Source organism: Sphingomonas sp., from assembly GCF_004799495.1.
Classification (GTDB): domain Bacteria; phylum Pseudomonadota; class Alphaproteobacteria; order Sphingomonadales; family Sphingomonadaceae; genus Sphingomonas.
In genome coordinates, this window is sequence record NZ_SSMY01000012.1 from 1 (window position 1) to 110,446 (window position 110,446).

The 110,446-nt window shown below is 67.0% G+C and carries 117 protein-coding genes, 1 tRNA gene and 2 riboswitches (1 of these 120 cut by a window edge); of the genes, 53 read left to right on the forward strand and 65 right to left on the reverse strand.

The window, feature by feature from the left end; translation table 11 throughout:
• From E7773_RS13755 to E7773_RS13770, 4 genes are all read right to left on the reverse strand, one after another.
• Positions 1-204 (reverse strand): hypothetical protein (locus tag E7773_RS13755; protein WP_293992335.1); only part of this gene is annotated, 204 nt, incomplete at its 3' end.
• A 62-nt stretch (positions 205-266) separates the two neighbouring features.
• Positions 267-695 (reverse strand): hotdog fold thioesterase, encoded by a 429-nt coding sequence (locus tag E7773_RS13760; RefSeq protein ID WP_293992337.1) that lies wholly within the window; start codon positions 693-695, stop codon positions 267-269.
• 91 nt (positions 696-786) lie between these two features.
• Complete coding sequence (locus E7773_RS13765; protein WP_293992340.1) at positions 787-2,322, reverse strand: aminoacyl--tRNA ligase-related protein; 1,536 nt, start codon at positions 2,320-2,322, stop codon at positions 787-789.
• Between the two features lie 73 nt (positions 2,323-2,395).
• Positions 2,396-2,815, reverse strand: coding sequence for a hypothetical protein (locus E7773_RS13770; RefSeq protein WP_293992343.1), 420 nt, complete (start codon positions 2,813-2,815; stop codon positions 2,396-2,398).
• A gap of 318 nt (positions 2,816-3,133) precedes the next feature.
• On the opposite strand from E7773_RS13770, the gene E7773_RS13775 reads away from it, so the two are divergent.
• Complete coding sequence (locus E7773_RS13775) at positions 3,134-4,051, forward strand: DMT family transporter (RefSeq protein WP_293992345.1); 918 nt, start codon at positions 3,134-3,136, stop codon at positions 4,049-4,051.
• Here E7773_RS13775 and E7773_RS13780 read toward each other — a convergent pair.
• The 6 genes from E7773_RS13780 to E7773_RS13805 form a co-directional block, all read right to left on the reverse strand.
• Complete coding sequence (locus tag E7773_RS13780) at positions 4,041-4,574, reverse strand: CcdC protein domain-containing protein (protein ID WP_293992347.1); 534 nt, start codon at positions 4,572-4,574, stop codon at positions 4,041-4,043. The genes E7773_RS13775 and E7773_RS13780 overlap by 11 nt on opposite strands.
• Positions 4,574-6,109, reverse strand: a complete 1,536-nt coding sequence (gcvPB, locus tag E7773_RS13785) for an aminomethyl-transferring glycine dehydrogenase subunit GcvPB (protein WP_293992714.1) — start codon at positions 6,107-6,109, stop codon at positions 4,574-4,576. Before gcvPB ends, E7773_RS13780 begins: the two co-directional genes overlap by 1 nt.
• A 32-nt stretch (positions 6,110-6,141) precedes the next feature.
• Positions 6,142-7,500, reverse strand: coding sequence for an aminomethyl-transferring glycine dehydrogenase subunit GcvPA (gene gcvPA / locus E7773_RS13790; protein ID WP_293992350.1), 1,359 nt, complete (start codon positions 7,498-7,500; stop codon positions 6,142-6,144).
• Positions 7,501-7,608: 108 nt separating this feature from the next.
• Positions 7,609-7,977 (reverse strand): glycine cleavage system protein GcvH, encoded by a 369-nt coding sequence (gene gcvH, locus E7773_RS13795; RefSeq protein WP_293992352.1) that lies wholly within the window; start codon positions 7,975-7,977, stop codon positions 7,609-7,611.
• A gap of 1 nt (position 7,978) precedes the next feature.
• Complete coding sequence (gene gcvT, locus E7773_RS13800; protein ID WP_293992355.1) at positions 7,979-9,127, reverse strand: glycine cleavage system aminomethyltransferase GcvT; 1,149 nt, start codon at positions 9,125-9,127, stop codon at positions 7,979-7,981.
• Between the two features lie 58 nt (positions 9,128-9,185).
• Positions 9,186-9,288, reverse strand: a riboswitch (glycine riboswitch).
• A gap of 1 nt (position 9,289) precedes the next feature.
• Positions 9,290-9,378: riboswitch (glycine riboswitch) on the reverse strand.
• A gap of 46 nt (positions 9,379-9,424) precedes the next feature.
• Entirely contained in the window at positions 9,425-10,075 is a 651-nt protein-coding gene (locus tag E7773_RS13805) for a hypothetical protein (RefSeq protein WP_293992358.1), read from the reverse strand.
• 92 nt (positions 10,076-10,167) lie between these two features.
• Between E7773_RS13805 and ispH the strand changes: the two genes are divergently transcribed.
• Genes ispH through rnhA form a run of 3 tightly spaced genes read left to right on the forward strand, consistent with a single transcriptional unit; the run spans position 10,168 to position 12,521 of the window.
• Positions 10,168-11,121: a 4-hydroxy-3-methylbut-2-enyl diphosphate reductase gene (gene ispH / locus E7773_RS13810; protein ID WP_293992360.1), complete on the forward strand. Its 954-nt coding sequence runs from the start codon at positions 10,168-10,170 to the stop codon at positions 11,119-11,121.
• Positions 11,122-11,124: 3 nt separating this feature from the next.
• A complete protein-coding gene (gene thrB, locus E7773_RS13815; protein ID WP_293992362.1) occupies positions 11,125-12,078 on the forward strand; it encodes a homoserine kinase in 954 nt (317 codons plus the stop codon).
• Positions 12,075-12,521, forward strand: a complete 447-nt coding sequence (gene rnhA / locus E7773_RS13820; protein WP_293992364.1) for a ribonuclease HI — start codon at positions 12,075-12,077, stop codon at positions 12,519-12,521. Before thrB ends, rnhA begins: the two co-directional genes overlap by 4 nt.
• A gap of 127 nt (positions 12,522-12,648) precedes the next feature.
• On the opposite strand, the gene E7773_RS13825 is transcribed toward rnhA, so the two are convergent.
• Together E7773_RS13825 and E7773_RS13830 are read right to left on the reverse strand one after the other, a co-directional pair.
• The gene (locus tag E7773_RS13825) at positions 12,649-13,731 is read right to left on the reverse strand and encodes an FAD-binding oxidoreductase (RefSeq protein ID WP_293992366.1); all 1,083 of its coding nucleotides are present in this window, start codon (positions 13,729-13,731) and stop codon (positions 12,649-12,651) included.
• Entirely contained in the window at positions 13,728-14,684 is a 957-nt protein-coding gene (locus tag E7773_RS13830) for an alpha/beta hydrolase (RefSeq protein WP_293992368.1), read from the reverse strand. Before E7773_RS13830 ends, E7773_RS13825 begins: the two co-directional genes overlap by 4 nt.
• Positions 14,685-14,732: 48 nt before the next feature.
• On the opposite strand from E7773_RS13830, the gene E7773_RS13835 reads away from it, so the two are divergent.
• Genes E7773_RS13835 through E7773_RS13870 form a run of 8 tightly spaced genes read left to right on the forward strand, consistent with a single transcriptional unit; the run spans position 14,733 to position 22,208 of the window.
• Positions 14,733-15,203: a prepilin peptidase gene (locus E7773_RS13835; protein ID WP_293992370.1), complete on the forward strand. Its 471-nt coding sequence runs from the start codon at positions 14,733-14,735 to the stop codon at positions 15,201-15,203.
• A gap of 50 nt (positions 15,204-15,253) precedes the next feature.
• A complete protein-coding gene (gene cpaB, locus E7773_RS13840; protein ID WP_293992372.1) occupies positions 15,254-16,279 on the forward strand; it encodes a Flp pilus assembly protein CpaB in 1,026 nt (341 codons plus the stop codon).
• On the forward strand, positions 16,279-17,895 hold the full coding sequence (locus E7773_RS13845) for a type II and III secretion system protein family protein (RefSeq protein ID WP_293992374.1): 1,617 nt from the start codon (positions 16,279-16,281) through the stop codon (positions 17,893-17,895). The genes cpaB and E7773_RS13845 overlap by 1 nt, the downstream gene beginning before the upstream one ends.
• Before the next feature lie 26 nt (positions 17,896-17,921).
• Complete coding sequence (locus E7773_RS13850; protein ID WP_293992377.1) at positions 17,922-18,563, forward strand: CpaD family pilus assembly protein; 642 nt, start codon at positions 17,922-17,924, stop codon at positions 18,561-18,563.
• 1 nt (position 18,564) lies between these two features.
• On the forward strand, positions 18,565-19,857 hold the full coding sequence (locus E7773_RS13855) for a pilus assembly protein CpaE (protein ID WP_293992379.1): 1,293 nt from the start codon (positions 18,565-18,567) through the stop codon (positions 19,855-19,857).
• 50 nt (positions 19,858-19,907) lie between these two features.
• Positions 19,908-20,885 (forward strand): type II secretion system F family protein, encoded by a 978-nt coding sequence (locus E7773_RS13860; RefSeq protein ID WP_293992382.1) that lies wholly within the window; start codon positions 19,908-19,910, stop codon positions 20,883-20,885.
• Between the two features lie 2 nt (positions 20,886-20,887).
• Entirely contained in the window at positions 20,888-21,892 is a 1,005-nt protein-coding gene (locus E7773_RS13865) for a type II secretion system F family protein (protein WP_293992715.1), read from the forward strand.
• Between the two features lie 58 nt (positions 21,893-21,950).
• Positions 21,951-22,208: a hypothetical protein gene (locus E7773_RS13870; RefSeq protein WP_293992385.1), complete on the forward strand. Its 258-nt coding sequence runs from the start codon at positions 21,951-21,953 to the stop codon at positions 22,206-22,208.
• Here E7773_RS13870 and E7773_RS13875 read toward each other — a convergent pair.
• From E7773_RS13875 to E7773_RS13905, 7 genes are all read right to left on the reverse strand, one after another.
• Entirely contained in the window at positions 22,201-22,722 is a 522-nt protein-coding gene (locus E7773_RS13875) for a DUF1254 domain-containing protein (protein ID WP_293992388.1), read from the reverse strand. The two genes, E7773_RS13870 and E7773_RS13875, sit on opposite strands and share 8 nt — an antisense overlap.
• On the reverse strand, positions 22,722-23,288 hold the full coding sequence (locus E7773_RS13880; RefSeq protein ID WP_293992391.1) for a DUF1214 domain-containing protein: 567 nt from the start codon (positions 23,286-23,288) through the stop codon (positions 22,722-22,724). The genes E7773_RS13875 and E7773_RS13880 overlap by 1 nt, the downstream gene beginning before the upstream one ends.
• Before the next feature lie 10 nt (positions 23,289-23,298).
• Positions 23,299-24,078: a hypothetical protein gene (locus E7773_RS13885; protein ID WP_293992394.1), complete on the reverse strand. Its 780-nt coding sequence runs from the start codon at positions 24,076-24,078 to the stop codon at positions 23,299-23,301.
• A 32-nt stretch (positions 24,079-24,110) separates the two neighbouring features.
• Positions 24,111-26,762, reverse strand: a complete 2,652-nt coding sequence (ppdK, locus tag E7773_RS13890; RefSeq protein ID WP_293992396.1) for a pyruvate, phosphate dikinase — start codon at positions 26,760-26,762, stop codon at positions 24,111-24,113.
• Positions 26,763-26,833: 71 nt separating this feature from the next.
• The gene (gene glyS / locus E7773_RS13895; RefSeq protein ID WP_293992398.1) at positions 26,834-29,239 is read right to left on the reverse strand and encodes a glycine--tRNA ligase subunit beta; all 2,406 of its coding nucleotides are present in this window, start codon (positions 29,237-29,239) and stop codon (positions 26,834-26,836) included.
• Complete coding sequence (locus E7773_RS13900) at positions 29,236-29,661, reverse strand: DUF559 domain-containing protein (protein ID WP_293992401.1); 426 nt, start codon at positions 29,659-29,661, stop codon at positions 29,236-29,238. Before E7773_RS13900 ends, glyS begins: the two co-directional genes overlap by 4 nt.
• A gap of 32 nt (positions 29,662-29,693) precedes the next feature.
• Positions 29,694-30,560 carry a glycine--tRNA ligase subunit alpha gene (locus E7773_RS13905; protein WP_293992404.1) on the reverse strand — a complete coding sequence of 289 codons (867 nt, stop codon included), beginning with the start codon at positions 30,558-30,560 and terminating at the stop codon, positions 29,694-29,696.
• A 115-nt stretch (positions 30,561-30,675) separates the two neighbouring features.
• Between E7773_RS13905 and E7773_RS13910 the strand changes: the two genes are divergently transcribed.
• Together E7773_RS13910 and E7773_RS13915 are read left to right on the forward strand one after the other, a co-directional pair.
• A complete protein-coding gene (locus E7773_RS13910) occupies positions 30,676-31,629 on the forward strand; it encodes a TraB/GumN family protein (protein ID WP_293992407.1) in 954 nt (317 codons plus the stop codon).
• Positions 31,626-32,450, forward strand: a complete 825-nt coding sequence (locus E7773_RS13915; protein ID WP_293992410.1) for a TraB/GumN family protein — start codon at positions 31,626-31,628, stop codon at positions 32,448-32,450. The genes E7773_RS13910 and E7773_RS13915 overlap by 4 nt, the downstream gene beginning before the upstream one ends.
• Here E7773_RS13915 and E7773_RS13920 read toward each other — a convergent pair.
• Positions 32,444-32,650, reverse strand: coding sequence for a hypothetical protein (locus E7773_RS13920; protein ID WP_293992412.1), 207 nt, complete (start codon positions 32,648-32,650; stop codon positions 32,444-32,446). The two genes, E7773_RS13915 and E7773_RS13920, sit on opposite strands and share 7 nt — an antisense overlap.
• A gap of 130 nt (positions 32,651-32,780) precedes the next feature.
• On the opposite strand from E7773_RS13920, the gene E7773_RS13925 reads away from it, so the two are divergent.
• The 4 genes from E7773_RS13925 (at position 32,781) to E7773_RS13940 (ending at position 35,555) form a co-directional block, all read left to right on the forward strand.
• Complete coding sequence (locus E7773_RS13925) at positions 32,781-33,476, forward strand: 50S ribosomal protein L25/general stress protein Ctc (protein ID WP_293992414.1); 696 nt, start codon at positions 32,781-32,783, stop codon at positions 33,474-33,476.
• Positions 33,477-33,557: 81 nt separating this feature from the next.
• Complete coding sequence (gene pth / locus E7773_RS13930) at positions 33,558-34,133, forward strand: aminoacyl-tRNA hydrolase (RefSeq protein ID WP_293992416.1); 576 nt, start codon at positions 33,558-33,560, stop codon at positions 34,131-34,133.
• A gap of 61 nt (positions 34,134-34,194) precedes the next feature.
• Entirely contained in the window at positions 34,195-34,890 is a 696-nt protein-coding gene (locus tag E7773_RS13935; RefSeq protein WP_293992418.1) for a hypothetical protein, read from the forward strand.
• Between the two features lie 86 nt (positions 34,891-34,976).
• On the forward strand, positions 34,977-35,555 hold the full coding sequence (locus E7773_RS13940) for a TIGR02466 family protein (RefSeq protein WP_293992420.1): 579 nt from the start codon (positions 34,977-34,979) through the stop codon (positions 35,553-35,555).
• On the opposite strand, the gene E7773_RS13945 is transcribed toward E7773_RS13940, so the two are convergent.
• Both E7773_RS13945 and E7773_RS13950 read right to left on the reverse strand, forming a co-directional pair.
• Complete coding sequence (locus E7773_RS13945; RefSeq protein ID WP_293992422.1) at positions 35,542-36,111, reverse strand: hypothetical protein; 570 nt, start codon at positions 36,109-36,111, stop codon at positions 35,542-35,544. The genes E7773_RS13940 and E7773_RS13945 overlap by 14 nt on opposite strands.
• A 46-nt stretch (positions 36,112-36,157) precedes the next feature.
• Positions 36,158-36,730 (reverse strand): hypothetical protein, encoded by a 573-nt coding sequence (locus E7773_RS13950; RefSeq protein WP_293992426.1) that lies wholly within the window; start codon positions 36,728-36,730, stop codon positions 36,158-36,160.
• A gap of 210 nt (positions 36,731-36,940) precedes the next feature.
• Here E7773_RS13950 and E7773_RS13955 point away from each other — a divergent pair, with 210 nt between their 5' ends.
• The 3 genes from E7773_RS13955 (at position 36,941) to E7773_RS13965 (ending at position 40,012) form a co-directional block, all read left to right on the forward strand.
• Complete coding sequence (locus E7773_RS13955) at positions 36,941-38,443, forward strand: hypothetical protein (RefSeq protein ID WP_293992429.1); 1,503 nt, start codon at positions 36,941-36,943, stop codon at positions 38,441-38,443.
• A gap of 77 nt (positions 38,444-38,520) precedes the next feature.
• A complete protein-coding gene (ychF, locus tag E7773_RS13960) occupies positions 38,521-39,618 on the forward strand; it encodes a redox-regulated ATPase YchF (RefSeq protein WP_293992432.1) in 1,098 nt (365 codons plus the stop codon).
• A 16-nt stretch (positions 39,619-39,634) separates the two neighbouring features.
• Positions 39,635-40,012 (forward strand): hypothetical protein, encoded by a 378-nt coding sequence (locus E7773_RS13965; protein ID WP_293992435.1) that lies wholly within the window; start codon positions 39,635-39,637, stop codon positions 40,010-40,012.
• 9 nt (positions 40,013-40,021) lie between these two features.
• Here E7773_RS13965 and E7773_RS13970 read toward each other — a convergent pair whose 3' ends face one another.
• Together E7773_RS13970 and E7773_RS13975 are read right to left on the reverse strand one after the other, a co-directional pair.
• Entirely contained in the window at positions 40,022-40,912 is an 891-nt protein-coding gene (locus tag E7773_RS13970) for a helix-turn-helix domain-containing protein (protein ID WP_293992438.1), read from the reverse strand.
• A 140-nt stretch (positions 40,913-41,052) separates the two neighbouring features.
• The gene (locus tag E7773_RS13975) at positions 41,053-41,442 is read right to left on the reverse strand and encodes a MerR family transcriptional regulator (protein WP_293992441.1); all 390 of its coding nucleotides are present in this window, start codon (positions 41,440-41,442) and stop codon (positions 41,053-41,055) included.
• A 41-nt stretch (positions 41,443-41,483) separates the two neighbouring features.
• Between E7773_RS13975 and E7773_RS13980 the strand changes: the two genes are divergently transcribed.
• The gene (locus E7773_RS13980; RefSeq protein ID WP_293992443.1) at positions 41,484-42,224 is read left to right on the forward strand and encodes a glutaredoxin; all 741 of its coding nucleotides are present in this window, start codon (positions 41,484-41,486) and stop codon (positions 42,222-42,224) included.
• Here the strand turns inward: E7773_RS13980 and E7773_RS13985 are convergent.
• Positions 42,184-42,648 carry a hypothetical protein gene (locus E7773_RS13985; protein WP_293992446.1) on the reverse strand — a complete coding sequence of 155 codons (465 nt, stop codon included), beginning with the start codon at positions 42,646-42,648 and terminating at the stop codon, positions 42,184-42,186. The genes E7773_RS13980 and E7773_RS13985 overlap by 41 nt on opposite strands.
• Here E7773_RS13985 and E7773_RS13990 point away from each other — a divergent pair.
• The 4 genes from E7773_RS13990 to E7773_RS14005 all read left to right on the forward strand — a co-directional run bounded on the left by E7773_RS13990 (position 42,614) and on the right by E7773_RS14005 (position 46,438).
• Entirely contained in the window at positions 42,614-43,756 is a 1,143-nt protein-coding gene (locus E7773_RS13990; RefSeq protein WP_293992449.1) for a hypothetical protein, read from the forward strand. The genes E7773_RS13985 and E7773_RS13990 overlap by 35 nt on opposite strands.
• Positions 43,757-43,935: 179 nt before the next feature.
• Positions 43,936-44,583, forward strand: a complete 648-nt coding sequence (locus E7773_RS13995; protein WP_293992452.1) for a PilZ domain-containing protein — start codon at positions 43,936-43,938, stop codon at positions 44,581-44,583.
• Between the two features lie 86 nt (positions 44,584-44,669).
• A complete protein-coding gene (locus E7773_RS14000; RefSeq protein ID WP_293992454.1) occupies positions 44,670-45,974 on the forward strand; it encodes an ectonucleotide pyrophosphatase/phosphodiesterase in 1,305 nt (434 codons plus the stop codon).
• Positions 45,975-45,982: 8 nt separating this feature from the next.
• Positions 45,983-46,438, forward strand: a complete 456-nt coding sequence (locus E7773_RS14005; protein ID WP_293992717.1) for a MaoC family dehydratase — start codon at positions 45,983-45,985, stop codon at positions 46,436-46,438.
• A 42-nt stretch (positions 46,439-46,480) separates the two neighbouring features.
• Here the strand turns inward: E7773_RS14005 and E7773_RS14010 are convergent, their stop codons facing one another.
• The 4 genes from E7773_RS14010 to petA form a co-directional block, all read right to left on the reverse strand.
• Complete coding sequence (locus E7773_RS14010; protein ID WP_293992457.1) at positions 46,481-46,864, reverse strand: hypothetical protein; 384 nt, start codon at positions 46,862-46,864, stop codon at positions 46,481-46,483.
• A 128-nt stretch (positions 46,865-46,992) separates the two neighbouring features.
• Positions 46,993-47,853, reverse strand: coding sequence for a cytochrome c1 (locus tag E7773_RS14015; RefSeq protein WP_293992459.1), 861 nt, complete (start codon positions 47,851-47,853; stop codon positions 46,993-46,995).
• 26 nt (positions 47,854-47,879) lie between these two features.
• Positions 47,880-49,169, reverse strand: a complete 1,290-nt coding sequence (locus E7773_RS14020) for a cytochrome b N-terminal domain-containing protein (RefSeq protein ID WP_293992461.1) — start codon at positions 49,167-49,169, stop codon at positions 47,880-47,882.
• A 14-nt stretch (positions 49,170-49,183) separates the two neighbouring features.
• A complete protein-coding gene (gene petA / locus E7773_RS14025) occupies positions 49,184-49,744 on the reverse strand; it encodes a ubiquinol-cytochrome c reductase iron-sulfur subunit (protein ID WP_293992463.1) in 561 nt (186 codons plus the stop codon).
• A 158-nt stretch (positions 49,745-49,902) separates the two neighbouring features.
• On the opposite strand from petA, the gene E7773_RS14030 reads away from it, so the two are divergent.
• Positions 49,903-50,355: a tRNA (cytidine(34)-2'-O)-methyltransferase gene (locus tag E7773_RS14030; RefSeq protein WP_293992466.1), complete on the forward strand. Its 453-nt coding sequence runs from the start codon at positions 49,903-49,905 to the stop codon at positions 50,353-50,355.
• Here E7773_RS14030 and E7773_RS14035 read toward each other — a convergent pair.
• Both E7773_RS14035 and E7773_RS14040 read right to left on the reverse strand, forming a co-directional pair.
• Positions 50,342-51,109 (reverse strand): hypothetical protein, encoded by a 768-nt coding sequence (locus tag E7773_RS14035; protein ID WP_293992468.1) that lies wholly within the window; start codon positions 51,107-51,109, stop codon positions 50,342-50,344. The genes E7773_RS14030 and E7773_RS14035 overlap by 14 nt on opposite strands.
• Positions 51,106-51,930, reverse strand: coding sequence for a hypothetical protein (locus tag E7773_RS14040; RefSeq protein ID WP_293992471.1), 825 nt, complete (start codon positions 51,928-51,930; stop codon positions 51,106-51,108). Before E7773_RS14040 ends, E7773_RS14035 begins: the two co-directional genes overlap by 4 nt.
• A gap of 114 nt (positions 51,931-52,044) precedes the next feature.
• On the opposite strand from E7773_RS14040, the gene lipB reads away from it, so the two are divergent.
• The 3 genes from lipB to E7773_RS14055 all read left to right on the forward strand — a co-directional run bounded on the left by lipB (position 52,045) and on the right by E7773_RS14055 (position 53,869).
• Positions 52,045-52,722 (forward strand): lipoyl(octanoyl) transferase LipB, encoded by a 678-nt coding sequence (lipB, locus tag E7773_RS14045; RefSeq protein WP_293992473.1) that lies wholly within the window; start codon positions 52,045-52,047, stop codon positions 52,720-52,722.
• A gap of 69 nt (positions 52,723-52,791) precedes the next feature.
• Positions 52,792-53,028, forward strand: a complete 237-nt coding sequence (locus E7773_RS14050) for a hypothetical protein (RefSeq protein WP_293992475.1) — start codon at positions 52,792-52,794, stop codon at positions 53,026-53,028.
• 196 nt (positions 53,029-53,224) lie between these two features.
• Entirely contained in the window at positions 53,225-53,869 is a 645-nt protein-coding gene (locus E7773_RS14055; RefSeq protein ID WP_293992477.1) for a hypothetical protein, read from the forward strand.
• Here the strand turns inward: E7773_RS14055 and queE are convergent, their stop codons facing one another.
• From queE to E7773_RS14085, 6 genes are all read right to left on the reverse strand, one after another.
• Positions 53,870-54,511 (reverse strand): 7-carboxy-7-deazaguanine synthase, encoded by a 642-nt coding sequence (gene queE / locus E7773_RS14060; protein ID WP_293992480.1) that lies wholly within the window; start codon positions 54,509-54,511, stop codon positions 53,870-53,872.
• Positions 54,508-55,194: a 7-cyano-7-deazaguanine synthase QueC gene (gene queC / locus E7773_RS14065; protein WP_293992483.1), complete on the reverse strand. Its 687-nt coding sequence runs from the start codon at positions 55,192-55,194 to the stop codon at positions 54,508-54,510. Before queC ends, queE begins: the two co-directional genes overlap by 4 nt.
• A gap of 276 nt (positions 55,195-55,470) precedes the next feature.
• A complete protein-coding gene (locus E7773_RS14070) occupies positions 55,471-55,890 on the reverse strand; it encodes a hypothetical protein (protein WP_293992485.1) in 420 nt (139 codons plus the stop codon).
• A gap of 43 nt (positions 55,891-55,933) precedes the next feature.
• Entirely contained in the window at positions 55,934-56,845 is a 912-nt protein-coding gene (locus tag E7773_RS14075) for an Hsp33 family molecular chaperone HslO (protein WP_293992488.1), read from the reverse strand.
• Positions 56,846-56,882: 37 nt separating this feature from the next.
• Entirely contained in the window at positions 56,883-57,803 is a 921-nt protein-coding gene (argF, locus tag E7773_RS14080; protein WP_293992718.1) for an ornithine carbamoyltransferase, read from the reverse strand.
• A gap of 138 nt (positions 57,804-57,941) precedes the next feature.
• Positions 57,942-59,138, reverse strand: coding sequence for an aspartate aminotransferase family protein (locus E7773_RS14085; protein ID WP_293992491.1), 1,197 nt, complete (start codon positions 59,136-59,138; stop codon positions 57,942-57,944).
• A 136-nt stretch (positions 59,139-59,274) separates the two neighbouring features.
• Here E7773_RS14085 and E7773_RS14090 point away from each other — a divergent pair, with 136 nt between their 5' ends.
• On the forward strand, positions 59,275-60,000 hold the full coding sequence (locus E7773_RS14090) for a hypothetical protein (protein WP_293992493.1): 726 nt from the start codon (positions 59,275-59,277) through the stop codon (positions 59,998-60,000).
• Between the two features lie 3 nt (positions 60,001-60,003).
• Here E7773_RS14090 and E7773_RS14095 read toward each other — a convergent pair whose 3' ends face one another.
• A complete protein-coding gene (locus tag E7773_RS14095) occupies positions 60,004-60,813 on the reverse strand; it encodes an ABC transporter permease (protein WP_293992721.1) in 810 nt (269 codons plus the stop codon).
• Between the two features lie 107 nt (positions 60,814-60,920).
• Between E7773_RS14095 and E7773_RS14100 the strand changes: the two genes are divergently transcribed.
• Positions 60,921-61,595: a GcrA family cell cycle regulator gene (locus tag E7773_RS14100; RefSeq protein ID WP_293992495.1), complete on the forward strand. Its 675-nt coding sequence runs from the start codon at positions 60,921-60,923 to the stop codon at positions 61,593-61,595.
• Here E7773_RS14100 and E7773_RS14105 read toward each other — a convergent pair.
• A complete protein-coding gene (locus E7773_RS14105; RefSeq protein ID WP_293992498.1) occupies positions 61,592-62,917 on the reverse strand; it encodes a DUF4118 domain-containing protein in 1,326 nt (441 codons plus the stop codon). The two genes, E7773_RS14100 and E7773_RS14105, sit on opposite strands and share 4 nt — an antisense overlap.
• A gap of 130 nt (positions 62,918-63,047) precedes the next feature.
• Between E7773_RS14105 and E7773_RS14110 the strand changes: the two genes are divergently transcribed.
• Positions 63,048-64,961 (forward strand): potassium transporter Kup, encoded by a 1,914-nt coding sequence (locus tag E7773_RS14110; protein WP_293992499.1) that lies wholly within the window; start codon positions 63,048-63,050, stop codon positions 64,959-64,961.
• A gap of 39 nt (positions 64,962-65,000) precedes the next feature.
• Here E7773_RS14110 and E7773_RS14115 read toward each other — a convergent pair whose 3' ends face one another.
• Positions 65,001-66,557 carry an EAL domain-containing protein gene (locus E7773_RS14115; protein ID WP_293992501.1) on the reverse strand — a complete coding sequence of 519 codons (1,557 nt, stop codon included), beginning with the start codon at positions 66,555-66,557 and terminating at the stop codon, positions 65,001-65,003.
• A 119-nt stretch (positions 66,558-66,676) separates the two neighbouring features.
• Here E7773_RS14115 and parE point away from each other — a divergent pair, with 119 nt between their 5' ends.
• Positions 66,677-68,659, forward strand: a complete 1,983-nt coding sequence (gene parE, locus E7773_RS14120) for a DNA topoisomerase IV subunit B (protein WP_293992502.1) — start codon at positions 66,677-66,679, stop codon at positions 68,657-68,659.
• Positions 68,660-68,698: 39 nt separating this feature from the next.
• Here the strand turns inward: parE and E7773_RS14125 are convergent, their stop codons facing one another.
• Positions 68,699-69,253, reverse strand: a complete 555-nt coding sequence (locus tag E7773_RS14125; RefSeq protein ID WP_293992504.1) for a tail fiber protein — start codon at positions 69,251-69,253, stop codon at positions 68,699-68,701.
• Positions 69,254-69,388: 135 nt separating this feature from the next.
• Here E7773_RS14125 and E7773_RS14130 point away from each other — a divergent pair, with 135 nt between their 5' ends.
• Entirely contained in the window at positions 69,389-70,690 is a 1,302-nt protein-coding gene (locus E7773_RS14130; RefSeq protein ID WP_293992506.1) for a serine hydrolase, read from the forward strand.
• Here E7773_RS14130 and E7773_RS14135 read toward each other — a convergent pair.
• Complete coding sequence (locus E7773_RS14135) at positions 70,687-71,181, reverse strand: GNAT family N-acetyltransferase (protein ID WP_293992509.1); 495 nt, start codon at positions 71,179-71,181, stop codon at positions 70,687-70,689. The two genes, E7773_RS14130 and E7773_RS14135, sit on opposite strands and share 4 nt — an antisense overlap.
• 92 nt (positions 71,182-71,273) lie before the next feature.
• Between E7773_RS14135 and E7773_RS14140 the strand changes: the two genes are divergently transcribed.
• Positions 71,274-71,591, forward strand: coding sequence for a hypothetical protein (locus E7773_RS14140; RefSeq protein ID WP_293992511.1), 318 nt, complete (start codon positions 71,274-71,276; stop codon positions 71,589-71,591).
• Positions 71,592-71,627: 36 nt separating this feature from the next.
• Here E7773_RS14140 and E7773_RS14145 read toward each other — a convergent pair whose 3' ends face one another.
• The 7 genes from E7773_RS14145 to E7773_RS14175 all read right to left on the reverse strand — a co-directional run bounded on the left by E7773_RS14145 (position 71,628) and on the right by E7773_RS14175 (position 77,143).
• Positions 71,628-72,182, reverse strand: a complete 555-nt coding sequence (locus E7773_RS14145) for a tail fiber protein (RefSeq protein ID WP_293992513.1) — start codon at positions 72,180-72,182, stop codon at positions 71,628-71,630.
• A 60-nt stretch (positions 72,183-72,242) separates the two neighbouring features.
• Positions 72,243-73,481 carry a hypothetical protein gene (locus tag E7773_RS14150; protein ID WP_293992516.1) on the reverse strand — a complete coding sequence of 413 codons (1,239 nt, stop codon included), beginning with the start codon at positions 73,479-73,481 and terminating at the stop codon, positions 72,243-72,245.
• Entirely contained in the window at positions 73,454-73,996 is a 543-nt protein-coding gene (locus E7773_RS14155; protein WP_363130505.1) for a GNAT family protein, read from the reverse strand. The genes E7773_RS14150 and E7773_RS14155 overlap by 28 nt, the downstream gene beginning before the upstream one ends.
• On the reverse strand, positions 73,993-74,784 hold the full coding sequence (locus E7773_RS14160; RefSeq protein ID WP_293992522.1) for a LysR family transcriptional regulator: 792 nt from the start codon (positions 74,782-74,784) through the stop codon (positions 73,993-73,995). The genes E7773_RS14155 and E7773_RS14160 overlap by 4 nt, the downstream gene beginning before the upstream one ends.
• Positions 74,785-74,887: 103 nt before the next feature.
• Entirely contained in the window at positions 74,888-75,286 is a 399-nt protein-coding gene (gene apaG, locus E7773_RS14165; RefSeq protein WP_293992723.1) for a Co2+/Mg2+ efflux protein ApaG, read from the reverse strand.
• 8 nt (positions 75,287-75,294) lie between these two features.
• Entirely contained in the window at positions 75,295-76,503 is a 1,209-nt protein-coding gene (locus E7773_RS14170; RefSeq protein ID WP_293992525.1) for an aminotransferase class I/II-fold pyridoxal phosphate-dependent enzyme, read from the reverse strand.
• A 34-nt stretch (positions 76,504-76,537) separates the two neighbouring features.
• Positions 76,538-77,143: a J domain-containing protein gene (locus E7773_RS14175; protein ID WP_293992528.1), complete on the reverse strand. Its 606-nt coding sequence runs from the start codon at positions 77,141-77,143 to the stop codon at positions 76,538-76,540.
• A 39-nt stretch (positions 77,144-77,182) separates the two neighbouring features.
• Here E7773_RS14175 and E7773_RS14180 point away from each other — a divergent pair, with 39 nt between their 5' ends.
• Positions 77,183-77,467, forward strand: a complete 285-nt coding sequence (locus E7773_RS14180) for a BolA family protein (RefSeq protein WP_293992531.1) — start codon at positions 77,183-77,185, stop codon at positions 77,465-77,467.
• Here E7773_RS14180 and E7773_RS14185 read toward each other — a convergent pair whose 3' ends face one another.
• Positions 77,468-78,073 carry a DUF6445 family protein gene (locus E7773_RS14185; RefSeq protein ID WP_293992533.1) on the reverse strand — a complete coding sequence of 202 codons (606 nt, stop codon included), beginning with the start codon at positions 78,071-78,073 and terminating at the stop codon, positions 77,468-77,470. It abuts the gene before it with no gap.
• A gap of 42 nt (positions 78,074-78,115) precedes the next feature.
• On the opposite strand from E7773_RS14185, the gene E7773_RS14190 reads away from it, so the two are divergent.
• Both E7773_RS14190 and E7773_RS14195 read left to right on the forward strand, forming a co-directional pair.
• Positions 78,116-78,556: an NUDIX domain-containing protein gene (locus E7773_RS14190; protein ID WP_293992535.1), complete on the forward strand. Its 441-nt coding sequence runs from the start codon at positions 78,116-78,118 to the stop codon at positions 78,554-78,556.
• Positions 78,553-79,455 (forward strand): pirin family protein, encoded by a 903-nt coding sequence (locus E7773_RS14195; RefSeq protein WP_293992537.1) that lies wholly within the window; start codon positions 78,553-78,555, stop codon positions 79,453-79,455. Before E7773_RS14190 ends, E7773_RS14195 begins: the two co-directional genes overlap by 4 nt.
• Before the next feature lie 39 nt (positions 79,456-79,494).
• Here E7773_RS14195 and E7773_RS14200 read toward each other — a convergent pair whose 3' ends face one another.
• Positions 79,495-80,373: an OmpA family protein gene (locus tag E7773_RS14200; RefSeq protein ID WP_293992539.1), complete on the reverse strand. Its 879-nt coding sequence runs from the start codon at positions 80,371-80,373 to the stop codon at positions 79,495-79,497.
• Positions 80,374-80,581: 208 nt separating this feature from the next.
• Complete coding sequence (locus tag E7773_RS14205; protein ID WP_293992542.1) at positions 80,582-81,010, reverse strand: DUF5990 family protein; 429 nt, start codon at positions 81,008-81,010, stop codon at positions 80,582-80,584.
• Between the two features lie 169 nt (positions 81,011-81,179).
• On the opposite strand from E7773_RS14205, the gene E7773_RS14210 reads away from it, so the two are divergent.
• Positions 81,180-82,076, forward strand: coding sequence for an alpha/beta hydrolase (locus E7773_RS14210; protein ID WP_293992544.1), 897 nt, complete (start codon positions 81,180-81,182; stop codon positions 82,074-82,076).
• On the opposite strand, the gene E7773_RS14215 is transcribed toward E7773_RS14210, so the two are convergent.
• On the reverse strand, positions 82,073-83,173 hold the full coding sequence (locus E7773_RS14215) for a DUF2332 domain-containing protein (RefSeq protein ID WP_293992546.1): 1,101 nt from the start codon (positions 83,171-83,173) through the stop codon (positions 82,073-82,075). The genes E7773_RS14210 and E7773_RS14215 overlap by 4 nt on opposite strands.
• A 57-nt stretch (positions 83,174-83,230) precedes the next feature.
• Here E7773_RS14215 and hisG point away from each other — a divergent pair, with 57 nt between their 5' ends.
• From hisG to pyrE, 6 genes are all read left to right on the forward strand, one after another.
• Positions 83,231-83,878 carry an ATP phosphoribosyltransferase gene (gene hisG, locus E7773_RS14220; protein WP_293992549.1) on the forward strand — a complete coding sequence of 216 codons (648 nt, stop codon included), beginning with the start codon at positions 83,231-83,233 and terminating at the stop codon, positions 83,876-83,878.
• Complete coding sequence (gene hisD, locus E7773_RS14225; protein ID WP_293992552.1) at positions 83,875-85,167, forward strand: histidinol dehydrogenase; 1,293 nt, start codon at positions 83,875-83,877, stop codon at positions 85,165-85,167. Before hisG ends, hisD begins: the two co-directional genes overlap by 4 nt.
• Positions 85,168-85,184: 17 nt before the next feature.
• Positions 85,185-85,643: a transcription antitermination factor NusB gene (nusB, locus tag E7773_RS14230; protein ID WP_293992554.1), complete on the forward strand. Its 459-nt coding sequence runs from the start codon at positions 85,185-85,187 to the stop codon at positions 85,641-85,643.
• Positions 85,630-86,529, forward strand: a complete 900-nt coding sequence (thiL, locus tag E7773_RS14235) for a thiamine-phosphate kinase (protein WP_293992557.1) — start codon at positions 85,630-85,632, stop codon at positions 86,527-86,529. The genes nusB and thiL overlap by 14 nt, the downstream gene beginning before the upstream one ends.
• A gap of 96 nt (positions 86,530-86,625) precedes the next feature.
• Positions 86,626-88,737: a sodium-translocating pyrophosphatase gene (locus E7773_RS14240; RefSeq protein WP_293992560.1), complete on the forward strand. Its 2,112-nt coding sequence runs from the start codon at positions 86,626-86,628 to the stop codon at positions 88,735-88,737.
• A gap of 73 nt (positions 88,738-88,810) precedes the next feature.
• The gene (gene pyrE / locus E7773_RS14245) at positions 88,811-89,404 is read left to right on the forward strand and encodes an orotate phosphoribosyltransferase (protein ID WP_293992564.1); all 594 of its coding nucleotides are present in this window, start codon (positions 88,811-88,813) and stop codon (positions 89,402-89,404) included.
• A gap of 64 nt (positions 89,405-89,468) precedes the next feature.
• Here pyrE and E7773_RS14250 read toward each other — a convergent pair whose 3' ends face one another.
• From E7773_RS14250 to E7773_RS14260, 3 genes are read right to left on the reverse strand one after another with little or no spacing between them, the layout of a single operon-like run.
• Entirely contained in the window at positions 89,469-90,221 is a 753-nt protein-coding gene (locus E7773_RS14250; protein WP_293992566.1) for an isocitrate lyase/phosphoenolpyruvate mutase family protein, read from the reverse strand.
• Positions 90,222-90,239: 18 nt separating this feature from the next.
• The gene (locus E7773_RS14255; RefSeq protein ID WP_293992568.1) at positions 90,240-91,040 is read right to left on the reverse strand and encodes a LytTR family DNA-binding domain-containing protein; all 801 of its coding nucleotides are present in this window, start codon (positions 91,038-91,040) and stop codon (positions 90,240-90,242) included.
• Complete coding sequence (locus tag E7773_RS14260) at positions 91,037-92,218, reverse strand: histidine kinase (RefSeq protein ID WP_293992570.1); 1,182 nt, start codon at positions 92,216-92,218, stop codon at positions 91,037-91,039. The genes E7773_RS14255 and E7773_RS14260 overlap by 4 nt, the downstream gene beginning before the upstream one ends.
• Positions 92,219-92,311: 93 nt before the next feature.
• Here E7773_RS14260 and E7773_RS14265 point away from each other — a divergent pair, with 93 nt between their 5' ends.
• Both E7773_RS14265 and E7773_RS14270 read left to right on the forward strand, forming a co-directional pair.
• The gene (locus tag E7773_RS14265) at positions 92,312-92,716 is read left to right on the forward strand and encodes a hypothetical protein (protein WP_293992571.1); all 405 of its coding nucleotides are present in this window, start codon (positions 92,312-92,314) and stop codon (positions 92,714-92,716) included.
• 48 nt (positions 92,717-92,764) lie between these two features.
• A complete protein-coding gene (locus tag E7773_RS14270; RefSeq protein ID WP_293992573.1) occupies positions 92,765-94,993 on the forward strand; it encodes a TonB-dependent receptor in 2,229 nt (742 codons plus the stop codon).
• A gap of 58 nt (positions 94,994-95,051) precedes the next feature.
• Here the strand turns inward: E7773_RS14270 and E7773_RS14275 are convergent, their stop codons facing one another.
• Positions 95,052-97,718, reverse strand: a complete 2,667-nt coding sequence (locus E7773_RS14275) for a TonB-dependent receptor (protein WP_293992574.1) — start codon at positions 97,716-97,718, stop codon at positions 95,052-95,054.
• Between the two features lie 161 nt (positions 97,719-97,879).
• Positions 97,880-99,961, reverse strand: a complete 2,082-nt coding sequence (ligA, locus tag E7773_RS14280) for an NAD-dependent DNA ligase LigA (RefSeq protein WP_293992575.1) — start codon at positions 99,959-99,961, stop codon at positions 97,880-97,882.
• Positions 99,962-100,057: 96 nt separating this feature from the next.
• Here ligA and E7773_RS14285 point away from each other — a divergent pair, with 96 nt between their 5' ends.
• On the forward strand, positions 100,058-100,375 hold the full coding sequence (locus E7773_RS14285; protein ID WP_293992576.1) for a hypothetical protein: 318 nt from the start codon (positions 100,058-100,060) through the stop codon (positions 100,373-100,375).
• On the opposite strand, the gene recN is transcribed toward E7773_RS14285, so the two are convergent.
• Positions 100,372-102,036 (reverse strand): DNA repair protein RecN, encoded by a 1,665-nt coding sequence (recN, locus tag E7773_RS14290; protein WP_293992577.1) that lies wholly within the window; start codon positions 102,034-102,036, stop codon positions 100,372-100,374. The genes E7773_RS14285 and recN overlap by 4 nt on opposite strands.
• A gap of 55 nt (positions 102,037-102,091) precedes the next feature.
• Positions 102,092-103,036 (reverse strand): outer membrane protein assembly factor BamD, encoded by a 945-nt coding sequence (locus tag E7773_RS14295; RefSeq protein WP_293992578.1) that lies wholly within the window; start codon positions 103,034-103,036, stop codon positions 102,092-102,094.
• Positions 103,037-103,174: 138 nt separating this feature from the next.
• Between E7773_RS14295 and E7773_RS14300 the strand changes: the two genes are divergently transcribed.
• Complete coding sequence (locus E7773_RS14300) at positions 103,175-103,999, forward strand: class I mannose-6-phosphate isomerase (RefSeq protein ID WP_293992579.1); 825 nt, start codon at positions 103,175-103,177, stop codon at positions 103,997-103,999.
• Between the two features lie 40 nt (positions 104,000-104,039).
• Entirely contained in the window at positions 104,040-105,236 is a 1,197-nt protein-coding gene (locus E7773_RS14305; protein WP_293992581.1) for a glycosyltransferase, read from the forward strand.
• Here E7773_RS14305 and E7773_RS14310 read toward each other — a convergent pair.
• From E7773_RS14310 to yajC, 5 genes are all read right to left on the reverse strand, one after another.
• Complete coding sequence (locus E7773_RS14310) at positions 105,226-106,461, reverse strand: DUF3089 domain-containing protein (protein ID WP_293992582.1); 1,236 nt, start codon at positions 106,459-106,461, stop codon at positions 105,226-105,228. The genes E7773_RS14305 and E7773_RS14310 overlap by 11 nt on opposite strands.
• A 67-nt stretch (positions 106,462-106,528) precedes the next feature.
• Positions 106,529-106,891: an Mth938-like domain-containing protein gene (locus E7773_RS14315; protein ID WP_363130517.1), complete on the reverse strand. Its 363-nt coding sequence runs from the start codon at positions 106,889-106,891 to the stop codon at positions 106,529-106,531.
• Between the two features lie 19 nt (positions 106,892-106,910).
• Positions 106,911-107,876: a protein translocase subunit SecF gene (gene secF, locus E7773_RS14320; protein WP_293992586.1), complete on the reverse strand. Its 966-nt coding sequence runs from the start codon at positions 107,874-107,876 to the stop codon at positions 106,911-106,913.
• Positions 107,877-107,979: 103 nt separating this feature from the next.
• Complete coding sequence (gene secD, locus E7773_RS14325) at positions 107,980-109,647, reverse strand: protein translocase subunit SecD (protein ID WP_293992589.1); 1,668 nt, start codon at positions 109,645-109,647, stop codon at positions 107,980-107,982.
• The gene (yajC, locus tag E7773_RS14330) at positions 109,647-109,991 is read right to left on the reverse strand and encodes a preprotein translocase subunit YajC (protein ID WP_293992725.1); all 345 of its coding nucleotides are present in this window, start codon (positions 109,989-109,991) and stop codon (positions 109,647-109,649) included. The genes secD and yajC overlap by 1 nt, the downstream gene beginning before the upstream one ends.
• 195 nt (positions 109,992-110,186) lie before the next feature.
• On the opposite strand from yajC, the gene E7773_RS14335 reads away from it, so the two are divergent.
• Both E7773_RS14335 and E7773_RS14340 read left to right on the forward strand, forming a co-directional pair.
• Positions 110,187-110,263, forward strand: a tRNA-Pro gene (locus E7773_RS14335).
• 124 nt (positions 110,264-110,387) lie between these two features.
• Positions 110,388-110,446, forward strand: partial view of a hypothetical protein gene (locus tag E7773_RS14340; protein ID WP_293992591.1) — the start only. Its footprint extends 799 nt past the window's final position; only the first 59 of its 858 coding nucleotides appear in the window; the start codon lies at positions 110,388-110,390; its stop codon lies off the right edge, out of view.

Consider the following 110,446-nt stretch of genomic DNA (forward strand, 5'->3'; position numbering starts at 1 on the left):
CTGCGCTCCGTTACCGCCGCCGCCGTGGAGCGCGATGACCAGCGGCATCGGCGCTCGATCCGGTGGCGCGAACAGCAGATAGTCGCGCCTGGCGTCGCCGACCATGACCGAGAACGATTGCAACGAATTGTCGGCGGCCGGCGCGGCCATCGGCCATTGCAGCGCGATTCCCAGCGCTAGCATCGTCATCAGCAGCCACCGCATCGCGTCCCTCCCAAAAGCGAACTTCAGGATCTTAACGCGCGCGGCGACGACAACCCTTCGCGTTAACCGACGACTATCACCGCTAGCGTGATCCGCGACAGGCACACCAGCTTGTCCGCATCGTCGGTGATGCGGATCGTCCACACCTGCGTTGTGCGGCCGATCGATTCGGCGGTGGCGACCGCGGTCACGAACCCGCTCATCGCCGGGCGGATGTGGTTGGCGTTGATCTCCATCCCGACCGCGACCGATGTCGCCGGGTCGAGCGTCATCGTCGCGCCGACCGACGCCACCGTTTCCGCCAGCGCGACCGACGCGCCGCCGTGGAGCCGCCCGAACGGCTGGTGCGTGCGCGCATCGACCGGCATCCGCGCGGCGAGCCAATTGTCGCCGACCGCGGTGAACTCGATCCCGATATGCCCGGGCATCGACGCGGCGCCCATCTGGGTGAGCGCTCCCGGGTCGGGCTTCTGGTTGTCAAACCAGATCATCGCGCATTCCTTTCACCGTTCGTGCTGAGCCTGTCGAAGCACGGTTGTAGCGCGTGCCCTTCGACAAGCTCAGGGCGAACGGAAGTCTGATTCAATACGCCCGCGCGATCAGCACGCGCTCGACCGCCGGCTCGCCAGTGAACAGGCATGCGCCGCTAGCGGGCGCCGCGCGTTGCGGCACGTTGCGCAGCGTAAGCTTGAGCGACTTGAGCGTCTCGACCACCTTGTCGAGCGCCGCGCCGGTGGGCTTGGACCAGTTCGCCTCGACCCAGCCGGGGTTCTTGATCCCATCGGCGAAGAATGCCTTGAGGCCCGCCATGTCGGTCACGTCGCGCGCGATGTTGGCATCGAGCCGCGCCTTCGCCTCGGCGAGCAAGCCATACTGGATCGCTTCGAGCGTAGCCGCCGCACCGCCGACGAACTCGGCCTTCGCGACCACCGCGCTGTCGAGCTTGCCGTCCTCGCGGTACAGCTGGTCGCGGCGGATCACGCTGACGTTGCCGCCCGCGACGTCGCGCCCGCCGACCTCGATCACGATCGGCGCGCCCTTCTTGATCCAGCCCCAGCGCTTGGTCGTCGACTTCGCCGCCTTCAAATCGAGCAATGCGCGCACCGGCTCCCCGCACGCCGACAGCTTGGCGAGGTCGCCCTGCAAGCCCTTGCAATAGTCGACGATCGCGACGTCCTCGTCAATGTCGCGCAGCATCGGCACGATTACGATCTGCCACGGCGCGAGGCGGGGTGGCACGCGCAGGCCGTCGTCGTCGCCATGCACCATGATCAGCCCGCCGATCATCCGCGTCGACACGCCCCAGCTCGTCGTGTTGGCGTATTCGAGCTCGCCCGACGCGTTCTGGAACTTGATGTCCTGCGCGTGCGCGAAATTGGTGCCGAGGAAGTGCGACGTGCCGGCCTGGAGCGCCTTGCCGTCCTGCATCATCGCCTCGATCGACCAGGTCTCGACCGCGCCGGGGAAGCGCTCGTTCTCGGGCTTCTCGCCCGCGATCACCGGCAGCGCGACACATTCCTCGGCGAAGCTGCGATAGACTTCGAGCATCTTGAGCGTCTCGTCGCGCGCCTCGGCCTCACTGGCGTGCGCGGTATGCCCCTCTTGCCACAGGAATTCGGCGGTGCGTAGGAACATCCGCGTGCGCATTTCCCAGCGCACAACGTTGGCCCATTGGTTGATCAGCACGGGCAAGTCGCGCCACGACTGCACCCAGCGCGAGAACGCGGTGCCGATCACCGTTTCCGACGTCGGCCGGATGACCAGCGGCTCCTCCAGCTTGGCGGCGGGATCGGGAATCAGCTTGCCCTTGCCGTCGGGGATCAGGCGGTGGTGTGTGACGACCGCCATTTCCTTGGCGAAACCGTCGACATGCTCGGCTTCCTTCTCGAAGTTCGAGAGCGGGATGAACAGCGGGAAATAGCAATTCTCGTGCCCCGTCGCCTTGATGCGATCGTCGAGCAGCCGCTGGATGCGCTCCCAGATGCCGTATCCCCACGGCCGGATCACCATGCACCCGCGCACCCCGCTCTCCTCGGCCATGTCGGCCTCCGAGATGACGGTCTGGTACCATTGCGCGAAATCTTCGGCGCGCGTGACGGGTAAGGCGTGCTTGATCATGATGCGCGGCGGATAGCCCGATCACGCTGTTCGATGCCAGAAAAACTGCGACCCGCCTTCGAAACCCGCCACGTTACATTGCCAGCGACGAGGGTCCAAGGCTGGTCAGGTCGATGACGCCGTCGATCGACACCGCGTGAAAATAGAGCGTGATCGCGTCTTCGTTCTCCCCGGTATCGAACGGCATCCACCCGAGGTCGCGGAGCCGGCCGACGCGGTTGCGATACCGTTGGGGCGGCGCGGGCAGGACGTTGGCGGCAAAATCGCGAAACCCCAAATGGAGCGAAAGGTTCTGGTTCGCGCTCGACAGCCTTTGCGCGAAAGGCGCTGCGTGATCTTGCGAACAATCGCGGCCCGCTCGATCGAGCAACGCCGCGGACAGACGATAGGCCACGTCCTTCAACATCAGGATGCGGGGATTGATGTCGCTAGCCGGCTCCCATGCCCGCTCGACCGGCTTCAGCATCTCGATGCGCCGCAACTCCCAGCGCAATTTGCCCGGATGATAGATTTGATCGAAAACAATCCGCGCAGTCAGGGGTGTGATTACGTCATATGTAACCAGATCGCGACTGAACTCGGGCCGAGGAAAACAGGCTTTTCGCGCGTGAACAAGTAGATCCAGAGGCATATCCTCGACCTATATTTGACCGGTTCCTGGCGATGGCTTTACCGTATCAATCTCCATAATGGATTCAATCCAATCCGTTATGGATGTACTTTTCACGCCCCCCCCTGCTGCCTGCTGATGGTATTTGCGCCGACCCCGGTAACGCTTGCCGTGATCCGCCGCGCGACGCATGGCATCCCAATGGGGGAACCGACGGCAGCAAGTGGCGATCGTGTGATGCTCGGCATCGCGATGCGGTTGCTCGCGGTGCTGTTGCTCGCGACGCTGTCGACGCTGATCAAGCTGGCCGAAACGCGCGGCGCGAAGCTGGTCGAGATCATGTTCTGGCGGCAGGGCGCGGCCATCCCGGTGGTGCTGGCGTATATGGCGCTGACCGATCGTAGCCTCGGCGCGGTCAGGTCGAATGCGTTTCGCGGACAGGCGATCCGCGCCGCGATCGGGGTCACCGGCATGGCATTCAATTTCGGCGCGGTGCTGTTGCTGCCGCTCGCCGAAGCGACGACGCTCGCGTTCACCGTGCCGATCTTCGCGACGATCCTGGGCGCGGTGGTGCTCAAGGAGCCGACCGGGTGGCATCGTTGGAGCGCGGTCGTCGTCGGGTTCCTCGGCGTGCTGATCGTGACGCAGCCGGGCAGCGGGCACTTCCCGCTGGCCGGCGCCGCGGTCGGGCTGACATCGTCGGTGTTCGTCGCGATCGTCGCGATCCAGCTGCGTCAGATCGGCAAGGTCGACCGGCCAGTGACGACGGTATTCTGGTTCTCGACGCTGTCGATGATCCCGCTCGTCCTGCTCTACCCGTTCTTCGCGCAGGCCCACGACCCCGCAACGTTCGCAATCCTCGCGGCGATGGGGCTGTTCGGCGGGCTCGGGCAGATCGCCTTCACCGCCGCGCTCAAACACGCGCCGGTCTCGGCGGTGATGCCGATGGACTATTCGAGCCTGATCTGGGCGACGCTCTATGGCTGGACGCTGTTCGGGATGCTGCCGACCCCATGGACCTGGGTCGGCGCGCCGGTGATCATCGCGAGCGGGCTCTACATCGTCTGGCGCGAACACGTCCGCCGTCGCGCGGAGACGCAGCAAGCGATCAGCGCGTAGCGCCCGCTTCCTCGAGCAATCGCTTGCCGCGCAGATACATCTCGATTCGAGTCACCGTGAACATGCCGAGCCCGAGCGCGAACGCGGCATCGGTCACCAACTGCGCATCGAAGCCCAGCGCACGCCCCTCGCCCTGCGCCGCCATCTTCACCCCGATGATCGCGAGTAGGAACAGGATCGCGAGCGGCGACCCCTTCTGGCTTAGCGCATACGTTTGCGGGTCGACGTGAATCTGCATCAGCCGCCCGCGCTGCCAGCCGATCGCACACCCGACCACCAGCGCGATCGCCGACGCGAGCCAAGCCGCCGGGGTGGGCATCGTGAAGGCGAAGCTCGGGGCCTTAAAGAAGACGTTGAGGATGGTGATCGCGAGGTAGAGCGCCGGGACCACCCACAGCAGGCCGAGCTTGAGCGGGCGCATCTGCGTCATCCGCCGCGCGCGCAACCCGAAGATCACGATGAAGATCGCGAGCGGGATCACATATTGCATGATCCCGTGCGGCCCGCCTGCCTGCCCGCTCATTATTCCGCCGCCTCCGCCAATTGCGGGTCCTTCCATACCAGCACGGGCTTGCGCGCCGCCAGCGTTTCGTCGAGGCGGCGGCGCGGCGCGAAGTGCGGGGCCGACTTGAGGCCCTCGTCGCCCGCCTTGGCGCGTTCCGCCACCGACCGCAGCGCCCCGATGAACTGGTCGAGCGCTGCCTTGCTCTCGGTTTCGGTCGGCTCGACCAGCATCGCGCCGTGGACGACGAGCGGGAAGTACATCGTCATCGGGTGGTAGCCCTCGTCGATCAGCCCCTTGGCGATGTCGATCGTCGAGAAGCCCTCAGGCAGGCCGTCGTCGCTGAAGATCGCTTCGTGCATGCATGGCCCGCTCGCGGCGAACGGCGCGTCGAGCGTATTCTCCAGGCTGCGGAGGATATAGTTGGCGTTGAGTACCGAATCCTCGGCGACCTGGCGCAGCCCGTCGGCGCCGTGGCTGAGGATGTACGTCAGCGCGCGCGTGAACATGCCCATCTGGCCGTGGAATGCGACCATGCGGCCGAAGCTCTTGCCGTGATGCTCGCCTGCGCTTTCTTCCTCGACCAGCGCGAAATGATCGCCCTGCTGCTCGACGAACGGCAGCGGCGCGAACGGGGTCAAGGCTTCGGAGAACACCACCGGCCCCGCGCCCGGCCCGCCGCCCCCGTGCGGGGTGGAGAAGGTCTTGTGCAAATTGATGTGCATCGCATCGACGCCGAGGTCGCCCGGGCGCACGCGGCCCACGATCGCGTTGAAGTTCGCACCGTCGCAATAGACGAACCCGCCCGCGGCGTGGACAGCGTCGGAGATCGTGCGCATCTCGCGCTCGAACAGCCCGCAGGTGTTGGGGTTGGTGATCATCACCCCCGCGACGTCGGGCCCGAGCCGGCTCTTCAACGCCGCGACATCGACGCGACCGTCGGCGGTCGCGGGAATGTCCTCGACGCTGTAGCCCGCGAACGCGGCGGTCGCCGGATTGGTGCCGTGCGCGCTTTCGGGGACCAGTATGACCTTGCGGTGCCCCTCGCCCTTCGCCTCGAGCGCGGCCTTGATCGCGAGGATGCCGCAGAGCTCGCCATGCGCCCCGGCCTTGGGGCTCATCGCAACCGAGTGCATGCCGGTCAGCGTCACCAGCCAGTGCGCGAGCTGATGGATCACTTCGAACGCCCCCTGCACGGTCTCGACCGGCTGGAGCGGGTGCACGTCGGCGAACCCTGGCAGCCGCGCGACCTTCTCGTTGAGCCGCGGGTTGTGCTTCATCGTGCACGACCCGAGCGGGAACAGGCCGAGGTCGATCGCGTAATTCTGTCGCGACAAGCGAGTGTAGTGGCGGACGGCTTCGGGCTCCGACAGGCCAGCGAGGCCGATCGGCTGCGCGCGCTCCAGCCCGCCGAGCTTCGACGCGACCTTCGCCGGCGCAGCGACTTCGACCCCGGTGGTCTCGGTCGATCCGATCTCGAAGATCAACGGTTCCTCGAGCATCAGCGCGCGGTTGCCGGTGAAGGTCGCGTTGTCGCTGCGCCGCTCGGGCGTCATTTCGGGGCGCCAGCCGCTCTGGTTGATGTTGCTCATGCCAGCGCCTCCTCAAGCGCTGAAGCCAGCGTCTCGACATCCTCCGGCGTCGTGGTTTCGGTGACCGCGACGACCAGCCCGTTGGCGAGATCGCCCGCGCCCGGATAGAGCCGCCCGAGCGACACGCCCGCCAGGATGCCCTTGTCGGCTAGCGCGCGGACTACCGGCCGCGCTTCCTTGGGTAGCCGCAGCGTGAATTCGTTGAAGAACGAGTTATTGACCAGCTCGACCCCCGGCACCTTGGCCAGCCGTTCCGCCGCGGCGACCGCGCCGGCGTGGTTGGCCGCCGCCAACGCGCGCAGTCCTGCTTCGCCCAACAAGGTCATGTGGATCGAGAACGCCAGCGCACAGAGACCGCTGTTGGTGCAGATGTTGCTGGTCGCCTTCTCGCGCCGGATATGCTGCTCGCGCGTCGACAGCGTCAGCACGAACCCGCGTTTCCCTTCCGCATCGACCGTCTCGCCGCAGAAGCGCCCGGGCATCTGGCGGATGTACTTTTCCTTGCAACCCATCAGCCCGACATACGGCCCGCCGAATTGCAGCCCGACGCCGATCGACTGGCCCTCGGCGACGACGATATCGGCGTCCATCTCGCCCGGCGACTTGAGTGCGCCCAGTGCCACCGGCTCGGTCACCACCGCGATCAGCAGCGCCTTCTTCGCATGGCACGCATCGGCGAGCGGCGTCAGGTCGGCGATGCGGCCGAGGATGTCGGGGTACTGCACCACGACGCACGACGTGTCGTCGTCAATCTGCGCGATCAGGCTGTCGATATCGGTGTCCGCGCTAAGGCCCGGCAGCGCGGTGTCGAGCGCGTCGCCGGTATATTTTGCCATCGTCTTCGCGACCGACACGTAATGCGGGTGCAGCCCCGACGACAGGATCGCCTTACCGCGCCTGGTGATCCGCCGCGCCATCCCGATCGCTTCCCAGCACGCGGTCGATCCGTCGTACATGCTGGCGTTCGCGACATCGGTGCCGAGCAGCCGCGCGACTTGCGTCTGGAACTCGAACAGCATCTGCAGCGTGCCTTGCGCGATTTCGGGCTGGTACGGCGTGTAAGCGGTCAGGAACTCGCCGCGCTGGACCAGGTGATCGACCGACGCCGGCACGTGGTGGCGGTACGCCCCGCAGCCGAGGAAGAACGGCGCGTCGCCCGCAGCGAGGTTCTTCTTGGCGAGCTTGGTCATGTGTCGCTCGACCGCCAACTCGCTTGCGTGGAGCGGCAGGTCATGGATCGGTCCGTCGAGCTGCGCGACGGCGGGCACATCTACGAACAGGTCGTCGATCGTCTTAGCGCCGATCACGGCAAGCATCGCCTCGCGGTCGGGCTGGGTCAGGGGCAGGTAGCGCATCTTGTTCCTTCTCCCCTCCCGCTTGCGGGAGGGGTCGGGGGTGGGCCTGTTCCAGAGTGTCGCCTGTGACAGGCCCACCCCTAGCCCCTCCCGCAAGCGGGAGGGGGATTAAAGCTTCGCGACGAACGCCTCGTACCTGGCTTCGTCCATCAATTCCTTGAGCTCGTCCGGGTCGCTCAGCGTCAGCTTGAAGAACCAGCCTTCGCCGTCGGCATCCTCGTTGACCAGGCCCGGCTCGTCGCCGAGCGCGGCGTTGCCTTCGATCACCGTGCCCGACACCGGCGAATAGACGTCCGAAGCCGCCTTGACGCTTTCGACCACCGCGGCCTCGTCGCCCTTCGCGACCGTCTTGCCCTCTTCGGGCACGTCGACGAACACGATGTCGCCGAGCTGGCCCTGCGCATAGTCGGTGATGCCGACCGTGCCGATGTCGCCATCGACATCGACCCATTCGTGATCTTCGGTGAAGTAGCGCATGTTACTTGGCTCCTCGGACGTAGCGGTGGGAAACGAATGGCATCGCGGCGACGGTCGCCTCGTGGACCTTGCCGCGCTGGTTGAGCTGGATCCTGGTACCGACTTCGGCGAGCGCGGCGGGGACATAGGCCATCGCGATCGGCGCGCCGAGCGTCGGGGCGAACCCGCCGCTGGTCACCTTGCCGACCTCGGAACCATCGGCGTCGAGCACCGCGGCACCCTCGCGGACTGGCTGGCGGCCTTCGACGAGCAAGCCGACTCGCTTCGACACCGGGCCGTTCTCACGCTCCATCAGGATGCGGGTCGCGCCGGGGAAGTTTGCTTCCTCGCGCCGCCTCTTGCTCGCCACCGCGAAGCCGAGCGCGGCCATGATCGGCGTGGTCTCGGGGTCGAGGTCATGGCCGTAGAGCGGCAAGTCCGCCTCCAGCCGCAGCGAATCGCGCGCGCCCAACCCGATCGGCTTCACCTCCGGCTCGCCGCACAACAGGTCGGCGATCTTTTCAGCCTGGTCGGCGGGGATAGAAATCTCGAACCCGTCCTCCCCGGTATAGCCCGAGCGGCTGATATACGCCTCGACCCCCGCGATCTCGAACAGCCCGCCGCGCATGAACACCAGCGCGTCGAGCGGCCATCTGCCAATCGTATGGCGCTTGAGCGCGTCGAACGCCTTGGGCCCCTGCAATGCCAGCAGCGCGCGGTCCTCGAGATGGTTGAGCGTGATGGCGTCGGGCAAATGCTCGCGCAGATGCGCGATATCGTCCCATTTGCACGCGCCGTTGACGACCATGTAGATCCCGCCCGGCCAGCGCGAGAACATCAGATCGTCGAGGATCCCGCCATTTTCCGCCAGCAGCAGCGAATATTTCTGCTGCCCGAGCTGCACGCCCTTCACATCCGCCGGGATCAGCTTTTCGAGTTCGTCGTCGAGCGCATCGCCCGACAGCAGCAGCTGGCCCATATGCGAAACGTCGAACAGCCCGGCCGATTCGCGCACCCACAGATGCTCGGCCATGATCCCTTCGTACTGGACCGGCATGTGATAGCCCGCGAACGGCACCATCCGCCCGCCCCGCGCGCGGTGCCACGCGTCGAGCGGGAGCGTCTGCAGCTCCACTTCGACATAGTCGTTGGCAAGATCGATGTCGCTCAAGGTCCAACTCCCGCAAACAGATGACGGCGCGACAACGGCCCGCACGAGCCGAATATCCGCCGCCCCCTCTGTCACGGAACCTGAGAGCTTTCACTGGGCAGGTGCCCGGCTTACCCCTTCGGTGGCACGGGTCGCCCCGCACGCTTTCCAGAGCGTCGCTACCGACAGAACGCGGTCCTTCTGCCTGAGAGATTCCGGGGCGGTTGCTCCTTCGGCGGCAGGTATAACCTGCGCTCTCCCGCGTCGTCAGCGACTGGACGACCCTGTGACGCCGCCCGGCAAGCGAGTCAACGCGGCTTAACGTGTCGCGTTATATTTCAGCTGGTCGTCGGTCAGCTGGAAACCGACCAGAGCCTCGAAACTCGCGCGGAGCACTGCGGCGCGAACGTCCGGGGCCGACAGCGGATCGACGGCGGCGGCCTCGCTGCCGCCCTTGCGCTTCGCCGTGATGCGGCGCTTGACCTCATCGGACAGCGTGGCGGCGGCGCGGACCACGCTGGCGCGGGCCGAGCCGTTGACGCTCGCGCGCGCCTGCCCCGCGTCGAAATGCACCACCACGCGCCCGACGCGCTTGGCCACCACCGCGCTGCCGCCCTGTACCACGGTGATGAAATAGGGGAGGGTCACGTCGCGCGGGCCGCTGGCGTTCGCGCGGCGCGCGAGCACCTGGAACGTCACGTCGGTGACGACGTCGTCCCCCGCATCGCCGCACGTCGAGCGCACGTCGGTCATCGCCGCGACGACGTCGATCGCGGTCGCATCGCGGCTGGTCGCGGGGTCGAACAGCGTGACGTCGCCGGTCCCCGCCGGCACGCCGACGGTCGGGCAGGCGGTACGCACCGCGGTCACGCCGGCGCCGGCTTCCGAAATGTCGAGGTCGCCCTTGCTGGCGCAGCCGCCGAGAATCAGCGCGACGGCGATCGGAGCGGCGGTAATGCGGAATGACACGGGCGGGATGACCTTCTCAACGCTGGAAACTAAGCCTCGCCTTCCATAGGAACCAGCTTTGCCTCACGCAAGCAATCGCGTAGAGGCGCGCCATGTCCGCAATAAGGCCGCAACTCGACCTGCTGATCGCCGCGCCGCGCGGGTTTTGCGCGGGCGTCGATCGCGCGATCCGGATCGTCGAGCTGGCGATCGAGAAGTACGGCGCCCCGGTCTACGTCCGGCACGAAATCGTCCACAACAAGTTCGTGGTCGATACGCTGAAGGCGAAGGGTGCGATCTTCGTCGAGGATCTCGACCAGGTGCCCGACGGCGTGCCCGTGGTGTTTTCCGCGCACGGCGTGCCCAAGGCGGTGCCGGCCAAGGCGGCGGAGCGGGGCCTGTCGTATCTCGACGCGACCTGCCCACTGGTCAGCAAGGTCCATCGCCAGGCCGAGCGGCTGGTTGCGGCGGGGCGGCACATCCTGTTCATCGGCCATGCCGGGCACCCCGAAGTGATCGGCACGTTCGGCCAGGTGTCGGAAGGGTCGATGACGCTGGTCGAAACGGTCGCCGACGCCGAGGCGCTGACGGTGCCCGATGCGGACAATCTGGCCTTTCTCACGCAGACCACGCTGTCGGTTGACGATACTGCCGCGGTGCTCAAGGTGCTAAAGCGGCGCTTCCCGGCGATGCTCGCGCCAGGGCCCGACGACATCTGCTACGCGACATCCAACCGCCAGGCCGCGGTCAAGGCGATAGCGCAGGCATGCGACCTGGTGCTGGTGATCGGCGCGCCCAACTCGTCCAACTCGCTGCGGCTGGTCGAGGTCGCGGTGCGCAACGACACCTGCGCGACGCTGATCCAGCGCGCCGAGGACATCGATTTCGCGTGGTTCGATGGCGTGCGCACGGTCGGCATCACCGCTGGCGCCTCGGCCCCCGAAATGCTGGTCCGCGAGGTGGTCGACCACATCGCGACGCGGTTCGACGTGCGCGAGCGCGAAGTCGAAACCGTCGCCGAAAAGGTCGTGTTCAAGCTCCCGCGCGAACTCAACGCGGCCGCCTGACACTTGGCGGTCTACACGCACGTGTCGGCCGAGGCGTTGGGGGAATTCCTCAAGCGGTACGACGTCGGCGAACTGGTGTCTGCGAAGGGCATCGCCGAGGGGGTCGAGAACTCCAATTACCTGGTCGACACGACCAAGGGGCGATATTTCCTGACGCTCTACGAGAAGCGCGTCGCGGCGGACGACTTGCCCTATTTCATGGCGCTGCTCGATCATCTTGCCGCCAAGGGCCTGCCGGTACCGCCGGCGATCAAGGATGGGGATGGCCTCGAGATACAGGAGCTCGAAGGCCGCCCGGCGTGCCTGATCAAATTTCTACCGGGCGTGTCGATCTCGCATCCGACAGTTGCCCAGGCCGGTGCCGTGGGACGTGCGCTGGGCGACGTGCACAAAGCGGCGGCCGACTTCGCGCCGGTCCGTGAGAACTCGATGGGGGTCGCGACGTGGCGCCCGCTGTTCGAACGCTGCGGCCGTGCGCTCGACGATATCGAGCCTTCCCTCTACGACCACGTGGGAGACGCTCTCGACAGCGTCGAAGCGGCATGGCCGTGCGACCTTGCGCACGGCACGATCCACGCCGACCTGTTCCCCGACAATGTCCTGATGCGCGGCGATACGGTCGCCGGACTGATCGACTTCTATTTCGCGTGCACCGACATCCGCGCCTACGACCTCGCGGTGATGCACAGCGCCTGGTCGTTCGCCGATGCCGGACGGACCTATGTCGGCGATATCGGGCATGCGCTGGTGAGCGGCTATGGCGACACGCACAGCATAACCGACGACGAGTTACGCGCACTGTCGGTGCTCGCGCGCGGGGCCTGTCTGCGCTTTTTCCTGTCGCGCGCGTGGGACTGGCTCAACACGCCCGCCGATGCACTGGTCACGCGCAAGGATCCGCTCGATTATTTCCGCCGCTATGTGATCTATACCGGTTTGGGCGACCTATACGCATGACCGAGCTCAGCCATGTCGAGATCGCCACCGACGGCGCGTGCAAGGGCAATCCCGGGCCGGGCGGCTGGGGCGTGTTGATCCGGATGGGCGCGCGCGAGAAGGAGCTGTCGGGCGGCGAAAAGCTGACCACCAACAACCGGATGGAACTGACCGCCGCGATCGAGGGGCTGAACGCGCTCACGCGGCCGTGCCGCGTGACGCTGTCGACCGACAGCCGCTACGTGATGGATGGCCTCACCAAATGGATCCACGGCTGGCGCCGGAACGGCTGGCGCACGTCCGACAAGAAACCGGTCAAGAATGCCGAGCTGTGGCAGGCTCTGCTCGACGCCGCCGCCCCGCACCGCGTCGAGTGGGTCTGGGTAAAGGGCCATGCCGGCCACCCCGACAACGAGCGCGCCGACCGGCTGGCGAGCGACGCGGCCGACGCGCAGCGCCGATAGCGCTGACAATGTTGGATTGCGGGTGGCATGCGAGTCGTGGCCCGACCATTTTCCCTTGTTTTACAAAGGTAAGGGTCAGCCGGAAACGGCCGCGTTAGTGTCAACTTAGTGTAAACTTAGGGCAGTATCAGCGGAACCGGCCGGGCGAATAACGCTCGCGGTCGATCCCGGCGACGAGCGGATCAGGCGTGGTGCCGAGCAGCAGCGACGCTGCGACCAGCGACGCGGCGGGGGCGGTCTGGATGCCGAAGCCGCCCTGCCCCGCGCACCAGAAGAACCCTGGCACCGCGCCGTCGAAGCCGTAGACCGGCAGCCGGTCGGGAGCGAAGCTGCGCAGCCCCGCCCAGCTCCGTTCGACTCGCTCGATCCGCCAGTCGACCGCATGTTCGAGCCGGTCGATCGCGATCGCGATGTCGAGCTCCTCGGGCTGGACGTCGCCGGGCTCGCTCGGGATTTCGTCGTGCGGGCTGAGCCATAGCCGCCCGCCCGATTCGGGCTTGAAGTAGAAATCGCCGCCGATGTGCGCGACGTGCGGCGCGTCGTCGGGCACTGGCGGATCGACGCGGAGCTGGATCAGCGTGCGGCGGAACGGCGCGATCCCGATCGGCGCGACGCCGGCGATTTTCGCGACCTGATCCACCCACGCGCCCGCCGCGTTGACCAGCACCTTCGCCTCATACGACCCCGCCTTGGTCTCCAGCCGCCAGACACCGTCCGCCCGCGTCGCGCCGGTCAGCGCCGCGTCGAGCACCAGCTCCGCACCCGCTTTCTTCGCGCGCGACAGCGCCGCAGCGTGCAGTCCGGCGACGTCGATATAGGCGCAGCTCGGCTCCCACACCGCGAGGTTCCACTCGGGCCGTAGCCCTGCGATGCGCTCGCGCGGATCGACCAGCGAGAGGTCGACCCCGGTGCCGGCAAACTGCGCGAGCATGCCGTCGATCAGCCCGCGCTCTTCCTCGCGCCCGATGTGGAGCGACCCCAGCGGCTGGAGGAACCCGCCGTCGTCGAACAGCCGGCGCGACGCCGCGGTAAGCGGCTGGACGCCGGGCCCGCCATACGTCTCTTCCCAGAACGCCGCGGAGCGCCCGGTCGCGTGGTAACCCGCGACGTCCTCCGCTTCGAGGATCAACACATTGGCGTGCGGCGCGACTTCGGCGGCGAGGCTCGCGCCGGCGATCCCGGCGCCGACGATGGCGATGTCGTAGGTCATTGCTGGGCGCCCTGCTGGGCTCGGGCGGACAGGAAGATGTCGATCTCGCCGAGCGCGCGGTTCCGCACGGCGTCGACCTCGCGCAATATCTCGTGCGCCGATTCGGGCCCAAAGCGCACGACGCGGCAATCGGGGATGTTGCCCGCGACCGACAGCGCGTCCTTCGGCGTGACCAATTTGTCGGCGTCGGCGACGAGCATCAGCACTGGCACCTTCATCAGCCTGACGCGCCGGCTAAGCCGCAAGCGCCGCGTCGATTCGAACGCGCGGACCACCCAGCGCCAGCTCGGCGGGCCGAGCTTGAGCGACGGATCATGCTCCCACCACCACGGTTCGTCGGCGTAGCGATCGTCGTCGTGCGTCAGCAGCGACTGGCGGCTGCCCACCGTCGCGGGTCGCTCGTTGCCCTTCCATGCGCGGCGCCGCGGATCGCCGAGCCGCATCATCAAATTGGCGAGCCATTCACCGAACCCCGCGCTGATCGGGGCGTGGACGCCCATCATCGGCGCGACAAGCACGGCGGCCGCGGGCTCGGCTAGGCTCTTGGCGAGCGCGCGGCACACCAGATGCCCGCCCATCGAATGCCCCATCACGACATGGGGTTTGGGCGCCGTCGCGGCCCATTGATTCCAAAACGGCCCGAAATCGGTGAGGTAAGTGGTGAACCGGTCGATATCGCCAACATGCGGATCGTCGGACAACCGCCCCGACCCGCCCTGCCCGCGCCAGTCGAACGAGCTGATCGACCAGCCCTGCGCGTGCCAGTGCTGGAACGTCTCCAGATACTTCTCGAACAGGTCGCCGCGCCCCGCCTGGAACAGGATCGACCCGCGCGGACTGACGGCCGCCGACGGCCAGTCGAACCGGCGCAGCTGCCATCCGTCGGGCGCGGTCCAGTACGAGATTTGGCTGTCCGGCGGATAGGCGCGGCGGACGTTTTCGGCGGCGATCATGCTGCTGGTTACTTTTTGGAAAGCCCTCACGTCTAGGGCTATGGTCCGATGGGCTGGGGAATTCTGTCTTACGCGCTCGTTGCGGCGCTCGTCCTGATCCTGCTGTCGGCGGGCATCGAGGACGCGCGCACCCGCGAGATCGCCAATTGGAAGAACGCCGCGATCGCATTGATGGCGCCGGCCTGGTGGTACGTTCAGGGCTATGGCCTCGGCGATGCGGCGATCCAGTTCGGCATCGCGCTTACCGTGTTCGCGGTGTTCGTCGGCGCCTTTCATTTCGGCTGGATGGGTGGCGGCGACGTCAAGATGATCGGCGCGCTCGCGCTGTGGCTGCCGGGACAGGCCCTGCTGTTCATGCTGATGGCCATGTCGGTCATTGGCGGCGTGCTGACGCTGATCATGATGCTCGACCATTGGCGCCGCAAGGCGCCGGGTGCGGTGGAAACGCCGTACGGCGTCGCGATCGCGATGGCGTCGATGATCGCGCTCAGTGAACCAATATTTAACCAGTTTACGTAGATTAACGGTGGGTCAACCGGCCAGTCGGCCGGCAAAGGGGCATGAACGACATGGATAGTCGGAAGATCTTTCTGCTGGTTGGGGCGCTCCTCGTCGCCGCCATCACCGCATTCATGGCGCGCAGCCTGATCTCCGGATCGAGCGCACCGGTGGCGAGCGCCCAGATGGCGCCGCCGATGGTCACGGGCACCGAAGTGCTGGTGGCGACCAAGACGTTGCCGGTCGGCACGATCCTCGACGCGACGAGCTTCAAGTACCAGCCCTGGCCCAAGGAAATGGTCGAAGGCGCGTACTTCGTGAAGAAGGACGGCTTCGATCCCAAGACGCTGCAGGGCACCGTCGTGCGCACGGTGATCACCGCCGGCCAGCCGCTGACCCAAGGGTCGCTGGTCAAGCCCGGCGATCGCGGCTTCCTCGCCGCGGCGCTGACCCCAGGCATGCGCGCGGTGACCTTCCCGGTCGAAAACAAGAATTCGGTCGCGGGCTTCGTGTTCCCCGGCGACCGCATCGACATCATGCTGACGCAGAAGGTCGCGGGCGGCGGCGACGGCCCGCCGCTCAGCGTCGCCGAGACAATCATGAAGAACATTCGCGTGCTGGCGACCGACCAGCGCACCACCACCGACGTCGACGACCAGGGCAAGACCGTGGTCAAGAACATCTCGATGGTAACGATCGAAGCGACGCCGTCGATCGCGGAGAAGATTTCGGTGGCACGTGCGCTCGGCGACCTGTCGGTCGTGCTGCGCCCGCTCGCCGACAGTGCGAGCGAGCTCGACGCGGCGATCGCGGACGGCAGCGTCAAGGTGCCCGACGGCAAGGATCCTAAGGCGGAACGCGCGATGCTCGACGCCGCCTCGACTCAGCCGACTGCCGACAAGACGACCTTCGCCACGGGCGCCGACGTGTCGCGCTTCCAGCGCCGTACGGTGCCCGGCAAGAGCGCGTCGCCGTATGCCGGCAACAGCGGTGGCGGCAACGGTTATCCGGGGGCGGCCCCGGCGAATGCAGGACCCACGGTGCGGATCGCCCGCGGGAACAACGTGACCGAAGTTCCGGTCGGGGGGAAGAACTGATGTTGAACCGTCTCAATCGCGCCGGCTGGCCAATGGCCGCCGCGCTGGCGATCGCCGCCACCGGCGTCGCCACGCCCGCCGCGGCACCCGCCCAATCGGCCTCCGCCCGGGTAGTCGAGGTCGACACCAACCAGGGCCGGCTGATCACGCTCGCGCGTCCGATCAGCGACGTGTTCGTCGCCAGTCCGACGATCGCCGACGTCCAAGTGCGATCGCCGACCCAGATCTACGTGTTCGGCAAGTCGGCGGGCGAGACCACCGTCTCGGCGACGACTAAGACCGGGCAAGTGGTGTTCGCCGCGACGATCCGCGTCGGCGACAATTTCAGCTCGATCAACCAGATGCTCAAGCTGGCGATGCCCGATGCGGAAGTGACCAGCCACACGCTGAACGGCGTCGTGCTGCTGACCGGCACGGTGATGAGCCCCGATGACGCACAGCAGGCGGAAAGCCTTGTCCAGGCGTTCGTCGGCGACAAGACCAAGGTCATCAGCCGGATCCGGACGGCGACGCCGCTGCAAGTCAATTTGCAGGTCAAGATCGCCGAAGTAACCAAAAGCTTCGCCAAGAACATCGGCGCGAACCTGACCACGCTGGACGGTACCGGCGGTTTCCAGTTCGGGGTCGGCAGTGGCCGAACCATAACGTCGCAGTTCAACGCACTGGGTGGCCCCCTCGGGATCGGCTCGACCGCGGCTCGGTGTCTGCCGCCGATTTCGCCTACCGGTCAATGCGCGGGCTCCATTCCGGGCACCGCAATCACGCCGGGCACCCAGCGCACCACGATCGGTGGTCTGGGCAAGCTGTTCGGGCTCGATATTCTGGGCGCGCTCGACCTGGGCGAGACCAACGGCCAGGTGGTGACGCTCGCGCAACCCAATTTGTCGACGCTGTCGGGCGAGACCGCCTCGTTCCTGGCGGGCGGCGAAATCCCGATCCCGATCAGCCAGGGGCTGGGCGCGGTGTCGGTCGAATATAAGAGCTACGGCGTCAGCCTCGCCTACACTCCGACGGTGCTGTCGGACGGTCGCATCTCCTTGCGAGTTCGCCCGGAAGTGTCCGAGCTGTCCTCCGCCGGCGCCGTGACGCTCGGCGGAACGATCATCCCCGCACTGACCACGCGGCGCGCGGAAACGACGGTGGAGCTAGGATCGGGCCAGTCAATGGTGATCGGCGGACTGATCCAGAACAGCACCCAGAACCAGATCGACAAGACCCCCGGCCTTGGCAACGTGCCGATCCTCGGCGCACTGTTCCGCTCGAATGGGTGGAAGCGCGACGAAACCGAGCTGATGATCGTCGTCACACCGTACCTGGTGAAGCCAGTCAACGCGAACGAGATCGTGCTGCCGACCGATGGCGTTCAGGCGCCGACGGACCTCGGCCGTATCTTCATGGGCAAGCTCGGCAGCGGCGTCAGCGGTGGCGAACGCGCCAAGCCGACGATGGCCGTCCCCAATGTCGCGGGACCGTCGGTCGGCGCCAATGCGCTGGTGCCGGTCGGCCCGAGCACTCCCGCCCCGACGCCCGACGCACGGCGTGACGAGGACAAGGCCGTCGTACCGAAGAAACCGAAGAAGGACGCCGGTTCGCCCGCGCCCGGCTTCAGCCTGTGACAGACGCCAGCGAGGGACATCACATCATGCGCAAGATCCTGTTCGCCGCACTCTCCGCCCCCGCGTTGATGCTGGGCGGTTGCGGCACGCTCAATCGCGGCGTCGATACGGTCTATCAGCCGGTCGTCAGCCGCACCGATTACGTGTTCGACGTCCAGACGACGCCTACTGGCCTCGCCCCCGGCGAAGCCGACCGCGTCGCCGGCTGGCTATCGACGATGCGCTTGCATTACGGCGATCACGTCTCGGTCGACGACCCCAACCGCAACGGTGGCGCCGCGACCAGCCAGGTCGCCGCGATCGCCGCGCGCTACGGCATCCTGATCGACGATCGCGCGCCGATCACGCCGGCGCCGATCGCCGCCGGCATGGCGCGCGTGGTGGTGAGCCGCTCGTCTGCGCGCGTGCCGGGTTGTCCGGATTTCAGCCGGACCGGCACCGATGAGTTCGAAGGCAGCACGACCTCCAACTATGGTTGCGCGACGCAGGCGAACCTCGCGGCGATGGTCGCCGATCCGCTCGATCTGGTCCGCGGCCAACCGGGTACCGAGACATTCGACACGAAGGTGTCGGGCAAGGCCATCGACACTTACCGCAAGGCGGACACGACCGGTAAGGCCGGTCTGCCCGGCGGCGTCACCAGCGTCAGCGTAACGGGAAGCAAGTGATATGAACGCTCCGTGGAAACCCGCCGGCGCCGCGCATCGCGAGCCCTTCGTCGCCTATGTCTGCGACGAAACGACCGCCGAGGCATTGCGTCCGATCGCCAGCGAAATGGGCTGGTCGGCCGATAAGGTGAACAAGGGCGGCTTGCGCAACGCGGTTCAGTCGCTGTCGGTCTCCGCGAGCCCGCAGGTGCTGTTCGTCGATCTGTCGGAGTCGGGCGACCCGCTCAACGACATCAACGCGCTGGCCGAAGTCTGCGAGCCAGGCACTGTCGTGATCGCGGCGGGCCAGGTCAACGACGTGCGCCTGTATCGCGACCTGACCGCGAGCGGCATCCAGGACTATCTGCTCAAGCCACTGACCGCGGACATGCTGCGCGAAGCGTTCGGTAACGCGCAGGCGATCCTCAACGCGCCCAAGCTCGCCGAAGGGTCTGTCGATCGCCCGCATTGCGCCACCGCGATCATCGGCACGCGCGGCGGTGCGGGATCGTCGACGCTGGCGACCTCGGTCGCGTGGCTGATGAGCGAGAAGGGCGGCCGCACCACGGCGCTGCTCGACCTCGACGTGCATTTCGGCACCGGCGCGCTGGCGCTCGACCTCGAACCGGGCCGCGGCCTGACAGACGCGATCGAGAACCCCAGCCGTATCGACGGGCTGTTCATCGAACGCGCGATGGTCAAGGCCAGCGAGCGGCTCGCGGTGCTGTCGGCCGAAGCGCCGATCAACTCGCCGATGATGACCGACGGCTCGGCATTCTACCAACTGCAGGAAGAGATGCGCGCCGCGTTCGAATGCACCGTCGTCGATCTTCCGCGCGGTATGCTGGTCCAGCACCCGCATTTGATCTCCGACATCCAGACCGCGGTGGTCGTCACCGAACTGACGCTGGCGGCGGCGCGCGACACGATCCGCATCCTGTCGTGGCTCAAGTCGAACGCGCCGCAGACCAACGTTGTCGTGGTCGCCAACCGCGTGCCGCAGGGCGCGCTGGAAATCGCGCGCAAGGATTTCGAAGGCTCGATCGAGCGCAAGATCGATTTCCTCGTGCCGTACGATCAGAAACTGGCGGCGCAGGCGGCCAAGCTGGGCAAACCGATGGCGGAGGCCGGCAAGGGGTCGAAGACCGTCGTGCCGCTGACCGAACTGGCCACGCGGCTGATGGCGATCGGCGACAACGCCGAGATCCCTGCGACGTCCAGCGGCAAGAAGGAAGCGGGCAAGGCGCAGTCGATCATGGGCAAGTTCGCCGACCTGAAATCGCTGATGCCCAAGAAGGCAGCGAAGTCGAATTGATCGTGGCCGCTCTTTCCCGGAACGGCGTCGAATTTGTGGAGCGTTGAGCGATGCCGTTGGTGCCGCTGATCTCGATCGTAGTCGGTGGCGGCCTGATGCTGCTTCTGCTCGTTGTCGCCTTCGCGGGTCCCAACGCGGAGAAGGCCCAGGTGCGCCGGCTGACCTCGCTCAAGGAACGCCACAGCGGCGCGGCCAGCGAGGCCGCGATGGCCGCGCAGATGCGCCGCATCACCGGCAAGCGCGACAGCAACATGGACAGCTGGATGATGCGGCTGCTGCCGCGTCCCGCGCTGCTCAAGAAACGCCTGGCGATGACCGGCAAGAACTGGACGGTCGGCCAATACGGCATGGCCACGGTCGGGCTGCTGGTGGTGATCGGCGGGTTGTTGCTGATGCGCGGAGCACCGCTGCTGGTGTCGCTGCTGATCGCGGTGATCGTCGGGGCCGGCCTGCCGCACATGGTCGTCGGCTATTTCATCAAGAAGCGCGGCAACAAGTTCACCGCGAAATTCCCCGACGCGATCGAATTGCTCGTGCGCGGTCTGCGCTCGGGTCTGCCGATTTCGGAGACGATGGGCGTCGTCGGCGCCGAAGTGCCTGGCCCGGTCGGCGAGGAATTCCGCTCGATCAGCGACAAGATGAAGATCGGCCGGACGATGGACGCGGCGCTGCAGGAAACCGCCGATCGGCTCGGCACGCCCGAATTCCAGTTCTTCGTGATCTCGATCGCGATCCAGCGCGAGACCGGCGGTAATTTGGCCGAAACGCTGTCCAACCTCGCCACCGTGCTGCGCCAGCGCAGCCAGATGAAGCTGAAGATCAAGGCGATGGCGTCGGAATCGAAGGCGTCGGCGTACATCGTCGGCTCGCTACCGTTCATCGTGTTCGGCCTGATCATGTGGATCAGCCCCGGGTACATGGGCAACTTCTTCATCGATCAACGCCTGATCGTCGCCGGCGTCGGCGGCATGATCTGGATGGGGCTTGGCGCCTTCATCATGGCCAAGATGATCAATTTCGAGATTTGATGATGCAGGTTCCTCCACCGCACACCCCGACCTTGCTCGGCGTCGACGTCATCTGGGTCGGCACGCTGCTCGCGGCGGTCGCCGCGATGGCGGTGCTGCTCGCGATCTATGCCGCGACCACGGTGCGCGACCCGATGTCGAAGCGCATCAAGGCGCTCAACGACCGCCGCGAGCAGTTGAAGGCGGGCATCACCGCCTCGACCAGCAAGCGCCGCGCGAAGCTGGTGCGCCAGAACGACACGACCGATCGGATCCGTTCGTTCCTGTCGGGGCTCAAGGTGCTGCAGGACAGCCAGCTCAAGGTCGCGCAGACCAAGCTGCTCCAGGCCGGTATCCGCAAGAAGGAATATGCCGTCGCGGTGATCTTCGGCCGGCTCGTCCTGCCGATCGTGCTCGGCGGGCCGATGCTGTACCTCGTGTACGGCACTGACATGTTCGCGACCTGGTCGCCGCTCAAGGCCTATGGCCTCGTCGCGGGCACCTTCATCCTCGCCTACAAGGGCCCGGATATCTATCTCAAGAACAAGATCACCAAGCGTTCGGCGGCGATCCGCAAGGGCCTGCCCGACGCGCTCGACCTGCTCGTGATCTGCGCCGAAGCGGGTCTCACCGTCGACGTCGCGTTCCACCGCGTGTCGAAGGAGCTGGGCAAGGCCTATCCCGAGCTCGGCGACGAATTCGCGCTGACCGCGATCGAACTCGGCTTCCTTGCCGAACGGCGCCAAGCGTTCGAGAACCTTGCGACGCGCGTCCACCTCGATGCGGTCAAGGGCGTCGTCACGACGATGATCCAGACCGAGAAATACGGCACCCCGCTCGCATCGGCGTTGCGCGTGCTGTCGGCCGAATTCCGTAACGAGCGCATGATGCGCGCCGAGGAAAAAGCCGCGCGCCTGCCCGCGATCATGACGATCCCGCTGATCCTGTTCATCTTGCCGACCTTGTTCATCGTCATCTTGGGCCCGGCATCGTGTTCGATCAGCGACGCGTTCAAGGGCGGCGTCTAGGGAACACGCGGCACGGGCGCGTCGTTACTCCGGCATAACGAACCGGAAGGCGCGCTTCATGCTTTTCACCAACGTCACGCAACTCGCCGTGCTGGGACTGGTCCTGATCCTGGGCCTCGTCCTCGGCCTGCTGATAGCGCCCAAGGGCACCAGATGGCGGCGCCAGTACGAAGCCGAGCGCGACGCGCACGCCGCCTATCGCACCGAGGCCGACACCAAATGGCGCGAGCGCGAGGCGCTGACCACCAACCGCGACGCCTATGTCCGCGATCTGGAAGCCGAGAATGCGCGGCTGAAGGCCGAGCGGCCTAGCTGAGCGGCTTGCAGCTCGACTTCTGGCGCGCGGCGTCGATCGCGGGGAATTGGGAGCCGTCCTGCACCAGGATGCGGATCAGTGCGATCCCGGTATTCCCGCTGACGCGTACCGCCTGCATCCCGTCTGGCACCGGCTGGCCGTCGCGCGCGATCGCGATACGGATCGGCTGATTGCTGGCGTCGAGATTGTTGCGCACGAACGCGACATCGGTGCGGTGGTCGAACACCGACAGCGACCAGTATGGCGCGGGCACCGGTTCGACATCGACCAGCACCGGGCCGTTCGACAGGTCGAACGGGCACGACGAATAGGCGAGATCGGGACTCGGCCGCACGATCGCGCGCGCCTTGTCGGTCGCCATGGGCGCGGCATAGAGCGCATTATACCCCGCCGCCTTGCTGATCCGCGTCGTCGCGAAGCCCATCAGCACGCTCGGGAATTGCATCATCGCGACGATGTAGCCGGCGACCGCGAGGATCAGCCCGAGCAGCAGCGGCAAGGCCCAGCGGCGCATCAGCAGCCATCCTTGACGATCGAGGGCAATTGGTCGCGCGTCAAATTGCCGACCCCGCCGTCATCGGGAAGGTAGGTGCGCAGCGTCAGCTCGAAGCGGTCGATCCGTCCGGTCGGGAGCCACAGCCCGGCCTGCTGCGCGGGGGCGACGATCACCGACCAGCTCGCCGGGTTGGACACCTTGGCGCTCGCGACGGAGAAGATGTTGGCCTGGTTGGCGACGAGATAGCCGGGGTGGTCGTAGAGCGTCAGGCTCCACCATTTCGCCGGGATCGCCTTGCCGGTCACGCGATAGCGGCACTTGCCGTCGAGCGGCTGGCCCGCGCTGTCGACCGCGGCATTGTAATAGCGCGCCTCGTGCGCCGGGAGCGCGAGGATACCGCGCAGTGACACCACCGCGCGGGTATAGGCACTCGCCCCAGTCGTCCCGAAATCCTTGCCGGTGCTCCACGGCCCGATCGTCGTGCTCGCGCCGAACGCGCCGGTGCGGACGCGCTGTACGGCCGCGCCCGCGCCGAGCGCCAGCCCGGCCACGCCGCAGATCAGATATTGAACCCAGGGCTGCATCGCGCGCTCCTCAGTTGGTGCAGCGGTGGTAGCGCTTGCCTTCCATCGTCATCGCATCGTCGCCGGTGCGCTCGACCCCCAGCGTCTGCGTGAAGTCCTTGCCGTCCTCGATATACTTGCCGGTGACGGTGACGGTCTTGCCCTTCAGGCTCCAGCTGCCCATCCCGCGCTTGCCGTAGAAGCCGCCGCCCTCGCCGAAGCGGACCGCGCGGCGCGCGGTGCAATCGCCGTCGGCGGCGCCCCAGCGGCCGGTCAGCCACGTCTTGTTGACGCCGCCCGGGGTCGGCTTGGGAGACGGTGTCGCGCTGGGCGTCGGCGTGGCCTTGGGCGTCGGGCTCGGCTTGGGCGTGGGTGACGGCTTGGGGCTCGGGGCCGCACTGGGCGTGGGCGACGGCTCGGGCGCGACCGCGTTGGCGACGGTGCCGCCGAGGTCGGTCACCACCGGCGGCGCGGCCGGCGTCGACTCGGGCGGCGGGATCACGCCGCGCGACGGATCGCTGACGTCGCCCATGTACATCCAGCTGCCGCTGACCTGGACGAAGCGGCCGGTGCGTTGCGACGATTTGTCGCACTTCTTGGTGAAGGCGCTGCACGCCACCGATTTGAAGTCGCAGATATAGCCGGGGAGCGACGGCGCCGCCTTGCACGCGATCCGCTCGGTCGACTGGACCTTCTCGCCGCGCCGCGCGAGCGCATCGGACATCTCGTCCTGCGACGGCCCGTCCTGCCCCAGCCCGCTGCACGCCGACAGCGCCAGCGTCGCGATCACCAATGCCCCGACCCGCTTCATGATAGCAGGAGTGTCGTGGCTGCGCGAATCCGTCAAGCTTTTGCTAGTGCGGCCTGGGCAGCGGCGAGCCGCGCGATCGGTACGCGGTAGGGGGATGCCGACACGTAATCGAGCCCAACGCGCTCGCAGAACGCTATCGAGGCGGGGTCGCCGCCATGCTCGCCGCAAATGCCGAGCTTGATCTCGGGTCGCGTCGCGCGACCACGTTCGGCAGCGATCTCGATCAACTCACCGACGCCCTCGACGTCGATGCTGACGAACGGGTCCTTCGCGTAGATCCCCTTGTCGACATAGCTCTGCAGGAATCGCGCGGCGTCGTCGCGGCTGACCCCGAGCGCGGTTTGCGTCAGGTCGTTGGTGCCGAACGAGAAGAACTCGGCGACCTCGGCGATGTCGCCGGCACGCAGTGCGGCACGGGGCAGTTCGATCATCGTGCCGACGAGGTAGTCGACACGCTTGCCGGTCTCCGCGAACACGGCTTCCGCCGTCTTGTCGACTACCGCCTTCATCAGCTCGAGCTCGCGCCGCGTCGCGACGAGCGGGATCATGATTTCGGGCACCGGCGCCTCGGTCAGGCTCACCGCCGCTTCGAAGATTGCGCGCGCCTGCATCTCGTAGATTTCGGGATAGGTCACGCCCAACCGGCACCCGCGATGGCCGAGCATCGGGTTGAACTCATGGAGCTCGGCGGCGCGGCGCTTGAGGTGGTCGACCTCGACCCCGGCGGCGGCGGCGACCTCGGCGAACTCCTCTTCCTCGTGCGGCAGGAATTCGTGCAAGGGAGGATCGAGCAGGCGGATCGTCACCGGCAGCCCGGCCATCACGTCGAAAATCTCGACGAAATCACCGCGCTGTTCGGGCAGCAACTTGTCGAGCGCCGCCCGCCTGCCCTTCTCGTCCTCGGCGAGGATCATCTGGCGCACCGCGGTGATCCGCGCGGCGTCGAAGAACATATGCTCGGTGCGGCACAGCCCGATGCCCTCGGCGCCGAACTCGCGCGCGGTCTTGGCGTCGAGCGGGGTTTCGGCGTTGGCGCGCACCTTGAGCCGGCGCACCTTGTCCGCCCATGCCATCAAGGTGCCGAAATCGCCCGCCAGCTCGGGCTGCATGGTCGGCACTTCGCCGATCATCACCTCGCCCGACGCGCCGTCGATCGTGATGACGTCGCCCTCGTTCACCTCACGCCCCGCGCAGCGCATCACGCGCGCCTTGGCGTCGATCGACAGCGACCCCGCGCCCGACACGCACGGCCGGCCCATGCCGCGCGCGACCACCGCGGCATGGCTGGTCATCCCGCCGCGCGCGGTCAGGATACCCTTCGCCGCGTGCATGCCGTGGATGTCCTCCGGCGACGTCTCGGTCCGCACCAGGATCACCGCGTCGCCGGCGCCCGCGCGCTTTTCCGCGGTGTCGGCGTCGAACACGACCTTGCCGCTTGCCGCGCCGGGGCTGGCGGGCAACCCGCGCGTCAGCACATCGCGCGCCGCCTGCGGATCGAGCGTCGGGTGGAGCAGCTGGTCGAGCGCCGCCGGATCGACCCGCGCGATCGCTTCCTCGCGGCTGATCAGCCCTTCCTCGGCCATGTCGACCGCGATCTTGAGCGCGGCCTTCGCGGTCCGCTTGCCGCTCCGCGTCTGGAGCATCCACAATTTGCCGCGCTCGACCGTGAACTCGATGTCCTGCATGTCGCGGTAGTGCGTCTCGAGCGTATCGAACACGCCGGCCAGTTCGCCGTACACCTCGGGCAGCGCCTCTTCCATCGACAGCGGCTTGGCGTTCGCCGCCTCGCGCGCGGCCTTCGTCAGATATTGCGGCGTACGGATTCCCGCGACGACATCCTCGCCCTGCGCGTTGATCAGGAACTCGCCGTAATAGGCGTTGTCGCCCTTCGCCGGGTCGCGCGTGAAGGCGACCCCGGTGGCACTGGTGTCGCCCATATTGCCGAACACCATGGCCTGGACGTTGACCGCGGTGCCCCACGACGCCGGAATGTCGTTCAGCCGGCGATAAACCTTGGCGCGCTCCGACTGCCATGAGCCGAACACCGCGCCGACCGCGCCCCACAGTTGGTCGTGGACGTCCTGCGGGAAGGGCTTGTCCCAAAGTTCGACCACCAGCGCCTTGTACTTGTCGACCAGCGCACGCCAGTCGGCGGCGGTCATGTCGGTGTCGAGGTAATAGCCCTTGTCTTCCTTGGCGATCTCCAGCGCATCCTCGAACGCATCATGGTCGAGTTCGAGCACCACGTCCGAATACATCTGGATGAAGCGGCGATAGCTGTCCCACGCGAACCGCTCGTCGCCCGACGCGGTGGCGAGGCCGACCACCGTTTCGTCGTTGAGCCCCAGATTGAGGACGGTGTCCATCATTCCCGGCATCGACGCCCGCGCGCCGCTGCGGACCGAGACGAGCAGCGGGTCCGCTGCATCGCCGAATGTCTTGCCCGTCACGCCCTCGATATGCGCGATGCCCTGCGCGACTTCGGCCTTTAAGCTCTCAGGAAACTTCGCACCTTCGTCGTAATAGACCGCGCAAAACTCGGTCGAGATCGTGAACCCCGGCGGCACCGGCAGGCCGATCGACGCCATCTCGGCGAGATTCGCGCCCTTGCCGCCGAGCAGATTCTTGTCGCCCCGTCCCCCGTCCGACACCCCGCCGCCGAAGCGATACACGTACTGAGTCATGGCCGTCCTCTAAGTATCTGATTTCGCTGGGGAGGCGAGTTTGAATGTTCCGAATGTTCGCAGTGACGAGGCTATCCCTCGATCTTCGAGAAGTCGGCGACCGAATGGACCGCGTCGCGCACGCGGGCGAGCAGCGCCAGCCGCGCCTCGCGCTTCGCCGGATCGGCATCGTTCACGGTCACAGCCTCAAAGAACGCGTCGATGGGCGAGCGGAGCGTCGCGAGCGCCGCCATCGCGGCCTCGAAATCCTCCCGCGCCACCGCATCGGCGGCCGCTGGCCCGGCTGCATCGAGCGCGGCGATCAGGTCAGCCTCTGCCTTTTCGGGCGTGTAGGAAAGGGAAAAATCCCCTCTCCCCCCGGGAGAGGGGCGAGCGCCGTCGGGCGCGAGAGGTGAGGGCCGGGTCGAACCGCTGGCCGTATCGACCCTGCCCTCACCCCGCGGCGCATGCGCGCCTTGCCCCTCTCCCGATGGGAGAGGGGTGTACCCTTCCTTCTTCAAAATATTCGCGGCGCGCTTGTACCCCGCGAGCAGATTCGCGCCGTCCTCGGTCCCGACGAACGATTGCAGCGCGCGGACGCGGGCGAGCAGGCGGACGAGGTCGTCCTCCCCACCGAGCGCGAACACGGCGTCGATCAGGTCGTGCCGGACCCCGGCCTCGCGTTGCTGGACCTTGAGGCGGTCGGCGAAGAAGTCGGCAACCGCCTTCGCATAAAAGCGCTCGCCAAGGGCATCCACAATTTCAGGCTCGGGCATGCGAAACGGGAGCAGGCCCACAGACAGTGAGACCCCAGCTTCGCCAATCCGCCAACTTACTTCCGGCAACTCAGACGCGATGATGATTGAGGCTGTGACCAATTCCCGCAGATCAACGCGAATGTCGTTCATCGTGATAATTTTTATAGCGCCGAGAGCAGCCCGACGCAGGGCAAACGGATCTTTTGAGCCTGAAGGCGGCAATCCCACCGCAAAGAACAACGCCAGCGTATCGATCTTATCCGCCAGCGACACCGCCACCGTCACCGGGGCGGTCGGCACCTCATCCCCCTGCCCGACCGGCTTGTAATGATCGCGCACCGCCTCGGCGACCGCGGCGTCCTCACCCTGCGCGGCGGCGTAATAGCCGCCCATCAGGCCCTGCAATTCGGGGAACTCGCCGACCATGCCGGTGACGAGGTCGGCCTTGGCCAGCCGCGCGGCGCGTTCGGCGAGGTTAGCCAATTCCCCTCTCCCCTCGGGAGAGGGGCGAGCGCTGCCAGGCGCGAGGGGTGAGGGCTGGGTCGAACCGCTGGCCGCATCGACCCCGCCCTCACCTCGCGGCGCTTGCGCGCCTTGCCCCTCTCCCGAGGGGAGAGGGGATATGATCCCCTCCTCGACCAACCAGCGCGCAAGCGTCGCGACGCGCTCGACCTTGTCGGCGACGGTGCCGAGCTTTTCGTGGAAGACGATCTTCTCGAGCTTTGTCGCCTGCTCCTCGAGCGGCACCTTGAGGTCGGTGTCGTAGAAGAAGCGCGCGTCGCTGAGCCGCGCGGCGAGGACCTTGCGGTTGCCCTCGACGATCTTCGCGCCGCCGTCCGCCGCGTCGATGTTGGCAGTGCAGACGAACGCGTTGGCGAGCTTGCCGTCACCGTCGCGGCACACGAAATATTTCTGGTTCACGCGCGCGGTGAGCTGAATCACCTCGGGCGGGACTTCGAGGAACGCTTCGTCGAAGCGGCCGAGCAGCGGCACGGGCCATTCGGTCAGCCCGGCGTTTTCGGCGACCAGCCCTTCGTCCTCGATCAATTCCAATCCGGCGTCGGCCGCCAACGCGGCGGCACGGTCGCGGATGATCGCGCGGCGCTCGTCCTGGTCGACGATGACGTGGCAGGCGTGGAGCTTCTCGGCATAATCCGCCGCACTGCCGATCGTGATGACGCCGGGATGGTGGAAACGATGCCCCAAGGTGGCCGCGCCGGATTGCACGCCAGCAACTTCGCACGGCACCACATCCTCGCCAAGCAACGCGACGATGCCGTGCAAGGGGCGGACCCAGCGCAGGCTCTCGGTCGACAGCGACGCCTCGCCCCAGCGCATCGATTTGGGCCAAGGGAACTGGCGGACGATCGCGGGGATTGCCTCGGCCAGCACGTCGGCGGTCTTGCGCCCGGGCTTGTCGATCACCGCGAACAGCACGCCGTCGCGCTCGACCAATTGATCCTCGGACAAGCCAGTCTTGCGCAGGAACCCGTCGAGCGCCTGCGGCGGCGCGCCGACGCGCGGGCCCTTCACTTCCTCAGCGGTCGCTGCGGTTTCGGCCGGCAAATCGCGCGCGATCAGCGCGAGGCGGCGCGGGGTCGCGAACGTCACGATCGCGTCGGCGCGTAACCCCGCCTTCTCCAGCTCGCCCGCGAACAGCCGCGCGAGATCGTCGCGCGCCCTGTCCTGCATCCGCGCGGGGATTTCCTCGGAGCGCAGTTCAAGCAGGAAATCGGTCACAAATCCTCCCCGGCACGGGGAGGGGGACCGTCCGAAGGACGGTGGAGGGGGCGGGCCGCAAACGATACGATCGATTGGGCCGCAGCGTCGGCGTCACGCAGCAGGTCAGCCGCCGGAATGCGAAGAACGCGATAGCCTTGGGCTTCCAACCACGCCGTCCGCTCGGCGTCGCGCTCGGGCCGATTGCCCATATCGTGCGCCATGCCGTCGACTTCGATCACCAGCTCCGCCGACGCGCAGTAGAAATCGGCGCGGTAGCCGCCGATCGGATGCTGCTTGCGAAACGCGACCCCCTGCGGTGAACCTTTCAGCCGTTGCCACAGCAGGACTTCGGGCAAGCTCATCTCGCGCCGAGCTCTACGCGCTTCGTAGACGTCGGGCCGGCGGAGCGATCGCGAGCCCCCTCCGGCGCTTCGCGCCACCTCCCCGTCCCGGGGAGGATCTGATGTCGCCATCACGCCACCCACCCGTTCTTGTCCATCCACGCCGCGCACGCGCCTTTTGCGAGGTCGCGCACCCTACCGATATAAGCCTGTCGCTCGGCGACCGAGATCACGCCGCGGGCGTTCAAGAGGTTGAAGATGTGGCTCGCCTCGATCGCCTGTTCGTAGGCCGGGATCGGGAGCTGGTGCGCGAGGCAATTCTCGCACTCGGCGGCGGCCTTGCGGAACAGGTCGAACAAAGTCTCGGTGTCCGCGACCTCGAAGTTCCAGGTGGATTGCTCGATCTCGTTTTCGAGGAACACGTCACCATAGGTCACGCCAGCGTCGTTGTACGCGAGGTCGTAGATGCTGTCCTTGTTCTGGAGGTACAGCGCGAGCCGTTCGAGCCCATAGGTCAGCTCGCCCGCGACCGGCTTGCAGTCGAACCCGCCCATCTGCTGGAAATAGGTGAATTGGGTGACTTCCATCCCGTCGCACCACACTTCCCAGCCCAGTCCCCACGCGCCGAGCGTCGGGCTTTCCCAATCGTCCTCGACGAAGCGGATGTCGTGGTTGGCGGTGTCGATCCCGATCGCCGCGAGGCTGCCGAGGTAGAGGTCCTGCAAATCGGGCGGGCTGGGCTTCAGGATCACCTGATACTGGTAATAATGCTGCAGCCGGTTGGGGTTCTCGCCATAGCGCCCGTCGGTCGGGCGGCGGCATGGCTGGACGAACGCGGCGTTCCACGGGTCCGGCCCGAGCGCGCGCAACGTCGTCGCGGTATGGAACGTCCCCGCCCCCATCCGCATGTCGTACGGCTGGAGGATCAGGCAGCCGCGTTCGCTCCAATAATCGTGGAGCGTCAGGATCATGCGCTGGAAGGAGAGCGGCTGGGTCATGGTGCAGTGCAAAAGCCTCTGGCGCAGGGGGCGCGGAGGGTCAATGCCGCTTCACCTCTTGGTCATTTGGCTGGAGCTACCTAATTGTCGTCGGGACGCGAACCAAAGGACCATCATGCTTCGTAAACTGCTTATCCTGCTCGGATTGACCGCCGCCGGCATCGCCGCAGCACAGACCGCAACGCCGGCCCAGCCGCCCGCGAAAGCGGTCGTCACCATTCAGGACGCGCTCGACAAGCTCAAGGCGGCGCCGGCGATGGTCGATGCCGATCCCGCGCTGTGGGTGGTCAAGGATGCCGACACGACGATCTATCTGTTCGGCACGGTCCATGTGCTCAAGCCCGGGCTGTCGTGGTTCGACGAGGGCGTGAAGAAGGCGTTCGATTCGTCCGACGAACTGGTGCTCGAACTGGTCCAGCCCGATCCCGCGGCGATGCAGGGACTGGTGATGGCCAAGGGGTTCGACATGACCGGGCCGACGCTGTCGTCGCAACTGCCCGCCGACGAGCAGCCGATGTACCTCAAGGCGCTGACCGACAACGGCTTGCCCGCCGCCGCGTTCGACCATGCGCGGCCGTGGTTCGCCGCGACGACGCTGTCGATCCTGCCGCTGATGAAGCTCGGCTACGACCCGAAGAGCGGGCCCGAAAGCGTGCTGACCGAGGCGGCCGCCGCCGAGAAGAAGCCGGTCGAGGGGCTGGAGACCGCGGAGCAGCAGATCGGCTTCCTGTCGGGCCTGTCCCAACCGGTCCAGCTGACCTTCCTCGAATCGACGCTCAAGGACTTGCCCAAGACCGCCGAGAACATGGACAAGATGGTCGGCGCCTGGTCGCGCGGCGACCCGGCCGCGCTCGGCGAGATCATGAACGAGGGGCTGACCGATTCGCCCGAACTGGCGAAGGCGCTGCTGTTCGACCGCAACGCGCGCTGGGCGCAGTGGATCAAGGCGCGATTGGCCAAGCCGGGGACGGTGTTCATCGCGGTCGGCGCGGGGCATCTGGCGGGCAAGCAAAGCGTGATCGAGCAGCTGAAGGCCCTGAACCTGACCGCGACGCGGGTCGCCTATTGATCCGCGCCCGCGCCCTGATCGCTGTCGCGCTGGCGGCGCTCGGTGGGTGTTCGCTCGCGTCCGAGCCGGCGACGCCGCCGATGTGGAAGGTCAGCGACGGCGACACGACCGTCTACCTGCTCGGGTCGATGCATCTGCTCCCGCCCGGGACCGACTGGCGCGACGCCGCGGTCGAGCGCGCGATTGCAGACGCCGACACGCTGGTGCTGGAGAGCGATCCCGATGCCAGGGACGATTTCGCCACGATCGCCAAGGCGCCCGGTCTGCGCCCGCTGACCGAGCGGCTCGGCCCCCAACGGCGCGACGCGCTCGACCAGGCGATCGCGCGGACCGGCCAGCCGGCGGACGCGTTCGACGGGTACAAGGATTGGGCCGCCGCGGTGATGCTCGGCACCGGCGACGCGCTCGACGCGGGTGCGACGGCGAAGGACGGGGTCGACGCAATGCTGTGGGCCGCGTTCGCCGGCAAGCATCGCGAGGCGCTCGAGCAACCCGGCGCGGAAATCCGCGCGCTCGACATCCTGCCGCCGCAGCTCCAGCACCGCATGCTCGACGAATCGCTCGGCGGGCCGCGTTACGAAAGCGTGCTCGACGCGTGGGAACAGGGCGACCTGGCCGCGCTCGACAAGGCGAGCGCGTCGAAGGAACTCCGCCCGTTCCTCGTCACCGCCGCCAATCGCCGCTGGGCCGCGTGGATCGCGAACCAGATGGGGCCGAAGGCCACGCTGCTCGTCGCGGTCGGCGCGGGGCATCTGGTGGGGAAGGATTCGATCGTCGATATGCTCGCGGCCAAGGGATTCAAGGTCGAGCGCGTTCAGTAGAGCCCGTTAGTCTCTCCGTCCCCATCCCCACTCAATAACTGGTCTATTTCGTTCAATTCGGCCCGAAGCGTGGCGATGATCTCGTGGTTGTTGCCCGCAACGAAATAGTGCGGCGACTCCAGCTCGCGCAGTTGCGCAACAATCCCCGCCCGCGCCTCGACAAGTTGGTCGCGCAACGGTCGTTCTTCGTGGGGCGGCATACCGTCTCCGTGTCAGGCGTGGCTTGCGCCCTTAGCACCTTTCCGCTAGTGGCGCGCGCTTCCGCAGCGTGGTCATCCCTGGAGGCGTGCGCGGAAATATCCTGAACCAAACGTATTTCGGAGACTATCAATGAGCGACCAACTGACGCTCGCCGCCGAGACGCGCGACCGTGGAGGCAAGGGAGCCTCGCGTGATCTGCGCCGCAACGGCCGCGTGCCCGCCGTCATCTATGGCATGAAGCAGGACCCCATCTCGATCCACGTGGAAGAGAAAGCGCTGGTCCGCGCGCTGATGACCGGGCATTTCATGAACACCGTCGTGATGGTCGACACCGGCAACGGCAAGCCGACCCGCACGCTGCCCAAGGACGTGGCGTTCGACGTCGTCACCGACCGTCCGCTCCACGTCGACTTCCTGCGCATCAGCGAGCACGCGACCGTCCACGTCAACGTGCCGGTGCACTTCACCGACGAGGAAGAGTGCAAGGGCATCAAGATCGGCGGCGTGCTGAACGTCGTGCGGCACGAGCTCGAACTGATCGTCGATGCCGCCGACATTCCGGGCGAAATCGCGATTTCGCTCAAGGGTCTCGAGGTTGGTGACTCGATCCACATTTCGCACGTCGCGCTGCCCAAGGGCGCCAAGTCGGCGATCGACGACCGCGACTTCACCATCGCGACGATCATCGCCCCGTCGGCGCTGAAGTCGACCGAAGGCGATAACGAGACCGAAGCGGGTGGCGCCGAGGCGCCGGCCGAGACCGCCGACGCGGAGGGTGAAGCTGCCGCGACCGAAGCTCCCGCCGAGGGCGATACGGCCGAGTAACACCGGCTTCGCATTGTCGAAAACGATTGGGGCGCGCGATCCGCTGGATCGCGCGCCCCTTTCGCGTCTAGGGAAGGCGCCATGCAACTCTGGGTCGGCCTGGGCAATCCCGGCGCGCAATATGCGATGCATCGCCACAACGTCGGCTTCATGGCGGTCGACGCGATCGCCGAGGTGCACGATTTCGGCGCGGTGAAGAAGCAATTCCAGGGCTGGACGCAGGAAGGGCGCGTCGGCGGCGAGAAGGTGCTGCTCTTGAAGCCCGCGACCTTCATGAACGAGAGCGGCCGCTCGATCGGCGAGGCGATGCGCTTCTACAAGCTCACGCCCGAGGACGTGACGGTGTTCTACGACGAGCTCGACCTCGAGCCGTTCAAGGTCCGCGTGAAGCGCGGCGGCGGGACCGCGGGGCACAACGGCATGCGATCGACCGTCCAGCATATCGGCGATGCGTTCCGCCGCGTGCGGATCGGGATCGGCCATCCCGGGCACAAGGACCGCGTGACCGGGCACGTGCTGGGCAATTACGCCAAGGTGGAGATCGAACCGCTGACCGACCTGCTCGGCGCGATTGCGGCGGAAGCGGATTGGCTGGCGCAGGGCGACGACGTGCGCTTCATGAACGACATCGCGCTGCGGCTTCAGAGCGAGACCTAAACGCGGTACTTGCTGGCAAGCTTGCGCTACCTATTTACTTTGCATCATTGATGAAAGCCGAATGATGTCGACCAAACGCTCGCGAGTTGTGCGACCACTCACTGCGATCGAAGAAGAATTTCGAGCCCAGCTTGGTTTTCTTCGGTCGTCGTGCGAGGCATATGACCGCGGCGAGACTGACGAATTTCGACGGATCGCGCTAGCTATTCGTGTACTAGTTTATGACCGTGGACAGTCGCAATCAGTCATAAGCCAATTAGGTCTCACGAACGTTCCATTCATCTCCTATTGCCCCTCACTAAATCCGGCCAACCTACTCAGCGAGGCGCCGCTCGTGATGGTGCAGATAGGCGCAGACATCGCTTATAGGCCCTTGCTCGATGAAGGACCTTTTCCGCCAAGCGTGCTTGCCTTGCCGGCTTGGTGGGAGCAGCCGGTATTTCGGACCGCTGAAGGCGAAGTCATGGAGCGTAACGGCTTCGTGCTGTTTGTCGCCAATCAGGCTGGCGGCGCCCACGTTGATCCTGAACTCGATGAACAGTTTCATCGGATCGCGAACGAGAATGCCGCCGGATGGATTGGCACCGTCAACGGTGAATCCTTTCCGCTTGAGCACTTGGAGAAGGCCTATATTCGTCACATTGGCTTCGAAACCCTGAAATCGCTCGAACCGGAATGGGAGCGCATCGCGGGAAATAGGATATGTGGCTGCGGTACCGGCCGGAAATTTCGGTACTGCTGCGGCAAAAGCAAATAGCCAAATTCGGTACGCTTTCTTGCGACATTGCGGATAACGTACGTCGTGATTTGCTAGTCAGGCTCCGACATGCTTCACGGCAATCGATGACTATCAACACCCTTTTCGCTACCCGGTTCTACGACGCGGCGCTCGGCGACGACGCGCTGGTCGCGGAACTGGCCGATGCCTGCCGCGATCTCGCCGAACAGGATCGCGCCGGGCGCAACTGGTCGAAGGAGCATGGCTATCGCGGTTATACCTCCTACGCATCGCTCGACGATCTGCCGATCCGCGACCCGCGCTTCGGCGACCTGGTCAAGCTGCTCGACAAGCACGTCGCGGCGTTCGCGCGGGACTGCGGGTTCGAGCTCGCCAAGAAGCTCAAGCTCGACAGCCTGTGGGTCAACGTCCTCAAGCCTGGAGGCACGCATTCGGGACATATCCACCCGCATTCGGTGGTGTCGGGGACGCTCTATATCTTGGTGCCGCCGGGATCGGGGGCGCTGCGGCTCGAGGATCCGCGCCTGCCGCTGATGATGGCGGCGCCGTCGCGGCCCGACACATTCGTCTATGTGGAACCTGGCGAGGGCCGGGTCTTGCTGTGGGAAAGCTGGCTGCGGCACGAGGTGATGCCCAACGCGGCCAACCACGACCGCATCAGCATCAGCTTCAATTACCGCTAGCCGCGCGCACCCCCGGCTCGGTCGTTCCGGCCGACACCCACGCTGTCTTCGCGCCGCACCGTTGCGTGACGGTCAGCAATTCGAACAGCGCGCCGATCGCCGCCGATCCGAAGTCGACCGTGATCCATTTCTCGTCGACGGTGACGCTATGGATCAGGCCTGCGCCGTCATGCTCGCGGGCCCGCGCGGGGTCGGCGCGCGGGAACCAGCGGTCGAACCACAGCGAAATCGAGCGCCCGTCGTAGCTGCCGTCATGCTCGATCCGCACATCGTGCCACCACAATTCGTCGAACGTGATCGCGATGCCCGGCGTATTCAGCGTCACGGGCGGCAGCTTGCCTGCGCGCGGGCGCGGAACCAGGTCGGACATGCGCGTGACCGGATCGCCGAAACTGACATCGGCGACGTAGGCGCGCGCGAACATCTTGCTGTTGGGTGCCTCGACCCGACGTTCGGCGAAGACGTCAGAGTACCGCAGCCGTTCCGCCGTGATGAAATCGCGCAATTGCTCGACATAATCGTCGCGCACCGCGGCAATCATTTCGCGAATGTTCATGGCCGCATCGTGCGCGGGCCGTGGTTGCGAAGTCGCTAACGCAGCCTCAGAACGCGAACCTCACCGCCAGCGTCGCGATCGGGTTGAGCCCGGCGCGATTGGCGCTGCCCTCCCTCAGCCGATAGGCCCCGCCGCGCGGGCCGGGGTTGATCGCCCGTCCCTTCAGCGCCCCGCCCTCGATTCCGATCACCAGCCGCGGCGCGACTTCGGCGTCGTAGCCGGTGGTGAGCGCCCAGGTACGGCGCCGGAACCCAACCGCGACCCCGCCGCCGCCGCGCCAGTGTGGGTCGAACAGCACGCCGCGCGACGCTTGTTCCGCCGTCGCCCAGAAATTGGGCCGCGCGAAATAGCGGCTGCCGATCGACACGTGAAAGCCCGCGCCGGAAACCGGATAGATGTCGGTCATCCCGCGAAAGAAGCGCGGGCGGACCATGTCGGTGAGCGCGGTATAGCCGCCGCGCCGCACGACCTGCGGCCCCATGCGCGGCGAGCGCCCGCTGATCAGCCCGAACCGCGCCTCCGCGACGGTGCGCTTTTGCGGATGCCGCGCCGCCGTCGCCGGCAGCGCGACGCACACCGTGCCGCCCAGCGCGATAGCGGCGCAAATCGCCTTGTTCATCCCCTTGCCCCCCAACGGACAGCGGCCTCCCCCGAGGCGCGACTCTCCTACAAAGGGTGGTGGCATGACGTCGCACGCCACGCAATCCCTTGGCGCGGCCGGGCGCCCCAGCGTGGGGCGAACCGCCCGATGAACGGGCCGGCCAGCATGAATTCAGGAACGGGGCGCTATTCCCGACCGTTCCGGGGGACAGACGACCGGAGAGACGCCATGAGCAACCCGATATTCCGCCGCATGCTGGGCGCAAGTGCCGCGATCGCGATCGCGGCCTCGCTCGGCGCGTGCGGCCGCCAGGCCACCGACAGCCAGATGACCGCGGCGTCGAGCCTGCCCGACTTGCCAGCGACCCTGCCGCTCGATCCGCGCGGGTCGACCGCGTGGCCGACCGCGCCCGAAGTCGCGGCGCTGCCGACGGCGGCGCCGTTGCGTACCGTGCGCGTCGCGAATCCGCGTGACTATTATGGCTATGCCGATGCGGCGTACGACTACCAGGACGTGCTCGGCGACGCGCCGCCGGATTATTATTTCGACTATGACGGCGTCGATCCCTGGGCGTGGGAGGGGTACGACCAGTCGGTCGTGTTCCTCGAACCGCTCGACCAGGGCTATCGCTATTACTACTACCGCCCCGGCGCCGACGCGCCCTATTTCGTGCGCGATCCCGACTATGGCTATGGTTACGACGGCGACGGGCTGGCGGTGATCTACGACCGCTATGGCACGGTGTTACCCTATGCCGATTACGGCGCGAGCCGCGACTATGCCGCGCGCTATTACCTGCGCGGGCGCGACATGTATGCCGCGTCGCATCGCGAGGACCGGCGCGCGGTGAGCGCCGCCGCCTGGGCCGCGCGTCAGCCGACGATCGTCGCCGCGCGCACGACCTGGAGCGAGGCGCGCGCGCGCCAGCCGCTGTGGAGCGAGTTCCACACGGCGGCAGCCCCGCGCCAGGCGACCTATTGGCGCGAGGAAGCGGTGCGGCGCCAGGCCGACACGCAGCGCTTCGACCAGTGGCGCGCGCAAGCCTTCCGCACCCCGCCCCCGCCGCGCGCGATCCCGGCGGCGTGGAGCAACGCCAAATGGGCGCGCGACGACAAGCGCTTCCAGCCGGCGCGGGTGGAGCGGCAGGCTGTTGCTGCGGCGGCACCGCAGGCGCCTGTGGCGCGCGACGGGCGCGACCGCGGCAACCCGGCTGCGATGGCGGCGCCCGATCCGCGCCGCGCTGCGATCGCCCCCGACCAGCACGGCAAGGGCGCGCGCTTCGCGGCCCCGATGCGCCAGCCGCAAGGCGGCGGCAATGTGCCACAGGCAGCGCCCGCGCGCGTCGCCCAGCCGCGCCCCGATCACGGCGCCGGCCGGCGCGCCGATGTCCGCAGCGCCCTCCGTGCCCAGCCCGACCGCGCGCCGCGCGTCGAGCGACCCCAACCACAAGTTCGCATCGAACGACCGCAACCGCCAGCGCGGGTCGAACGCCCGCAACCACAGGCGCAGGCGCAAGGACGTGGGCACGGCGGCGGCGGTGAAGCCCGGCAATTCCGAGCCCCGTCGGCGCCGCGGGTCGAGGCACCCCGCCCCCAACCGCAAGCGGCGCCTGCTCCTCAGCCGCGTGGCAACGGTGGCGGCGGTGCCGGCCGAGGCAATGGCGGCGGCAACCCCGGCGGCGGGGCTGGCGGCAAGGGTGGCGGTGGCGCCGGCAAGCACGGCCACGGCTGACGCCTGAACCCCGGGCGGCTGGCGCTTTGCCGCGCCGCCGCCTACAGGAGCCGCTTTCCTATCCCTGAGCGAGAACAATGGGCTTCAAATGCGGCATCGTCGGGCTTCCCAATGTGGGGAAGTCGACGCTCTTCAACGCGCTGACCGAAACCGCGGCGGCGCAGGCGGCGAACTATCCGTTCTGCACGATCGAGCCCAATGTCGGGAACGTCGGCGTGCCCGACGCGCGGCTGCAGAAGCTCGCGGCGATCGCCAGTTCGCAGAAGATCATCGAGACGCAGCTCGCCTTCGTCGACATCGCCGGCCTCGTGCGCGGCGCGTCGAAGGGCGAGGGCCTCGGCAACCAGTTCCTCGGCAACATCCGCGAGGTCGACGCGATCGTCCACGTGCTGCGCTGTTTCGAGAATGGCGACGTGACGCACGTCGAGGGCAAGGTCGATCCGATCGCGGATGCGGAGACGGTCGAGACCGAATTGATGCTCTCCGACCTCGAAAGCCTCGAAAAGCGCGTCCCCAACCTCGCCAAGAAGGCGGCGCAGGGCGACAAGGAATCGAAGATCGCGGCGAGCGTGCTCGGCCAGGCGCTCGGCCTGCTCCGCGACGGCAAGCCCGCACGGCTGACCGAGCCGAAGGACGCCGAGGAAGCGCGCGTGTTCGGCCAGGCGCAGCTCATCACCGCCAAGCCCGTGCTCTACGTCTGCAACGTCGATGAGGGCGACGCCGCGAGCGGCAACGTGCATTCGGCGCGCGTGTTCGAAAAGGCCAAGGCGGAAGGCGCCGAAGCGGTCGTGGTCTCCGCCGCGATCGAGGCCGAGATCGCGACGATGCCGCCCGAGGACCGCGGCGAATTCCTTGCCGAACTGGGCCTGCACGAAACCGGCCTCGCGCGCGTCATCACCGCGGGCTACAAATTGCTCCACCTCCTCACCTTCTTCACCGTCGGCCCCAAGGAAGCGCGCGCCTGGACCGTCCACGCCGGCGCCACCGCGCCCGAGGCGGCGGGCGAGATCCACACCGATTTCGAAAAGGGCTTCATCCGCGCCGAAACGATCGCCTACGACGACTATGTTGCGCTGGGCGGCGAGGCGAAAGCGCGCGAGGCCGGCAAGCTACGCGCCGAGGGCAAGGCCTACGTCGTCCACGACGGCGACGTGATGCACTTCCTGCATAGCTGATGCGCGGCGCGCGATCGTGGCTGATATTGTTCGCGTCGGTGTCGTGCTGGCGATCGTGTTCGCTGCAGGGATGTTCGGTATCGGGGCCTTTGGCTCGGCGGTCGGAATAGCCGGGCTCGTGTGCGGTTTGCTTCTCCTGCAATTGCCCGCCGTGGCATGGCGAATGGCGGGAGGTTCGCGGCGACAGATGCTGGCGGTCGCCGTCGGCGTGCCATTGTTTGTCATAGAGATATGGCTGGGGATCAGCGGAGCCGAGAGTGAAGGCAGGGGCGGCGACCTCCAAGGCGTCGAGTACATACTGATGTGGGTCGTGATCGCGCCGATCGTTCTCAGCGCCGTGATCGTCACGCTGGTGACCGACCGGTTGGTCTCGATAGATCCACCTGCCGACTAACGGACGCCCCTACTCCTCCGGCGGGGCGGGCGGCAGTGCGAACGACAGCGGGATGCCCTGCGCCATCTGGACCAGCGCGGCCTGCCCCATCAGCGGGCGGGCGGCGGCGAGGAATTCGGTCGGGCTCAGCCCCATGAACTCGCGGAATTCGTGGACGAAATGCGCCTGGTCGAAATATTCCGGGTCGATCAGCGAGACGTAATGGCGTTGCTCGTTGACGCGCATCTGGCCGAGCGTCGCGAGGAAGCGCTGGCGCCGCAGCAGCCGTTTCGACCCGAACCCGAACACGCGGCGGCATAGCCGGGCGAGCGTGCGGTGGGGTACGCCGACCCGCTCGGCGAACGCCTCGACGTCGTGCGGCCGCTCGCGCACGACATGGTCGAGCTGGATCGCCCAGTCGGGGTTGGGTGGCGTTTGTTCGAGCCGTTCGAGCAATAGTTGGTCGAAGATCGCCGCGGCGGCCGCGTCGTCGTCCCCCGCCGCGATCAGCTCGGCGAGCAGTTCGCCATCGGGCCGCCCCATCGCGTCGCCCAGCGGGATCACGCGATTGGCGAGCTTTTCCGCCGACACGCCGACCAGCCGCTGCCAGCCGAGCGGAGTCAGCCCGAACCCGACCGTCTTGCCCCCCTGGCTGGTCACCTTCGCGGCGCGGTCGGTCGGACCGAACAGCGCGGTGGTCATCGGATAGCTGGGATAGTGCCGTCCGAGCTGGATGATCCACGCGCCGCGCGTTGTGAAGCGCACATTGCCCCATTCGGGATAGAGGAAATCCTCGAGCGGCTCGAAGCAGTCGACGAAATAGTAGAAGGTCGCAAAGCTGCGCAGCCGTTCGTCGGGCAGGCGAATGCGCACCGAGGTGCCCGTCGCGTCCTCCGTGGCTGCCGCCTGCTCGCGCTGCATGCCCGCGTCCCCCCATCAGGACGCGCTGGCGCGCGCCCCGTCTTCCCGGTCGCGAAGATGCCGTGGTCGGGGGGAAAGTCAAAGGGTTATACGTAGCAATAGGTAATGAGGCGGGTCAAACGCATGGCATCGGTCTTCGGTCAGGGCTGATCGAAAGCCGCGATAATCGGGCACGGCCCCGTGCCGCCCTTGCCACACTCGCGTGCCAACCTGGTCAGCGCATCGCGCGCAACGGTCAGCTCCTCGATCCGCGCGTCGAGCGCCGCGATCCGCTCGCGAGCCAGTTCGCGCGCGCGAGACCGATCATCGCGCGCGTCGAGGTCGAGCAGTTCGGCGATCTGGTCGAGCGTGAACCCCGCCGCCTGTGCCGTCCGGATGAAGCGCAGTCGTCGCGCATCTTCCGTGTCGTAGCGCCGCACGCCCCCGGCGCGTGCCGGTTCCGCGAGCAGCCCGCGGCGCTGGTAATAGCGCACCGTCTCCACCCCCACCCCGCCCGCCGCGGCGAGCGTTCCGATCGTCATCCCGGACATCGCTTGACTCCGTACCACGGTACGGATGCTAGATAGGGGACATGGCGACCGAATCAAAGCGCGCGACGCTCTATCGCATGGTCATGCCCGAGCATGTCTGTCCCTACGGCCTGAAATCGAAATGGCTGCTCGAACGGTACGGCTACACGGTCGACGATCACTGGCTGAAGACGCGCGCGGAAACCGATGCGTTCAAGGCCGAGCAGCATGTCGAAACGACACCGCAGACGTTCATCGATGGACGGCGGATCGGCGGCAACGACGATCTGCGCCGCTTCTTCGGGCTGCCCGCACCGGCGAAGGGCGATACGAGCTATCAGCCGGTGATCGCGGTTTTCGGTATGGCGGCGGTGATGGCGCTGGCCGCGAGTTTCGCCGCCTACGGCACACCGCTGACGGTGCGCGCGGGCGAGTGGGTCGTCGCGTTCGCGATGTGCCTGCTGGCGATGCTCAAGCTGCAGGATGTCGAGCGCTTCTCGACGATGTTCCTTAATTACGATCTGCTCGCGAGGGCCTGGGTACCGTATGCGTATCTCTACCCACTCCTGGAAGGGTTGGCCGGCGTGCTGATGGCGGCGGGCGCGGCGATGTGGCTGTCGGTGGCTGTGGCGCTGTTGATCGGGTCGGTTGGGGCGGTGTCGGTCGTGAAAGCGGTTTATGTCGACCGGCGCGACCTCCAATGCGCGTGCGTCGGCGGGTCGAGCAACGTGCCGTTGGGTTTAGTGTCCCTGACGGAAAACCTCATGATGGTCGCGATGGCGGCATGGATGGTGGCGAAATGATGCGCGCATTGTTGATGCTGGGCGTTGCGTTCGCGCCCGCACCGGCGCTGGCGCAGTCGATGCCGGGGATGACAATGCCCGCCAAGCCCGCGCCCAAGGCCAAGCCGGTATCGAAACGCGAGGTGAAGCCGGCCGTCCGCCGCGCACCGGTGCGCAAGACTTCCGTCCCGGCGAAACGCGCCGATCCGATGGCCGGTATGGATATGCCCGCACCCCCCGCCATGCCGAGGATGGAAATGCCGGCGCCCGCTGCCGTGCCGCGCGCGCCGGCTCCGGCGATGCCGGACATGGCCATGCCGCCCTCCCCCGCATCCGGTGCAGCGATGCCGGAAATGGGGATGCCGAAGGGCAAACCGATAGTGGGAACGGCGGCAATGCCGGGCATGGCGATGGGCAGTACCGCGTTCGCGACGGGATCGGGCACCGCGCGCAATCCGGGGGCCGAGGGCGCGATGCACGGGCTGCACCTGACCGCCGGCAACTGGATGCTGATGCTCCACGGCTATGTCTGGGGCGCGTATACCGATCAGCGCGGACCGCGCGGCAGCCGCGAGGCGTTCGTCACGTCGATGGCGATGGTCGAGGCGAGCCGCGACTGGCGCGGCGCGAAGCTGACGCTGCGATCGATGCTCAGCCTCGACGCGCTGATGGGCGCGCGCGGCTATCCCAACCTGTTCGCGACCGGGGAGACCGCCGACGGCGCGACGCCGCTGATCGACCGCCAGCATCCGCACGACCTGTTCATGGAGCTGTCGGCGCGGGTCGACGTACCGCTCGGGCGCGGCGTCACCGGGTTCGTCTATGGCGGCCCGGTCGCCGAGCCGGCGCTCGGCCCCTCGGCGTTCATGCACCGCGCTTCCGCGCAATTCCTGCCGCTCGCGCCGATCACGCACCATTGGTTCGACAGCACGCACATCAGCTTCGGCGTAATCACCGCCGGCGTGTCGAGCGACCGGTGGCAGTTCGAAGGCTCGGCATTTCGCGGGCGCGAGCCCGACCAGCACCGCTGGGACATCGAGATGCCGAGGCTCGATTCGTGGAGCGTGCGCGCGACGTGGAACCCCTCGCGCTACTGGTCGGCGCAGGTCAGCTACGGCCGGCTCAAGAGTCCGGAGGCGCTCGAGCCCGGCGTGGACGAAGCGCGCACCACCGCGAGCGTGCAATATGCGCGCGGCGGCTTTTCCGCGCTCGCGGGTTTCTCGTCAAAGAATCGCCTGCCGGGGCGCGCTCTCACTGCATGGATCGGCGAGGCGAACTGGAATCTGGGCGTGCACCATGCGCTGTTCGGACGGGTCGAGAATGTCGCCAACGACGAACTGTTCCCCGACCCCGCCAGCCCGCTGCACGACCGTCCGTTCCGCGTGACGCGCGGCGAGGCGGGTTACGCCTATCGCCTGAAGCTCGTCGGGTCGCTCGACGCCGCGGTCGGCGGTAGCGGGTTCGTGATCGCCAAGCCGCGCGCGCTCGACGCCGCCTATGGCCGCGCGCCCGCCGGCTGGACCGGTTTCATCAAGTTAAGCATAGGTAGTTGAAGAAAGTTTACCTGATGCGGAGCAATAATACAGTATAAGACATGGCGAAAACGCACCAAAATGGCTGTTTATGGACGATATTATGCCCATTACGATAGTTAACGGCCTTTATACTATACTTCATCAGGAACGAATTCTATTTTAGATATGTTGCGCTCTGTAGATATACGGAGGAGGAAATGCCAGCAACTCTAGGCAGCCGATCGGGAGGGGCGGAACCCGACGTAGCAAGGCCCGCGGGCGACCAGCGGGCCGATGTCCGGCATCGCACCGTGTTGCAAGTCGCCAAGCTCGTCACCGAGCGCGGCGACGAATTGTGCATCCTGCGCAACGTATCGGCCGGCGGATTGCGCGCCGAGGTGTATTGCCACCTTTCGGTCGGCGACCGAGTCCAGCTGGAGCTCAGGACCGGCCGCGGAATGCGGGGCCGCGTGGTCTGGACCAGCGGGTCGTCGATCGGCGTGGAATTCGACCGCAAGGTGCCGATCCTTTCCTATCTGGCGCATCAGGCGATGCAGGAGCTCGGCCGCCGCGTGCGCGCGCCGCGCGTGCGGATCGGCGAACCGGGCATCCTGCGCGTGCCCGAGGGCGATTTCCCCGCCGACATCGTCGATGCGTCGCAGGGCGGCATGCGCCTTCGCACCAACCGCGCACTGTCGCCGGGCGGCACCTGCAAGGTCGTCGCCGAGGGGCTGGGCGAACGCGGTGCGCTGGTGCGCTGGTGCCGCGACGGCCAAATCGGCCTGCAGCTCAAGCGCCCATTGTGCTTCCACGAATTCGCGCAATGGCGGTCCAAGGAGAAATCGCTTCGCACCGGCGTGCACTGAGCGTGGCTGGCCAGCCCTTGCAGAAATAGACCCTTGGCGGATAGCCGCGATTTCCGGCATGCAGTTGGAGACCGCTTAGGGAGTCGATGATGCGCTGGATCGCACGGACCGTTTTCCTCGCCGCCGGCCTGACGCTGGCGGGATGCTCGACGACATCGGATTTGATGCTCCCGCCCGACCGCGGCGTGCCGGCGGCGTCCGACGTATCGCAGCCGACGATCGCGCCGGCGCCGGTCACGATCCTCGTCTCGATCGACGGCTTCCGGCCCGATTATCTCGACCGCGGCGTGACCCCCAACCTCAACGCGCTCGCGGCGGGCGGGATCAGCGCGGCGATGCGGCCGAGCTATCCGTCCAAGACCTTCCCCAATCACTGGACATTGGTCACCGGGCTGCGCCCCGACCGCACCGGGATCGTCGCCAACAAGATGGTCGACGCCAGTCAGCCCGCGCCGTTCACGATGCAGTCCGACGACCCCTATTGGTGGAACGCGGCCGAGCCGATCTGGGTGACGGCGGAGAAGGCCGGGATCCATACCGCCACGATGTTCTGGCCGGGCAGCAACGTCGCCTGGGGCGGGTCGCGGTCGAAGGACTGGCCCAACCCAATGGTTGGCGGGATCCGTCCGCAGGACTGGATGCAGTTCAACCAGGCGGTCAGCGACAAGCAGCGCGTCGACGGCGTGGTCGACTGGCTGCGCCGCCCGGCGGCGACTCGGCCCGGCTTCGTCACGCTCTATTTCGACGAGGTCGACACCGCGGGGCACGAATACGGCCCCGCCGACCCGCGCACGACCGACGCCGTCGCGACGGTCGACAAGGCGATCGGGCGATTGCGCGAGCAAATCGCGGGGCTTGGCCAGCCGGTCAATTTCGTCATCGTTGCCGACCACGGCATGGCGGCGATCTCCGCCGACCGGGTGATCGTGCTCGACACGTTCAGCAACACCGACGATTACGATGTCGTCGAGGACGGCGTGTATGCGTCGGTCAATCCCAAGCCCGGCAAGGAAGCGGCGGTCGAAAAGGCGCTGCTCGGGGCGCACGGCGCGCATTTGACCTGTTACCGCAAGGCGGAGGTGCCCGAACGCTTCCATTACGGCCACAACGCGCGCGTGCCGGCGATCCTGTGCATGCCCGACACCGGCTGGACCGTCGTCGCGCACCCGCCCAAGTTCAAGATCGAGGGCGGCGCGCACGGCTACGACAATTTCTCCCCCGATATGCTCGCGCTGTTCATCGCCAGCGGACCGGCGATCAAGCCGCTCGGCAAGCTGGCGACGTTCGACAATGTCGATATCGCGCCGCTGCTGCGCGACTTGCTCGGGCTGCCGGCGGGACGAGACCTCGACGGCGACGACGCACCGTTCCGCGCGGCGCTGGGGCGGTGAACGACGGCCTGCGGTACTATGAGGACCTGATCGTCGGGTCGAAGGCAAACTTCGGCCGGTACGAGGTGACCCGCGACGAAGTGATCGCGTTTGCCGAAAAGTACGACCCGCAGCCCTTCCACCTGTCCGACGAAGCTGCCGCCGGGACCTTCTTCGGGCGGCTGTCGGCGTCGGGCTGGCACACTGCGGCGATGACGATGCGGATGACGGTCGAGCATTTCCGCGAGCACCGCCAGGCCGGGCTGGGATCGCCGGGAATCGACGAACTCAAGTGGCTGCGCCCGGTCTATCCCGGCGACACGCTTCGCTGCGAAAGCGAGTTGCTGGACAAACGCCTGTCGGCAAGCCGCCCCGGCATGGGGATCACCAAGGGGCGGACCACGGTGTTCAACCAGCACGACCAACCCGTGATGACCTTCGTCGCCAACGGGCTGATCCGGACGCGTGCTGGCTCGGCCAGCTGACGCTGACGTGCGGCGCCGCCTATCGGCGCGAGCCGATCAGGATCAACGCCGCCCGCGCCAGCGATAACCGTCGCCGCCGCCGCGTTGCGGTCCGCGCGCGAAACCGCGCCACTCGTCGCGCCGGTCGCCGCGCCAATATTGTCCGCGGCTCTGCCAATAGCGCTGCTGCGTTCCGTTCCAGCGGTACGGCCGGCGGTCGCGATCGTAGACGTAATAGCCGCTGCCCGGATAATAATAACCGCCGTACCAGCCGTAATAGGGCGACCCGTACGCGCCGTCGTAGAAATCGCCGTAATAGCCGCGGCCGCCATAATAACCCGCCGGGCCATAACCGACGCTGAGGCCCGAATAGCCATAGCCGTCATCGACACAGGCGGTGAGCGAAGCGAGCGCGACCGCGCCGAGTGCAAGGGTGCGAAGTTTCATGTCCGTCTCCACTGGGACGAGCGGCCGAACGCGCCGCGACGGAGACGAAACGAGCCCGCGAACGGCTGGTTCCGTTCGCGGGCTGCCCCGTCGATAGATTCGTGAGACGCGGCGCCAACCGCGTCCGGTCAATGCTTCACGTCGCGCCAGATGTTGCGGTACGCACCGAACGCCAGCCCGCTCGAGATCAGCAGGAACAGCACCGCGAAGAAGCCGTATTGGTGCCGCGTCTCGAGGTTCGGGTCCGCGGTCCACACCAGGAACGCCGCCACGTCCTTCGCCATCTGGTCGACCGTCGGCTTGGTGCCGTCGGCGTACTGGACCTGCCCTTCCGACTTGAGCGGCGGCGGCATCGCGATGTTGAGGTTCGCGAAATACGGGTTCGAATAGAGTCCCTTGGGCGTCTTGATATCCGGGAACTTGGCCAGCATCTCCGCCGATTGCGGGCGATAGCCGGTGATCAGCGAATAGACGTAATCCGGCCCGCCATGCCGTGCGCGCGTGATATAGCTGAGGTCGGGCGGGATCGCGTTGTTGTTCGCGGCACGCGCCGCGATGTCGTTCGCAAACGGCAGCGGGAAGTGGTCGGCGGGCGTGCCCTTGCGCGTCGCGGGCTCGCCGGTGTCGGGGTTGGTCGTCGGGATCGTGTCGAAGCCTTGCGCGATCGCCTTCACCTGACCGTCGTTATAGCCGATTCCCTTGAGGTCGCGGAACGCCACGAAGCGCAGCGAGTGGCACGCCGAGCAGACTTCCTTATAGACCTGGAAGCCGCGCTGGAGCTGCTGCTGGTCGAACTTGCCCATGATCCCGTCGGACGCCAGGTTGGCGGCGCGCGGGTGCAGGTGGAACTCGCTCTCCGCGGTCTGCGGCGCGCCGGTCCAGGTCTTCGGGGTCGGGTCGGTCAACAGTCCCTGGACCGTCCAGAGGAGCGCCCAGGCGACCACCGCCGCGAAGGCTGCGCCGACCAGGAATGCAATGCCGCGAACCATGTCTCAAATATCCCCTATAGCTCGCTTCAGTGCGCCAGCGCGGTTTCGGACGGGCTGGTGCCGCCATGCCCGGCGAGCACCGCTTCGGTGATCGAATTCGGGAGCGGCACGGGCCGTTCGCTGCGCGCGATCAGCGGCAGGATCACCAGGAAGTGCAGGAAGTAATAGGCCGTGCAGATCTGCGCGAGGATCACGTACAGCGGATCGGCCGGCGACCCGCCGCAATAGCCCAGGATCAGCACGTCGGCGACCAGCACCCAGAACGCCGTCCGCGCCTTGGGCCGGTAGTTGTTCGAACGGATCGGCGAATTGTCGAGCCACGGCAGGAAGAACAGGAGCAGGATCGACCCGAACATCGCGAGCACGCCCCACAGTTTGGCCGGCAGGATGAAGTCCGAGGTGAACGAGCGCAGGATCGCATAGAACGGCCAGAAATACCATTCGGGGACGATGTGCGCCGGCGTCGCCAGCGGATTGGCCGGGATGTAATTGTCCGGGTGCCCGAGATAGTCGGGGTAGAAGAAGATCAGCGCCGCGAAGACGGTCATGAACACGCCCAGCCCGAACCCGTCCTTGGCGGTATAGTACGGGTGGAACGGCACCGTGTCCTGCTCGCCCTTCACGTCGACGCCGGTCGGGTTGTTCGACCCCGGAATGTGCAGCGCCCAGATGTGCAGGATGATCACGCCCGCGATCACGAACGGCAGCAGGTAATGGAGCGAGAAGAAGCGGTTGAGCGTCGCGTCGTCGGGCGCGTAGCCGCCGAGCAGCCAGACGCGGATATTCTCGCCGACCACGGGGATCGCGGAGAAGAAGCCGGTTATGACCTGCGCGCCCCAGAAGCTCATCTGGCCCCACGGCAGCACGTAACCCATGAACGCGGTCGCCATCATCAGGAGGAAGATGACCACGCCGAGCAGCCACACCATCTCGCGCGGCGCCTTGTACGACCCGTAATAAAGCCCGCGGAAAATGTGCGTGTAGACCACGATGAAGAACATCGACGCGCCGTTGGCGTGGGCATAGCGCAGGAACCATCCCGCGTTGACGTCGCGCATGATCCCGCCGTTGACCGAATCGAACGCACCCGCCGCCGACGAGTGGAAATGCATCGCCAGCACGATACCGGTGACGATCTGGATCGCCAGCGCGGCGCCCGCGAGGACGCCGAAGTTCCAGAAATAATTGAGGTTGCGCGGCACCGGATAGCCCGCGCCGACGGCGTTGTAGGCTAGGCGCGGCAACGGCAGCTTCTCGTCCAGCCAGCGCATCAGCGGCGCCTTGGGTTCGTACTGCTTGGCCCAGGGGAAACTCATTTTCTCTTACCCCCTCAACCGACCACGACCGCGGTCGGCGACGTGAACTTGTAATCGGGAACGGCGAGGTTCTTGGGCGCCGGCCCCTGGCGGATGCGCGCCGCCGTGTCGTATTGCGAGCCGTGGCACGGGCAGAAATAGCCGCCGAACTTGCCGCGATTGTCGCCTTCGTTGATCCCGAGCGGAATGCAGCCGAGGTGGGTACACACGCCGAGCGTGATCAGCCAGTTCTTGTGCCCGTCCTTGGTGCGCTGCTCCAACGTTTGCGGGTCGCGCAGCGACGACACCGGCACCGCATCGGCCTCGGCGATTTCCTTGGGCGTCAGATTGCGGACGAACAACGGCTGCTTGCGGAACGTCGTGATCACGCCCTGGCCGGGCTGGATCTTCGACAGGTCGATTTCGGTGGTCGACTGCGCGAGCACATCGGCCGACGGGCTCATCTGGTTGATCAGCGGGTAGAGGATCGCGACTCCGCCGCCGACTGCGGGGAATGCCACCGCGGCGATGTTGAGGAAGTCGCGGCGGCGCGGGTCGCTCACGTGATCGGGCGACTCGCCCGGTGTTGCAGCCATGTCGGTCGCCATTCAGCTAAGCCCTTGCACGTCAAAAATCCGGTGGCGGAACGCTTTGAGGCAGCATTGGGATGCCGCGCCCGCCGATAAGCCCTCCGTCCCCACGAAGGTTGCGGGCCTGATAGACAGGGACGCGCCCGTTTGCCAACGGGTTTTTGATGCGCATCGCTCTCTATCAGCCCGACATCGCCGGGAACGTCGGCACCATCGTGCGGCTGGGGGCGTGCATGGGGGTGGGCGTCGACCTGATCGAGCCGATGGGGTTCGCGTATGGCGACCGCGCGATGGCGCGCGCGGGGATGGATTATGCGGGGGTGGCGGATGTCGTGCGTCACGCCGATTGGGCCGCGTTCGAGGCGCAGGCGAGCGGGCGGCTGGTGCTGCTGACGACCAAGGGGGCGTCGTCGCTCTACGACACGCGGTTCGCGGCGGACGACATATTGCTGTTCGGCAGCGAGGGCGCGGGCGCCCCCGATCGGGTCCATGACCGCGCCGATCTGCGAGTCACGATCCCGATGCGAGCGGGGTTTCGCTCGCTCAACGTGGCGGTGGCGGCCGCCATGACGCTCGGCGAAGCCTTGCGGCAGACCGGGTTTCCTAGCGCGGGCTAAGCCTTCGCCACGCCGCGACCTGCACCAGCGCCATCGCGGTCGCGCCCAAGGCCGCGGTGCCGGCGGCGAAGGTGTCGACGATCGCGCGCGCGATCGGATTGGGGGCGTGCTTCGCCATCCACTGGTCGACCGCGACGAACGGCAGCGCGGCGAGATATTGCGCGAGCACGACGCTGAGCACGACACTGGCCAGCAGCAGCATATGCCCGCGGGTCAGCACGAAGCTCCGCCCGATCGCGGCGACCGCGCCGATCGGCCGCGCCGCCAGGATCGCGGGGCCGACCAGCAGCGTGCGCGCGAGGATCAGCGCGAAGATCGGAAAGATCAGGAACGGCAAGCGGATCAGGATCATGCCGGCCAGCCCGAGCGGCAGCATCCACACGATCGACGCGAGTACCAGCCGCGGTAGCAGCCGAAGCGCGGTGCCGAGCGCACTGCCGACCGTCGGCCGGCCCGGCGCCAGATATACCGCGACGATCGCGAACTGGCCGTACATCGCGGCCAGGACCACGCACAGGTAGATCAGGCCGTAATGGCCGACCCACGCCTGCAACGCGGTCATATAGGCCTGCATCGTCGGGTCGTTGGGGTCGGTCCCGGTAACCGTCGACATATCGGGCAAGTCGGGCACCAGCAGCAGCAGCGCGAGCTGCGGCAAAAACACGAACATCCCCGCAATGGCGGTCAGCACGGGCCAGTCGCGCCGCCAGCCTGCCCAGGCGTCGGCATAGATCGTCGCCGGGCGCAGCGTCACGCGGCGGCCGCCGCTCCCTCGCGCGCACCGCGCGCGGCTTGGTAGAGCTTGGCCGAAAACGCCGCGACGACCAGCGTGAAGACCGTCGTGACGATCCCGCTCAGGATCGCGACGATGATGCTGCCCGCCGAAAACGGGCGAGCGAGCGGACTGAACAGCCCGACCACGACGCCGAGCGCCGAGGTGACCGCCATCGACGCGACCAGATAGACCACGGTGAACAGCAACCACACCCCGAGCGTCTTCCAGAAGATGCCGCCGGTCAGCGCCGCCGAGCGCTGGATCGCGCGGATCACCCCGCCCTCCGCCACGATCACCGGATAGAGCAGCACCAGCCGGATCGTGGCGACGATCGCCAGCACAATCAGCGCGAGGAAATAGATCACGACGAACGTCGTCGCGGCGCCGGACAGGTCGGCATGCGCCATCCCGCCGTTGCGCAACGCCGACAGATCGGCACCGCTCGCCGCGAACACACCCAGGATCGGCAGCGCGAGCACGCACAGCACGACCAGCACGAACAGCATCGCCAACAGCGCGCGTCCGTAACTCGCCGTCGCCGCCCCCACCGCACGTGCGCGGCCGCCGGCCGGATCGAGCGCGAGCGCCACCACCGCGATCTGTCCCCACAAGGCGGCCAACACGCAAGCGAGACCGATCAGTGAGGCCGCAAGCGGATGGACCGTATTTCCCGCGCGACCGACCAGCGCGTTGATCGCGTGCGGGATCAGCATCGCGAACAGCGCGATCGGCAGCAGCGCGCGGGCGTTGTCGCTCAGGAATTCGGTCGTCCGGTCCCAGACGTTGCCCATATTGACCATATCCCGACCCCTTCCGAACCACGCCCGTTATCGCGTGAGCGTCGCTCTAGCGCAGCGCGGATTGGCTTGCCAATGGCTTGCGCCGCGCGGCGTGGGCGGCGTAACGCGGCGGGCGTGCTCATCCACGACATCGAATGGCGCGTCTCACCGGGGTTGACGCCGTACGCCGACAGCCTGGCCGAGATGGAGGCACGCGCGGCCGCGGTCGGCGCGGGCGAGGCGCGCGAGCTGGTCTGGCTGCTCGAACACCCGCCGATCTACACCGCGGGAACCAGCGCCGATCCGGCCGAGCTGATCGATCCCCGCTTCCCGGTGTTCGATACCGGGCGCGGCGGGCGTTACACCTATCACGGGCCTGGGCAGCGCGTCGGCTATCTGGTGCTCGACCTCAACAAGCGCGGGCGCGACGTGCGCTGTTTCGTCCATGCGCTGGAGCAGTGGCTGATCGCGACCTTGGGCGATTTCGGCATCGCCGCGCGCGCCGAACCGGGGCGCGTCGGCATCTGGACCGGGCACGGTGCCGCCGAAGCCAAGATCGGCGCGATAGGCGTGCGCGTGAAGCGCTGGGTCACGTTGCATGGTTTTTCGGTCAATCTCGACCCCGATCTTACGCATTTCGGCGGGATCGTGCCGTGCGGCCTCCCCGATTTCGCGGTGACCAGCGCGGGGGCTTTGGGGGTGCCGGTTCCGCCCGCAGCGTTCGACACCGCGCTCGCCGCGCGCCTTCCCGATTTCCTCGACCAACTGGCGCAGAGCACAAAGCGGCTTGAGCAAAGCGTCATTACCGATTAATGTCCACGTCGATTTGGGTTATTAAGGCCGGAAAAAGCCGACCAAATCCTTTATCTAGGGAGCTTCCAAATGCGTTCTTTCATCATCAAGGGCAGCATGATCGCCGCCGCTGCGCTCGCGGTTTCGGCGTGCGCCAAGACCGAGACTGCCAACGTCACCGAGATGAACACCACCACGGAGACGATGAACGACACGATGACCGCGCCCGACGCCGGCGCCATGAACGACACCGGCACGATGGCCAACGACACGATGTCGACGACCAACACCACGGTCACCACCAACACGACCGGCAACGCGATGTAATCGCGCTGGTCGTCCTTCCCTTCGGGGATGGATGGTCGGTTTTCGAGGGGCCGCCCGCTTGCCGGGCGGCCCCTTTCGATTCCGGCGGCGCGCGATCGCAGCGCAAAACCACTTGGCACGCGCCGAAACCCTTTTAGACATGGTTGAACACGAGGTCGAAGGGACGAAGATGGTGGGGTTTGGTTTCAGGCGTATCTTGGCGGGTGCCCTGCCCGCTGCCGGCTTGTTCGTCGGCGCACCGGCATCGGCGCAATTCTTCCTCAAATCGTACGATTTCCGCGGGGGCCCCGTCACCGGGCTCGAGCCCGAGCTCGGCATGCCGCTCCCCGGCGCGACCCCGGCCGAAATCCGCGCGGGGCTGGTGTGGAACCTGCGCTCCGCGCTCAACGTCGCCGCGCTACAGTGCAACTTCGCGCCGATGCTGCTGACGGCCGACCATTACAATGCGGTGCTCAAAGACCATAACGCCGAATTGAAGAACGCGTATGACACGCTGAACGGCTATTTCGTCCGCACCGCCAAGACCAAGGCCGCCGGCCAGACCGCGTTCGACCGGTTCGGCACGCGCACCTATTCGGCGTTCTCGACGGTCAACGCGCAATTGGGCTTCTGCCAGACCGCCGCCAAGGTGGGCAGCGCGGCGAACTTCGCACCGCGCGGTCAGCTGGGCGAGGTCGCGGTCAATTACATGCGCGAATTGCGCAACAGCCTGGTGCCGTTCGGCGAGCAGCAATTTCCAGGCGCGTTCTATTCGCGCACGTACCTGTTCCTCCCCGACTTCCAGCCGACATGCTGGCGTAAGGGCAAGTACAACATCAGCTATTGCGGCAAGAAGAAGTAGTTAGCGCAGTCCCAACCGCTTGTGCGCCTGCAGCGTCAGGCGCCAGCGCGGACGGTCCATCACCAGCGCGATCGCCGCGGCTTCGCTTGCCGCGTTGCCGGCGGGGTCGCCGGTGTCGAGCGGTTGCACCAGCAAGTGGGCGAAATCCCACCGCTCCATCGCCTCCACGTCGCTGCCGGCTTGCGGCCAGACCAGCTTGAGCTCGTCGCCGGCGCGCTGGACCACCTCGCTTCCGGCCTTGGGGCTGATGCACACCCAGTCGACCCCCGGGTGCGCGGGCAACGTGCCGTTGCTCTCCATCGCAACCGCAAAGCCCTCGGCGTGGAGCGCGTCGACCAGCGCATCGTCGATCTGGAGCATCGGCTCGCCCCCGGTCAGCACGCAGAACCGTTCGGCCCGGTCCGGTCCCCAGAAATCGGCCGCCGCCACCGCGAGGCTCCCCGCATCGGCGAACTTGCCGCCGCCTTCGCCATCGGTGCCGACGAAATCGGTGTCGCAGAACCGGCAGATTGCGGTCGCGCGATCCTGCTCGCGCCCCGACCATAGATTGCACCCGGCGAAGCGCACGAACACCGCGCGGCGCCCGGCATTCACGCCCTCGCCCTGCAGCGTCAGGAACATCTCCTTGACTGCGTAACTCATGGTGTGACTGCGTAAGCGGTCGGATCGGTGACCCCAGCTTCCTCGAAACCTTTGGCGCGCAGCCGACAGCTGTCGCAAAGCCCGCAATGCAAGCCTCCCGGCGCGGGATCGTAGCACGACCAGCTTAGTCCCAGATCGAGCCCGAGCCGCGTCCCCTCGCGCACGATGTCGGCCTTGGACATGTGCTGGAGCGGGGTGTGGACGCGGAACCGCTCGCCCTCGACCCCCGCCTTCGTGGCGAGCGCGGCCATGTCCTCGAACGCGGCCACGAATTCCGGCCGGCAATCGGGATAGCCCGAATAATCGAGCGCGTTGACCCCGATCACCAAGTCGCGCGCGTCGGCCGCCTCCGCCCAGCCGAGACACAGGCTGAGAAAGATCGTGTTGCGCGCGGGCACGTAGGTGACCGGAATGTCGTCGCCGACACCCCCCTTGGGCACGTCGATATCGGCGGTCAGCGCCGACCCGCCGAACGCACGCAGATCGAGCGGGAGCACGACATGGTGCTCGGCGCCGAGCAAATGCGCGATCCGGCGCGCCGCGGCCAGCTCGATCTGGTGGCGCTGGTTGTAGTCGACCGACAGTGCGAGCAGGCGATAGCCGTTCGCCTTCATCGACGCGGCGGCGACCATCGAATCGAGCCCGCCCGACACGAGGGCGACCGCCAGGGGTGAGTTTTGCATGATTTGCGCGTCGCTAGGCGTCGCACGCGCCGCTGGCAACGATGTTCGCCTCGCTCACGCGAGGATGCGGTACCAGCCCGCTCCCTCGCCCGACCACCCAATCAGGATATTCGATGGGCGGGGGAGCGGGCCGGCACCGTGCTTCTGCAAGATCCCCAAACAACGGGCCACCGTTTGACGGGTGGCCCAGTTTGGACGCTTCCATGCGTCAACCAGGGAGTAAAACGCGCTCGAAACGAGCAATGTTCCTGTACGCGCCCAACGATAAACGGCGGCTTAACGCGGCGGCGGCGGTGGCGGGGCGCACGGGCCGGCGAATCGACCATCGTAGCTCGCATCGAACGGCCGCCCCTCGGGCGAAATCCCTTGCGTGTCGAGGCGGATCTGGCCGGGGTCCTGCACCGTGATCGTCGTCTTGCCGTACCCGCGCGGCCCGCAATTATACTGGACGGTGACGTGATCGGGCGCGTCCTGGATCGTGAAATGCGCGCACGGCGGGCCGGGATGGTTGAACTGGATCAGCCGCAGCGGATCGGGAACGCACGCGACGCGCCCCATGCCGCCGCCGATCATCCCGAACTGCCAGCGCCCGCGATCGAGCCCCGCGAGCGCGCCGAACGGCCCCGCCGCGGCCGCGACCCCGGCGGTCAGACCGACGGCCAGCGCCGCCGCAATGTATCGATTCCCCGTCCCCATGCGGCGCCTCTGCCACCACATTATGGCAGGGCCGCGGCAGTGTTTATTGGACGGAAACGTCCGCCGGGACCGGGAACGACTTCGCACAGAACGCGCAGCCGACCTGGATCATCCCGTCGGCGTCGGCCATCTCGGCGCGGTCGGCGGGGGTGAATTTGGCGAGCACGCTGGAGATGTAATCGGCATCGCAGCGGCAGCCCTTGGCCAGCGGCGTCCGCGCGAGCACGCGCACCTCGTCCTCTTCGTTGAACAGCCGCCAGATCAATGTTTCGAGCGGCAGATCGGGATCGGCCAGCTCGTCCGCGCCCATCGTGCCCCCAAGAATCGCGACATGCTCCCATTCGGGATGGTCGAGCCGCGTGTGCAGCCGCTCGCGCCCGTCCTCGCCTTCGGGCAGATGCTGGAGGAAGAGGCCCCCGGCGACGTGGCGCCCCGCGCCGTCGCGCTGCATGCCGAGGTGGATCAGCGTCGGGATCTGCTCGGACTGGACGAAATAGCTCTGCGCGGCTTGCGCTAGCGTCTCGCCGTCGAGCGGCACGATCCCCTGATAGCGCTCCTTGGTCTGCGCGAGGTCGAAGGTGATCGCGAGATATCCCTCGCCGAACAGTGCGAACAGCGTCGGGTCCTGCGGCGCCTCGGCGAGCTTGTCGGCGTCGTACTGGACGTACCCGCGCAATTCGCCGCCGCGATAATCACACACCAGCAGCGTCACGACGCCCGCTTGCGTCTGTGCCTGGAGCGTCAATTGCCCCGACGGATCCTTGAGCGTCGACCCGATCAGCGCGGTCAGCGTCAGCGCCTCGGCGAGCAATGCCTCGATCGCGGGCGGATAGGCATGCGCGTCGAGAATCTCGTCGAGCACCGGCCCCAGCCGCACCAGCCGCCCGCGCGCGTGGCGTTCCGGAATGGTGAAGCCGAGTGCTTCGTCGATGTCGGCGATTTCAGGGGAAGTCATCGCCGCCAGACATAGGCGCTGGCGGCGGCGAAGCAACTCAACCGATCTGCCCGAAGCACCAGCGCAGGATCGATTTCTGCGCGTGGAGCCGGTTCTCGGCCTCGTGCCAGATCAACGATTGCGGGCCGTCGATCACCTCCGCGGTCACTTCCTCGCCGCGGTGCGCGGGGAGACAGTGGAGGAATTTCGCATCGGGTTTCGCCGCCGCCATTAGCGCGGCATCGACCTGGAACGGCATCATCGCCGCAAGCTTGGTGTCGGCGTGCGCCTGCCCCATCGAGATCCACGTGTCGGTGACGACCACGTCGGCGCCCTCCACCGCTTCCTGCGCCGTGCCGACGACGCGCGCGCGGCCCTTGCCCAGCGCCACGTCCTCGTCGGGCGGCATGAAGCCTTGCGGGCACGCCGCGACCACGTCGAACTGCATCAGCCCGGCCGCTTCCATCAGCGAGGCAAGCACGTTGTTGCCGTCGCCGAGCCACGCGACCTTGAGGCCCGGCAGATTGTGCCCGCTCTCGATGATCGCCTGCAGGTCGGCGACGATCTGGCACGGGTGCGAATAATCGGTCAGGCCGTTGATCACCGGTACGCTCGCGTATTCGGCCATCTCGACGACCTTGGCGTGGTCGTCGGTGCGGATCATGATCGCGTCGCAGAACCCCGACAGCACGCGCGCGGTGTCGGCGACGCTCTCGCCGCGGCCGAGCTGCATTTGCCCCGCTTCCATCACGATCGACTGTCCGCCCAATTGCCGGATCGCCATGTCGAAGCTCACCCGCGTTCGGGTCGAGTTCTTTTCGAAGATCATCGCCAGCACGTGCCCGGCGAGCGGCGCGTCGGCGTCGACCTTGCCCTTCGGCCAGCCGGCGCGCGCCGCCTTGCGGTCGATCGCATCGGCTAGGATAGCGGCGATCCCGTCGGGCCCGGCGTCGGAGAGGTTGAGGAAGTGCCTCACAATTCCTCTCCCTGTGGGAGAGGAAGGGAGGAGCGAAGCGACGGAAAGGTGAGGGCAGCAAGGAGCGATTCGACCCTGCCCTCACCCCGCGCTGCTGCGCAGCTTGCCCCTCTCCCGATGGGAGAGGGGATCTGCCGCGCGCTAGTCATCGCTCGGAATCCCGAACGTCCGCGCGCCCTCGCTCAGCCGTTCGATGCACTCGGCGATATGCTCTTCCTCAATCACCAGCGGCGGCAGCACGCGGAACACGTTCTCGCCCGCCGCGACCGTCAGCAGGCCGTGATTGTCGCGGAGGTGCGCGACGAAATCGCGGCTGACCGCCGGCTCCTTCATCTTGATCCCGAGCATCAGGCCCTTGCCGCGGATTTCCTCGAACAGGTGATCGTGATTGGGGATCAGTTGCTCGAACGCCGCGCGCAGGCGGTCGCCCATCGCGGTCACGTGCTCCAGGAACCCCGGCTCCTGCATCACGTCGAGCACCGCCTCGCCCGCCGCCATCGCCAGCGGGTTGCCGCCGTACGTGGAGCCGTGCGTGCCGATCACCATGCCCTTGGCCGCTTCCTCGGTCGCGAGGCACGCGCCGAGCGGGAAGCCGCCGCCGATGCCCTTGGCCACGGTCATGATGTCGGGGGTGATGCCGTAATGCTCGTACGCCCACATCTTGCCGGTGCGGCCGTAACCGCACTGGATTTCGTCCAAGATGAGCAGCAGCCCATGCTCGTCGCACGCCTTGCGCAGGCCCTTGATGAATTCGGGCGTGCCCGCGGTCATCCCGCCCTCGCCCTGCACGGTCTCGACCATGAAGCCCGCGGTCTCATCGTCGATCAGCGCGAGCGCACCTTCGAGATCGTTGAAGCGCGCATAGTCGAACCCCGGCAACAGTGGCTCGAACCCGTCGCGCATCTTGGGCTGGTCGGTCGCCGAGATCGCGCCGAGCGAGCGGCCGTGGAACGCGTTCTTGAAGGTGATCAGTTTGTGGCGCTCGGGGTTGCCGTTGACGTCGTGATAGCGCCGCGCGGTCTTGATCGCGCACTCGATCGCCTCGACGCCCGAGTTGGTGAAGAATACCGTGTCGGCGAACGACATGTCGACGATACGCTGTGCCAAACTTTCGCCCTGCGGGCTGCCGTAGAGGTTCGACACGTGCATCAGGGTCGCGGCCTGGTCGGCGATCGCCTTGACCAGCTTGGGATGCCCGTGGCCGAGCGCGTTGACCGCGATCCCCGCCGCCATGTCGAGATAGCGCTCGCCGCGCTCGCCGATCAAATAGCAGCCCTCGCCTCGCACCGGCCGCACGCCGCACCGCGGATAGACGGGCATGAGGGCGGTGATGGTCACGGGGCTGGCTCCTTCAAACGAGAAAGGCGGCCCGAAGGCCGCCCGGAGGGTGCATTTACTTGGGAGCGCCCAACACCGTCAACACCGGGATCGAATCGGCGGCGTATCGGTTTTTTCGGAGGCTGAGGAGAGAAACATGCCCGACACGCTCGAACGCTGGGAAGTGATGGACCATGGCCCGCTCGAAGAAATCGACGACGGCATCCTGACCGTCGCCGGCACGATCAAGATGCCGCTCGGCAGCTTCCCGCGCCGCATGACGGTGGTGCGGCTGGCGAGCGGCGGCACCGCGATCTGGAGCGCGGTGGCGCTGAATGAGCCCGAGATGGCGCGGATCGACGCGATGGGCACTCCCGCCTTCCTGATCGTACCGAGCGATCATCACCGGCTCGACGCCGGCATCTGGAAGCAGCGCTATCCCGATTTGCGCGTGCTCACCCCGCCGGGCGCGAAGAACGCGGTCAGAGAAGCGGTGCCGGTTGACGCCACGACCGATGTGCTCGGCGATCCCGCGGTGCGTTTCGTGACGATGCCAGGCACCGGTGAGCATGAAGGCGCACTGGTCGTGAAGCGCGATGCTGGCACGACGCTGGTGGTCAACGACCTGATCGGCAATCTGCACCACCCCGACGGCCTCCTGCAGCATATCGTGGGGCGACTGATGGGGTTCGGGGTGGCGGAGCCGCAGGTGCCTCGCGTCATCCGCCACAAACTGGTCGAGGACCCGAAGGCGCTGGCGCGGCAGTTCCGCGACTGGGCGGCGACCCCCGACCTCCAGCGCATCATCGTGTCGCACGGCGACCCGATCGAAGCCGACCCCGCCGGCGTGCTCAACGATCTCGCCGAGACGCTCGATAGCTGACGCTCAGCTCTTGGTCTTCCACCCCGAATTGAGCAGCAGATAACACGTCAGCGCGAGCACCACGTCGAGCGCGAACACCGCGATGCCGCCCACCAGGATCGGCGAATCGGCGGTGCCGAGGAAGCCGTAGCGGAAGCCCGAGATGATGTAGAAGAACGGGTTGGCGTGGCTGAACGCGCGGAACGCGGGGGCGAGCTTGTCGACCGAATAGAAGGTCCCCGACAGCAGCCCGAGCGGGATGATCACGAAATTGCTGACCGCCGCGGCATGGTCGAACTTGTCCGCCCAGATCGACGTCAGCACGCCGAGCAACGACAGGAACATCGCGCCGAGGAACCCGAACCACACCACCGCCCACAGATGCTGCGGCCACACCCCGATGCCGTAGAGCGCCATCGCTGCCCATACGATGAGCCCGACGATGAAAGCTCGCGTCATCGCCCCCCCGACCAGCGCCGACAGCAATTCCATCGTCGATAGCGGCGGCATCAGATAATCGACGATCGTCCCCTGGATCTTGCCGACCAGGAGCGAGAAGCTCGAATTGGCGAAGGCGGGGCCCATCATGCCCTGGCTGATGATCAGGCCGGGCGCGATGAAGTCGGCGAACGGGATGTCCACGCCCCCGACCGTGACGGGCCGCTTGGCGCCCGTCGCGATAGTGAACACGACCAGAAACAGCAACGTCGTCGCGGCCGGCGCCCAGATAGTCTGCAGGTGCACCTTGAAGAAACGGCGCACCTCCTTCACATAGAGGGTTCTCAAGCCACCCCAATTCACGCTCCGGATCACCGGAACGCCGAAGGGCGGCATCGCCGGGATTTTTTCGGGCGGCGTGGTGGGCATGTCCATCGGCTTCGCAGGTAGGCCGGGACGCGGGCCGCCGCAACCGCCCGCATGATGATGTGAAAAGGACGACCATGAGCTGGACCGACGAGCGGATCGACGCTTTGCGCAAGATGTGGGAAGCGGGACAGACCGCGAGCCAGATCGCCGAATCTTTGGGCGGGGTCAGCCGCAACGCGGTGATTGGCAAGGCGCATCGCCTCGGGCTGCAGTCGCGCCCGTCGCCGGTGAAGCCCAACGATTCCGACACGCCCGCCCCCGCCCTCGCGAAGAAGGCGGCGGCGCCCGTTGCCGAGCCAGCCCCGCGCCCCGCCCCGGCCCCCGCCGCGGCACCGGCGCCGACGCCCGCGCCGACGCCGATTTCGGCCGCGCCGATCAACATCACCACCGACACCTCGCCGGCGGCCCCGCAACCGATCCTGCGCTCGGTCGGCCCGGGCGGGTTCGTGCGTCAGGCGCCGGGCGAGCAGCAGCCGCCGATCACCCCCGCCCCGCCGCGCCGGCTGGTCCCGGCCAAGCCGTCGCCCGAAATGGCCGACAAGACGAGCCTGCTCGATCTCAACGACAAGATCTGCAAATGGCCGCTCGGCCACCCCGGCGAGCCCGATTTCCATTTCTGCGGCGAAAAGGTGAACCCGGGCTTCCCCTATTGCGTCCAGCATTGCGGCCACGCCTACCAGGCGCAGCTGCCGCGCCGCGACCGCCGTCCCCCGCCGCCTCTCCCCTTTGGCGGGCCGCGGGTTCGCTAAGCCGCGACCAGCCGATAGCCGACCGCCGGTTCGTTGATGATGATCCGCGGCACCGTCGGATCGCGCTCCAGCTTTCGACGCAGCCCGCGTACCGCCACGCGAAGGTAGTCGACCTGCGTCGCCTGCGCCGGCCCCCAGGCGGTGCGGAGCAAGTGATCGTGGCCGATGACGCGGCCGGGATACTTGGCCAGTTCGGCGAGCACCGCATATTCCTTGGGCGCCAAATGTACCGGCTCGCCATCGCGCGTGACGGTGCGATGGAACAGATCGATCGTCACGTCGCCCGCGATGACAGGCCGCTGGTCGGACGGCGTGGTCAGGTGCAGCAGATTGCCGAGATAGCGCTCGACCTTCACCGTCTCCGCCGCGACCGTGCCGAGCAGTGCCTTGTCGGCCTTGCCCTCGCGCCGCAGCCCGGCAACCGCGCCGGTGATCGCCCCTATGGGCGGCCTGAGGTCATGCCCGATCGTGGCCAGCAGCATCGACCGCAACCGATCGCGCTCGCGTTCTTCGCCCGCCGCGCGGGCGGCCAGTTCGTAGCGGCTGCGCTCCAGCGCCAGCGCCAGCTGGTCGAGCAGGTTGTCGAGCAACGCAAGCTGCTCCTTGCGCACCGGCGGAACGCCGTCGTCGCGCGCCAGCCCCACCGCGGCGATCACCGGCTGATCGGACCGCACCGGATGGAACTGCCATTCGGTCGGCACCGCGCGTTCGAGACCGCGCCCGGCGCGCTCGCCGTTCCTCAGCACCAAGCTCGCGACCGCCATGTCGGCGGGCGTGAGCGATGCCATCGCCGGCGCCGCCGATACCAACCGCCCCCCATCGCCATCGTCGACCAGAACAGCGTTGCAGGCGAAAAGCGTCGCCAACTGATCCATCGCCGCCGTTGCGATCTCATGCTCGGTCGAACTGCCCAGCAAGCGGCGCGCGAACCCCGCAATCGTCGCGTTGCGCGCGGCGTGCGCGTCGGCCCGGCGCGCCTGCTCGCGGACCGACCCGGCCAGCCAGCTGACCACCACCGCGACGGCGAAGAGAACGACGATCGTCAGGATGTCGTTCGGATCATCGACGTGGAAGGTGAAGCGGGGCGCGGTGAAAAAGAAATTATAAGCAAGCGCCGATCCGACCGCGGCGAACAGTGCCGCTCGCCGGCCCGCGACGATCGCCGCGACCAATACGGCGGGCAGATACAGCAGGTCGATCGCCGACGTGCCGTACCCGGGCGAAAGTATGAGACCGGCAAGCGTCGCGACGCCGACCAAGAGGGCGGCACCGACATAACCGCCCAGCCGGGCCGATGCGGTTTCGGAGTGAGGTACAGGCATGCCCATTGCGGTAAATTGGCCCTTCCGATCAGGCACGTCGAGGGGTTCTCGGACGATCCACCGCCTTCCTTCGCCCCCGAAAGCTTTATGCACATGGAATCTTAATGCCCGCGCCGCGCACACGCCGCGCATGACGGAAATCGCCCAAGCTCACGATGCCCGGCCCGGCGCCGCGGCGCACCTTCCCGCCCATTCGATGTCCGCGCTGACGGTCGGCGCGATCGGCGTGGTGTTTGGCGATATCGGGACCAGCCCGCTCTACGCGCTGCAGGCGACGCTCGATCCGCGCTATCACCTCGGCATCAACGTGACCGACCTGTACGGCATCGTCAGCCTGATCTTCTGGTCGTTCGTGTTCGTGGTCACGGTCAAATACGTGTTCATCGTCATGCGCTGCGACAATCGCGGCGAGGGCGGCAGCCTCGCGCTCTATGCGCTCATCCGCCGCGAACTGGGGGCGTCCGCGCCCAAAAAGTGGCTGTTGATCGGCGCGCTGTTCGCGACGGCTTTGTTCTTCGCGGACGCGATGCTGACGCCGGCGATTTCGGTGATCTCCGCGGTCGAGGGCCTCGGCGTCGTCAGCACCGCGTTTCAGCCGTATATCGTGTGGATCGCGCTCGCGATCCTGATCGGACTGTTCGCGATCCAGCGCCACGGCACGGAGCGCGTCGGCAAGATGTTCGGCCCCGTGATGCTGGTCTATTTCGTGGCGATCGCGGCGATGGGGATCAGCCATCTCGTTCAGCGTCCGCAGGTGTTGGAGGCGCTCAGCCCGGTTTACATCTGGGGCTTCTTCGCCGCGCACCCGTTTTATTCGTTCCTGTCGTTGGGGGCGGTGATCTACGCAGTGACCGGGGCCGAAGCACTATATGCCGACATGGGTCATTTCGGACGCAAGCCGATCACGATCGCCTGGCTCGTGATCTGCGTACCGGCGCTGATGCTCAATTACATGGGCCAGGCGGCGATGCTGCTCGATCATCCGGAATTCGTCGACAACCCGTTCTTCCACATGGTGCCGCCGTCGCTGACGATCCCGCTGCTGGTGATCGCGACACTGGCGACGATCATTGCCAGTCAGGCGGTGATTTCGGGCGCTTTCTCGGTGACGCAACAGGCGGTCCAGCTCGGCTTCATCCCGCGCGTGCAGATCACGCATACCTCGGCACAGGCGAGGGGCCAGATCTTCGTTCCCACGGTCAACTGGGCGCTGGCGACGATGGTGGCATTGCTCGTCGTCACGTTCCAGCATTCGGCGGCGATGCTGCCGGCTTACGGCCTCGCGGTGGTCGGCACGATGCTCATCACCACGCTGATGCAATATGTCGTCGTCTTCCGCATCTGGCGCGCGCCGCTGTGGCGCGGGGGCGTGGGCTTCGCCGTGTTCATCACGATCGACCTGATCTTCCTGGCGTCGGGCCTCACCAAGCTGTTCGAAGGGGCGTGGTTGCCGATCGCGGTCGGCGTGATCATCTTCACGCTGCTGAGCACGTGGGCGACGGGCCGGCGGATCATGCGCGAACGGCTCGAGGACGGCGCGATCCCCCTGCCCGCGCTGATCAAGTCGGCCGGAGAATCGCTGTACCGCGTGCGCGGCACGTCGGTGTTCCTCGCGGCGTCGCCCAACGCCGTTCCGACCGCGCTGTTGCACAATATGAAGCACAATCAGGTGCTGCACGAACGCGTGTTGCTGCTGACCGTCCAGGTCGAGGACGTGCCGCACGTCGCGCTCGGCGACCGCGCCGAGGTGATGGCGCTGGGCGACGGCTTCTACCGGGTCGTGCTGCGCTACGGTTTCGTCGACGACATCGACGTGCCGCGCGACCTGCGCCACGTCGAAACGTGCGGTGCGCCGTTCCACATGATGACGACGAGCTTCTTCCTCGGCCGTCAGAAGCTCGTCGCCGCGCGCGAAGTGCCGGGCATGGCATTGTGGCGCGAACGCCTGTTCGCGTGGATGGTGAAGAGCTCCGAAAGCGCGATGGAATATTTCAAGCTGCCGACGAACCGCGTGATCGAGCTGGGCAGCCAGTTGCGGATCTAGCGTCGGGAGCCCGGCTCGCGCGCCCGACTCCCCGTGTACTTACGCGCGCGCTTTGTGCTCGCGCCGCACCAGCAACCCGGCCTCCTGCGCGCTGATCGCGCGGCCGTCCCCGGCGCCTTGGGCTTCGTCGAAACCGGAACCGATCAGCGCATCTTCCTGGTCGGCGCGCACCGCGCCTTCGGCGACGATCGTCAGTCCCAGGCCATGGCCGAGCCCCGCCAGCGCCCGCACGATGCCCTCGCCTTCGTCGCCGCTGCCCGCGGCATCGACGAAGCTGCGGTCGACCTTGATCTTGTCGAGCTTGAGCGAGCGCAAATGATAGAGCGTCGAATAGCCCGTACCGAAATTGTCGAGCGCGATGCGCATCCCCGCCGCGCGCAACTCGCCGAGCAACGGGCGCGCATCGTCGATGTTCGCGACCAGCGCGCTCTCGGTGACTTCGATTTCGAGACGGCGCGGGTCCATGCCCGTTTCGCTCAGGATGCGCACGACGCGCGCGGCGAGCAGCCGGTCCTTGAGCTGGCCGGGATAGAGATCGACCGACAGCGACACGTGCGCCGGCCACTCCTTCGCCGCCGCGCACCCCTGCCGCAGCAACCGTTCGGCGAGGACGTGAATCAGCCCCGTCTCCTCCGCGATCGCGAGGAAACGTTCGGTCGGCACGTCGCCCCAGCGCGGTTCGATCTCGAAGCCGGTCACGTCGTGCGTGCGCAGATTGATCGTCGGGCGGAACGCGACCTCGATCTCGTCGGCGTCGATCGCCGCGCGCAGCGCCACCTCCATCGCGGCGCGATCGTGCACGCGCGCGTCCATTTCCTCTTCGAAGAAGCGCAACGCGGACCGGCGCTCGGCCTTGGCGCGATAGAGCGCGACATCGGCCCGGCGCAGCGCCTCGGCGGGCGTGTCGGCATCGGCGGGCAGCAATGCAATGCCGATCCCGGCGCCGACGCGGTGAATCGCGCCCGCCGCCTCGATCGGCGGGTCGATCGCTTCGATCACGCGCAGCGCGACGTTGGTCGCCGCTTCCGGGCCGGAAAGATGCATCGCGAGCACCGCGAACTCGTCGCCGCCGAAGCGCGCGACCAGATCGCCCTCGCGCATCGCGCCGAGCAGGCGTCGCGCCACTTCGATCAATACCTGGTCGCCGACGCCGTGGCCGTGGACATCGTTGATCGCCTTGAAGCCGTTCAAATCGAGCAGGAACACGGCGTGCGCCGCGCCGCTGCGTGGCGGCGAGCCGACCGCGACCTTCAGCGCGTCGTCGAACTTGCGGCGGTTCGGCAAACCAGTGAGCGTATCCTGATACGCCATTTCGCGGATTCGACGGTCGGCGGCGCGCCGCGCCATTTCGCGCCAGTGCGCGCGGTAGAAGCGCCAGATCACCACCACCAGCCCAAGCCCGAGTGCCGCGCCGACGAACAGCGCCTCGTCGAGCTCGACCACCGCCTGATGCTCGCTGATCCCGCTTTCGTTGGTGAACAGGTCGTACGCCCAGGTGCAATAGATCAGCAGCGCCAGCCCGAGCAGGAGCAGGAGCGAGTCGCGGATGGTGAAACGGTAGCGAATGATAAAACTCCGGAACCTATCCTTGTCCATGCGACCTCTGCCTGCCGCCCCGGCACCCAGGATGATAGGCTCGCGATGGTTGAGGAAGCGTAACCGCGGCAGGCCACGCGGCCTTGCGTCACGGAATCTCCCGACCCTATACGCCGGCCATGTCCGACGACCTGTTCGCTTCCTCGCCCAAGTCCAGCACCGATTACGACGCTTCCTCGATCGAGGTTCTGGAGGGGTTGGAGCCCGTCCGCCGCCGCCCCGGCATGTATGTCGGCGGGACCGACGAGCGAGCGCTCCATCACCTCGCAGCCGAAGTGCTCGACAATTCGATGGACGAGGCGGTCGCGGGGCATGCGACGCGGATCGAGGTGACGCTCGATATCGGCAACCGGCTGACGATCGTCGACAACGGGCGCGGGATGCCGGTCGATGAGCACCCGAAGTTTCCGGGAAAATCGGCGCTCGAAGTGATCCTTTCGACGCTCCACTCGGGCGGCAAGTTCGACGGGAAGGCCTATGCGACGTCGGGCGGGCTGCACGGCGTCGGCGTGTCGGTGGTCAACGCGCTCTCCGAAGACACGGTGGTGGAGGTGGCGCGTAATCGCGAGCTGTATCGCCAGCGCTTTTCGAAGGGGCACACGCTTGGCCCGCTCGAGCATCTCGGCGCCACGCCCAACCGCCGCGGCACCTCGGTCGCGTTCACCCCCGACCCCGAGATTTTCGGGCCGGAGCTGCACTTCAAACCGGCGCGCCTCTACAAGCTCGCACGGTCGAAGGCGTATCTGTTCGCGGGCGTCGAGATCCGCTGGAAATGCGCGCCCGAGCTCATCACCGACGACACGCCGCCCGACGCGGTGTTCCAGTTTCCGGGCGGGCTTGCCGACCACCTAAAGGAACAGATCGCCGACCGCGAAACTGCCACCGCGCAATTCTTTGCAGGCGCGCAGGATTTTCCGGGAGAGCAGCAGGGCCGCGTCGAATGGGCGGTGGCGTGGCCGCTGTGGTCGGACGGCAGCTACAGCTGGTATTGCAACACCATCCCGACCCCCGACGGCGGGACGCACGAGGCCGGCCTGCGCGCGGCGCTGGTGCGCGGGATTCGCGGGTTCGGCGAGCTGGTCGGGCAGAAAAAGGCCAAGGACATCACCGCCGACGACGTGATGACCGGGTGCGAGCTGATGCTCTCCGTGTTCATCCGCGACCCGCAATTCCAGAGCCAGACCAAAGACCGGCTGACCAGTCCCGAGGCGGCGACCTTGGTCGAGCGCGGCGTGCGCGACCATTTCGACCATTTCCTCAGCGACAATATGGAGCGCGGCAAGGCGCTGCTCGGCTATGTGATCGAGCGGATGGACGAGCGGCTGGCGCGCAAGCAGGAACGCGAGGTCAAGCGCAAGTCGGCGACCTCGGCGCGCAAGCTGCGCCTCCCCGGCAAGCTGACCGATTGCTCGGCCGATGCGCCCGAGGGCACCGAAATCTTCATCGTCGAAGGGGATTCGGCGGGCGGTTCGGCCAAGCAGGCGCGCGACCGCAAGACGCAGGCGATCCTCCCCATTCGCGGCAAGATCCTCAACGTGGCGTCGGCGACGTCGGCCAAGATCTTCGCCAACCAGGAAATCGCCGACTTGACGCTCGCACTCGGGTGCGGCGTGCGCAAGGACTGCGAGCCCGATAACCTGCGCTACGAGCGCGTGATCATCATGACCGACGCCGATGTCGACGGCGCGCATATCGCGACGCTGCTGATGACCTATTTCTTCCAGGAAATGCCCGACATCGTGCGGCGCGGGCACCTCTATCTGGCCCAACCACCGCTCTATCGCCTGACCGTCGGCGCGAAGAGCGAATATGCCCGCGACGACGCGCACCGCGCGGAGATCGAGGCGACGATCTTCAAGGGCAAGAAGGTCGAAGTGTCGCGCTTCAAGGGGCTGGGCGAGATGAATCCCGGGCAGCTCAAGGAAACGACGATGGACCCGAAGACGCGGAGCCTCGTGCGCATCACGCTGCCGCAGGAATATGAAGAGCGCGCTGGGGTGAAGGACCTGGTTGACCGGCTGATGGGCACCAATCCGGCGCACCGCTTCGCGTTCATCCAGGAAAATGCCGCGCGGCTCGACGAGGAAGCGATCGACGCCTGAGGGCGAGCCGGCCGGTCGCCGGCCGGCCTGGCGATCCGTTTAGTTGCGCGACGGGTAGATACCCGACGTGGCGATGCAATAATTGATCGCCAGGTACGGCTGCAGGATCGAAAACGGCTGGTTGTTGCCGGTAACGCCGACGGTCAGGCCGCCCAGCGCGACCTGGGCGCCGCTCGTTCCCGCGGGAACATAGATATCCGGCACCGCGGTCCCGCCGCTATCGACGCTTTTCGCGAGCAGGGACCCCGCCGCCGCGACCTGCGACGTTGCCTTCGCCGTCGTGGCGTTCAGCGTGGCAGTATGGTTGTGCGCCGGCAAATTGCCGATCGTCAGCGTCGTGTTTTCGGTTCCGCCTTGCTCACCGATCACATAGTTCGACGTGCCGGGGCTCTGGCCTTGTCCAATCGCCGCGCGGCCGCTCAGGTTGGGCAACGCAAAGTTCGTCGTGCCGTTGCCACCGTAATAGGTGCCCAAGAGCGAGAACAAGGCGGTATATTGCGAAATAGGTAGGATCGCGCCGTTGCAATAGGCAAAGTTTACCGGCGCGAACTGGAAACCGAACGGCACGATCTGGCCGAGATACACGTCCGACATGGATATCCACCCCTTTGCAAAAAGACTCGTCGGACACCCGCGCCCGGTCGGCGTGGACCATGTTGCGCAATCCAATGGATCGCAAGGGTTATTTGATCCTATACCGCGCGACATCATGTACCGGGAGGGAGAACGATGCGCGGGTTGATTGCCCTGATCTTGCTGGGAATCGCGCAGCCTTGCGTCGCGCAGACGCCGCCGCCTGCACCGCCCGCCGCGGCCGTGGCGGCCGATCCGGCGCTGACCACGCGCGCGAACGAACTGATCGGGATCGTCGCGGGAACCGGCGACTTCGACGGCTATTTCTCGCCCAGCTTCCACGCCGCTTTGTCGAAAGACAAATGGGACGCGGTGGTCGCGTCGATGACCGGGCAGATGGGCAAACCGCTGGCGGTCGTGACGATCACGCCGGTTACGCCGTTCACTGCCTATCTGCGCCTCAAGTTCGAGCGCGGCATCGTCAACGCGCAGATTGCGGTCGACCCGGCCGCGCCGCATGCCGTCACTTCGCTATTGTTCACCGGCGGCGAGGTCGCCGACGACAGTTTCGACAAGCTCAAGGCCGATTTCCGGGCGCTGCCGGGCAAGAGCGGGTTTATCGTCCATCCGCTCGACGATCGCGTGCCACCGCACGATATCGTCGAGTATAATGGCATCGAGCGTGCACCGCTCGGGTCGGCGTTCAAGCTATGGGTGCTGGGCGAGCTCACGCGCGAAATCAACGCCGGTGAGCGGCATTGGGCCGATGTCGTGCCGCTGGGCCCACCGTCGTTGCCATCGGGGATGACGCAAAGCTGGCCGGCCGGCAGCCCGGTCACGCTCCAGACGCTGGCCACGCTGATGATCTCGATCAGCGACAACACCGCGACCGACACATTGGTGACACTCGAAGGAACGAAACTCGACGCTTTCGGTCCGTTCGGGCTCGGACCGGTCCCGACCACGCGTCAGATGTTCGCGTTGAAAAGCCCGGCCAATGCGGACCTCGCCGCGCGTTGGGCCGCAACCTTCGCGCCGGCAACGCGGCGCAAGTTACTCGACGACAGCGCCGCGCGACTGGCGACCACCGCCGTCGATACCAGCCTGTTCAGTGGCAGGCCCGTCGCGATCGATACGCTCGAATGGTTCGCCAGCCCGGGTGATGTGGTCGGCGTGCTCGACATGCTACGCCGTCGCGGCGGCGAGACCGCGCTGGCGATCCTCGCGATCAACCCCGGCACCGACGCCGCGACGCGCGCCAGGTTCGACTATGTCGGGTTCAAGGGCGGGTCGGAGCCCGGGGTTATCACGCTCAACTATCTGGTCCGGCGCAAGGACGGGCGCTGGCTGGCGGTGGCCGGCAATTGGCACCGCGCCGACGCCAGGGTCGACGAATTGGCGTTCAGTCAGTTGATGACCCGTGCGCTGGTGCTCGCGTCGAACGTGCCGCTGCCCTAGCCGCCGGTGTGCGGTGCGCGGATCATGGCAAGATGGGGCGCAAAATCCTGCGGTTCGACCGGTGCGAACCCGAGCCGCGCGTAAAGCCGGAGCGCCGGATTATCGCGCATGACGTGGAGCATGGCGGGTTGCCCGCGCCGGTCGGCGACGTCGAGATACGCGTGCAGCAGTGCCGTTCCCATGCCCGCCCCCTGCCGTTCCGGGGCGACGGCGATATCGACCAGCAGGGCCGCGCCGTCGAACCCCCAATCGACGATGATCCGTCCGATCGGCGCGCCCTTCGCGACCACCACACGTCGCATCGCCACGGGGTGATCGGTTCGATATGCCGTCTCGCGCAGCGCCGCCTGTTGCTGCATCATCGGATCGGGCAACACGCCGCGCATCGGCGAGCAAGCGATAAACAGCGCGTCGAGAAACGGCCGGTGCGCCTCGTTTTCCACCGCGACCTGTAGGCCGGGCGCGTGGCGCACGAGCGACCGGTCGAACATCCGTTCGGCGTCGTCGTTCGTCACTGGCCCGCCCTTTCCGTCGAGACGCTGAATGCTTGATCGCTCGCCGGCATGCGATTACGCGACACGCCATGACCGATACACAGCCGCTTCCGCGCCAGATCAAGATCGAGGAGTTCCTGCCGCTCGTCGACAAGACGTTCGAGGTGCATTGCGATCCCCGGAATGTGCATCTCACGCTGATCAAGGCGATCCCCGGCCGTCAGCGCGCGTTCGACGACCGACCACCGTTCACGCTGATCTTCCATTCGACGCCCGACATCCTGCTGGTCGACGGGCTGTATGTCATGAAAAGCGCCGGGTTCGGCCCCGACAGCATCTTCATCGCGCCCACCGTCGCCGCGCCGGGCGCGGCGCCGGGATATTATTACCAGGCGGTCTTCAACTGACCGGCCGCCCGCAGGCGGCCGGACCAGCGCAGCGGGTCAGTTACGCGACGGGAAAATTCCCTCCAGCGCGATACACGGCTCGAGCACCAGATAGGGATTGAGCAGCGAGAACGGCTGGCTGCCGCCGGCCGTCCCGACGGTCAATCCACCCAGCGCGACCTGCGTGCCGCCGGTGCCGCTGGGCACGTAGATTTCCGGCACCGCGGTCCCGCCGGCATCGACACTTTTCGCGAGTTGCGACCCGGCCGCGGCGACTTGCGACGTCGCCTTCGTCGTCGTGGCGTTCAGCGTCGCGGCATGCGTGTGAATCGGCATGTTGGTCGTCAACAGCGTGGTGGTCTCGGTACCGCCTATCTGCCCGAGCGTGTAGGGGCTAAGCCCCGGACCCTGGCCCTGACCGATCGGCGCGCGGCCGCGCAGGTCGGGCAGCGCAAACGTCGTCTGGCCGTTGCCGCCATAGGTCGTGCCGAGCAGCGAGAACAACGCCGTGTTCTGCGCGATCGACAGGATCTGGCCGGAGCAGGTGGCCCAGCCTCGCGGCGCGAAATTGTACGGAAAAATGCGAATTTCGCCGAGAAAAGGCTCTGACATCTCTACCCCCTATATCTGCCAGCCGGTTCTACCGAGCCGCCGCCGACGATGCCACGAAACTCAACGGGCCGCAGAGTCGCGATCGTTCACATCGGATATACCATCACGGCCAAGCTTGTCGAGCGTCGCCAGAAGGGCGTTCAGGTTTCTGGCGGCGGCCAGGATCTCGCCCGATGCCAGCGAACGCTTGTCTTGCGCGTCGGGCACGAACGGCGCCGAAGGACGCTTGGCGTCGGCGCCGGCTGCCGCGGCCATCTTCTCCAATTCGGATGCGTCTGGGCGAAACCCGAAATGCGCAGGGACATCGCCAGTCATCGCCGATCGAAGGTCGCGATAGTCGACCGCGAGCCCGCCGCCGAGCCCCCAATGGTCGATCACCGCGCCGCACATCAAGGCAAGAACGCGCGCCGCATGGCCGGCCGGGGAGGTTGCGGCGGAAAGGTCGCCGTCCGCTACCCCCGGTGGCGGCGAGCCCGGCGTCATGTAAACGCCCGGCTGCGTCACTTGCGACATCAGGACCTCGACCGGGTCCCGGTACAGGAACAGCCACGGCACATCGGGAAACGCCGCGCGAAACAAGGGCAGCGCCAGCGTGTGCCAGGCATGGAGCTTGACGAAGAAACGCCGCTGCCCGGCGCCGCTCCGACGTCCCAGCGCGGCGACGATCGCGCGCAGCGCAGCGATCCGGTCCTCGCGCGGGGCGCCCGATACCGTCGCCCAGTGCACGACCGCGTCGAGCGGCTCGGGCTCCGATGCGACGAGATGCCCCGGCACCGCCATCAGCATCCGCGCCGCGAGCGTCGATCCGCACCGCGACATGTGAAAGACGAACCCGCTCGGCGGCGTCACGGCATGATGCGCCGCGTCGGCGACCAGCGCCTCCAGCGACGTACGCGTGCGAAACATGCGGTTGAACGGCAACTCGGTCGCGTAGCGCACGCTCTCTTCGAAGAACGATCCGGAATACGTGGCGTCGCCGAACCACGCCCAATCGAATGCCGGGGCGGCACCGCCGGGAGCCGAGCGCACGGGCACCCATCCCTCACCTGGCCAGCGGTCGAGCGTCACCGGGGCCGGCGCGAACCGTCCAAGCCCGAGCATGTCGGGCTGCACAAGCGCCGCGAGATCGGCTTCGTCCAGCGCAATGCCATAGTCCCGGGCAATCTGCATCGCGAGCGGGACATAATCGTTCGTCGCGACGGGCACCGCCAACCGCGCCAGCGCCGCCGGGTCGGCCAGCACGCGCGCCATGAAGGCGTGGATCGGATCGTTCAGCTTTTGGGGCGGCGGGCTTTCCACTCGTCCTCCAGCAGCCCGAAGATCAGGCTGTCGCGCACGCCGATATGCGTGTCCCATTCGGCGCGCAGCCGCGCCTCCAGCGTGAAGCCGAGCCGAGTCACGACGGCGATCGACGGCGCATTGTCGGGATCGGTGTCGGCGAACACACGGCGCTGGCCTTCGGCGAACAGCAGCTCGATCATCGCCGCGACCGCTTCGGTGGCATAGCCATGGCCCCAATGGTCGCGGCGCAGCATATAACCGATCTCGGTTACCTTGCCTTGGCGCTTCTCGTAACTCGCGACATTGCCGATCGCGGTGTCGTCGCCCTTCAGCGTTATCGCCCAGCCGCGCCAGGCCGTGTCGGCGACTCGCTTCGCCATCTGTTCGCGCGTCTCCTCGATCGACGTCGTCGCAGGGTGCGAGCCATAGATATTGGCCTCGGCATCCGAATACATCGGGTGAAGCGCGTCGGCGTCGTCGGCGCGAAGCTGACGCAGCACCAGCCGCTCGGTCTCCATCACCGGGAGCGTCACGCCCCCAACGCCTCGACCAGCGCCTTGACCTTCTTCTGCCGCCATTGCGGGAGCGGAGCGACGAGCCAATAGCCAAGCCGATAGGGCTTGGCCTCGCCGACCGCGGCGACAGTGCCGGCGGCGAGCGCACGGCGCGCGAGCAGTTCGGGGACGGTCGCGCGGCCCAGCCCCTCGGCCGCGGCGTCGATCGCGAGCCCGGCATCGGCGACGCGCACCAGCGACACCGCATCGTCGTTGAGGCAGCCGGGCCACGAAATCCGCGTGTCGGCACCGCCGCCGGGGCGCTCGACCGTCACCATCCCGTCGGATTCGAGCGCCTCGCCCTCATGCTCGCCCGGCCCCTCGCCCCAGCGCACCGCAAGGTCGAGGTTGGCCTGGGTGAAGTCGAGGTCCTCGTCGGCCGCGATTAGTACGAAGCGAAGCTCGCCGTCGACGCGCGCGATCTCGGCGAGCCGCGGCATCAGCCAGCAATGGAGCACGTCGCGCGGCGCGGCGATGGTCAGCGACTTGGACGATTGTCCGGCCTGCATCGCGCGCACGGCTTCCTCGAACTGAAGGAAACCGTGGCGCAGCGCGGCGAGCCCCGCCTCGCCTTCGGGCGTTAATTCCAGGCCCTTGGTCGTGCGGCGGAACAGCACCACACCCAGCGTATCCTCGAGCGCGCGAATCTGCTGGCCCACGGCGGCGGGTGTCACCGCGAGTTCGTCGGCGGCGCGAGTAAACGACAAATGCCGCGCGGCCGCGTCGAGCACGCGCAGGCCGTTGAGGGGCAGATGCGTGCGCTTCACTTCTGCTCCCCTCCCGCTTGCGGGAGGGGCAGGGGGAGGGCCTGTCCATCGCTCATTTAAATCACATGCCCTCCCCTAACCCCTCCCGCAAGCGGGAGGGGAATTAGACCCCCACCGCCGGCGCGAGCAACGCAAACTTCGGAATATCGACATCGAACGCCGACCCGTCCTCGGCGATCATGTGATAGCTGCCCTGCATCTGCCCGGTCGGCGTCGCGAGCGGGCAGCCCGAGACGTAATCGAACGACCCGCCCGGCGCGATCACCGGCTGCTCGCCGACCACGCCCTCGCCCTCGACCGAATGCCGCGCGCCGCGCCCGTCGGTGATGACCCAGTGGCGCGTGAGCAGCTGTACCGTCGCCGGCCCCTCGTTCTCGATCCGCACGTGATACGCCCAGAACCAGCGCCCGCGCTGCGGCTCGGACTGTTCGGGCAGGAAGCTGACCGACACGCGCACCACGACGCCGCGCGTTTCCGCGACGTTGGGGAACAGCGCTTTCATCGCGTCGCTCACAGCCCGACCTTCCTGAGCGCCTGGTCGAGATCGTCGATCAGGTCGAGCGGGTCTTCGAGGCCGACGTTGAGGCGGAGCATGTTCTCGGTCACGCCCATGCCGAGCCGCACCTCTTCGCTGACCCCAGCGTGCGTGGTCGAGCTGGGATGCGTCATCAGCGAGCGCGAATCGCCGATATTGTTCGAGATGTCGATCAACTCGAGCGCGTCGAGCAGGCCGTGCGCTTGGCGACGCCCGCCATCGACCTCGAACGCGAAGATCGGTCCCGCGGCGTCCATCTGGGACATGGCGAGGTTGTGCTGCGGATGGCTCGGCAGCCCCGGATGAAGCACGCGCGGCACGCGGCCTTCGAGGAACCGGCCAACCTGAAGCGCGCTCTCGCTCTGCCGCCGCGCGCGGAGGTCGAGCGTCTCGAGTCCTTTCAGCACCACCCAGGCGTTGAACGGCGACAGCGTCGGCCCGGTGTTGCGGGTGAACGACAGCAGCGTGTTCTCGACGAAGTCCTCGGTCCCGCACACCGCGCCCGCGAGCACGCGGCCCTGCCCGTCCATCAGCTTGGTCGCCGAATAGGCCACGACGTCGGCGCCGAACTCGAGCGGGCGCTGGAGCACGGGCGTCGCGAAGGCATTGTCGACCACCGACACGATCCCGCGCTCGCGCGCGATGCCGCATACCGCCTTCAGGTCGACGATATCCATCGTCGGATTGGCCGGGGTCTCGAAGAAATAGACCTTGGTCTCTGGCCGGGTCGCGTCGGCGAACGCTTGCGGATCGCGCGCGTCGATCACGGTCGTCGTGATCCCGAACTTGGGCAGCAGCGTGTCGACCAGCCAGCGGCACGACCCGAACGCCGCGCGCCCCGCGACGACATGGTCGCCGGTCTGAAGCTGGCACAAGAGCGCCGCGGTCATCGCCGCCATGCCCGACGCCATCGTCCGGCACGCCTCGGCGCCCTCCATCAGCGCGATGCGCTGCTCGAGCATCTGCACGGTCGGGTTCTGCAACCGCGAATAGGTCATGCCCGCCTGCTCGCCGCGGAAGCGCGCGGCGGCGTCCTCCGCGCAATCATAGGCATAGCCCGAGGTCAGGAAGAGCGCTTCGGAGGTCTCGCCGAACTCCGACCGCGCAGTGCCGCCGCGCACCGCCTGCGTCGCGGGGCGCCAGTGTCGCGTGATCGCGCGGTCCTGTCCGGTGCGGCGTTTCATCTCGCGCGGCTTTGCGGGGAGAGAGGGGGCGAGGTCAAGCGAAGGCGGGCGAGGATTTGAGCTGCTGATACGCCGCGATCACTTCCTGCAGCGCCCTTTCCATGCTGCGGTCGCCGCCATTGCGGTCCGGGTGGAACTTCCTGACCAGCTCCGAATAGCGCGTCCGCAACCCGCGCCGGTCGGCATCGTGGTCGAGACCCAGCACCTTCAGCGAACGCCGGTCCTCGCCCGACAGCGGCTTGCCGTCCTTGCGCTCCATCGCCTTGCGCTCACGGAACCGCGCGCCGATCGCGTCGAGCGGATCGCTGAAATCGGCCCAGCGCGGCGGCACGTCGGCGCCCGAATGCGCGAAGGCGCGCGTCTCGCGCTCCCACCCGGCATAGGGGCGCTGCGCGTCGTGGATCTCGTCCGGGCTCATGCCCGTGAAGAAATTATACTTCGCATTGAACGCGCGGACATGGTCGAGGCACAGGTAGCGATAGCCGCCCGGCCCGTCGCCGCGGTTGCGCGGCCCGTCTTGCAACGGCGCGCGGAATTCGCCCGGCGCATCGCATCCCGGCTCGTCGCACGTCCGCCCGGTGCCCTCGACGCGACCGTGGAAACGGGCATTGGGCCGATCTTTGGGATCACGACGCGACAAGGATTCCTGGCTCCGGCAAAAGCGGCCTATATAGGCGGCATGACCACCACTTCCACGCCCCTGGCCGACGAAATCGCCGCGCGGCTGACCGCGGCGCTCAGGCCAACCGCGCTCGACGTGATCAACGACAGCCACCACCATGCGGGCCATTCGGGCGACGACGGGACCGGCGAATCGCACTGGACGGTCGTCGTGGAAAGCGCGGCGTTCGTCGGCCTGAACCGCGTCGCGCGGCAGCGGCTGGTCAACACCGCGCTCGCCGATCTGCTCGCGACGCGCATCCACGCGCTGGCGATGAAAACGCACGCACCGGGCGAAGCGTGATCAGCGCGCCGGCTGGAAGAACATCACGTAGATCAGCCGCCCGTTTTCCAACCTGTCGCCGAACCCCGGCCCCGCGGTGTGCCACAGCCACGGGCGCAGCAGCACGAGCCGGTTGAACCGCATCGGCACAGTCGAGGTCAGCTCCCACTTGCCGTCGTCCATCGAGTCCTTCTCGACCAGCCCGTGCCGCATCTCGTCGAACGACGCATAGCCGAGCGCGGCCAGCTCCGCGCTCGACACCGGCGCGCGGTCGGTGCCGGTGGGCTTGTGGCGGAAGAAATCGGTGCCGCCGCGGCAATCCTCGGGCCGGCTGAGATAGAGGATGCCCGACCAGTAACCCGGGTCGATATGCACGCGACCCCGGCCCACGTCCGCTGCGAGCGTGATGCGGCATTTGCTGTGCGATTGCGGCGGATCGAGCGGAATCAGCCGCTCGCCGGTCAGCCGGCTGACTTCCTCGGTCAGCCCGTCGAGCTTGAGCCGCTCGAGCGAATTGCGGCCCGGAAACAGGCCCTGCTGATCGGGATAGGTGAGCCGCAACGCGGTGTCGCGAAACGCCCCGGGCTCTTCGAGGAAATCGTCGACGACCATCATCGATAGCGGCATGGCGCTTGGCCTAGCCGCCGCGCTCGGCCAAGACAATCGGCGATGACTCGCACCCCCCGCCCCGCCGCGCGCATCCTGCTGGTCGACGACGCCGGACGCGTGCTGCTGTTCCGCTTCACGCCCGAGGATGGCCGCCCGCCCTTCTGGTGCACCGCCGGCGGCGCGGTCGATCCGGGCGAGAGCTATGCCGACGCCGCGCGGCGCGAGCTGTACGAAGAAACCGGCATCATCGCCGATCCGGGGCCGGAAGTCCTGCAACGCACGGTCGAGTTCCTGACGATCGAGGGCGTCGAGGTCACCGCTGACGAACGCTATTTCCTCGTCCGCACCGGCGCGCGCGAGATCGACACCGCAGCGCATACCGAACTCGAACGACGCGTGATGCAGCAATGGCGCTGGTTCGCCCCCGCCGACCTCGCGGCCTTGCGCGAGCCCTATTTCCCCGAAGACCTGATTCCCATCCTCGCAAAGGTGCTGGCATGACCAACGACGACCTCATCCTGCGCACGATCACGCCCACGACACACGATCTGGGCGGGTTCAAGGTTCACCGTACGCTGCCGTCCAAGCCGCACCAGATGGTCGGGCCGTTCATCTTCTTCGACCAGATGGGGCCGGCGCAGCTCGACGTCGGGACGGGGATCGACGTGCGCCCGCACCCGCACATCAACCTGTCGACCGTCACCTATCTGTTCGCCGGCGCGATCGACCATCGCGATTCGCTCGGCACCTTCGCGCGAATCGAGCCCGGCGCGGTCAATCTGATGACCGCCGGCCACGGCATCGCGCACAGCGAACGCTCGCCCGGCGACGAACGCGCGGCGGGGCCGGAGCTGTCGGGCATCCAGACCTGGCTCGGCATGCCCGAGGACAAGGAGGAGATCGACCCGGCGTTCGAGCATGTCGAAAAGGCTGCGCTGCCGGTGATTCAGGGCCACGGTGCGACCGCGCGGGTCATCATGGGGAGCTTGTGGGGCAGCGCCGCACCGACCACGACCTATGCCGAAACGATCTACGCCGACATCCTGCTGGAGCCCGGCGCGAGCCTTCCGATCGACATGGGCGCCGACGAACGCGCGGTATATCTGGCGCTCGGCGAGGCGAGCGTCGACGGCATGCCGATGGCGCTCAATACGCTCTACGTCCTGCAACCCGGCGTCGCGATGACGCTGAGGTCGGCGACCGGCGGCCGAGTCATGCTATGCGGCGGTGAGGCGTTCCGGACCGAACGCTATGTTTGGTGGAACTTCGTCAGTTCGCGGAAGGACCGGATCGACCAGGCCAAGGCCGACTGGAAGGCAGGACGGTTCGCCAAGGTGCCGGGAGATGAAAAGGAGTGGATCCCGATTCCCGAAGTGCCGATGACGGCGACCTATCCGTAAGCAGCAGCGCGGGGTGAGCGCGGCCCACCCCGCAACGCCTCACATACCGTCGACGGCCTTGCTGACCATGACGTTCACCGCGACGCGGCGGTTCATCGCCTTGCCCTGCGGCGTGCTATTGTCGGCGGCGGGATCGGCGGTCGCCATGCCGGTCGGGGTGAGCATGCGGTACGGCTTCCACCCGCATGACTGCTGCAGGTAATTGACCACCTTGGCGGCGCGCTTCTCGCTCAGCGCCTGGTTGACCTCCTCGCTCCCGGTCGAGTCGGTATAGCCGAGCACCAGCAGCAGCGCGTTGTTCGTCGCCTGGGCGGAGGCCGCCGCCGCGCACAGATCGGCCTTCGCCTGCGGCGACAGATCGGCCTTGCCGGTGTCGAAGTTCACGTTGGTCGTGGCCTTGACGATGTAATTGTCGATATCGGCGACGCGCCCGCGCAGCGCCTCGGTCGCGGCGGTCTGTTCGTCGAAGCGCTGGTCGGTGCCGTTGCGGATCATCGACGCGGTCCGGAGGTCCTTGCTCTTGAGCGTCACGCGGCTGGCGACCAGCCCGCCCTCCCATTGCACCGTCCGGATGCTGACCGGCAGGCCGTTGAGCAGCGAGTCCCTGTCAAGCCTGGTCGTGCTCACACCCAGGAAGCCGCCGCTCGACCGGATCAGCGTCGCGTCGCTGACGAACACGATCGTCTTTCCGCTGGCGCTCGTGACTTGCAGTTTGTTGCCCCGGCGTGCCGAAATGAAGCCTTCGACCTCGGGCCCCGCCGGCATCCCGGCCAAATCGGCAGGCACCGGCACAGTGCCGGTGATGGTGATATCGCCGGGGCGAGCCGGGGCAGGCGTGTCCTGCGCATACAAGCTGCCCGACACCGAAGCCGTAGCAAGCGCCAACAGGATTTTGGAACTCGTGGATATGAAACGCATCGCGTTCTCCTCTCGATTTTCGGCCACCGGCGCTGCGGGGGTCACAGCGTCATCCGGCGGCCCGCCTTGCGTGCGCCGCAAGGCAATTGGTGGGACCCGGTGTTCGGGCCAACCTTTCGCTCAGATGAACAGAACCCGCGACTCCCGCGAATGCAAGGATCATCGGAGCACATTGTGCGGTGAGCCGAAACCGTCCGCGTTGCCCCGATCATCGCGCGATGCGCCGCTGGCGCACTTTCACCGTCGCGCAGGCCGGAGTCCCGTCCTTCCCCGTGCCGCCGACCGTCAGCTCGACGGCACCTTCCCCGGCCATCGCGCGGTCGAGCAACTCCTGGGGCGTGTCCTGCACGTCGATCTTCATCCGCCGCGTCCATTCGGAGCCATGGTCGCCGGCCGACTGGCCGATGCGGATATAGACGAAGCGGCGCACCGGCCCTTCGCGCCGCACCTGATCGCCGAAGAACTTGGGGCCGGGCGCGACGCGGACGGGAAAGTCGAAGGTCAGCGGCTCGCCCGCTTTCGACTCCTTTGGGTCGAGCACCCCCGTGTCGCCGGTTTGCAGGCTGTGGCGCACGCCCGGTACCGGCTGCTCGATCACGATGCGAAAGCGGATTTCGGTCTGGTCGGCGCGGGGCATGCGCCGGGTATCGGCCGCGCAAAGAGCGCTTGCAATGCAGGATTTTGTCGGACAGCGTCGCCGGGCGCCATGACCTCGTGTCATGCGCGCGAGCAGAAAAAGCGAGCAGTCGAAAACGACCGCGCCAGTGTGAAGCAAGTGTGAAGTTAGGCCGTAGGGGAAGAGCGGGATGAGCGAGTTCGACCTGCAACGCGTGGCGCTGTCCACCGGCGTCGAACTCGATGTCGCGGTGGCGGGCGATCCCGCCAACCCGGCGATCGTGCTGCTCCATGGTTTCCCCGAATCGCATCGCACCTGGCGGTTCCAGATTCCCGAGTTGGCCAAGGACCATTTCGTCCTCGCCCCCGACCAGCGCGGATTCGCGCGCTCGTCCAAGCCCGAAGGGGTCGAGAATTACACGCCGGACAAGCCGGTCGCCGACCTGCTCGCGCTCGCCGACCATTTCGGGATCGGCGATTTCACGCTCGTCGGGCACGATTGGGGCGGCGCGATCGCGTGGATGGCGGCGCTGCAGAACCAGGACCGCATCAAGCATTTGATCATCGTCAACGCGCCGCACCCATTCGTCTTCCAGCGCCTGCTGTTCGACGACATGGAGCAGCGCGCGGCGAGCCAGTATATCACCGCGTTCCGCAACCCGGCGATCGACGCGCATATCGACAGCATCGGGCTGAGCGAATTTTTCGACGGCAGCTTCATGCGGCACACCGATTTCGAGAAAGTGCGTGACGAGAAAGCGACCTATCTCGACCAATGGAGCCAGCCCGGCGCGATGCCGGCGATGCTCAACTGGTACCGCGCGAGCGCGCTGGTCGTGCCGGGGATGGACGATACGCCCGAGCGGCCGGCGTATCTCGACGGGCCATTCCCGCCGCTCAATACGCCGACGCTGGTGATCTGGGGGACGGGCGACAAGGCGTTGCTGCCGTCGAACCTCGACGGGCTCGATCAGTACGTGCCCAACATGACGCTCAAGCGCGTCGATGCCGGGCATTTCGTGCCATGGGAGAATCCCGAAGCGGTGACCAGCGCGATGCGTGAGTGGTTAGCGGCGCAAGGTGCCTAGACCTCGACCTTGGCCATCTCCGGCAGGTTGATATTTACGCGATCGGCTTCCGCGGCGGCGCCATATTTGATCCAGGCGCCGTGGGCATGCGCGGTCGCGAGCACGGTCCACTCGCCGCCGGGCCAGCTCCGCACGCGGATGACGTGCTCGGCGAAGGCGCGGTTGGGCTCGACCATGACCCAGGCGAGCGGCCGTTCCGCGGTCGCGGCCGCGCCTGCCGCCGCCATCGCCGCGCGGATGCGGTTCGCGGTGTCCTCGGGGAGGTACTGCCACACCACCGAGTGCATCAGCACCCGCGTCACGCCTGCCGCCTGCGGCTCGGCGAGCCGCGCCTCGACCCAGTCGGCGGCGTCGGATTGCACCAGATCGACCGCTTTCTCGCGCTGCATCGCGATCGCGGCCTCCATCCGCCCGAACCGCACCGGCATTTCGGGCCACACATACGCAAGCAGCCGCGTCGCCACCGCCGGGTCGGTCGCGTCGAGCGGCTGGATGTCGCAGCCGCGCACCGACACGATATCGACGGGGACCTGCTCGGGCGCTGGTCCGGTCCACGCGGGCGTCAGCGTCACCGGCGAGCCTGCCGGACCCGCTTTCGTTCCGCCAAGGTCGAACGCATAGCGATCGATCAGCAGATTGAGCCCCGCGCTCGACCCGATCTCGAGCAGCTCGATTTTCGGCCCGAAGCGCCGCGCGACTTCGAGCAGCCCGGTCATCAGCGACCCCGAGCGCCCCGGCTCGTTGGTCTGCGGCGGCCCGTCGAGCCATGGCAGCAGTTCGGCGTCGTGCGCGACGAGGGCGGCGTTGAGATCGGCCGCGATTGCCGCCGGAACGGTCGCCTCCCCCCTGAAGATCGCTGCCAGCCCGGAATCCTTCCCTGCCCGCACCAACGCGTGCAGCCCGCCGATAAAGCGCAACGGCAAGGCATCGCGCGTCGGCTCGCCGGGCCAGTCGAGTACGCGCCGCCCGACCTCGCTCTCGCGGCTCAGCCCCTCGGCGATCGCCGCGCACAGCCGCGCGTACATCGGCGCGCCGTTCTTCTGACAGTAGAATTCCTGGATGCGAAACGCCGCGCGATTATTCTCTTCACCCGCCATCGCCACCTCCGTCGCGGTGCATTGCGCCTTCGCAGGTGCACAAGTAAAGCCCCGCGCATGGCCGCGCCCATCGTCATCGCCGTCCCCAAGGGCCGTATCCTCGCCGAGGCCGCGCCGCTCCTCGCGCGCGCCGGGATCGAGCCCGAAGCGGCGTTCGCCGACGAGGACAGCCGCGCGCTGCGGTTTGCGACGAGCAACCCCTCCATCGACCTGATCCGCGTCCGCGCGTTCGACGTCGCGACCTTCGTCGCGCACGGCGCGGCACAGCTCGGCATCGTCGGGTCGGACGTGCTCGCGGAGTTCGACTATCCCGAGCTCTACGCGCCCGTGGATCTCGGCATCGGCCATTGCCGGCTCTCCGTGGCCGAGCCAGCCGAGCTCGCCGCGACCGACGATCCGCGCGGGTGGAGCCACGTTCGCGTGGCGACCAAATACCCCTACCTCACGCAGCGCCATTTCGAAGCGCGCGGGGTGCAGGCCGAGTGCGTCAAGCTGAACGGCGCGATGGAACTGGCGCCGACGCTCGGCCTCGCGCCGCGGATTGTCGACTTGGTCTCGTCGGGGCGCACGCTCAAGGAAAACGGGCTGGTCGAGGTCGAAGTGATCGCCGAGGTCACCAGCCGCCTGATCGTCAACCGCGCGGCGTTCAAGACGCGGGCCGAGCTCGTCCCGCTGGTCGATGCGTTCCGGGGGGCAGTGGCGTGATCAAGCTCTCGACCTCCGAACCGGGCTTCGACCGCCAGTTCGAGGCGCTGGTCGAGGCGCGGCGCGAGACCGACCAGGATGTCGCACGCGACGTGCGCATGATCGTCGCCAGCGTGCGCGACGAGGGCGATGCCGCGGTCCACGCCTTCACCCGCAAGTTCGACAATCACGATCTGAACGAGACCGGCTGGCGGATCGAGAAGGCGGAGTGGCTCGCCGCGCACGACGCGCTCGCGCCCGATCTGCGCGCCGCGCTCGAACTCGCCGCCGAGCGGATCGTCGCCTATCACGTCAAGCAGAAGCCCGCCGACAGCGACACGACCGACGCAGTCGGCGCGCGGCTGGGATCGCGGTGGCGCGGGGTCGATGCGGCGGGGATCTACGTGCCCGGCGGCCGCGCGGCCTATCCCAGTTCGGTCCTGATGAACGCGATTCCCGCCAAGGTCGCGGGGGTCGAGCGGCTGGTGATGGTCACGCCGACGCCCGACGGGAAGGTCAACCCATTGGTCCTCGCCGCCGCGCACATCGCCGGGGTCGACGAGATCTGGCGGATCGGCGGTGCGCAGGCAATCGCGGCGCTCGCTTACGGCACGGGGCGGATCGCGCCGGTCGATGTCGTGTGCGGCCCGGGCAACGCCTGGGTCGCCGAGGCCAAGCGCCAGCTGTACGGCGTGGTCGGGATCGACATGGTCGCGGGGCCAAGCGAGATCGTCGTCGTCGCGGACGGGCGCAACGACCCGCAGTGGATCGCCGCCGATTTGCTGAGCCAGGCCGAGCACGACCCGTCGAGCCAATCGATCCTGTTCACCGACTCCGCCGACCTCGCGCGCGCGGTTGCCGACGCGGTCGACCTCCAGATCGGCGAGCTCGCCACCGCGAAAGTCGCGCGCGCGTCGTGGGACGCCAACGGCGCGATCATCGTCGCCGCCGATCTAGCCGAAGCGATGCCGCTGGTGAACCGCCTCGCGCCCGAGCATCTCGAACTGGCGTGTGACGACGCGGAAGCGCTGTTCGACATGGTCAAGCACGCCGGGTCGGTGTTCCTGGGCCGCCACACCCCCGAGGCAGTCGGCGATTACGTCGCCGGGCCGAACCACGTCCTCCCCACCGGCCGCCGCGCGCGCTTTTCGAGCGGGCTGTCGGTGCTCGATTTCATGAAGCGCACCAGCTTCCTGTCGCTGAGCGACGCCGCGCTCGCCACGATCGGCCCGGCGGCGGTGACATTGGCGGAGGCGGAAGGACTGCCCGCGCACGCCCAATCTGTGGCCTTGCGCCTCGGCGTCCGCTGACCGATAGGCACGCGCAAATGTCACGCCGAACTGCCGCCCGATCCAAGGCCCGCGCCGCCGCGCGCCTCGCCGCCACGCAAGCACTCTATCAGCACGAGATGGAGGGCATGGCGCTCGCGCCGTTGCTCCACGAATTCCACCAGCACCGGCTCGGCGCGACGATCGAGGATGCCGAATACGCGCCGGCCGACGAGGATTATTTCGACGATATCGTGACGGGAACGCTGGCGCGAACGGGGGAGATAGACGCGCTAATCGCCGCCAAATTGTCCAAGGACTGGAACCTCGAGCGACTCGACAAGCCGATGAAGGCGCTGCTCCGCGCCGCGACCTACGAACTGCTCGCGCGCGCCGACACCGCGACGGGGACGGTGATCAGCGAATATGTCGATGTCGCGAAAGCGTTCTATGATCGGCGCGAGGCGGGGTTCGTCAACGGGCTGCTGGATGCGGTGGCGAAGGATGCACGAGGCTAAGTTCCTCGCCGCGTTGCGCTCGTTGCCGCTGCACGAGGGCGCGCGCGGGCTGACCGACGATACGGCGACGCTGGCTGGGCTGACGATCACGACCGACACGATCGTCGAGGGTGTTCATTTCCTTCCCGAGGACCCGCCCGAGGATGTCGCGTGGAAGCTGGTCGCGGTAAACCTGTCCGACCTCGCGGCAAAGGGGGCGAGGCCGGAGGGCGTGCTCCTCAACTATCCTATAGGTTCCCCAGCACAGGGTTGGGACAGCGGCTTTCTCACCGGATTCGGCGAAGCGCTGGCCGCATTCGGGTGCCCGCTGCTGGGCGGCGACACCGTGTCGTGGCCGCTGGGCGCGCCGCGCGTGCTGACTCTGACGGCGTTCGGTCGCGAGGGCGCCGCAGTGCTGCGGTCGGAAGCGAAGGCCGGCGACGCGCTCTGGGTGACGGGCACCATCGGCGATGCAGGCGCCGGATTGCGGATCGCGCGCGGTGAGGATGGTTCGCCCGAATTGCTCGCGGCATACCGCCGCCCGACTCCGCGCCTCGCCGAAGGCCGCGCGCTGGCCGCCCACGTCCACGCCATGATGGACGTGTCCGACGGCCTGTTGCTCGACGCCATACGGATGGCCGAGGCGAGCGACCTCGCGGTGGCGATCGACCTCGCGCTCGTGCCCCTATCCGCCGCCTATCGCGCCTTCGCCGGAGACGACCGCGCCGCGCGGATCGCAGCGGCGACGGCAGGGGACGATTATCAATTGCTGTTCGCAGCGGCCGCCGACCGGACCCCGCCCGTCGCCGCCACGCGGATCGGCGCATTCGCCGCCGGCGCGGGCCTGACTCTCAAGGACGGCGCGGAGCCCGTCCCGCTCCCGGCCAGCCTCGGCTTTCTTCACTGATCCGACGCGCTTGCACGCCGCGCCCGCACCGGTATAGCAAGCGCCACCTAGGGAAGCGCGCGGGCACCAAGTCGGCGCAATAAAGGGGAAACAAGAATGACGATCGTGTATGCGGCCATCGTCTGCGGCCTGATCGCCGTGGCCTATGGCATCATCACCAGCATGCAGGTGCTTCGCGCACCCGCCGGCAACGAAAAGATGCAGGACATTGCCTCCGCGGTGCAGGAGGGCGCCAAGGCTTATCTCGGCCGGCAATACACCACCATCGCGATCGTCGGTGTGGTCGTCGCGCTCGTGCTGTTCTTCACGCTTGGCGGGCTGTCGACCGTGTCCTTCCTGATCGGCGCAATCCTGTCGGGCATCGCCGGCTTCATCGGTATGAACATCTCGGTCCGCGCCAACGTCCGCACAGCGGAGGCCGCGCGCGGTAGCTTGCAGGGCGGTCTGACGATGGCGTTCCGCTCGGGCGCGATCACCGGGATGCTGGTGGCGGGGCTCGGCCTGCTCTCGATCTCGGGGATCTTCTGGTACCTGGTCGGGGTCAAGCACCTCGCGCCGGGCGACCATGAGATCGTCGCTGCGCTGACCGCGCTGGCGTTCGGCGCCTCGCTCATCTCGATCTTCGCGCGGCTCGGCGGTGGCATCTTCACCAAGGCCGCCGACGTCGGCGCCGACCTGGTCGGCAAGGTCGAGGCGGGCATTCCCGAGGACGACCCCCGCAACCCCGCGACGATCGCCGATAACGTAGGCGACAACGTCGGCGACTGCGCCGGCATGGCGGCCGACCTGTTCGAAACCTATGTCGTGACGATCGGCCTCACCATGGTGTCGATCGCGCTGCTGCTCCCCGACGCCGGCAATTTGCTTCAGCTGATGACGCTTCCGCTGATCGTCGGCGGCGTGTGCATCATCACTTCGATCATCGGCACCTATCTCGTCCGTCTCAGCAAGAAAGAGTCGATCATGGGCGCGATGTACAAGGGGTTCTGGACCACCGTCATCCTGTCGGTTCCGGCGATCTTCTTCGCGACGCAGTACGTGCTCGGCGATATGGCCACGCCGATCGTGACCGCCGCCAAGACGTTCACCGGCGCCAAGCTCTTCTGGTGCATGATGATCGGCCTGGTCGTTACCGGATTGCTCGTCTGGATCACCGAATATTACACCGGCACCAACTATCGCCCGGTCAAGTCGATCGCCAAGGCGTCGACCACCGGCCACGGCACCAACGTTATTCAGGGTCTGGCGATCAGCCTTGAGTCGACCGCGTTGCCGACGCTCGTCATCGTCGTCGCGGTGATCGCCACGTTCCAGCTCGCGGGCATTATCGGCGTGGCGTTCGCCGCGACGTCGCTGCTCGCGCTCGCCGGGATGGTCGTCGCGCTCGATGCCTACGGCCCGGTCACCGATAACGCCGGCGGCATCGCCGAAATGGCGGGGCTGCCCGACGATGTCCGCCATCGCACCGACGCGCTCGACGCGGTCGGCAACACGACCAAGGCGGTGACCAAGGGCTATGCGATCGGCTCGGCGGCGCTCGCGGCGCTGGTGCTGTTCGGCGCCTACACGACCGACCTCGACCGCTACGCGGCGGCGCTCAACATCGGCCATATCGATTTCCAGCTCAGCAACCCGTACATCATTGTCGGGCTGCTGCTGGGGGCGCTCCTCCCCTACCTGTTCGGCGCGTTCGGCATGACCGCGGTCGGCCGGGCGGCGGGTTCGGTGGTCGAGGATGTCCGCGCGCAGTTCGCCGCGGACAAGGGCATCATGGAAGGGACCAGCCGTCCCAACTACGGCCGCACCGTCGACATCGTCACCCGCGCGGCGATCAAGGAAATGATCGTCCCGTCGCTGCTCCCGGTGCTGAGCCCCGTGGTCGTGTTCTTCGTCGTCCAGGCGGTAGCGGATCGCGAGCAGGGCTTCGCCACGGTCGGCGCAATGCTGCTCGGCGTGATCGTCTCGGGCCTGTTCGTCGCCATCTCGATGACCTCGGGCGGCGGCGCGTGGGACAATGCCAAGAAGTATATCGAGGACGGCAATTACGGCGGCAAGGGCAGCGAAGCCCACAAGGCCGCGGTCACCGGCGACACGGTGGGCGACCCGTACAAGGATACGGCGGGCCCGGCGGTCAACCCGATGATCAAGATCACCAACATCGTCGCGCTGCTGCTGCTTGCGGCGCTGGCGGCAGGTCACGCCGGTTGACGCTAAGCTAGGCTTGATCGAAGGGAGGGCGCTGCCGGCGACGGCGGCGCCCTTTCCTTATGAGGAGACCGTAATGGCCGCCGCTTACGACCGCGAGGCGCTGCGCGCTTTGCTCGCCCAGCGCACCTTCAAGCGCGGCGAGTTCCTGCTCGTGTCGGGCAAGCGCAGCCGGATCTATTTCAATATGAAGGCGACGATGATGACGCCCGAGGGCGCGGCGCAATGCGCGCGCGGGCTATTGTCGGTGCTGGTTGGCCTGGAGGCGGATTACGTGGCGGGGCTGGAGATGGGCGCGGTGCCGTTGCTCGGCGGGATCGCCGCGGCGAGCTGGGAGGCCGGGCGGCCGATCGGCGCGGTGTTCGTGCGCAAGGCGGCGAAGGCGCATGGAACGTCGCTGATGGTCGAGGGACTCGACGATGCGGGCGGCGAGACCCTGGCGGGCAAGCGCGTCGTGCTGATCGACGATGTCGCAACGAGCGGCGGGTCGATCCTGAAGGCAGCGGACCAGATCGCCGAGGCGGGCGGCGTGATGACCGAAGCGATCGTTATCCTCGACCGCGAACAGGGCGCGAGCAGGATGCTGGCGGAGCGTGGGATCACGCTCCACACGTTGTTCACCGCGACCGATCTGGGCGTGACCGACGAGGATCGGCGGCCATTGGACTAAGGTTCCTTGTACTCCCGCGAAGGCGGGAGCCCAGTCTGGGTCCCCGCCTTCGCGGGGACACACGTTAGCGCCAGTTGATCGCCGGGCGCGCCTGTTCCTCCAGCCACGCCATCGCGGCATGCCACGGCCCGCCCCCATAGCTGACCCGTGCGACGCCGACGTCGGCGAACTCGCGGGCATGCTGGGTCGCGCCGGGGATGATGTTGATCCGCGCACCCGTGCGTTTGACGATATCCGCGATCGTCGCGACGTCGCGCAAACCGGGCACGAAGATGCCGCTCGCGCCCGCCGCGACATAGGCCTGCGCGCGCTCGACGGTGTGGTCGACCAGCGACGCGTCGTGTTGTTCCTTGGGGGTACGCAGATAGAGGTCCACGCGAGCGTTGATGTAGAACGCATCGCCCGCCCCGCGCCGCGCCGCCGCTATTCGGTCGGCCGCTACGGCGAGCGGATAGACACCCTCGCCGCCGATCACCGAATCCTCGAAATTGCACCCGACCGCGCCGGTCGCGGCGAGCCTGGCGTGGTTCGCGGCGACGCCCTCAGGATCGGTCGCATAGCCGCTTTCGAAATCGATCGAGACGGGCACGTCGACCACCCCCATGATCCGCCGCGCGTTGTCGAGCGCGAGGTCGAGCGGGAGTTCCTCGCCGTCGTGAAAGCCGAGCGATTCCGCCGCGCCGTGGCTCCCCGTCGCGATCGCCTTCGCGCCTGCTTTGGCGATCGCGACCGCGCTGCCCGGGTCCCAGCAATTGTAGATGATCAGCGGGTCGCCGGGGATGTGCAGCGCGGCGAAGGTTTCGTACTGGCTGCTCATCGTGTCCTCCCCGGCTTTTTAGTGAACGAACCGCGCCACCACGTCGCGATAGCTACGGCTGACCTTCACCTGTCCACCCGAATCGAGCACCAGGAAGCATTCGCCGTTGGTGTGCGGTTTGACCTGACGCACCAGGTCGAGGTTGACGATCGTCGAGCGATGCACGCGCTGGAACCGGCGCGGATCGAGGCGCTTTTCCAAGTCCTTCATCGTCTGGCGCAGGATCAGCGTGTTGTCGCCGGTCTTGATGCACATGTAATCGCCCGCCGCCTCGACCACTTCGATCGTGTCGACATCGACGCGGAAGATCTTGCCGCGGTCCTTGATGTTGATGAGCTTTTCGAAGCGGCTCGACGAATGGTCGCCGCCGCCGTCGGCGATCTCGTCCGCGGCTTCGGGCGCGACCTCGGCCAGCGCTTCCTTGTATTTCTCGACTTCCTCCGCGCCGCGCTTCTCAGCCAGCCGCTGGCGCACGCGCTCGAGCGTGTCGGCGAGCCGCGATTCCTCGACCGGCTTGACCAGATAATCGACCGCCTGTGCCTCGAACGCGCGCAGTGCGTGCTCCGAAAAAGCGGTGACGAACACGAACAGTGGCGGCTCGACCTCCATCAGCCCCTGCACCACCGAAAAGCCGTCGAACCCCGGCATCTGGATGTCGAGGAACACCAGGTCGGGCTTGTTGGTCTTGATGCTGCGGATCGCTTCGCGGCCGTTGGCGCAGCGGTCGATGATCTCGACATCCTCGTGCGCTTGCAGGCGGAGTTCGAGTCCCTGGATCGCCAGCGTCTCGTCATCCACCAAAATCGTTCTGATCGTCATGCGGCCTCTCTATTCGGATCGTCCAACTGGTACGGAATCTCGATCTCCACGACAAAGCCGCCCCCTGGCGTCGATCGACTGTCAAAACGGTGGTCAGGCCCGTACGCCTGAACCAGCCGGTCTCTTATATTGGCGAGCCCCACGCCGGTTGAAAGGCTTGGGCCTAACTTGTTCTCGATCAACCCCGGCCCCGAGTCCGACACGGTAATCCGCACGCGTTCGCCGACAAGCCGTGCCGAAACCGCGATTTCCGCCCCCTCTTCGCTTGGGGACACCGCATATTTGATCGCGTTTTCGACGAGCGGCTGGAGCAGCAGCGACGGCAATCGCGCGCGTTCGGCACGCGGGTCGATCTCGAACGCCGGGCGCAGCCGGTTTTCGAACCGCATCTTCTCGATCTCGAGATAGAGCTTTAGCGTCTGCACTTCCTGCGCGACGGTGACGTGCGCGGTCGGCTCGTAGACCAGGGTGAAGCGCAGGAAATCCGCCAGCCGCGACAACATCGCATTGGCGCGCTCGGTCTCCTTCAAGAGCACCAGCGTCGAGATCGAGTTGAGCGTGTTGAACAGGAAGTGCGGGTTGAGCTGGTAGCGCAGCATCGCCAGCTGCGCCGACGACGCCTGCGTCCCCAGCCGTTCGAGCTGGTCGTTCTGCTCCTCGACGATCAGGTAGAAATTGATCCCGAAATAGAGCGCCGACCAGCCGGCGAGCACGGTGAAGGTCAGGAACAGCTGGCTGACGATGCTCTTGAGCGTCACGCCGGGCGCCGCCACGATCCCGCTGAACCCGTCGCCGGGGGTGAAGAGACTGAGCGCGAGCGCGTTGATCGTCGCCATCAGGAACGTCGCCACGCCGAGCGTCAGCACGGTGAACAGGATCTCGCGCAGCCGCGGCAGCCGCCGGTAATAGGCGTAGAGCGTCGACAGCAGGACGGTCACGCAATAGCCGACGATCGCCTGGAGCAGGATCGTGACGAACGCCTGGCCCGACAGGGTATTGGCGATCGAGAAGGTCGAGACCGAGCGGAGCAGGACATACCCGCCCCAGCCCACCGCCTGGAGCCGCCAGAACGCCTTGCTCCTGTCCTCGAAGAACGGGCGCGAAAAGATCGCGGGGCGCCAGAAGCTGGGCTTGGTCACCGCATCGGGCGGATCGGCGGGGGCGGGCAGGCTGGCCATGGGGCGGCGCCCTTATACGCGATGGCGCGAATCGGGAAAGGCGCGGGGAATAATGTTGGTCGGCGCCGCGTCCTGCGATTAAGGAACGCCACGATGACCATCCGCTCGCCCTCCCCTGCACGCCGGTTCGCCTGGCTGATGCTGCTGGTCGGCGTGCTGCTGGCGCGTGGGCTCACGCCCGAGGGGTGGATGCCTGTGGCGGGCGCGGCGGGCGGGATCGAGATCGCGCTGTGCAACGGCATGGGTCCCGACGACACAATGGTGCTGACGCCCGACGGCAAGCTGCACCACAAGGCGCCGGCGAACGGACAAAGCGGCGATCACCCGTGCGCTTTCGCCGGGCTTGGCATCGCCGACGCAGCGCCGCCAGTGCCGGTGATCGTCGCGCCGCCATCACCGGTCGACGCTGCTCCGGCGCTTGCCAAGATCATCGCCACGCCTGGCCGCGGTCTCGCCGCGCCGCCGCCGCCCGCGACCGGACCGCCAGCCCTCGCCTGAACCACTGCCGCACCTGCGGCTATTCGTGTTTCAGCAAGGGAATTTTTCGTGTTCACCGATAAGCGCGCGCTGTGGCGCGCCTCGCTCGCCGTGCTCGCGGCGACCGTCGCCCTGCCCGCCTGGGCATCCGATCCCGACGAGGATCAGCGCCGCGACGACATCACCATCACCGGCCAGCGCGAGCGCCCGATCGCGCCCTCGCCCGGCACCGCCGCCTCGACCGACGCCGACACGATCGCGCGCACCGTCAACGCGATGAACGTCGAGGACACGGTCAAATATCTGCCGAGCCTGATCGTCCGCAAACGCCATATCGGCGACACGCAAGCGCCGCTCGCGACACGCACCTCGGGGCTCGGCGCGAGCGCGCGCAGCCTGATCTACGCCGACGGCGCGCTCTTGTCCGCGCTGATCGGCAACAACAATACCTCCGCCTCGCCCAAATGGGGTCTCGTCAGCCCGCAGGAAATAGCTCGCATCGACGTGATCTACGGCCCGTTTTCGGCGGCCTATCCGGGCAATTCGATCGGCGCGGTGGTCAATATCACGACGCGGATGCCCGACAATTTCGAAGGCACGGTCACCGCAGGTACGAGCGTGCAGACGTTCGATCTGTACGGGCGCCGCGACACCTATCCGGCGTATCAGTTCGGCGCGACGCTGGGCGACCGGTTCGGCCCGCTGTCGCTGTTCGCCAGTTACGACCATGTCGCGAGCCGCGGCCAGCCGCTCGGCTATACGACCGCGACAGCCGCACCCGCGGGGACCGTTGGCGCCATCGCCGACGTCAACCGCTTCGGCCAGCGGATCGCCGTGCTCGGCGCAACGGGGATCGAGGACCAGCGCCAGGACCGGTTGAAGCTGAAGGCTGCGCTCGACCTGACTCGGGCGGTCCGCCTGACCTATGTCGGTGCGCTATTCCTCAACCGCACCGATGCGCGGTCCGACACGTTTCTGAAGACGGTCGCGACGGGCGCCCCCAATTATCCGCTTGCGCTGAGCAGCGGGGTGTACCGCACCGACCAGCGCCATTGGTCGCACAGCCTGTCGCTCGGCGGATCGAGCGGCGCGGTCGATTGGCAAGTGATCGGCACGCGCTACATCGTCGACCGCGACGAGCAGCGCATCGCGACGACCGTCCTACCGTCCGCACTAAGCGGCGGCGCGGGGACGATTATGCGGATGAACGGCACCGGCTGGGCGACGCTCGATGCGAAGGCGGCGTGGCGTGTCGGCCCAGCCGACACGCTGAGCGCCGGTGCGCATTGGGACCGCTTCACGCTGTCGAGCAACCGGTACACCGCGACCGACTGGATCGCAGGTAGCGCCGGCGCGCTCAACCAGCAATCGGCGGGCAAGACCCGGACCGCGGCGATCTGGGCGCAGGACGATTGGACCATCACGCCACCACTGACGCTGACCGTCGGCGGGCGCTATGAATGGTGGCGCGCGTCCGATGGCTTTAACTTTCCTGGCCCGCCCGCCCCCCCAACGACCCAGCCGGCGCTGGCGGCGGCGAAATTCTCGCCCAAGGCGACGCTCGCGTGGACCTTCGCCAAGGGTTGGACCGCGCGCGCGTCGTTCGGCGACGCGTGGCGCTTTCCGACGGTCGGCGAGCTCTATCAGATCGTCACCACGCCGGTCGCCGCCGTGCCCAACCCCAACCTCCGCCCAGAGCATGCGCGATCAGAGGAGCTCGCGATCGAGCGCGTCGATGCGAAGGGCTCGCTTCGCCTGTCGCTGTTCAACGAGATCGTGTTCGACGCGCTGGTCTCGCAGACCGGCCCGCTCAACGGCGGCCCCATGCTCGCGACCTTCGTCCAGAATGTCGAGCGGACGCGTGCGAGGGGGCTGGAACTGGCGTTTGCGCGCACCGACCTGGTCCCGCGCGTCGACCTGTCGGGCAGCCTGACCTATGCCGACGCGACGACCCGCGCCGACGCCGCGTTCCCTGCCGCGATCGGCAAGCGGATTCCGACCGTGCCCGAATGGAAAGCGAGCCTCGTCGCGACGTGGCGCCCGGTCGACGGCATCGCGCTGACCGCCGCCGGGCGCTACGCCAGCCGGCTCTACGGCACGCTCGACAATAGCGACCTGGTCGGCAACACCTATCAGGGGTTCGACCACTATCTGGTCGTCGACCTGCGCGCGCAATTCACGGTGGCGAAGCGCTACACGCTCGGGCTGGGCGTCGATAACGTCGGCAACGACAAATACTTCCTGTTCCACCCTTTCCCGCAGCGCACGTTCCACGCCGATCTGACGGTGCGGCTGTGACACAAAAAAGACCGCCGTCCCGGTTGGAACGGCGGCCGATTTTTGACTGCGAGATCGATTAGAACTGAACGTTGAGCGTTCCGATGAAGGCCCGCGGGCTGCCGATCTGCGCGAACGGCACGCTGTACTGAGTGGTAGCACCACCCGAGAACCCGCCAACGTAGAACTCGTTGAACACGTTCTGCACGTTGAACTGGAAGTAGGTGGTCTTGTTGAGACCCAGCCATTCCAGGCTCACGCGAGCGTCGAGATCGACCGTGGTGTAGGCCGGCGTTTTGGCCGGATACACCTGGTAGGAAACACTGGCGGTCGGACAGGCCGAATTCACGACGGTGCCCGTGCACTGCAAGTTGGGCAGATTCTGGTCATTGACGTAGCGAGGCCCGGTCCGCTTGGCCTGCACCGCCAGCGACACTGGTCCGAACGTGCCCTGAAGACGGCCGCCGAACGTATACACCGGCGCGCCCGATTCACGCTTGCCGGCGGTAAGCGCATAAATCGTCTGGCCAATTGCCGTGCAGTTTGCGGTCGTCACCGTGGTGCAGGTGCCGAGCACGACGTTGTTCTTGATTTCCGACTTCATGTACGAGCCGAAGACATAGGCCACGACTTCGGGGATCGGCTTGTACGAAATGCTGCCGTCGATGCCGTACTTATCGACGCGGCCGAGGTTGCGGTAGAACGTCGTCTGCGTGTCCGGATCGTACGCGCTGGCCAGCCGGTTGGTGAAGCGCGTGTACCACGGTCCCACGAATGCCTGAATCTTGCTCGTCGTGTAGCGGAACCCGGCATCGAAATTGTCCGAGGTTTCCGGCACCGGCTTCGCCTGCGCCGACCCGACCGGGTAGTAGAAGGCGTTGTACAGATTGTCCGTACCCGGCACCTGCAGGCCCTTCGAATAGTTCACGTACACGGTCGCACCGCCGCCGAACTTGTAGGTCAGGCCGATGTTCGGCAGCACGCGATTATAGCGGTAAGTCCGCGACTGCGGCGGCGCAAAGCCGGTGACGACGTTCGTCGTCGAGTTGAAGCTGTACGGGTTGAAGCCCGCATAAGCGGTGTTCGCCGCAGTATTGCCGCGGCCGAAGCAGTCGAGGAAACCGCTCGAGCTGGTCGTGAAGCAGAAGTTGTTCAGCTTACGAACAAAGAACGGCGCGCGGACGCCGATGCTCGCGGTCAAATGGCCAAACGTCCCGCGATATTCGCCCGCCACCTGGTCGAGAATGGCGAACGACAGGCGGTCGCGCTTTTCGACGATGTTGCCGTTCGAATCGCGCAGCGGGTTGTTGATCGGGAAGACGTCGGTCGGATAGCCGTCCGGCGCCAGCTGGTTGAGCTCGCCGGTCTGCCGGTGACGGCCGTAATCGTGCGAATAGGCGATGCGCAGCGTGTTGTTGCTGTCGATGTCGTAACGCAGCGAGGTGATCAGGCCGTAGCGGTGCGTGACCGTCTGGCTCGGCGCGAGCAGAGTAACTTGGTCGAGCGTATCGCCGTCACCGTTCAGATCGCGGCCGAAATAATAGCTGCCACCAATGAAACCAGGCTGGTTGTTGACGCCGGCCGTGGGGTCGATGTCGCGCAGCTGCTCGCGGCCCGTCACCGTGCCGCCGCCGTTCGCCTTGACGTACTGGAAGCTGGCGTCGGCGGTGAACACGAGGCCGGGAGCCAGCGTAAAGCGCGACCCGAAACGGATGCTGCCGGTGTTCGAAGGATTGTAGCGCTCGTCGAAGCTGCTACCGCAGGTGACACCGTTGTTCGACGCACCGGGCGCGTTAACCGTGCCCGTGGTTTGCGCGGTGCCCGCGACGGCCGGCGTCGTCAGGCAGCGCGCGATCGTATATGGCAGTTCATTCTGACTATAGGGGAAGCGATTGCTCGATCCCGTGCCCGGCGTGCGCAACGTCAAGTTGGTCGGGCTGATGGTGGTGTCGATGCGCAACGGCGCCGAGCCGAAGAAGTTGTTGCGGTTGACGTTATAGTTGCCGGCCAGCGAGATGAAGTCGCCGTTCGAGCCGATCGGCTGATAGATGCGCGCATTGTACTGCGACTTGCGGATCTTGCCGAAGTTGTTGAACACGACGTCGTTGTTGGCGTTGCTCGCCGAAATCCACGCCTTGGTGCCGAACGACGTGAAGCGGCCGGTGTTGAGCAGGCCGAACACGCGGAAGAAGTTGTAGTCGCCGACCGAGCCCTGGAGGCGTGCGCCGAAATCGTCGGTCGGGACGATCGTCGTATAGTTGACGGTCGAGCCCGAGGCGGCAGCGGTCGGGCTGTCAACGTCGGTCGAACCGTAGCTGACGTTGACCTGCTGGATCAGTTCGGGATCGAGCTGCTGGTTCGAATAGAGCGCATAGTTGCCCGTATCGTTGAGCGGAACGCCGTCGAAGGTCAGCCCGATGCGCGACGAGTCGAAGCCGCGGATCGTCAGCGTACCGCCGGCCGAGCCGAACGGATCGTTGTTCTGGAAGCTGACGCCCGGCAGCGAGTTGATCGTGTCGAGAATCGAGTTGCCCGGGGTCTGCTTGGAGATGAACTCCTGCGTCAGGACGCCCTTGGCCTTGCTGCTGTCGGGGATCTGCACGCCGCCGACGCCGCCCTGCGTGCGAGTCGAGGTGATGACGATGTCGTTATTGTCGAAGTCGGTCGAACCGGTCGACTGCGCGTAGGCCGCGCCCGGAAACAGCATCGCGACTGCGGCCGCGCCGATAAGCAATTGAGTTCGCATGGTATTCCCCTATGAGCGGTAAATCGCCCGATGCGTCGAATCCGCGCACCTTCCCGGACGTCCCTGGCGACAGAATATGTCGCTCAGATGACAGTGCAAGCCGGGGCTGTGGACAGTTTCGGAATCATGATGTTGCGTTGCAAAAAAGCATCACCACCAGATCAGCCAGCCGTGGCGACAATCGCCGCCCATCCGGCCTCGTCGATGACCTCGATCTCCAGCTCCGCGGCCTTCTTGAGCTTCGATCCCGCGCCCGGACCCGCGACGACCAGATCGGTCTTCGCCGACACCGATCCGGCGACGCGCGCGCCCAATGCCTCCGCCTGCGCCTTGGCCTCGTCGCGGCTCAGCGTCTCCAGGCTGCCGGTGAACACGATCGTCTTGCCGCTGACGCGCGATTCGCGCGTTTCGACCACGAACGGCGGGGGCGAGACTTCGGCGAGCAGGTCGTCCCAGACGTGCTGGTTGTGTGGCTCGTGGAAGAAATCGCCCAGCGCCTCGACCACCACCGGCCCAACCCCGTCGATCAGCGCGAAGCGATCGACCGCTTCGGCATCGCCTGCATGCGCGGCCTCGGCAGCCGTCCGCAATGCAGGCAGATCGACGAACATCTTCATCAGATCGCGCGCGGTGATCGCGCCGACATGGCGGATGCCGAGCCCGAACAGCAACCGCGCGGCGTCGGGCGTGCGCTTCGCCTCGATGGCCGCCAGCAAGCCGTCGACGGAGGTTTCCTTCCACCCCTTCATGCCGAGCAATTCATCGCGGTGGGCGGCGAGCCGGAAAATATCGCCCGGTTCGGCGATCCAGCCCAGGTCGAGGAACAGTTTCAACCGCTCGACCCCGAGCGAATCGATATCGAGCGCGCCGCGCGAGACGAAATGCTTCAAGCGTTCGAGCCGCTGCGCCGGGCAGATCAGGCCGCCGGTGCAGCGCACGTCGACCTCGCCCTCCTCCGCCACCGCCTCGCTGTCGCATTGCGGGCAATGGGTCGGGAAGGTCCAGGGATCGCGCGGTTCGTCGCGGGTCAGGTTCTCGACGATCTGCGGGATGACGTCACCCGCGCGTTGCAGCACGACACGGTCGCCGGGGCGCACGCCGAGCCGCGCGATCTCGTCGGCGTTGTGCAGCGTCGCGTTGCGCACGACGACGCCGCCGACCGTCACCGGCTCGAGCTTGGCGACGGGAGTCAGCTTGCCCGTGCGCCCGACCTGAATGTCGATGGCGAGCAGGGTCGTCTGCGCTCGCTCGGCGGGGAATTTGTGCGCGAGTCCCCAGCGCGGGGCGCGCCCGACGAACCCGAGCCGCGCCTGCCAGTCGAGCCGGTCGACCTTGTACACGACTCCGTCGATGTCGAACGGCAGATCGGCGCGCTCGGCCTCGATCGCCTTGTAGGTCGCGAGTGCTTGGTCGAGCGTGCCGCCGGGCTGAAACTGGCGCGCGACGGGAAAGCCCCAGTCGCGGATCGCCGCTATGACCGCGCTCTGCGTATCCCCGGGCAAATCATTCGCCTCGCCCCACCCCCAGGCGAAGAAAGCGAGCGGCCGCGATGCGGTAACCGCCGCATCCTTCTGGCGCAGCGACCCGGCGGCGGCGTTGCGCGGATTGGCGAACTGGCGCGCTTCCTTGCCTGCCGCTTCGGCCTCCGCGAGCAATCGCGCGTTGAGCGCGGCGAACGCCGATTTCTCCATATAGACCTCGCCGCGCACCTCGAACACGTCGGGCGCACCCGCCGGGAGGGTCGCGGGAATGTCGGCGATCGTGCGGACATTGGCGGTGACGTCCTCGCCGACCTGTCCATCGCCACGGGTCAGCGCCTGGACGAGTTTGCGGTTTTCGTAGCGCAGCGAACAGCTCAACCCGTCGATCTTGGGCTCGGCGGTCAGCGCGATCGGTTCGTCTTCGGGCAAGTTGAGGAACCGCCGCACACGCCCGACGAAGTCGCGCACCTCGTCGTCGTCGAACGCATTGTCGAGGCTGAACATCGGCCGCGCATGCGCCACCTTGGCGAGGTGCCCGGCGGGGGCCGCGCCGACCTTCACGCTCGGCGAATCGGCACGGATGAGGTGCGGGAACGCCGCCTCGATCGCGGTATTGCGCCGCATCAGCGCGTCATAATCGGCGTCCGAAATCTCGGGCGCGTCGTCGGTATGATAGAGCCGGTTATGATGCGCGATCTCGGCGGCGAGCCGCTCGAGCTCGGCGGCGGCAGTGGAATCGTCGGCGGGAAGCGGCGCGGCCATGCGATCAGCTATCGGCGGCGCGCGCGGCGATCAAGCACTGCCCCAATTTGGCTATGATTGGCGGGCAGCAAGGCGGCGGCGAACAGGGAGCCTGTAATGCTGGGAGCAATCCTGTTGATGATGCAATCGGCGCTGCCCAGCCCGGCGCCACTGCCTGTCACCGGCCCGGTCTTGCCCAAGGCGCTACGCGTGACCGCGCGTTGCGACCCGTCGGGCGACGACATCGTCATTTGCGGCAAGACCGATCCCGACCAGTACCGCCTCCGCCCGCTTGGCCCGCCGCCCGGCGGCAAGCCGCTCCCGCCGATGACCGCGAAGCTCGGCAACGGCACGATCGACGGTCGCGCGAAAGAGCATTGCGTCGGCGGGTTCTGCGCGCCCGCCGCAGTGGTGACTTTCAAGGTCCCGTTCTAGGCCGCTTCCAGCAATCGTTCGGCTTGCGCGCGCGCTTCGTCGGTGATCGTCGCGCCCGACAGCATGCGCGCGATTTCCTCGCGGCGCTCGGCCTCGTCGAGCGCATGGACGCCAGTGCGCGTGACGGTGCCGTCGCTCGATTTGGCGATGAAGAAATGCCCGCTCCCGCGCGCCGCGACTTGCGGGCTGTGCGTCACGACGAGCACCTGCGTGCGCTCGGCCAGCCGCGCCAGCCGCTCGCCGATCGCGCTTGCGACCGCACCGCCGACGCCGCGATCGATCTCGTCGAAGATCATCGTCGCCGCACCGCCTTCTTCCGCCAGCGCGACCTTGAGCGCGAGGATGAAGCGCGACAATTCACCCCCCGACGCAATCTTGGTCAGACCGGCGAATGGCGCGCCCGGATTGGTCGAAATCTCGAACTCGACGCGGTCGCGCCCGGCCGCGCTCCATTGCTCCTCGGCGAGCGGCGCGACCACGGTGCGGAACCGCGCGGCGTCGAGCTTAAGCGGGGCGAGTTCGCTCGCGACCGCCGCGTCGAGTCGCGTAGCTGCGATGTGGCGCTCGGCCGACAGCGCGTCGGCGGCTTTCTCATAGTCCGAGCGCGTCGTGGCCACTTTGGCTTCGAGCGCGGCGATCCCCTCCTCGCCCGCATTCAACCGCTCGAGCTTGCCGCGCAATTCATCGGCCAATTCGGCAAGGTCATCAGGCTGAACGCGATGCTTGCGCGCGAGGCCGCGCAAGTCGAACAGCCGCTCTTCATCGGACTCCAGCTGGGACGGTTCGAACCACAAGGCAGCGCGCGCTTCCTTCATCCGGTCCTCGGCGACCGCGCCTTCGATCACCGCGCGGTCGATCGCCGCGAGGGCATCGGCGAGCGCGGGATGCGCATCGGCGATCCGTTCGAGCACGCGCGCCGCCTGGCGCAGCCGCGACAGCCCGCCATCGGACCCTTCGAGATAGGTGTCGATCGCCGCGAGGTCGTCGGCGATCTTCTCCGCGCGCTGCATAGTGCGGCGGCGGTCGGCGAGCGTCTCTTCCTCGCCCGGCTCGGGCGCGAACGCGGCGAGTTCGCCGACCGCATGCTCGAGCCATTCGCGGTCGCGCTGCGCGGTCTCGATCTCGGCGCGCGCGGCGGCCAGCGCGCCTTCCGCCGCGCGCCACGCCGCATGCGCCGTTGCCGTCGCGGTCGCCTGGGTCCGCCCGAACGCATCGAGCAGCGCGCGATGCCCGGTAGGCGCAAGCAGCCCGCGGTCGTCGTGCTGGCCGTGCACTTCGACCAGATGCTGGGCGAGGTCGCGAAGCAGCCCCGCCGACGCGGGCTGGTCGTTGACGAAGCCGCGGCTGCCGCCATCGGCCTTGACGATCCGCCGCATGATCAGCGGCTCGCCGGGATCGATGTCGAAGCCATTGTCGCAAAGCAACGCGGCGAGCGGGCCATCGGCGTGCGGCGTGTCGAAGCTCGCGGTGACCACCGCCTGCGCGGCGCCCTGCCGCACCAGCCCGCTGTCGGCGCGGCTCCCGAGCGCGAGGCCGAGCGCGTCGAGCAGGATCGACTTGCCCGCGCCCGTCTCGCCGGTCAGCACGCCGAGGCCGCCGTCGAACTCGAGCTCGAGCGCTTCGATCAGCACGACGTCACGAATGGCGAGCGCGGTCAGCATCGCGCTTTCCTTAACGGCAAAGCCGCCGCCGGGTCATCCCTTAGTTGAGTGGGCCTTACTTGGGCTTGCTGCCAGCGCCGCCGGTGTTGCTGGTACCGGTCGAATCGGAGCCTTGATCCTTCGGCGCGACACCGGGCGTGCCCGGCGCGATCGGCTGCGCATCCTTGAGCCCGACCGGCATCGGCAACTCGCCCGCGGCAAGCGGCGCGGCGGGCTTCCAAGGATGATCCTCCATCAGCTTGTACGCGTGCTTGTACCAGTCGGTGCCGGGGTAATTGGCGCCGAGTACCGCCGCCGCCTTCTGCGCTTCCTCGGGCACGCCCAGCGCGAGATAGGTTTCGGTCAGCCGCATCAGCGCTTCGGGAATATGCGTCGTGGTCTGGTACTGATCGACGACCGTGCGGAAGCGCAGCGTCGCCGCAAGCCACTGCCCGCGCGTTTCGTAGAACCGGCCGATCTCCATTTCCTTGCCGGCCAGATGGTCGCGCACCAGGTCCATCTTCAGCCGCGCATCAGACGCATATTTTGAATTGGGATAGCGGCGGACCAGCTCGCCGAGCGCGTCCATCGCCTGCGTGGTGATCTTCTGGTCGCGCGTCACGTCGGCGATCTGCTCGTAATAGCCCAGCGCGACGAGGTAATAAGCGTACGGCGCGTCGCGGTTGCCCGGGTGGACCGAAATGAAGCGCTGCGCCGACTGGATCGACTCGGTGTAGCTTTGATCCATGTAATAGCTGAACGCGCTCATCAGCTGCGAACGGCGCGCCCAGATCGAGTAGGGATGCTGGCGCTCGACCTCATCGAACAAGATGGCAGCCTGCTTGTACTGGCCCTGATCGAGCCGGCGCTTGGCGAGCGAATAGAGCGTGCCGACGTCGCGGGCGATATAGGGCACGTCGCCTTTCTTCAGGCCGCCGCCGCGGCCGGCGCACCCGGCGACGGGAATGGCAAGAGCAGCGATCAGCGCGAGGGCGAGCGGGCGGGACGGGATCATACGCATGGAAAACGAGCCTTAGCCGAGGGGGACGCGTGCGAACAATGATTTTCGCTTGTGGCTTTTTCGCGGCACGCAATAACGGATCGCATCGCTTGGCCCACGCGTTGGCGCGGCGATCCAGACAGGAAAGAGCCGTTACCGATGACCGCCACGTTGCTCGCTACCAAACGCGTCGAAAAGCCGTGGGGGCGGCACGATCTGTGGCCGGGGTTCGACAACCCCGCGCCCGACGCGCCGCCGATCGGCGAAGTGTGGTTCCAGACCCCCGACGCCGGCACGCCCGACCTGCTGATCAAATATCTGTTCCCCGGCGAACGGCTGTCGGTGCAGGATCACCCGACCGACGAGGCGGCGCGGGAAGCGGGCTATCCGCGCGGCAAGGACGAATGCTGGGTGATCCTGGCGGCCGACGCCGGCGCGACGATCGCAATGGGAACGAAGGAGCCGACGACGCGCGAGGCGCTGCGCAAGGGCGCGGAGGACGGGTCGATCGTCGACATGCTCGACTGGAAACCGGTAAAGGCGGGCGATTTCCTCTACTCGCCCGCGGGCACGATCCACGCGATCGGCGGCGGGATCACGCTGGTCGAGGTGCAGCAGAACGTCGACCTGACCTATCGCCTGTACGATTACGGCAGCGACCGCGAGTTGCATCTCGATCAGGGGCTGGCGATTGCCGATCCCAACCCGTTCACGCCCAAACCGATCGTCGGCGAGGTCAGCGAAGGGCGCACGATCCTGTGCGAGGGACCCAAGTTCGTGCTCGAACGCTGGGCCGGGGGCGACCGCGAAGTGACGCTCCCCGACGGCGTGACGGGCTGGCTCACCCCATTGAAGGGAGAGGGCGTGGTCGACGGCGTTGCGTGGCGCGCGGGCGAATGCGTGACGGTGACGGGACGGGCGCACCTCCACGCAAGTGCGGGCAGCGATCTGTTGTTCGCCTATCCGGGCACCGAGCGGATTTAGGTTCGACCGCTATTAACCAACGCGCGCTAAGGAAGACGCTATGCTGCGCGTCCTGACTCTGTCGACCCTGTTCCCCGACTCCACGCGGCGCAATTTCGGGGTGTTCGTCGAGCGCCAGACGCTGGGGCTCGCGGCGCACCCCGATGTCGAGTTGCGCGTCGTCGCCCCGATCGGCCTGCCCCCCTTTCCGCTCCCGCTGCGCGGACGCCACGCCAAGCTGGCCAAGGTACCGCTCGGCGAGCAGTGGAAGGGTATCGACGTCTATCGTCCACGTTTCCGGAGCGTTCCCGGCACGGCGGGGCGGTTTCACGCCGGCGCGCTAACCCGCGCGCTCGTGCCGTTACTCACCGACTTGCGGCGCGACTTTCCCTTCGACGTGATTGACGCGTCGTTCTTCTTTCCCGATGGCCCCGCGGCGGTCGCGCTCGGCAACCGCTTCGGCGTGCCGGTGTCGATCAAGGCACGCGGCAGCGATGTCCACCATTGGGGCATGGCGGCCGCGACCAGCGGCCAGGTCCGCGACGCCGGCCGCGCGGCCGACGGGCTGCTCGCGGTGTCGGCGGCGATGAAGCGCGACATGGTGGCGCTCGGCATGCCGGGCGAGCGGATCCGCGTCCACCGCACGGGGGTCGACCTCGGCCAGTTCGCGCCGCGCGACCGGGCGGCGGCCAAGGCAGCGCTGCACGTCGCCGGGCCGCTGGTCGTCTCGACCGGCGCGCTGATCGAGCGCAAGGGGCACGACATCGTCATCGAGGCGATCGCGGCATTGGCCAACACGACGCTGATCGTCGCCGGCGAGGGCGCCTACCGCCCGGCGCTCGAGGCGAAGATCGCCGCGCTCGGACTGGAGAACCGCGTCCGCCTGCTCGGTGCGGTACCGCACGCCGAGATGCCCGCGCTGCTCGCCGCCGCCGACGCAATGGCGCTGGCGTCGACCAACGAAGGCCTCGCCAACGCCTGGGTCGAAGCGCTGGCGTGCGGCACACCGGTTGTCATCCCCGATGTCGGCGGCGCCGGCGAAGTGGTGACCGAGCGCGCGTTCGGGCGAATCGTCGGGCGCTCGGCCGCTGGTTTTGCCTCGGGAATCGCCGCGGTGCTCGCCGACCGTACGCCCGCCGCTACCGTGCGCGCGGGCGCCGAACGCTTCACCTGGGAAGCGAACACCGCCGGGTTGTACGAGCATCTGAAGGGGCTGGTTCAGCGGAACCGAACCCGACGAAACCCCTTTAGCGCTTAGGCTCCTTCATCGGAACGCCACGCCACGACGCCGCCTGATACTCGCTCAGGCTGACCAGATTGCCCATCTCGACCGGCATGTCGATCAGGTGGAGTCCCCAATCCTTGAGGATCGCGCCGTTGACCGTGACGTCGCCGACGATCGTGTCGGTGCGCGGGTCGGCGGGGTCGGCGTTGACCGTCACCGCGAGGTAGGTGAACCCGCCGTTCGACACGCATTCGGCGGAGATCAGCCCGGGGACCGACACGAACGGCGTGTTCACCGGCGCATTGTCGGTGGTCCACGGCCCCATCGGGGCACTGGCGAGCCCTGCGCCCTTGGCGCCGAAGATCGCGTCGGTCACCGCCTTGCCGCCGCCCAACGCCGCGGGATTGGTGCACGCCGCTACCATCCCAGGCATCTCGACCCGCGAGAAACGGCTGTTTGCCGGCGGGGGCGAATCGGCGCGGAAGGTCGTGTAGGTCACGACGCAGCCGAATTGCTGCATCGACTTGCACAATTTGACGCGCTGGAAGTCGCCGCCGACATCGCCGCCCGGCGGCACCGCGACATTGGTGCCGATCAGGTATGCCGCAATCAGCTTGCGCCGCATGTCGGGGTCTTTTTCGATCACGCCGGCGACCAGCTGCTTGAGGATGCCGGCGCCCTGGCTGTGCCCGATCAGCACGACGCCACGGCCGGCATTGTCGCGCTTCAGGTAATCGTACCACGCCGCCTCGACGTCGAGATAGGCGAGCTTGCGGTCGGCGGCGGTCGCCTTGCCCGCCATCACGTCGCGCAGCGCGGTCAGCGTGACCTGGCGGTACATCGGAGCGAAGACGCGGCATTTCGAGGTGAAGCGCGCGGCTTGCGAGGCCGCGACCTGTTTTTCCTCGGGGCCGATGTTGAGGTCGCTGTTCGGGCTGGGGTCGAGCGACACGGTCGGATAGACGTAGAAACAGTCGTACAGCGGCGCCGGCTCGGCCCGGAACTTGACGACCTTTGCCTTGCCGTTGGCGGCGATCACGGTGACGTTCTGGTCGACCGCGCAGGCGTCCTGCCGGCCGGGACGGCACAGCCACGCGGCATCGGTGTTGTAATCGGGCGCGGGGATCGGCGCGAAGACTTGCGGCGGTGCGGCGGGAGCAGCCATCGGGGCGACGGGTGCGGGCGGCGCGGCAGGCGTCGTCTGCGCGGCGGTCGGTGCAGCGGCCAGCAAGGCAGCGGTCGTCAGCAGGTATTTCATCGATGCTCTCCCCCCGATCGGATTCGAACGCTAGCGTATCCGCCCGCGCGCAGGGATCAAGAGGGTGCTAGATCGGATAGAAAGCGCCGACGACCCAGCGCCCTTCGCTGCGCAGCATGCCCCAGGCGCGCGCGGCGGCGCGGCTATCCATCGCCTCGACGCCGATCCGCCGCGCTTCGAGCGCGCGCGCCAGGGAGAGCGGCGGGCGGACGAGCGTCGCGCCGGTGCCGAGCAGAACGAACTCGGGCGGCGGGTCGAGACTCAGCAACGGGGCCAGCGCCGCCTCATCGAGCGCGTCGAGCGGCGGCGGCGTCCAGGCGTCGGCGCGCAGCGGCGTGATCGCGAGCGCGCGATAGATGTTGTCGTCGACGCGGAACCCGGCGGGCGACATCCCGCTGACGACCGGCCCGTCGGCGCGGTCGCGGTCCATTCTCATCTAGCCGCCCGCATCAGACTCGCTCGGCGCCCGCGATCCCCGCCTTGGCGGGCTTGTCCGACGTCGCGACCGGCTCGGCGCGGAGACCAAGCGTGATGAGCAGCGACGACGAGACGTAGATCGACGAATAGGTCCCGACGAACACGCCCAGGATCATCGCCGCGGTGAAGCCACGCAGCACGTGCCCGCCGAAGATCAGCAGCGAGAACAACGCGAGCAGGATCGTCAGCGAGGTCATCACGGTGCGCGGCAGTGTCTCGTTGACCGACAGGTTGATGATCTCGCGCATGTCCATCTTGCGGTATCGGCGCATATTCTCGCGGATGCGGTCGTCGATCACGATCTTGTCGTTGATCGAATAGCCGATGATGGTCAGCACCGCCGCGACGATGTTGAGGTCGAATTCGAACTGGGTCAGCGCGAAGAAGCCCATCGTCATCAGCACATCGTGCATGATCGCGACCCCGGTCGACACGCCGAATTGCCATTCGAAGCGGAAGATCGCGAACAGACAGATGCCGATCACGGCGAGCACGACCGCGAGCACGCCGTTGCGCACCAGCTCGCCCGAAACCTTGCCCGACACGGTCGATTGCCGCTGGAAGCTCGATCCCGGGAAGTCCTTGGCCAGTTCGTTGGTGACCTTGGTCACCGCGACGTTGGTCAGATCCTCGCCCTTCGGCCCCTTTTGCACGGGCAGGCGAACCGACAGACGATTGGGGTCGCCGAGCTGCTGCAATTGCGCTTCGCCCAAGCCCAGCCGATCGACCGAGCCACGCACCCTGTCGAGCCCGGGCGGCGTCGCAAACTTGTATTCGATCATCAGCCCACCGGCGAAATCGACCCCCATGTTGAGGCCCTTCAACGGCACCAGCGCGATCGCCGCCAGCGTCAGCAGCGCGGTCAGCCCGAACGCCCAGTAGCGCAGCCGGACGAAGTCGATATTGGTGTTGTCGGGAACGATCTTGAGCAGGCGCATGATTAACCCGTCACCCCAGCGAAAGCTGGGGTCTTTCCATTGCAAAGCGCGCCCTCACGGCACGAGATTCCAGCTTGCGCTGGAATGACGAGGAAGGGGGCGGTCATATGTTTATCGTCTGCGGACGGTTCTTCCGCAGCCAGAGGACGACGAGCATCCGGGTGAACGTCACCGCGGTGAACACCGAGGTCGCGATGCCGATCAGCAGCACGACCGCGAAACCCTTCACCGGGCCCGAGCCGAGCAGGAACATGATCACGCCCGAAATGGCGTGAGTCATATTGGCCTCGAAGATCGTGCGGCTGGCTTCCTTGTAGCCGAGCTCGACCGCCTGGACGACGCTCCGCCCCCGCCGCCGCTCTTCGCGGATGCGTTCGTTGATCAGCACGTTGGCGTCGACCGCGGTGCCGATCGTCAGCACGAAACCGGCGATGCCGGGCAAGGTCAGCGTCCCGTTGATCAGCGCGAGCACGCCCATGATCACCATCACGTTGATGACCACCGCCCAGTTCGCATAGATGCCGAACCGCCCGTAGGTCACGAGCATGAACAGCACGACCAGCACGACGGCGATGATCGAGGCCTTGATGCCGGCGTTGATCGAATCCTTGCCGAGGTCGGGGCCGACGCTCGATTCCTCGACCACCTTGAGCGCGACGGGCAACGCGCCCGACTTGAGCTGGATCGCCAGGTCGTTCGAGGCCTTGGCATCGAACCCGCCGGTGATTCGGCCGCTGCCGCCCAGAATCGGCGTTTCGATTCTAGGTGCCGAGATCACGCTATTATCCAGGATGATCGCGAACGGCCGCGTGACGTTGGCCTGAGTCACTTTGGCGAAATTGCGCCCGCCTTCGGTGTCGAACTGGAATCCGACCGCCCAGGCGCCGGGATTGTCCGAATCGGTTTCGGCGCGCGCGTCGGTCAAATTCTTGCCGGTGATGATCGCTTCGTCGCGGACCGCGATAACGGGCGTACCAGCGGATAACGCGACCTTGGGGTCGTTCGCCGACGGCATCGGCTGCGTCAGCTTACCGATATAGGGAGCACCAATCCGCGCGCCTTCGGGATAGGGCAGGATCACGTCGCCGATCGGCGCGATGCCCTTGGCCAGCTGCGCCGGATCCGCGTTGATATCGACCAGCTTGAACTCGAGCTTGGCGGTCTTGCCGAGCAGCGCCTTGAGCGCGGTCGGATCCTGCAAGCCCGGCACCTGCACGACGATGCGGGTCGAGCCCTGCTTGATGATCGTCGGCTCGCGCGTGCCGAGCGCGTCGATCCGGCGGCGGACCACTTCGGTCGCGCCGTCCATCGCGCCGTCGATCGCGGCGTCGATCCCCGCCTTGGTCTGGGTGAGCACGAACTGGGTGGAGTTGACGACGGCGATATCCCAGTCGCGCTGCCCGGTGGTGCCGACGCCGTTGGTCTTTTGGCTCAGCAACTGGCGCGCATCCTCAAGCCGCGCCACGTCGCGCAGCATGAAGGTCAATTGATTGCCGCTGAGCTTGATCTCGCCGATCTCGATCTTGGCGCGGCGCATGTCGGTCGCGACCTCGGCCTTCTTTTGCTTCAGCCGCTGCGCGATCAGGTCGTCGGTATCGGCCTCTAGCAGCAAGTAGCTGCCGCCTGCGAGATCGAGCCCGAGATTGATGCGCGGATGGACCGGCCAGTTCGCGACCGTGCTTTCGGGCAGGAAGCTCGGAATGGCGAGCGCGCACAATGCGGCCAGGAGGCCGATGATCGACAGCACCTTCCAGCGCGGGAAATCGAGCATCAGTCGTTCGCCGGCTTGGCGCCGAGCGGCCGCACTTCGGCCAGCGTCGTCTTGACCACCCGGTGCCGCTGACCGGCGGCGAATTCCACCTCGACCTCGGCGTCCGACACCTTCGTCACCTTGCCGATATGACCGCCCGCGGTCACCACTTCGTCGCCCTTCTTCACCGCCGCCAGCGTGGCGTTGTGGTCCTTCACGCGGCGCTGCTGCGGGCGAATCATGAAGAAGTAGAAAGCGATGAACACCAGCAGCAGCGGCAGGATGGTCGAAATCATACTGGCGGTGGCGTCGGTTCCCGCACCGGCGGCGCCGGCGGCCTGGGCATAAGCGGATGGAATGAGCATGGTCGTCCTGAACTGGGCGTGCCGGCGTGCCCGAAAACCGGGCGCCAGCGTCAAGCGCCGCGCGCTATCACCATGGGCGCGCGCACGCAACATCGGAGCGTGCAGCGCGGGCACCGCACCGTGCTTGCATCGCCCGACGTGACGGCCTAGAGGCCCGCGCTTCGGACGCCGCCATCTGGCCGGCGCCCGCCTGGTCGGGGCGTAGCGCAGCCTGGTAGCGCATCACACTGGGGGTGTGGGGGTCGCAGGTTCGAATCCTGTCGCCCCGACCAATTCGAACCGAAGGTGAGAACGGCCGGCGGCGCGCAAAGCGCCGTCCGACGACGCGGCTTCGCCGCGGCGCGCTTTCCCAAACGCGCGGCCCAGATTATGATCGCGGCCAAAGGAGAAGAAGCCATGCGCCCGAGCTTGCTGTTCGCCGTCGCATTTGCGATCGTTGGGCTGTTCGCGATCGG

Excerpts from the sequence above, each read along its gene's own strand:
- E7773_RS13835 (WP_293992370.1), top strand. The coding sequence starts at position 14,733 with ATGGGCTGGGGAATTCTGTCTTACGCGCTCGTTGCGGCGCTCGTCCTG.
- E7773_RS13880 (WP_293992391.1), bottom strand. The coding sequence starts at position 23,288 with ATGCAGCCCTGGGTTCAATATCTGATCTGCGGCGTGGCCGGGCTGGCG.
- E7773_RS14130 (WP_293992506.1), top strand. The coding sequence starts at position 69,389 with ATGCGCGGGTTGATTGCCCTGATCTTGCTGGGAATCGCGCAGCCTTGC.
- E7773_RS13905 (WP_293992404.1), bottom strand. The coding sequence starts at position 30,560 with ATGACCCAGCCGCTCTCCTTCCAGCGCATGATCCTGACGCTCCACGAT.
- pyrE (WP_293992564.1), top strand. The coding sequence starts at position 88,811 with ATGGCCGCCGCTTACGACCGCGAGGCGCTGCGCGCTTTGCTCGCCCAG.
- E7773_RS14105 (WP_293992498.1), bottom strand. The coding sequence starts at position 62,917 with ATGCCTGTACCTCACTCCGAAACCGCATCGGCCCGGCTGGGCGGTTAT.
- E7773_RS14135 (WP_293992509.1), bottom strand. The coding sequence starts at position 71,181 with ATGTTCGACCGGTCGCTCGTGCGCCACGCGCCCGGCCTACAGGTCGCG.
- E7773_RS14020 (WP_293992461.1), bottom strand. The coding sequence starts at position 49,169 with ATGAGTTTCCCCTGGGCCAAGCAGTACGAACCCAAGGCGCCGCTGATG.
- E7773_RS14040 (WP_293992471.1), bottom strand. The coding sequence starts at position 51,930 with ATGGTCAATATGGGCAACGTCTGGGACCGGACGACCGAATTCCTGAGC.
- queC (WP_293992483.1), bottom strand. The coding sequence starts at position 55,194 with ATGCAAAACTCACCCCTGGCGGTCGCCCTCGTGTCGGGCGGGCTCGAT.
- E7773_RS14195 (WP_293992537.1), top strand. The coding sequence starts at position 78,553 with ATGACCAACGACGACCTCATCCTGCGCACGATCACGCCCACGACACAC.
- E7773_RS14265 (WP_293992571.1), top strand. The coding sequence starts at position 92,312 with ATGACCATCCGCTCGCCCTCCCCTGCACGCCGGTTCGCCTGGCTGATG.
- E7773_RS14125 (WP_293992504.1), bottom strand. The coding sequence starts at position 69,253 with ATGTCGGACGTGTATCTCGGCCAGATCGTGCCGTTCGGTTTCCAGTTC.
- secF (WP_293992586.1), bottom strand. The coding sequence starts at position 107,876 with ATGCGCCTGCTCAAGATCGTTCCCGACAACACCAATATCGACTTCGTC.
- E7773_RS14215 (WP_293992546.1), bottom strand. The coding sequence starts at position 83,173 with ATGGCGGGTGAAGAGAATAATCGCGCGGCGTTTCGCATCCAGGAATTC.
- nusB (WP_293992554.1), top strand. The coding sequence starts at position 85,185 with ATGTCACGCCGAACTGCCGCCCGATCCAAGGCCCGCGCCGCCGCGCGC.
- ppdK (WP_293992396.1), bottom strand. The coding sequence starts at position 26,762 with ATGACTCAGTACGTGTATCGCTTCGGCGGCGGGGTGTCGGACGGGGGA.
- E7773_RS13995 (WP_293992452.1), top strand. The coding sequence starts at position 43,936 with ATGCCAGCAACTCTAGGCAGCCGATCGGGAGGGGCGGAACCCGACGTA.
- E7773_RS13825 (WP_293992366.1), bottom strand. The coding sequence starts at position 13,731 with ATGACCTACGACATCGCCATCGTCGGCGCCGGGATCGCCGGCGCGAGC.
- gcvPB (WP_293992714.1), bottom strand. The coding sequence starts at position 6,109 with ATGACGCCCGAGCGGCGCAGCGACAACGCGACCTTCACCGGCAACCGC.
- E7773_RS13860 (WP_293992382.1), top strand. The coding sequence starts at position 19,908 with ATGCCGTTGGTGCCGCTGATCTCGATCGTAGTCGGTGGCGGCCTGATG.
- E7773_RS13940 (WP_293992420.1), top strand. The coding sequence starts at position 34,977 with ATGACTATCAACACCCTTTTCGCTACCCGGTTCTACGACGCGGCGCTC.
- E7773_RS13910 (WP_293992407.1), top strand. The coding sequence starts at position 30,676 with ATGCTTCGTAAACTGCTTATCCTGCTCGGATTGACCGCCGCCGGCATC.
- E7773_RS13970 (WP_293992438.1), bottom strand. The coding sequence starts at position 40,912 with ATGCAGCGCGAGCAGGCGGCAGCCACGGAGGACGCGACGGGCACCTCG.
- ychF (WP_293992432.1), top strand. The coding sequence starts at position 38,521 with ATGGGCTTCAAATGCGGCATCGTCGGGCTTCCCAATGTGGGGAAGTCG.
- E7773_RS13955 (WP_293992429.1), top strand. The coding sequence starts at position 36,941 with ATGAGCAACCCGATATTCCGCCGCATGCTGGGCGCAAGTGCCGCGATC.
- E7773_RS14295 (WP_293992578.1), bottom strand. The coding sequence starts at position 103,036 with ATGCGTATGATCCCGTCCCGCCCGCTCGCCCTCGCGCTGATCGCTGCT.
- E7773_RS13870 (WP_293992385.1), top strand. The coding sequence starts at position 21,951 with ATGCTTTTCACCAACGTCACGCAACTCGCCGTGCTGGGACTGGTCCTG.
- E7773_RS14200 (WP_293992539.1), bottom strand. The coding sequence starts at position 80,373 with ATGCGTTTCATATCCACGAGTTCCAAAATCCTGTTGGCGCTTGCTACG.
- E7773_RS13935 (WP_293992418.1), top strand. The coding sequence starts at position 34,195 with ATGATGTCGACCAAACGCTCGCGAGTTGTGCGACCACTCACTGCGATC.
- E7773_RS14115 (WP_293992501.1), bottom strand. The coding sequence starts at position 66,557 with ATGGACAAGGATAGGTTCCGGAGTTTTATCATTCGCTACCGTTTCACC.
- E7773_RS14300 (WP_293992579.1), top strand. The coding sequence starts at position 103,175 with ATGACCGCCACGTTGCTCGCTACCAAACGCGTCGAAAAGCCGTGGGGG.
- E7773_RS13925 (WP_293992414.1), top strand. The coding sequence starts at position 32,781 with ATGAGCGACCAACTGACGCTCGCCGCCGAGACGCGCGACCGTGGAGGC.
- E7773_RS14170 (WP_293992525.1), bottom strand. The coding sequence starts at position 76,503 with ATGAAACGCCGCACCGGACAGGACCGCGCGATCACGCGACACTGGCGC.
- hisG (WP_293992549.1), top strand. The coding sequence starts at position 83,231 with ATGGCCGCGCCCATCGTCATCGCCGTCCCCAAGGGCCGTATCCTCGCC.
- ispH (WP_293992360.1), top strand. The coding sequence starts at position 10,168 with ATGTCCGCAATAAGGCCGCAACTCGACCTGCTGATCGCCGCGCCGCGC.
- E7773_RS14240 (WP_293992560.1), top strand. The coding sequence starts at position 86,626 with ATGACGATCGTGTATGCGGCCATCGTCTGCGGCCTGATCGCCGTGGCC.
- E7773_RS14070 (WP_293992485.1), bottom strand. The coding sequence starts at position 55,890 with ATGGGGACGGGGAATCGATACATTGCGGCGGCGCTGGCCGTCGGTCTG.
- E7773_RS14000 (WP_293992454.1), top strand. The coding sequence starts at position 44,670 with ATGATGCGCTGGATCGCACGGACCGTTTTCCTCGCCGCCGGCCTGACG.
- pth (WP_293992416.1), top strand. The coding sequence starts at position 33,558 with ATGCAACTCTGGGTCGGCCTGGGCAATCCCGGCGCGCAATATGCGATG.
- E7773_RS14180 (WP_293992531.1), top strand. The coding sequence starts at position 77,183 with ATGACCACCACTTCCACGCCCCTGGCCGACGAAATCGCCGCGCGGCTG.
- E7773_RS14030 (WP_293992466.1), top strand. The coding sequence starts at position 49,903 with ATGCGCATCGCTCTCTATCAGCCCGACATCGCCGGGAACGTCGGCACC.
- E7773_RS14110 (WP_293992499.1), top strand. The coding sequence starts at position 63,048 with ATGACGGAAATCGCCCAAGCTCACGATGCCCGGCCCGGCGCCGCGGCG.
- rnhA (WP_293992364.1), top strand. The coding sequence starts at position 12,075 with ATGACCGAGCTCAGCCATGTCGAGATCGCCACCGACGGCGCGTGCAAG.
- E7773_RS14310 (WP_293992582.1), bottom strand. The coding sequence starts at position 106,461 with ATGAAATACCTGCTGACGACCGCTGCCTTGCTGGCCGCTGCACCGACC.
- E7773_RS13950 (WP_293992426.1), bottom strand. The coding sequence starts at position 36,730 with ATGAACAAGGCGATTTGCGCCGCTATCGCGCTGGGCGGCACGGTGTGC.
- E7773_RS13760 (WP_293992337.1), bottom strand. The coding sequence starts at position 695 with ATGATCTGGTTTGACAACCAGAAGCCCGACCCGGGAGCGCTCACCCAG.
- cpaB (WP_293992372.1), top strand. The coding sequence starts at position 15,254 with ATGGATAGTCGGAAGATCTTTCTGCTGGTTGGGGCGCTCCTCGTCGCC.
- E7773_RS14305 (WP_293992581.1), top strand. The coding sequence starts at position 104,040 with ATGCTGCGCGTCCTGACTCTGTCGACCCTGTTCCCCGACTCCACGCGG.
- E7773_RS14260 (WP_293992570.1), bottom strand. The coding sequence starts at position 92,218 with ATGGCCAGCCTGCCCGCCCCCGCCGATCCGCCCGATGCGGTGACCAAG.
- E7773_RS13875 (WP_293992388.1), bottom strand. The coding sequence starts at position 22,722 with ATGCGCCGCTGGGCCTTGCCGCTGCTGCTCGGGCTGATCCTCGCGGTC.
- E7773_RS14075 (WP_293992488.1), bottom strand. The coding sequence starts at position 56,845 with ATGACTTCCCCTGAAATCGCCGACATCGACGAAGCACTCGGCTTCACC.
- E7773_RS13765 (WP_293992340.1), bottom strand. The coding sequence starts at position 2,322 with ATGATCAAGCACGCCTTACCCGTCACGCGCGCCGAAGATTTCGCGCAA.
- E7773_RS13855 (WP_293992379.1), top strand. The coding sequence starts at position 18,565 with ATGAACGCTCCGTGGAAACCCGCCGGCGCCGCGCATCGCGAGCCCTTC.
- gcvH (WP_293992352.1), bottom strand. The coding sequence starts at position 7,977 with ATGCGCTACTTCACCGAAGATCACGAATGGGTCGATGTCGATGGCGAC.
- yajC (WP_293992725.1), bottom strand. The coding sequence starts at position 109,991 with ATGCTCATTCCATCCGCTTATGCCCAGGCCGCCGGCGCCGCCGGTGCG.
- E7773_RS13990 (WP_293992449.1), top strand. The coding sequence starts at position 42,614 with ATGGGCAGTACCGCGTTCGCGACGGGATCGGGCACCGCGCGCAATCCG.
- E7773_RS14095 (WP_293992721.1), bottom strand. The coding sequence starts at position 60,813 with ATGCCGCCCTTCGGCGTTCCGGTGATCCGGAGCGTGAATTGGGGTGGC.
- E7773_RS14275 (WP_293992574.1), bottom strand. The coding sequence starts at position 97,718 with ATGCGAACTCAATTGCTTATCGGCGCGGCCGCAGTCGCGATGCTGTTT.
- E7773_RS14190 (WP_293992535.1), top strand. The coding sequence starts at position 78,116 with ATGACTCGCACCCCCCGCCCCGCCGCGCGCATCCTGCTGGTCGACGAC.
- E7773_RS14285 (WP_293992576.1), top strand. The coding sequence starts at position 100,058 with ATGCTGGGAGCAATCCTGTTGATGATGCAATCGGCGCTGCCCAGCCCG.
- thiL (WP_293992557.1), top strand. The coding sequence starts at position 85,630 with ATGCACGAGGCTAAGTTCCTCGCCGCGTTGCGCTCGTTGCCGCTGCAC.
- E7773_RS14100 (WP_293992495.1), top strand. The coding sequence starts at position 60,921 with ATGAGCTGGACCGACGAGCGGATCGACGCTTTGCGCAAGATGTGGGAA.
- E7773_RS14210 (WP_293992544.1), top strand. The coding sequence starts at position 81,180 with ATGAGCGAGTTCGACCTGCAACGCGTGGCGCTGTCCACCGGCGTCGAA.
- E7773_RS14015 (WP_293992459.1), bottom strand. The coding sequence starts at position 47,853 with ATGGTTCGCGGCATTGCATTCCTGGTCGGCGCAGCCTTCGCGGCGGTG.
- E7773_RS14010 (WP_293992457.1), bottom strand. The coding sequence starts at position 46,864 with ATGAAACTTCGCACCCTTGCACTCGGCGCGGTCGCGCTCGCTTCGCTC.
- E7773_RS14050 (WP_293992475.1), top strand. The coding sequence starts at position 52,792 with ATGCGTTCTTTCATCATCAAGGGCAGCATGATCGCCGCCGCTGCGCTC.
- E7773_RS13885 (WP_293992394.1), bottom strand. The coding sequence starts at position 24,078 with ATGAAGCGGGTCGGGGCATTGGTGATCGCGACGCTGGCGCTGTCGGCG.
- E7773_RS13975 (WP_293992441.1), bottom strand. The coding sequence starts at position 41,442 with ATGTCCGGGATGACGATCGGAACGCTCGCCGCGGCGGGCGGGGTGGGG.
- secD (WP_293992589.1), bottom strand. The coding sequence starts at position 109,647 with ATGCTCGATTTCCCGCGCTGGAAGGTGCTGTCGATCATCGGCCTCCTG.
- E7773_RS14140 (WP_293992511.1), top strand. The coding sequence starts at position 71,274 with ATGACCGATACACAGCCGCTTCCGCGCCAGATCAAGATCGAGGAGTTC.
- E7773_RS14250 (WP_293992566.1), bottom strand. The coding sequence starts at position 90,221 with ATGAGCAGCCAGTACGAAACCTTCGCCGCGCTGCACATCCCCGGCGAC.
- E7773_RS14255 (WP_293992568.1), bottom strand. The coding sequence starts at position 91,040 with ATGACGATCAGAACGATTTTGGTGGATGACGAGACGCTGGCGATCCAG.
- E7773_RS13920 (WP_293992412.1), bottom strand. The coding sequence starts at position 32,650 with ATGCCGCCCCACGAAGAACGACCGTTGCGCGACCAACTTGTCGAGGCG.
- gcvPA (WP_293992350.1), bottom strand. The coding sequence starts at position 7,500 with ATGCGCTACCTGCCCCTGACCCAGCCCGACCGCGAGGCGATGCTTGCC.
- E7773_RS13830 (WP_293992368.1), bottom strand. The coding sequence starts at position 14,684 with ATGATCGCCGCCGAAAACGTCCGCCGCGCCTATCCGCCGGACAGCCAA.
- E7773_RS13945 (WP_293992422.1), bottom strand. The coding sequence starts at position 36,111 with ATGAACATTCGCGAAATGATTGCCGCGGTGCGCGACGATTATGTCGAG.
- parE (WP_293992502.1), top strand. The coding sequence starts at position 66,677 with ATGTCCGACGACCTGTTCGCTTCCTCGCCCAAGTCCAGCACCGATTAC.
- E7773_RS14145 (WP_293992513.1), bottom strand. The coding sequence starts at position 72,182 with ATGTCAGAGCCTTTTCTCGGCGAAATTCGCATTTTTCCGTACAATTTC.
- E7773_RS13775 (WP_293992345.1), top strand. The coding sequence starts at position 3,134 with ATGGGGGAACCGACGGCAGCAAGTGGCGATCGTGTGATGCTCGGCATC.
- queE (WP_293992480.1), bottom strand. The coding sequence starts at position 54,511 with ATGAGTTACGCAGTCAAGGAGATGTTCCTGACGCTGCAGGGCGAGGGC.
- recN (WP_293992577.1), bottom strand. The coding sequence starts at position 102,036 with ATGCTGACCGCGCTCGCCATTCGTGACGTCGTGCTGATCGAAGCGCTC.
- apaG (WP_293992723.1), bottom strand. The coding sequence starts at position 75,286 with ATGAAAGCGCTGTTCCCCAACGTCGCGGAAACGCGCGGCGTCGTGGTG.
- E7773_RS13980 (WP_293992443.1), top strand. The coding sequence starts at position 41,484 with ATGGCGACCGAATCAAAGCGCGCGACGCTCTATCGCATGGTCATGCCC.
- petA (WP_293992463.1), bottom strand. The coding sequence starts at position 49,744 with ATGGCTGCAACACCGGGCGAGTCGCCCGATCACGTGAGCGACCCGCGC.
- E7773_RS14090 (WP_293992493.1), top strand. The coding sequence starts at position 59,275 with ATGCCCGACACGCTCGAACGCTGGGAAGTGATGGACCATGGCCCGCTC.
- E7773_RS13780 (WP_293992347.1), bottom strand. The coding sequence starts at position 4,574 with ATGAGCGGGCAGGCAGGCGGGCCGCACGGGATCATGCAATATGTGATC.
- E7773_RS14315 (WP_363130517.1), bottom strand. The coding sequence starts at position 106,891 with ATGGACCGCGACCGCGCCGACGGGCCGGTCGTCAGCGGGATGTCGCCC.
- E7773_RS13865 (WP_293992715.1), top strand. The coding sequence starts at position 20,888 with ATGCAGGTTCCTCCACCGCACACCCCGACCTTGCTCGGCGTCGACGTC.
- ligA (WP_293992575.1), bottom strand. The coding sequence starts at position 99,961 with ATGGCCGCGCCGCTTCCCGCCGACGATTCCACTGCCGCCGCCGAGCTC.
- E7773_RS14205 (WP_293992542.1), bottom strand. The coding sequence starts at position 81,010 with ATGCCCCGCGCCGACCAGACCGAAATCCGCTTTCGCATCGTGATCGAG.
- E7773_RS14185 (WP_293992533.1), bottom strand. The coding sequence starts at position 78,073 with ATGCCGCTATCGATGATGGTCGTCGACGATTTCCTCGAAGAGCCCGGG.
- E7773_RS13845 (WP_293992374.1), top strand. The coding sequence starts at position 16,279 with ATGTTGAACCGTCTCAATCGCGCCGGCTGGCCAATGGCCGCCGCGCTG.
- E7773_RS13850 (WP_293992377.1), top strand. The coding sequence starts at position 17,922 with ATGCGCAAGATCCTGTTCGCCGCACTCTCCGCCCCCGCGTTGATGCTG.